Genomic DNA, 115,343 nt, shown 5'->3' on the forward strand with positions numbered 1-115,343 from the left:
TTCCCACCGGTTGTCAACCGTTCTCACCCGCTCTCACCCGTTGGCACCGGTTGTCTCCGGAGGCCCCTCGATGCCCCGGACCTTAATCTGGGCAGCACACAACCGGACTCGCCCTCCCGTCGTCTTGCCAGCAGAACCACCGGTCGCGATCTTCCCGATCGCGAAACCACGACGGCGAGGACCCCGGCCCGCGGAAGCGGCGCCGGTTCAAGCGCAAGGGGGTGTCATGGGGCCGCTGCGCGCGCTCGTGCGTACCGTCCGGATGGCACGTCACACCTCCCGGCTCGCCGTCGGCCTGGTCGCCGACGACGAGGTACTGCTCGACGCCCCCGACGAACGGCTCGGACCCGCGCTGGTGGCGGCGGGCCGCGGTGAGTACGCGCCGGCGGCGAAGCTGCTGGCGACCACCCGGGAGGCCGCCGAGTGGGAGAACCGCGACCGGTACGCGTTACGCCTCGCCACCTTCGCCCACGCGCGCGACGCGTGGCTGCGGGCCTGGCACGCGGCCGCCCCGCACGACCCGGACGTCCTGCTGATCAGGGCCGAGCTGGCGGTGGCCCGCGGCTGGGACTCCCCCGCCCGGGTCGAACTGCTGCGCGAGGTCGGCCCGTTGGTCGCCGCGGCCGCGGAGGGCGAGCCGCGCGACCCGGTGCCCTGGCGGATCGCGCTCGACCACGCCCGGGGCACGGGCCTCGGCCACACCGGGTTCGAGCGGCTGTGGGCGGAGGCGGTCCGTCGCTCCCCGCACCACTACGGATGTCATGTATCGGCCCTGAAGTACCTCTCGGCCGCCTGGTACGGCTCGCACCGCGAGTGCTTCGACTTCGCCGAGCGGGCCGCCGAGGACGCGCTGCCCGGCTCCCTCGTCCGGGCCCTGCCGGTCCGGGCGGCGCTGGCGTACCTCACCGAGGACGGCGGTGCCGTGATCCCGCGCGCGCGGCTGGACGAGGCGGCGGACGGCGCGATCGCTCTCTCCGCCGAGTACGCGCCGGGCGATCCCTGGCCCGCGGAGGTCCGCAACCTGCTGACCTACGTCCTGGTCCGCCTGGAACGCTGGCCGGACGCGCTGGCCCAGCTGCGCATGATCGGCCCGTACGCCACGTCCTTCCCGTGGGACCGGATGTCCGACGATCCGCTGGGCCAGTTCCTGCAGCTGCGGGACGGCGTGCGGCTCGAAGTGGCGTGCTCGATCCCGCTGCGCGCACGGCCCGAGCGGCCGGGACGGGCCGCAGGATAGCGTCCGCCGGAGGTCACCAAACGAGTACGGACGAACGCGCGCGCCCCGACGACCATTAGGCTCTGGCCTCGTGACCACCGTCCGGCTGCCGCTCTTCCCCCTGAACTCGGTGTTGTACCCGGGGCTCGTGCTACCTCTGAACATCTTCGAGGAGCGCTATCGCGCCATGATGCGCGAGTTGCTGAAGACCCCCGAGGACCAACCCCGCCGCTTCGCCGTCGTCGCCATCCGCGACGGCCACGAGGTCGCGCCGAGCGCCCCCGGCATGCCGGATCCGACGGCCCAGCCCGACCGGGGCCCGACCGCGGGCTTCGGCGACGAGCCGACCAAGGCGTTCCACTCCGTGGGCTGCATCGCGGACGCGGCCACCATCCGGGAGCGCGACAACGGCACGTACGAGGTCCTCGCGACCGGGACCACCCGGGTGCGGATCCTCTCGGTGGACGCCTCGGGCCCGTTCCTCATGGCGGACCTGGAGGAGCTGCCGGAGGACGCGGGCGACGAGGCGGGCGCGCTCGCGGAGGGCGTCCTGCGGGCGTTCCGCCAGTACCAGAAGCGGCTCGCGGGCGCCCGGGAGCGCTCGCTGTCCACGGGTGCGGACCTGCCGGACGAGCCGGCCGTCGTCTCGTACCTGGTCGCCGCCGCGATGATGCTCGACACGCCCGCCAAGCAGCGGCTGCTGCAGGCTCCGGACACGGCGTCCCGGCTGCGCGACGAGCTGAAACTCCTGCGCGCCGAGTCCGCCATCATCCGTAGTCTGCCGTCGTTGCCCGCGTCGGAGCTGACGCGGAGCCCGACGAGTCTCAACTGACGCACACGGACAGGCCGATGGCGAAGAAGTCGAAGAAGCAGCAGGCGGGCGGCACGCCCGCGACGGTGGCCCTGAGCGCGGCGGGCGTGGAGTTCACCGTGCACGCCTACGAGCACGATCCGGCGCATCCGTCCTACGGCGAGGAGGCGGCCGAGGCGATGGGTGTGTCCCCCGAGCGGGTGTTCAAGACCCTGGTGGCGGACGTCGACGGCGCGCTCGTGGTCGCGGTCGTGCCGGTGGCGGGTTCGCTGGACCTGAAGTCGCTGGCGACGGCGGTCGGCGGCAAGCGGGCGGCGATGGCGGATCCGGCTCTGGCGGAGCGCACGACGGGGTATGTCCGGGGCGGCATCTCCCCGCTCGGCCAGCGCAAGAAGCTCCGTACGGTGCTGGACGCGTCCGCGGAGGGTCACGCCACGATCTGTGTCTCCGCGGGGCGGCGGGGGCTGGAGGTCGAGCTGTGCCCCCAGGACCTGCTGAAGCTGACGGACGCGCTTGCCGCGCCGATCGGCCGCGGGTGACCCTCCGGGGGTGCGGGTGGGGTGCGTCGTCGGGTGCGGGTGAGCGGGGGCTGGTCGCGCAGTTCCCCGCGCCCCTGAAAAGCAGGGGCTGCGCCCCATTGCCTTTCGGGCCCCCAGGGCCGTCGCCTTCCAGGCCTCCGGGGCCTGGGCTTTTCAGGGGTGCGGGGAACTGCGCGAGAAGCCCCACCGGGCCCCACTCGACCACGCACCCCGACCGCCCCGAGTTCCCTCACGCACCCGGCGAAGACGTACCGTACCCGTCCTCGAACGGCGGCTCCGGATCCCGCGGCCCGAACAGCGCGGTCAGGCACAGGTGCACCAGCAGCGCCGCCATCGGCCACGCCAGCAACGCCCCCTTCGCGGCCAGCTTCAGCGGCGCGGAGAACGTCACCCCCTGCCCGACCTCCTTCGCCCGCGCCGCGACATCGGTCTCGGGCCCGAGCCAGACCCCGAGCCGCCACGCCAGCACCCCCGCCAGCAGCCCGCCGACCGTGAGCGCCGCGACGAGCGGCACCCCGCCGCGCCGGCGCAGCAGGAAGACGACGAGCGCGCACAGCGCGCCGGCGCCCAGGGCCAGCAGCACGAACGTCCCGTCGACCCCGACGGCCTGTTCGCCCTCGGTGTCCTCGAAGTAGACCGCCGACCCGTCGGAGACGAGCGGCACGTGCGGCGCGAGCCACCACCACAGCAGACCGAGCACCGCACCGCCGAGCACCGCCGTGACCACGGTGACGACGGCGGCCTCGATCAGTTCGGTCCGCAGTCCGGGACCGGCCGGCTTCTGCGGCTCGTACCAGAGTTCCGCCTCGCCCCCGCCGCTGGTGGGCGGCGGACCCCAGGGGTCGTTCGGGGGCTGGTTGTGCGGCGGCGGAGGGGGAGTCAACGGTGCGGTCACCCTGCCATCGTGCCAGGCCCGGCCGGGCGCCGCGTCACCGGACGGCGGCCCGCCGGTACGCCCAGGTGGCGACGGCGAGCGAGACGACCCCGACCCCCGCGCACACGGCGAGGTCCCCGAGCACGAACGCCCAGTCCGGGTTCGGCCCGAACGTCCGCGCGAGGGCCTCGACCCCGTACGTCGAGGGCAGCAGATCCCGGGCGAACTGGATGAAGCCCGGCATCCGGCCCGCCGGCAGCACGCCGAGCAGCAGCGCGGCCGACATGCCGAGCTGCCCGAGGACGGTGGCGAGTTCCGGGCGCGGGGCGAGCAGACCCAGCGCGGCGCCCAGTCCGGCGAGCGCGGCCCCGGCGAGCGGGATCACGGCGGCGAGCACCCAGAGGTGGGTCAGCGGCAGCCCGAACAGCACACAGCCGAAGACGGCGGTCACGACGGTCCCCGGCACGGTGAAGGAGGCGTACGCCCCCGCCGCGCCCAGCACCACCGCCGCCGGCGGCACCGGCAGCGTCGCGTAGTGGTCGAGACCGCCGCTGGAGCGCAGCTGCCCGAAGTACTGGGCCAGCAGGTTCAGGGCGACGAACGCGACGACCAGGACCGCCGAACCGGCGACCACGGCGTGCGCCTCGGCTCCGCCGTCCACCACTCCGCGCATCAGGACCATGATCCCGATCGACTGGAAGGTGGCCACGAACAGCAGGGGGATCCGCGCGACCCGCGCCCGGGAGAGCTGCGCCCGGTACACGGCGCACAGCGAGGGCCACAGGCGCGCGCGAGGCCCCAGCTCGGCGGCTTCGCGCTCCACACGCCCCTCTGCGGCCAGGGCCTGGCCCGGCAGGATCTCGGCGGGTACGACACTCACGTCGAGCTGCTCCTCTGCGCTTCTGCTGTCGCCCATTGTCGTACGGCCGCGGCGGCCCGGCCGTTCACGCCCGCGCCGGCCGTTCTCCGGTTCACACCCGTGTCCCTCACCCCTTGACCAGTCCCTGTGCGCTGCCCGCGCTGCCGCCGAGCGCCAGGTAGACGTCCTCCAGGCTGGGCGTGGCGAGGGTGAAGTCGTCGAGCGCCACGAAGGCGGCGCCCCCGGTCACCGTGGCCACCACCGCGCGCGCCTCCTCGGGGGCGAGCCGGAGGGTCCAGCGGCGCCCGGACTCCACGGCGCGCGGGCGCAGCACGGCGACCTCGGGCACGTCCAGCGGGGCCTTCTCCCGCCACACCAGCTCGACGCGCACCTCGCCGGCGACCCGCTCCTTCAGTCCGGCCGGGGTGTCGCAGGCGATGACCCGCCCCTGGTCGAGGACGGCGACCCGGTCGAGGACGGTCTCCGCCTCGATGACGTTGTGGGTGACCAGCAGGACGGTGGTGCCGGACTGGGCCCGCCGCCGGTCCACGGCGGCCCACACGGCCCGCCGGGCCACCGGGTCCATGCCGCTGGTCGGCTCGTCGAGCACCAGCAGGGGCCGCTCCCCGACGAGCGCGGTGGCGAAGCAGGCGAGCCGCCGCTGCCCGCCGGACAGCTTCTTCAGCGGGCGCGCGGCGAGCCCGGTCAGCCCCAGCTCCTCCAGCACGGCGTCCCGCTCGGCCCGCGCCCGTCGTACCTCCAGCCCGCGCAGCCGCCCCGTGGTCTCCGCGGCGAGCGCCACGGTCAGCTCGTCCAGAGCTGTCGACTCCTGCCCCAGATAGGCGAGGATCCGCGCGGCCCGCTCGGGGTGGCGCACGATGTCGTGGCCCAGGATGTCGACGGTGCCGTCGTCGGGCCGCATCAGCCCGGTCAGCTGCCGTACGAGCGTGGTCTTGCCCGCCCCGTTGGGCCCGAGCAGACCGAAGATCTCCCCGCGCCGGACCTCCAGCGCCACCGCGTCGTTCGCCCGCACCTCGGGCGTGCCCGGCGTGCCCCGCCGCCCCCGGGTCGCCGGATACGTCTTGGTGAGCCCCCGCACAGCGCACACGACATCCCCGCCATGCCGGACCGCCTGTGCCGTACGCGTACTCACGAGGGACGAGCCTACGGGGTCCGGGGCGCCCTTTTCCCTCCGGGTCGCCCGAGCCGCGCTCCCCGGCCCCCCGGCGCCCGGCCGCTGACGCCGGCGCACGCGACCCCGGGTCAGGAGGTGCTCGCGCCACCGCCGGAGGTGGTCCGCACATCGATCTCCCGCCAGAAGCCGGCCCGGATCGCGTACCGGTCGTGCTCGTCGATCTGGTCGTCCTTGTGGGCCAGCAGTCCGAACCGGGCCGCGTACCGCAGCAGCTCCCCGTCGACGCGGTGCGGCACCCGCGGATACATCCCCGACAGCTTCTGCAGATGCGTCTGGTCGGGCAGCCGGGCCATCCACCGCCGGGCGAACACCTGTCCGACCTCGAAGGGATCGCCGCCGACCGTGGTGATGTCCTCCTCCCGGTCGGCCCACCGCTGCTCCGCGCTCGTCAGCTGCGCCAGCGTCGGCATGGCCGCCGCCTCGGGCGGCTCCGCCGCGCCGCCGGGCCGGTCCACCCAGCCCTTGTCGGAGGACCACCGCAGGGTGGCCGTCGCCGGGTGCTGCGCGGGGTGCGCCCCCGGTGCCCGCATGGCGGCCAGGTCCTTCGGTGTCGGTACGCCCTTGTGCGTGGCCGTCCGTTCCTCGGTCCCGTTGCGCACGGCACCGGCCGCCGAGGTGTGTTCGGGCTCTCCCGTCGGCCGTTCGGTGGCGGCCGCGAGGGCGGACTCGGGCAGCGGCGCCGACAGGATCGCGGCGATCTCCGGGCGCGGCACCGGCTGCGGCGCGCAGACCCCGCCGAGGTCCTTGGCCCGTACGGCCTTGGTGATCCACATCCGGTCGAGGACCCGCCGCTCGTCGGCCTCGGCGACCAGGTCCTCGGACTGGTTGTAGTCGCCGTCGGCGGCCTGCACGGCCCACAGATGCACGGCGACACCGTGCTCCTTGGCGGCCATCATGCCCGGCAGCAGATCCCCGTCGCCGGTCACGAGGACCACGTCGGAGCAGGCGCGGTTGCGGGCCAGCTCGGTCAGTTCGGCGTGCATGGCGGCGTCCACGCCCTTCTGCGCCCACCGCCCGTCGCTGCGGGTCAGCGCGCCGAGCCGCACGGTCACCCGGGGCATCACGCGCAGCCTGCGGTGCTCGGGCTGCGGGACGCGGTCGGGGGCGCCGTCGAACCAGTAGATGCGCAGCAACGGCCGCTCGGTGTCGGCCTCGGCGCGCTCGCGCAGCCCCTGGATGAGGGCGGCGTGATCGACGGTGATGCGGGAGCGGGAGGGTTCCCCGGCGAGGAGGCTGGCGGCCGCGCCGAGCAGATACCCGGCGTCCACCAGGACGATGCAGCGGTCCACGCGATCCACCCTCTTTCCGGGAGGTTTGCTTCGGGCTTCCTTCGAGTCTGCCCGACCACGCGGAGGTTAACGGCCGGAACTCGATCTTCGGCGTGGCGTCTTCACGTGTGCCACGCCGTGCGCCCTTCCGCGACACGGCACGTCGGCCGACAACTCTCGTCACGGACGGTGATTTTCCGAAATGCGCGCCTTGTCATGCTATGTGAATCTGGTCGCGGCCCTGGCCCCTAGACCCCCTTCAGGAGGCAGATCACCATGGCCAAGAACAAGAAGCAGGACCGCAAGCAGCCGCAGTCCGAGCGTGGTCGGCAGGAGACCCAGCAGCCCTCACTGGAGTCGCAGACCGAGACGCGCATGCCGCAGGTGACACCCGGCGACATGGCCCGCAAGGGCCGGCAGAAGCGCTTCGGTCACAACTGACATCGCGGGCCGGGCCGTTGCAGCCCGGACACACCGAGGGGCGCGTCCGTGACACCGGACGCGCCCCTCGCGAAGTTCACGCCTGTCGCGCTCCGCCGGGCCTCGCTCAGCCGGCCAGGCAGGACGGACCGAGCAGCACCTTCAGATCGCCGAACAGGGCCGGGTCGGGCTTCACCCGGTGCCGGTCCAGGCGCAGCACGGTCGTCTTGGTGGGGCCCTGGAGCCGGATCCGGACCTCGCTGTCGCCCTTGTGGTGGGTCAGGATCTCGCCGAGCCGGCTGACCATGGGCGGGGTGACACGGGTGGCCGGGATGGTGAGGATCACCGGCGCGTTGGTGCCCGCGTTCGACAGGTCGGGGACCTGCATCTCCATGGCGACCAGCCGCGGCACCTCCTCGCGCTTGTCGAGGCGGCCCTTCACGAAGACGACCGCGTCCTCGACGAGTTGGGTCGAGACGAGCTGGTAGGACGCCGGGAAGAACATGCACTCGATGGAACCGGCGAGGTCCTCCACGGTGGCGATGGCCCAGGCGTTGCCCTGCTTGGTCATCTTGCGCTGGAGGCCGGAGATGATGCCGCCGATGGTGACGACCGCGCCGTCCGCGTGCTCGCCGCCGGTGAGCTGGGCGATACCCGCGTCGGCCTTGTCGGAGAGCACGTGCTCCAGACCGAAGAGGGGGTGGTCGGAGACGTAGAGGCCGAGCATCTCCCGCTCCTGGGCGAGGAGATAGGTCTTCTCCCACTCGTCGGTGGTGAACTCGACGTCGAGTCCGAAGCCCGGCTCGCTGCTCTCCTCCTCGCCCATGCCGCCGAAGAGGTCGAACTGGCCCTCGGCCTCCTTGCGCTTGACCGCGACCACGTTGTCGATCATCGAGTCGAAGTGCGCGGTGAGGCCCTTGCGGGTGTGCCCCATCGTGTCGAAGGCGCCCGCCTTGATCAGCGACTCGGTGGTGCGCTTGTTGCAGGCGACGGCCTCGACCTTGTCGAGGTAGTCGGGGAAGGAGGCGTACTTCCCCTTGGCCTTGCGGCTGCGGATGATCGACTCGACCACGTTCGTACCGACGTTGCGCACGGCTTCGAGGCCGAAGAGGATCACGTCGTCGCCCTGGGCGGCGAAGTTGTGCTCGGACTCGTTGACGTTCGGCGGGAGCACCTTGATGCGCATGCGGCGGCACTCGTTGAGGTAGACCGCCGACTTGTCCTTGTCGTCCTTGACCGAGGTGAGCAGCGCGGCCATGTACTCGGCCGGGTAGTTCGCCTTGAGGTACGCGGTCCAGTAGGAGACCAGTCCGTACGCGGCGGAGTGGGCCTTGTTGAAGGCGTAGCCGGCGAAGGGGACCAGGACGTCCCACAGGGCCTGGATGGCCTCGTCGCTGTAGCCGTTCTTCTGGGCGCCGGCCTGGAAGATGGTGAAGTTCTTCGCCAGCTCGTCGGGCTTCTTCTTGCCCATCACGCGGCGCAGGATGTCGGCCTCGCCGAGCGAGTACCCGGCGATGATCTGGGCGGCCTTCTGCACCTGCTCCTGGTAGACGATCAGGCCGTAGGTGACCGCGAGGACCTCCTGGAGCGGCTCCTCCAGCTCCTTGTGGATCGGGGTGATCTCCTGGCGGCCGTTCTTGCGCTCGGCGTAGTTGATGTGCGAGTTCATGCCCATCGGGCCCGGTCGGTACAGGGCCGAGACGGCGGAGATGTCCTCGAAGTTGTCGGGCTGCATCTGGCGGAGCAGGGAGCGCATCGGGCCGCCGTCGAACTGGAAGACGCCGAGGGTGTCACCGCGGCAGAGCAGTTCGAAGGTCTTGGGGTCGTCCAGCGGGAGGGCGAGCATCTCCAGGTCGATGCCCTTGTTGGCCTTCACCATCTTGATGGCGTCGTCCATGATCGTGAGGTTGCGCAGGCCCAGGAAGTCCATCTTCAGCAGGCCGAGCGACTCGCACTGCGGGTAGTCCCACTGGGTGATCGTCACGCCGTCGGTGTGCCGCACCCAGATCGGGGCGTGGTCGACGATGGGCTCGCTGGACATGATCACGCCGGCCGCGTGCACACCCATCTGCCGGACCAGGCCCTCGACGCCCTTGGCGGTGTCGATGACCTTCTTCACGTCCGGTTCGTTCTCGTACATCGACCGGATCTCGCCCGCCTCGCTGTAGCGCGGGTGGGAGGGGTCGGTGATGCCGTTGAGGTCGATGCCCTTGCCGAGGACGTCGGCGGGCATCGCCTTGGTGAGCCGGTCGCCCATCGCGTACGGGTAGCCCAGCACGCGCGCGGAGTCCTTGATGGCGTTCTTCGCCTTGATCTTGCCGTAGGTGCCGATCATGGCGACCTTGTCGGCGCCGTACTTCTCGGTGACGTACCGGATCACCTCGACGCGCCTGCGCTCGTCGAAGTCGATGTCGACATCGGGCATGGAGACGCGCTCGGGGTTGAGGAACCGCTCGAAGATCAGGCCGTGCGGGATCGGGTCGAGGTCGGTGATGCCCATGGCGTACGCGACGATCGAGCCGGCGGCGGAACCGCGGCCGGGGCCGACCGCGATGCCCTGGCTCTTGGCCCACATGATGAAGTCCGCGACGACGAGGAAGTACCCCGGGAACCCCATCTGGATGATGACGTCCATCTCGTACTCGGCCTGCTTCTGCCGGTCGTCGGGGATGCCGCCGGGGAAGCGGCGCTCCATCCCCCGGCGGACCTCCTCCTGGAACCAGGTGACCTCGGTGAAGCCGTCGGGGATGTCGAACTTCGGCATGAGGTTCTTGGCCTCGAACATGCCGGAGGTGTCGATCTGCTCGGCGACCAGCAGGGTGTTGGCACAGCCCTCCTGCCAGGCGTCCGAGGAGTCGACGGCGTACATCTCCTCGGTGGACTTCAGGTAGTAGCCGGTGCCGTCGAACTTGAAGCGGTCCGGGTCGGAGAGGTTCTTGCCGGTCTGGATGCACAGCAGCGCGTCGTGCGCGGTCGCCTCGTGCGCGTACGTGTAGTGCGAGTCGTTCGTGACCAGCGGCGGGATGCCGAGCTTCTTGCCGACGCGGAGCAGGTCCTCGCGGACCCGGTGCTCGATGTCGATGCCGTGGTCCATCAGCTCCAGGAAGTAGCGGTCCTTGCCGAAGATGTCCTGGTACTCCGAGGCCGCCTTCACCGCCTCGTCGAACTGGCCGAGGCGCAGCCGGGTCTGCAACTCGCCGGAGGGGCAGCCGGTGGAGGCGATGAGCCCCTCGGACCACTGGGAGATGGTCTCCTTGTCCATGCGGGGCCACTTCTGCAGCCAGCCCTCGGCGTACGCGTCGGAGGAGAGCTTGAAGAGGTTGTGCAGGCCCGTCCTGTTCGCCGCCCAGATCGTCTTGTGCGTGTAACCACCCGAACCGGACACGTCGTCGCGCTTCTGGTGCGGCTGGCCCCACTGGATCTTGCGCTTGTTGCGCCGGGACTCGGGGGCGACGTACGCCTCGATGCCGATGATCGGGGTGACGCCGGCCTTCTTGGCGGTGTGGAAGAAGTCGTAGGCCCCGTGGAGGTTGCCGTGGTCGGACATCGCGATGTGGGTCATGCCCATCTCGTTGCACGCGTTGAACATGTCCTTGAGCCGCGCGGCACCGTCCAGCAGCGAGTACTGGGTGTGGACGTGCAGGTGCGTGAACGGCGGCTTTGACACGGCTTCGGCCTCCAAGGGACACAACAGGGGAAACAGGCGTGAACGGCATCCCCACGGGCTACGGACAGTCTGGGGGACAGCGTCGAAGTCTATGCCTCGGGACTGACACCGCGAGGGGTGTCCCCCGTACCTTTCGACAGAGAGTCGCGGGCACTCGCGCGCGGCTTCGCACGTTGAGAGTTCGACCCACCCGTGATCATCAGGAGGCACCCCGCGATGTCGGTTCCACAGCTCGACGACGAGCGACGCGGCGAGGAGATCCTCGCCGTCTTCGACACCGCCTTCGGCCAGCTCCTGGCCGCCGATCCGGCCGCGTTCCGCGTGAAGTTCCGGAAGATGGCGGCCTCGGCCTTCGCGTTCTACCGGGGCACGGCGTGCCTGTTCTACAAGGATCTGGACGACGAGAAGGCCGCCGGTCCGTTCCTGGACGAGCGCACCTCCCGCGTGTGGATCCACGGCGACCTGCACGCGGAGAACTTCGGCACGTACATGGACTCCACGGGCCGTCTGATCTTCAATGTGAACGACTTCGACGAGGCGTACGTCGCCCCCTTCACCTGGGACCTGAAGCGCTTCGCCGCCTCCGTGGCGCTCATCGGATACGCGAAGGCGCTCGGCGACGAGCAGATCACGGAGCTGGTGGAGACCTACGCGGCCGCCTACCGCGAGCGGATCCACGCGGTGGCGACCGGCGCCAAGCGGGACGAGGTGCCTCCGTTCACGCTCGACACCGCCCAGGGCCCGCTGCTGGACGCGCTGCGCGACGCCCGCTCGTTGACCCGCTTCGGCCTGCTGGACTCGATGACGGAGATCCGCGACTTCGAGCGCCGCTTCGCGCCGGGGGGTGGTTCCATCGAGCTGGACGCGGCCACGCGCTACAAGGTGCTGGCCGCCTTCGACGGCTATCTGGAGACGCTCCCGGAGTCCTCGCTGACCCGCCCGGACTCCTACCGGGTGAAGGACGTCGTCGGCCGCCGGGGCATCGGCATCGGCTCGGCGGGCCTGCCGTCGTACAACATCCTGCTGGAGGGGCAGAGCGACGCCCTGGAGAACGATGTGGTGATCTACATCAAGCAGGCCCAGACCCCGGCCGTCTCCCGGCACATCACCGACCAGCGGATCCGTGACTACTTCCAGCACGAGGGTCACCGCACGGTGATCTCGCAGCGGGCCCTGCAGGCCCACGCCGACCCGTGGCTGGGCTGGACCGAGCTGGACGGTGCCGGGCAGCTGGTCGCCGAGGTGTCGCCGTACGCGGTGGACCTGGACTGGAGCGACATCGACGACCTGGAGGAGATCGCGACGGTCGTCGCCGACCTCGGCCGGGCCACGGCCACGATGCACGCGGCGGCCGACGACCTGACGGGGCAGTCCCTGGTGCCGTTCTCCACGGAGCGGGCCATCGACGCGGCGATCGCCGCAGACGAGGAGGGCTTCGCACCGCTCCTGGTGGACTTCGCGCACGCCTACGGGGCTCGCGCGCGCAAGGACCACCAGATCTTCGTCGACCTCTTCCGCAACGGCCGGATCCCCGGCCTGCGCAACCACTGAGCACACGCGGAAGGGACACCGACGCGGACGAGACGTCGGGCACTCACAGGGACCTTTTAGCGGTCCCTTACGTGCCCGCGTGGGACACTCTCAGTCGCCATGGACATATCCGGGACCCACTTCAGAGCCGTGCGCGCGGCGCTGTTCACGGCTGTCGTCGTGACGCTCGGCACCGCGTCGCACGTGCTGCTGTCCGGGGTCCCGCTCCCGCTCACCGTCGTCGGCGCGATCACCGCCGCCGTCTTCCTCGTCGCCTACGCGCTGGCCGGCCGCGAGCGCGGCTTCGGGCGGATCGCCGGCGTGTTGATCCCGCTGGAGCTGACCGCCGACACGGTCTTCACCGCGGGTCAGCACGCCTGTTACGGCGAGGCGGGCGGCCCCGTCACGGGTCCGCTGCGCCAGGTCGGGCTGGACGTGCTGTGCGGCGGCGGCAGTGTGGGCGCGCCGCTGGCGCGGGTCGCCGGCGGTTCCGAGCGGGCGGCGGCGCTGCTCGCGGGCGCCGGTCCGGGGGTCGCCTGGCTGCTGCTCGCCGCGCACATCGGCGTCGGCCTGCTGGCCGCCGCCTGGCTGCGGCGCGGCGAGCGGGCGCTGGCCCAGCTGCTGGACGCGGCGGTCGCCGCGGGTTTCCGGCCGCTGCTGATCGCGGTCGCCGCGGTCCTGGTGCGGCCCCCGCGGGCCCAGCACCGGCCGACGCGCACCGCGCACCGTACGACCAGTGCCCGCACCCTTCTCCACACGCACTCCCTGGGGCGGCGTGGACCGCCGTGCTCGGTCACCTTCGCGTGACCACCTCCTGAGCACGAACAGGTCCCCCTCACATCTCTGCGCGCACCACGTGTGCGCGTCTCCCAGGGAGTTCATCCACATGAGCAAGCGGAACAGCAGCGCGGCGAAGTCGGCGGCCCGTGAGCGGCTGCGTCTGGAGCGCGAGCGTCAGGCCAAGCGCGCGAAGGTCAGGCGGCAGGCGATCGTGGCGTCCTCGATCGTCGCGGTCCTCGCGATAGCCGGCGGCATCGGCTACGCCGTCGTCCAGAACAACCAGCCCACCAAGTGGGAGGAGGCCGCCAAGGCCACGGTGGTGGCCCCGGCGAACACCTCGGGCAAGAACGGCACCACCGTGCTGATCGGCGACTCCACGACCAAGAACGTGGTCCACCTGTACGAGGACCCGCGCTGCCCGGCCTGCGCCGCCTTCGAGCAGACCGTCGGCGAGACGGTGAACAAGGGCATGAAGGACGGCGACTACAAGCTCTCCTTCACGCTGGGCACCTTCCTGGACGGCAACCTCACCGGCGAGGGCTCGAAGAACGCGCTGAGCGCCCTCGGCGCCGCCCTGGACGTCAGCCCCGACGCGTTCCTCGCCTACAAGACCGCGCTGTACTCGACGAAGTACCACCCGGAGGAGACCACCGACGAGTTCGCCAAGGACGGCTATCTGATCAAGGTGGCGAACACGGTCGACGCGCTGAAGAACGACAAGAAGTTCCAGGACGCCGTGAGGAAGGGCACCTACGACGCCTGGGCGATGAGGATGAGCAAGTCCTTCGACGACGCCGACGGGGTCAAGTCGACTCCGACCATCAAGATCAACGACAAGGTGATCGCCAATCCGTCGACGGTCGCGGACTGGGAGAAGGCGCTCAAGGACGCGGGCGTCACCAAGTAGCGGGCCGCAGGCGGCGGCAGGCGGCCGCCGCAGGGCGCGCGTGAACGGGCGGGCGCCCCGGAGAACGGCTCCGGGGCGCCCGCCCGACGGCGGCTGCGGCGGCTGCGGGGGCTACGACGGCTCGGCGGCTACGGCGCGATGTACGGCTTCACGCGCTTGCGGTAGTCCTCGGCACGGACCTCGTTGTAGTACTTGTCGGCGTCCTCGTCGTCCGAGGTGAAGATGTAGACCGGGCACTCGTCGGACTCGGCCTTGCCCTTGTACGCGTACTGCTCCTTGCCGGTGCGCGCCTCGACGACCCGCACCCGGTACGAGGTGTTGTACGTCCGGATCTTCAGCGGCTTGCCGTCGGCCTCCATGTCGCAGACCTTGCCGGTCGCGGTGGCCTTCGTGCGCTCGACGCAGACGACCAGCTCCGCCTCCTCCGGCTTGTCCTCGTAGCCGAGGAACCAGCCCTTGGGGAAGTCGCCGTCGACGGGCACGCTGCTCGTCCAGCCGTCGCCGGTGCTGTTCATGAGCTGCGCCGGGTGCACGGTCTTCTTCGCCCGGTCGTAGGCCGGCAGCCCTTCGAAGCCGAGCCCGTCCGAGCAGACCCGCTCCAGGTCCTGGGTCGTCACCGGGACCTCCGGTTCGTCCGCGGCGGCCCCGCCCGACGACGATCCGCCGCCGCTCCCGGCCCCCGTGGTCGCGGCGGGTGACGAACACCCGCACAGGACCGCGCCCAGCACTCCTGCGGCGACCCAGATCCGGGCACGCTGCATGACGACCTCCCTGCCGAAAGAAAAAGAGGCAGGCAGGGCATGTCCCCCCGGGTCATGCCCTGTCCCCCCTGCCCTGCCGAACAGAAGCCTGCCGGACGCCGGGCCCCCGGATATCGGGGAAGATCCCCCATGTAGTGGTGCGACCCCCGGGGAAGTGGGGGCTACCCTGTACGCGCCTCGAAGGCGCATTCGAGGGGTGCCCGGCGGGGGTTGCGTACGGGGGCGTACGCGGGTTGCCACGACCATCCCGACAGGGCGCAGGGGGCCTGCAGTTGTCGTCGTTCTCTTCGATGCCGTCGTCGTTCTCCTCGACGCGGTCCTCGGCGTACTCGTCGGTTCCGGCGTTCTCGCCCTTCTCGTCCCTCACGTCCTTCTCGTCGTTGTCGTCGCCCGCTCCGGTGGGCAGACAGGCGGAGCGGGACCTGCTGACGGCTGCCGTCGGGGCGGCCCGGGACGGTCGGGGTTCGTCGGTGTTCGTGCTGGGCGAGCCCGGTATCGGCAAGTCCCGGCTCGTCGAGGACGCCGCGGCGGCCGCCGCCGCTGCCGGGGCACGGGTCCTGCGCGGGCGCGCCGCGTCCGCCGGGCGGGCCGTGCCCCTGCGTCCGCTGGCGGAGGCGGTGTTCTCGGGGTTACGGGGCGAGGGGGCGCCCTCGGGCGGGGATCTGGGCTTCTACGAACCGCTGTTGTCCCGGCTGTGCGGGCTGGCACCGCAGGACGGCGCCCCGCTCGTCGGGTACGCCGAGGCGGTGCTCCGGCTCCTGCACGTCCTCGGCCGGGAGGGCGGCTGCGTCCTGGTGCTGGAGGATCTGCACGACGCGGACGCCGACACGCTCGCCATCGTCGACTATCTGACGGACAACCTCTCCGGCCAGCGTGCCGTGCTGCTGGCCACCCTGCGCGGCGAGCCCGGCCCGGCGCTCGCCCTCGCCGAGGGCGCCACGTCCCGTCGTACGGCCCGCACGGTCCGCCTCGCCCGCCTCGGGCCGGGCGGCACCGCCGAGCTGGCCGCCCGGTGTCTGGGCCACGACACCGCCGAGGACGTCCCGGCGGCGGTGCTGGACCGGCTGCACACCGTGTCCGAGGGCGTTCCCTTCGTGGTGGAGGAACTGCTGCGGGCCATGGTCGACGGCGGCGGTCTCGTCCGGGACGACTCCCGCTGGGCGGTGACCGGCTCGCTGGACGCCGGCGTGCCCGACACCGTCGCCGCCGCCGTCCTGCAGCGCGTGGACCAGCTGCCGGCGGCCGGCATCGCCCTGCTGGAGGCGGCGGCGGTCCTCGGCAGACGCTTTCCCGTGGACATCGCCGCCCGCGCGGCGGGCCTGGACCACGCCACCGCCCTCACCCAGCTCCGCCACGCGGCCCACGCCCACCTGGTCTCCGACGCCACCACCGCGTCGGATCCCGGCTGGCACACCTTCCGCCACGCCCTCACCGCCGACGCCATCACCCGCCGCCTCCTCCCGCCGGAGCGCACGGCCCTGTGTCTGGCGGCGGCGGACGCGATCGAGGCGGCGAAGGGGGTGGGGCGTCAGGAGGCGAGCGCCGGCGGTCCGGGCTTCGACCGGGCAGGCCTCGACGCGGCGGACCTTGCCGAGGCGGACCTTGCCGAGGCGGGCCTCGAAGGGACGACCGCCGACGGGACCGATCCGACACGCCCGAGCAGCTGGGACGGACGCGGCGAACACGAGGGCGGCGGGAGCCACCGTGTCGGCCTCTCCTCCGGGTCGGACCACCCCCGCCGGCGCCTGGGCGGAGACGCCGACGACGACCTGTACCGGCTCGCCGCGGAGCTGTGCGTGGCCGGAGGGCGGTCGGCGCGGGCGGCCGTGCTGCTCGTCCGGGCCGGGCGCCAGGCGGTCGCGCGGGGTGCGTTGCTGACGGCCGTGGAACTCCTCGACCGGGGTCTGGAGCTGACCGCCGACACACCGGACGCACCGCCCGAGGCCGTGGCCCGGCTGCTGGAGGAACTGCTCGACACGCTGGTCCTCACCGGAGACGTACGGCGCGTGCCCGAGCTGGGAGACCGGCTGGACCGGGTCCTGACGGTCTCGGGCGCGCCGGCCACGCGCCGGGCGGCGGGCTTCCTGGCCCGCGCGCGGGCCGCCGCGACCGCCCAGCAGTGGGAGGGCGGCCTGACCGCCGTACGTCGGGCGAGGGAGCTGCTCGGCGACACGCCCGACCCGGCGGCCCGCGCGGCCCTGGACGCGGTCGCCGCCCACCTGGTGCTCAACTCGCAGCGCCCGGACCGGCTGGAGGGCGCCCGTGCGCTCGCCGAGGGCGCCGTCGCGACCGCCGAGGAGGTGGGGCTGCCGGAGGTGGCGTGCAAGGCGCTGAACATGCTCGGCTACTGCCTGCGGCCCCGGGACCTCGGCGAGGCGGAGGACGCGTTCGCCCGGCTGGTCGCCACCGCCGAGGCCCACGCGCTGCCGGTGTGGCGGATCCGCGGCCTGCTGGAACTGGGCGTGCTCGACCGTGTCCGGTTCACCGGCACGGACCGGCTGCTCGCCGCCCGCGCGGCCGCCGAGGACACCGGCGCGGTGCTCCTGACGGCCTGGGCCGACATGCACCTGACCCTGGCCCACATCCTGCGCGACGAACACGACCGGGCGACGGAGTCCGCGCGCCGGCTCCGGGCGACGGCCCGCAGACTGCGGCTGCGCGAGGTGGAGCTGATCGGCGTCGGCGTGGACGGCATCATCGCCGCCTCGCTCGGGGAGCGGGAGAAGCTCGACGCCACCCTGCGCACCCTGGAGCGCGCACTCGCCGGGCGGAGCGCCGGGGCCCTGTGGGGCTACGCCGACACCTCCGTGTGGGGCTGGGCCCAGGGCATCTGCTCCCTGCTGCGGGAGGAACCCGACCGCGCGCTGGCCGAGTTCACGGAGGCGGACGGGGTCATGCGGGCACTGCCCAGCACCGGTGGCGTGACCGGCTTCCTCGGCCCGTACCTCCTCCTGCGCACCCTGCGCGGCACGGCCGACTGGGGCGACCTGGACGGCCCCGGCACCGAACGGCTCGCCCAGGTCCAGTGGGACCGCCCCTTCGCCGGCTGGTCCCGAGCCGTCCTGCTGGGCCGCGAGGGCCGCGCCGCCGAGGCCGCCAAGGCGGCGGAGGAGGCGCTGACCGGCACCGCCGGGATCCCCCTGGCCGCGCATCTCTGTCTGCGCCTGGGTGCCGAGGCCGCGCTCGCCGACGGCTGGGGCCGGCCCGTCGAATGGCTGCGTGCCGCCGAGCAGTTCTTCCACGAGCGGGGCACGACCCGCGTGTCGGCCGCGTGCCGGGCGCTGTTGCGCGACGCGGGCTCCCCCGTGCCCCGCCGCCGCCGGGGCCACGACACCATCCCGGCAGAGCTGCGGCGCGCGGGGGTGACCGCACGGGAGTACGAGGTCCTGCGGCTGCTCGGTGCCCGGCTGGGCAACCAGGAGATCGCCGAGCACCTGTTCCTCTCCCCCCGCACCGTCGAGAAGCACCTCGCCAGCCTCCGTGACCGCACCGGCCGCCCCGACCGCGCCGCCCTGATCGCACTGGCCAGGAAATACGCCGACGAGCGGTGACCGGCGGGCCGGCTCGTGGGTCGGCCGCCGGCCCAGACGGCGGGACAGCGGACGGTGTTTCCTCGGCGCCCGGCCCGCCGTGGCACGGCCGCTGACGACTCCTCAGCCCGCCCCGGCCCGCGCTCGCCACCCGACGTACAGCGCACAACCGTCTGAACTCTGCGCGGATTTCAGGCTTCTGTCTTACCCCCGGCCCTACCGATCAGTAATCTCATCGGCCGTGACCAGTCGCAGATCTCACTCCCGCCCCGACTCCCCCGCCCAGCCCACGGGTTCGGCCGCCCCGAGTCGCCGTACGGTCGTCAAGGCGGCCGCCGCCGGGGCCGTTCTCGCCGCGCCGCTCGCCGCCGTGATCCCGGCACACGCGGCGCAGTCCCCCGCCTTCCTGCACGGGGTCGCCTCCGGCGACCCGCTGCCCGACGGTGTCCTGCTGTGGACCCGGGTGACGCCCACCGCCGCCGCGATACCCGGTTCCGGTCTCGGCCCGGACATCGAGGTCGGCTGGACCGTCGCCCTGGACAAGGCGTTCACGAACATCGTCGCCAAGGGCTCGACGACCGCGACCGCCGCCTCCGACCACACCGTCAAGGCCGACGTCCGCGGCCTGCTGCCCGCCACGAACTACTGGTTCCGCTTCTCGGCCGGCGGCACCGACTCGCCCGCCGCCCGCACCCGCACCGCCCCGGCCGCCGACGCCACCACCGCCAACCTGCGCTTCGGCGTGGTCTCCTGCGCCAACTGGGAGGGCGGCCACTTCTCCGCCTACCGCCATCTGGCCGCGCGCGGCGACCTGGACGCCTGGCTGCACCTCGGCGACTACATCTACGAGTACGGCACCGGCGAGTACGCCACCCGCGGCAAGGTCGTACGCCCGCACGCGCCGACCCACGAGATCGTCTCCCTCGCGGACTACCGCGTCCGGCACGCCCGCTACAAGACCGACCCGGATCTGCAGGCCCTGCACGCGGTCGCGCCGGTCGTGGCCATCTGGGACGACCACGAGATCGCCAACGACGCGTGGTCGGGCGGCGCCGAGAACCACACCGAGGGCGCGGAAGGCACCTGGGCGGCCCGGAAGGCGGCGGCCAAGCAGGCGTACTTCGAGTGGATGCCGGTGCGCCCGGCGCTCGCGGGCACCACCTACCGCCGTCTGCGCTTCGGCAAGCTCGTCGACCTCTCCCTGCTGGACCTGCGCTCGTTCCGCTCGCAGCAGGTGGGCGTGGGCGACGGCGAGGTCGACGACCCGGACCGTACGCTGACGGGCCGGGCCCAGCTCGACTGGCTGAAGGCCGGGCTGAAGTCGTCCGACACGACGTGGCGGCTGGTCGGCAACTCGGTGATGATGGCGCCGTTCGCCCTCGGCAACCTCACGGCCGACCTCTTCGAGCCCCTCGCGGAGCTGCTCGGTCTGCCGAAGGAGGGCCTCGCCCTCAACCCCGACCAGTGGGACGGCTACACCGACGACCGCCGCGAACTCCTCGCCCATCTACGGCAGAACGCGATCGGCAACACGGTCTTCCTCACCGGCGACATCCACATGGCCTGGGCCAACGACGTACCGGTCAACGCCGGGACGTACCCGCTGTCGGCCTCCGCCGCCACCGAGTTCGTGGTCACCTCGGTCACCTCCGACAACCTCGACGACCTCGTCAAGGTCCCCGAGGGCACCGTCTCCGCGCTGGCCTCCCCGCTCATCCGCGCCGCCAACCGGCATGTGCACTGGGTCGACACCGACCGCCACGGCTACGGCGTGCTGGACATCACCGCCGCGCGGGCCCAGATGGACTTCTACGTCCTCTCCGACCGTACGAAGCCCGACGCGACGTCCTCCTGGGCACGCTCGTACCGGACCCGGAGCGGAACCCAGAAGGTGGAGCGGACGTACGACCCCGTGTAGGGCGCGATGAACCAGCCGCGGGACTAGAGGGTTTCGAGGAAGCCGAGCGCCACCCGCCAGGTGGCCTCGGCGGCCTCCTCGTCGTAGTCCGGCAGCTCGGGGTCGGTGTAGAGGTGGCCGGCTCCGGCGTATCTGTAGACCTCGACGTCGGCCCCGACCCTGCGCATCTGGAGGTACCAGGCGCTCAGCCAGTCGTCCGGCTCGAAGGGGTCGGGCTCGGCGACGTGCAGTTGGACGGGCAGGTCGTCCACGGACGCGGTGGCGGCGATGTCCGAGGTGCCGTGCAGAAGCAGCAGCCCGCGCGCGTTCTTGTCGCCCAGGGCCAACGTCTGGGCGGTCGCGGCTCCCAGGGAGAACCCGGCGTAGACGAGGCCCCGCTCCGAGTACGGCGCGGCGGCCAGGACCGCCCGCTTGAGAAGCTCCTCCCTGCCCAGCTCCTCGTTGAAGGCCATGCCGTCCTCGACCGTGTCGAACGTCCGTCCGGCGAAGAGGTCGGGGGTCCACACCTCGTGTCCGGCGGCGCGCAGCCGGTCCGCCGCGTCGCGCACGGCGGGCCGCAGACCGTAGGTCGAGTGGAAGAGCACGATGTTCATGAGTCCATCGTGCCAGCCGGGTCCGACAGCCGGCCCGCCGACCGGTTCCCCGAGCAGCCCGCCGGCCGGTTCGGCGGCCGGTTCGCCGTACGGCCGCGACGCCCGTACCCAGAGCGCGTCGGAAGTCACATGTTCATGACCCCGCGCGGCCGGTTACGTTCGAAGGCATGGAGAATCTACTCCGCCCATTGATCGTCGTCGGCGGTTCGGTCGTCCTCACGCTGCTCATCGGCTGGACGACCGACCTGCTGCTGCGCAAAGCGGACCAGCGGCACCACGAGACACCTCTGTGGGGCCTGCTGCGCCGCGGCCGCATCCCCTACCAGCTGGTCCTGTGCGCGGCCTTGCTCAGAGCGACGTACGACGAGGCGCAACTGCTGGAGCAGCACCGGACCGCCGTCGGCCGCACCCTGACGCTGGTGCTGATCGGCTCGACGGCCTGGCTGGTGATCCGCATCGCGGCGGCGATAGTGGAGACGACGTACAGCCGTTACGCCCGCGTCCACCGCGACGCCGCCCGGGTACGCCGGGTGCGCACCCAGGTGACGCTGATCATGCGGGTGGTCTCGGCGATCGTCGGTGTGGTCGCCGCGGCCACGATGCTGCTGACCTTCCCGGCGATGCGCGCGGCCGGCGCCTCGCTGCTGGCCTCGGCCGGACTGCTCGGCATCGTCGCCGGTATCGCCGCGCAGTCCACGCTGAGCAACCTCTTCGCCGGGCTGCAGATCGCCTTCGGCGACATGGTCCGCCTCGGTGACGTGGTCGTGGTGGAGGGCGAGTGGGGCACGGTCGACGAGATCACCCTCACCTTCCTGACGGTCCGCACCTGGGACGAGCGCCGCATCACGATGCCGGTCTCGTACTTCACCTCGAAGCCCTTCGAGAACTGGTCCCGCGGCGGCGCCCAGATGACCGGCACGGTCTTCCTCCACGTCGACCACGCCGCGCCGTTGCCCGCGATGCGCGACAAGCTCCGCGACATCCTGCGGTCCTGCTCCGCGTGGGACGGCCGTCACTACGACCTGACCGTCACCGACACGACCCCCTCCACCATGGAGGTACGCGCCCTCGTCACCGCCAAGGACCCGGACGACCTGTGGACCGTCCGCGTCACCGTCCGCGAACAGCTCGTCCACTGGCTCACCGAGACCCACCCGTACGCCCTCCCCCGCGTCAACACCGCCGACGCGGTCCTCTCCCCGACCCACCCCAACGGCCACGTCGACGGCCGCGTCCCCCGCCTCACGCGCAGCCGAGTCCACGAACCCCCGAGGTCGACGGGCAGAGGCTGACAGACCGCGGGTGCGGACTCAGCGGCCGTTCACGCCCCCTGAGCCCGCACCCGCGCCTGCGCCCCGCGCTCCCGTCGCCCCGGACCACGTCAGCCGAGCGACCAGGGAGGCAGGGGCGGCCCGTCCGGCGAGCGGCCAGGGAGGCAGGGGCGGCTCGCCGCCGAGCGACCAGCACGCGCACCCGCCGACGGCGCTCGACCCCACAGGAGACCCGCGCGTCTCCACCTGGGAGTCACAGGCGGTGCGCGGGTGGGAGACCCGACGGCGAGACCTCCCACCCACCCGCAGACGCACCCGCACCCGCATTCACACCCACCGACTCACCGCAGCCGGCCCGCCAACTCACCGCAGACTGCGCACATCCAGATGCCGCAGCACCCGGTCCACCACCTCGGGATTCGCCCCCGGCTCACTGCGCGCGGCCAGCACCTCGTGCCGAGCCGCGCTCAGCATCTCCCCCTGGATCCGCCGCATCCGGCGAAGCCTGTGCACCCGCTGCTCGTGCCCCTCCCGGCGCTCGTCCTCCCCCACCTCCGGGCTGATCCGCACCCCGATCTCGAAGGCCCGCCGCAGCAGCCGCTCGGACATCTCCTCCGGCAGCTCCTCCGTCTCCTCGATCTCCTTCAGCCGCCGCTTCGCCGCCTTCGCCGCCCGCACGGCCAACACCTTCTCGAAATCCTTCTCGGCCCCTTCATCCGCCCGTACCCCCAACCACCGCACCAGCCGCGGCAGGGTCAGCCCCTGCAGCACCAGCGTCGCCATGATCACGCCGAACGCGATGAACACGATCTCGTCCCGGTCGGGGAACGGCGCCCCGCTCTCGGTCTCCAGCGGAATCGCGAGCGCCAGCGCCACGGACGCCACCCCCCGCATCCCCGACCACCACATCACCACGGTCTCACGCCACGACACGGGAATCTCCTCGTCGTAGTCCCGCTTGGCGTGCAGCCGCCGGGCCAGCCAGGTGGCCGGCAGCAGCCATGCCAGCCGGACGAGCACCACGACGACCACGACGGCCGCCGCCCAGCCGAGCATCTCCTGCCACCGCCCGGACGCCGTACGGATCGCGTTGTGCAGCTCCAGCCCGATCAGCCCGAAGGCGACGCCGGTGACGAGCGTGTCCACGACGTCCCAGACGGTGTGCCCGGCGAGCCGTGTCAGGACGTCGTCCGCCCCGAGCGCGTACTCCGCGAGGAACAACGCGGTCGTGAGCACCGCGAGCACCCCGGACCCGTGCAACTCCTCGGCCATCACGTACGACGCGTACGGCACGAGCAGGGTCAGCCCGATCTGCAGCGTCGCGTCCTCCAGGAAGTCCATCAGCTTGTTGGCGGCCCAGCCGAGCACGATCCCCACGACGACGGCGACGACCCCCGACAGCACGAGCTGGAGCGCGGCCTGGGGCCAGGAGAAGGATCCGCTGACGGCCGCGGCGATGGCCACGTGGTAGAGCACGATGGCCGTGACGTCGTTGAAGAGACCCTCGCCCTCCAGGATCGACACCAGTCGGCGCGGCAGCCCGAGTTGGCCCGCCACGGCCGTCGCCGCCACCGGGTCGGGCGGCGCGACCAGAGCGCCGAGCGCGAGGGCCGCCGCGATCGGCAGACCGGGCACGATCGCGTGTGCCACGGCGGCCACGGCGGCGGTGGTCACGAACACCAGCGCCACGGCCAGCAGGAGGATCGGCCGCAGGTTCGCCGTGAACTGCCGCCAGGAGGTCCGCCGCACCGCCGCGTAGAGCAACGGCGGCAACAGCAGCGGCAGGATCAGCTCGGGCGGGATCTGCACGTTGGGCACGAAGCCGGGTACGGCGAGGGCGATGCCCAGCAGCGTCATCAGCACCGGCGCCGGCAGTTTCAGCCGCTCCCCCACCGGCACACTGACCACGGCCCCGACCAGCAACACGAAGAACAGGGCCAACTGATCCATGGGGCGCTCCGCTGGTGCTAGACGATCAAGACCGGCCAGTCTTCAGGGTGCCCCACCCGCACCGTCGAACGCTAAATCGACCGCCGCATCGCCCGATGAGGTATCCCCGCGTCCAGGAACTCCGCCCCGTACGCCGCGTACCCCAGCCGTTCGTAGAACCCGAGCGCGTGCGTCTGCGCCCCCAGGTCCACCGCGGTCAGCCCGCGCTCCCGCGCCGCCTCCTCGACGGCCCGCACCAGCGCGACCCCGACACCCAGCCCGCGGGCTTCCGCCAGGACCGCGAGCCGCCCGAGAGACCCGACGCCCGGAGCTCCACCGGTCTTGCCGGCGGCGGCCTCCCCGTACAGCAGCCGCCCGGCCCCGAGGGGCGTCCCGTCGTCCCGGACGGCGAGGACGTGCACGGCCCCGGCGTCGTACGCGTCGTACTCCAGGTCCTGCGGCACGCCCTGCTCGACGACGAAGACCTCCTTGCGCACCGCGAAGCACGCCTCGCGGTCGGCGGGACCGTCGGCGACGCGCACCTCGTAGGACACCGGCACGGGACTCACGCGTACGTCTCCTCGCGCACCTTGTCGAGGGCCTTCTGCAGATCGGCCGGGTATTCGCTCTCGAACTCGACCCAGCTGCCGTCCCCGGGGTGCTCGAAGCCGAGCCGCACGGCGTGCAGCCACTGGCGGGTGATGCCGAGCCGCTTGGCAAGCGTCGGGTCGGCGCCGTACGTCAGGTCGCCGACGCAGGGGTGCCGGTGGGCGGACATGTGGACGCGGATCTGGTGGGTGCGCCCGGTCTCCAGCTTGATGTCGAGCAGCGAGGCGGCCCGGAACGCCTCGACCAGGTCGTAGTGCGTGACCGACGGCTTGCCCTCCGCGGTGACGGCCCATTTGTAGTCGTGGTTCGGGTGCCGTCCGATGGGCGCGTCGATGGTGCCGCTCGTGGGGTCGGGGTGGCCCTGGACCAGCGCGTGGTACCGCTTGTCGACGGTCCGCTCCTTGAACTGGCGCTTCAGGGAGGTGTAGGCCCGCTCCGACTTGGCGACCGTCATCAGTCCCGAGGTGCCCACGTCGAGCCGGTGCACGATGCCCTGGCGCTCGGCGGCGCCCGACGTCGAGATCCGGTACCCGGCGGCGGCGAGCCCGCCGATGACGGTCGTCCCGGACCAGCCGGGGCTGGGGTGCGCGGCCACGCCGACCGGCTTGACGATCACCAGCACGTCGTCGTCGTCGTGCACGATCTCCATGCCCTCGACCGGCTCGGCGACGATCTGCACCGGCGCGGGCGCCTGCGGCATCTCGACCTCCATCCAGGCCCCGCCGTGCACCCGCTCCGACTTGCCGACCACCGACCCGTCGACCGTGACCTTCCCCGCGGCGGCGAGCTCGGCCGCCTTGGTACGGGAGAAGCCGAACATGCGGGAGATGGCGGCGTCGACACGCTCGCCCTCCAGGCCGTCGGGCACGGGCAGGGTACGGATCTCGGGAATCGTGCTCACCCGTCGAGTATGCCGGACGGGTGAGAGCCGCCCGACCGTGCCTGTGGACGACCTCCTCGACGCGGTGCCCCGCTCTCAGCCCTTGTGGACGGTCCCGTCCGGGTCGAGCCCCCGGAACGACAGCAGCACGATCAGGATGCCGCCGCACACGATGGCCGAGTCGGCGAGATTGAAGACCGCGAAGCCCTTGGGCGCGATGAAGTCGACGACCGCGCCCTCGAAGACCCCCGGCGCACGGAAGATCCGGTCCGTGAGGTTGCCGAGCGCGCCCCCGAGCAGCAGACCGAGCGCGATCGCCCAGGGCAGGCTGTAGAGCTTGCGGGCGAGCCGGGCGATGACCACGATCACGATCGTCGCGATCACCGTGAAGATGATCGTGAAGGCCTCGCCGAAGCCGAAGGCCGCACCCGCGTTGCGGATCGCCTCGAACTTCAGCCAGTCCCCGATGATCTCGATCGGTTCGTGGTGCTCCAGCTTGGCGACCACGATCATCTTGCTGACGAGGTCGAGCGCGTACGCCAGCGCGGCGACCCCGAACAGCACGGCGACACGGCGCTTGCCGCGCGGGCGCGCGGGCGCGTCGGCCTGCTCCGCCACGGCCCCGTTCCCGCCGTCGGACTGCTCCGGGTCGGTTCCCGCCGCGTCTGGGATGTCCGGCGTACCGATGATGCGCTCCGCCTCTGCCACGTGAGTCCCTCAACCTAGGTTCCTGACTGAGGACAAAGGTACGACACGACCCTCGCGGACCAGGGGCTCAGTCCGCGATCACTAGCGGCGTTCCTGCTTCTGCTTGCACTCCACACAGAGAGTGGCCCGGGGAAACGCCTGCATCCGTGCCTTTCCGATCGGATTGCCGCAGTTCTCGCAGAGGCCGTACGTGCCCGAGGCCAGCCGGTCCAGGGCGCGCTCGGTCTGGTCGAGCATCTCGCGCGCGTTGTGGGCCAGCGACAGCTCGTGCTCGCGCGTGATGTTCTTCGCCCCGGTGTCGGCCTGGTCGTCGCCGGCGCCGTCCCCCGAGTCCCGCATCAGGCCCGTGAGCGACCGCTCGGAGGCCTCCAGCTCGGCCCTCAGCCGCACGGCCTCGGACTGCAGCTCCGTGCGGGCCTCGGCGACCTCCTCCGGGCTCCAGGGGTCCTCGCCGGGCCGTACGGCCAGCTCGCCGGGCTCCACCGCGGCGGGCCGCGCCTTGGGGACGGCGGAGGGCTTCCGCTTCGCCGCCGTAGCCGTACCAGGAGTGTTCTTCGCAACCACCGTCGTGGCTCCCGTCGTCTCGGCGGCCTTGGCCGCGTCCGCCTTCTTGACCGTGCTCTTCTTCGCAGAGGGGCTCTTTGCCGCGCTCTTCGCCGTGCTCTTCCTGCCCGCGCTCTTCCTCGCGGCGGGCTTGTGCGCGTCGGCCTTCCCGACCGCCGCGGCCTCCTCGGCCGCCACCGTCGTCCCGGTCACCGTCGGCTTCCCGGTCGCCGTCGCCTTCTTGGCCGCGGTCTTCCTCACGGCCGTCCTCGCGGCGACCGTCCCTTCGGCCGCGGTCTTCTTCGCCACCGCCTTCTTCGCCACCATGGCCGCGGCCCCTTCACATATGGTGATCTTGCACGCGAATCGTGCTGGGACGATAAATCGACCTGAGTCCCTCGGCAACGGGGCAGACCACCCGATTCTCCCACCTCACGGCCGTCACGCGACGAGCCTGCAAGCGTTGTGCCCAGCTCCCCGCCGGGTATTCCGCCCCGCCGGACGTCCCAGGATCCGGACGCCCCGCCCGCTCCATTCGGGTCACCCCGCAGGTCACCGCCCGCCCGGCCGCGAGGCCTGCCGAAGGCCCCGCCCCGCCCCTCCCGCGCGCCCTCGAAAACCGGTCGGCCGCCGTCCGCGCGGCGCCGTACACTGGGCGCAGCGAGAAGCGTGGATGGGGACGAGTAGCGTCGTACGCAGCCCAGAGCGACCCGGGGACGGTGGAAGCCCGGGGGCCAGCGCGATGTGAAGATCACCCCGGAGCCGCCGGAAGAAAGCCGCAGCCCATGGCGCCGTCCCTGGGGCGCGGCGAGTAGACCCGGTATCGCGACCTCAATGAGGGGGCTCACCGGCGCGTACGGCGCACAGGGGGGCCAAGGAGGGTGGTACCGCGGGAGCGCGCCGCACACGGCGTACGAAGGATCGAAGCTCTCGTCCCTCCGACGGAAGGCAGCAAGTCCGTTGGAGGAAGCCCGCTCATGACAGAGCCGACGTACCGCCAGGTGCCCGCCCAGGTCGATCTGCCCGCGCTCGAGCACGCGGTGCTCGACTTCTGGCGCGACCAGAAGATCTTCGCCAAGAGCCTGGAGCAGTCCGAGGGCCGCCCCGAGTGGGTGTTCTACGAAGGACCGCCCACCGCCAACGGCATGCCGGGCGCCCACCACATCGAGGCCCGCGTCTTCAAGGACGTCTTCCCGCGCTTCCGCACGATGCGCGGCTACCACGTGGCCCGCAAGGCCGGCTGGGACTGCCACGGCCTCCCGGTGGAGCTGGCGGTCGAGAAGGAACTCGGCTTCAACGGCAAGAAGGACATCGAGGCGTACGGCATCGCCGAGTTCAACGCCAGGTGCCGCGACTCGGTGACCCGGCACACCGACGCCTTCACCGAGCTGACGACCCGCATGGGCTACTGGGTCGACCTCGACGACGCCTACCGGACCATGGACCCCGAGTACGTGGAGTCCGTCTGGTGGTCGCTCAAGGAGATCTTCGGCAAGGGTCTGCTGGTCCAGGACCACCGCGTCGCCCCCTGGTGCCCCCGCTGCGGCACCGGCCTGTCGGACCACGAGCTGGCGCAGGGCTACGAGACGGTCGTCGACCCCTCGGTGTACGTCCGTTTCCCGCTCACCTCCGGTCCGCTCGCCGACGAGGCAGCGCTCCTGGTGTGGACGACCACGCCGTGGACGCTGGTGTCCAACACCGCGGTCGCCGCCCACCCCGAGGTCACCTACGTGGTCGCCACGGACGGCACGGAGAAGCTCGTCGTCGCCGAGCCGCTCGTCGCCAAGGCGCTCGGCGAGGGCTGGGAGACCACCGGCCAGACCTTCACCGGCGCCGAAATGGAGCGCTGGACCTATCAACGTCCGTTCGACCTCGTGGAGTTCCCGGAAACGGCGCATTTCGTCGTCAACGCCGAATACGTCACCACCGAGGACGGTACGGGCCTGGTCCACCAGTCCCCCGCCTTCGGCGAGGACGACCTCAAGGTCTGCCGCGCGTACGGCCTGCCCGTAGTGAACCCCGTCCGTCCCGACGGCACCTTCGAGGAGGAGGTCCCCCTCGTCGGCGGCGTCTTCTTCAAGAAGGCGGACGAAAAGCTCACCGAGGACCTCCAGCAGCGCGGCCTGCTCTTCAGGCACATCCCGTACGAGCACAGCTACCCGCACTGCTGGCGCTGCCACACCGCGCTCCTGTACTACGCGCAGCCGTCCTGGTACATCCGCACCACCGCCGTCAAGGACCGTCTCCTCCAGGAGAACGAGAAGACCAACTGGTTCCCGGACTCGGTCAAGCACGGCCGCTTCGGCGACTGGCTGAACAACAACATCGACTGGGCCCTCTCCCGCAGCCGCTACTGGGGCACCCCGCTGCCGATCTGGCGCTGCGAGGAGAACCACCTCACCTGCGTGGGCTCCCGCGAGGAGCTGAGCCGCCTCTCCGGCACCGACCAGTCCGAGCTGGACCCGCACCGCCCGTTCATCGACGCGGTCACCTTCCCGTGCCCCGAGGACGGCTGCGGCGCCACCGCCACGCGCGTCCCGGAGGTGATCGACGCCTGGTACGACTCGGGTTCGATGCCGTTCGCGCAGTGGGGCTACCCGTACAAGAACAAGGAACTCTTCGAGTCCCGCTACCCGGCGCAGTTCATCAGCGAGGCCATCGACCAGACCCGCGGCTGGTTCTACACGCTGATGGCCGTCGGCACCCTGGTCTTCGACAGGTCGTCGTACGAGAACGTCGTCTGCCTCGGCCACATCCTCGCCGAGGACGGCCGCAAGATGTCCAAGCACCTGGGCAACATCCTGCAGCCGATCCCGCTCATGGACCAGCACGGCGCCGACGCCGTCCGCTGGTTCATGGCGGCAGGCGGCTCCCCCTGGGCGGCCCGCCGCGTGGGCCACGGCACCATCCAGGAGGTCGTCCGCAAGACCCTCCTCACCTACTGGAACACGGTCGCCTTCCAGGCCCTGTACGCCCGCACGTCGAACTGGGCGCCCAGCGCGGCGGACCCGGCCCCGGCCGACCGCCCGGTCCTGGACCGCTGGCTGCTGTCGGAACTCCACGCCCTCACCGACCAGGTGACCGGGGCCCTGGAGGCCTACGACACCCAGCGCGCCGGCAAGCTCCTCTCGGCGTTCGTCGACGATCTGTCGAACTGGTACGTACGCCGGTCGCGCCGTCGTTTCTGGCAGGGCGACAAGGCGGCGCTGCGCACCCTGCACGAGGTCGTCGAGACGGTCACCAAGCTGATGGCCCCGCTGACCCCGTTCATCACCGAGCGGGTCTGGCAGGACCTGATCGTGCCGGTCTCCCCGCAGGCCCCCGAGTCCGTGCACCTGGCCTCCTGGCCGGAGGTCGACCTCTCCGCGATCGACCCCGAGCTGTCCAGGCAGATGGTCCTGGTCCGCCGCCTGGTGGAGCTGGGCCGCGCCACACGCGCGGAGTCGGGCGTCAAGACCCGCCAGCCCCTCTCGCGCGCCCTGGTGGCCGCCACGGGCTTCGACTCCCTCGACCCCGAACTGCACGCGCAGATCACGGAGGAGCTGAACGTCAGCTCGCTCGCCTCGCTCTCCGAGGTCGGCGGCTCCCTGGTGGACACCACCGCCAAGGCCAACTTCCGCGCGCTGGGCAAGCGCTTCGGCAAGCGGGTCCAGGACGTGGCCAAGGCCGTGGCGGGCGCCGACGCGGCCGCCCTGTCCCTCGCCCTGCGCGAGGGCACCGCCTCGGTCGAGGTCGACGGTGAGACCGTCACCCTGGCCCCCGACGAGGTCATCATCACGGAGACCCCGCGCGAGGGCTGGTCGGTGGCCTCCGACTCGGGCGCCACGGTCGCCCTCGACCTGGAGATCACGGAGGAGCTGCGGCAGGCGGGCCTGGCCCGTGACGCGATCCGCCTGATCCAGGAGGCCCGCAAGAACAGCGGCCTCGACGTCGCCGACCGTATCGCCCTGCGCTGGACGGCCACGGACCCGGCGGTCACGGCCGCCCTGACCGAACATTCGCCGCTGATCGCCGACGAGGTCCTCGCCACGGACTTCGCCACCGGCGAGGGCGACGAGACCTTCGGCACGCCCTTCACGGACGAGGGCCTGACCCTGGCGTTCCGCCTCCGCAAGGCGTAGCGCCATCGCCCTGCTCGCCCGGGTCGGCGAGCAGGGCCCCGCTCCGCACCACCCCGGGCGACCAAGAAGGCCTGGGGCGCCGTGAGAGATCTCGGCGCCCCGGGCCTTCGGCGTTGTGTCCGCCGCACATCCGCGCGCATCCCCGCGCTACCGCCCCGCCCCGGGGCCCGCACGGCAAAAGGGCGGGGCCCCGGAAAGAAATCCGGGGCCCCGCCCTGAACGCTGCCGACGCCTACGGCGTACCAGTAATCGTCAGTTGTCGTCCTCGTCGATCAGGAACCCGCGCATCGGCGAGGGAGCCTGTCCCATCGGAGAGGGACCCTGCGGCCGGACCGGAGCCATCGGCTGGGTCATGGCGGGCGACATCTGCTGCTGACCGCCGTAGGAGGGCCCGGCCGGAGACGGGGCGCCGCCCATGCCTCCACCCATGCCTCCGCCCATACCGCCCGGGTTGCCGCCGTACGACGGGGCGCTCGCGCCGGCCGGAGCCATGGAGGGCGCCGGGGACGGCGGCAGCGACGCGGTCGCCGGGGTGCGCGGCGGGGCCAGCGAGTCGTCCGCCTGGGTCTCCAGCTGACGCAGCTGCGACTCCAGGTACGACTTCAGACGCGTGCGGTACTCGCGCTCGAAGCCGCGCAGGTCCTCGACCTTGCGCTCCAGCGTGGCGCGGGCGGACTCCAGGGAGCCCATCGCGACGCGGTGCTTCTCCTGCGCGTCCCGCTCCAGCGCGTCGGCCTTGGCACGGGCGTCCCGCTCCAGACCCTCGGCGCGGCTACGGGCCTCACCGACGATCTTGTTGGCCTCGGAACGGGCCTCGGCGATCGCCTGGTCGGCGGTCTGCTGGGCCAGCGAGAGCACACGCGCGGCGCTGTCGCCGCCGGGACCCTGGCCGGGGCCGCCCATCGGACCGCCCATGGGGCCGCCCATCGGACCGCCCATCTGCTGCATGGGAGGCTGGCCGCCCATGGGACCCTGGCCCATCTGACCCTGGCCCATCTGCTGCTGCATCTGGCCCTGACCCATGGGGCCCTGGCCCATCGGTCCCTGCCCCATCGGGCCGGGACCCTGCTGCCCACCCTGGCCACCGGGGCCGGCGGGCAGCTGCGGAGCACCGCTCGGCAGCTGGGGCGGGCCACCCATGGGGCCCCCCATCTGCTGCGGCGGGCCCGATATCCCAGCGGGTACGGGTCCACCGGGACCGCGCATACCCTGCTGCTGCATGCCGCCTTGCTGCATACCGCCTTGCTGCATGCCACCCTGCTGCATGCCGCCCTGCTGCATACCCTGCTGCTGCATGCCACCCTGCTGCATGCCGCCCTGCTGCTGGTCCTGAGGCTCCGGGGGCTTGCGCATGTTCTGCTGGTTCTGGGCAGCAGCACGCGTGGCCGCGGCCAGTTTGGCGCGCAGGTCCTCGTTCTCGCGTAGCAGGCGCGTCAGTTCGGCTTCGACCTCGTCGAGGAAGGCATCGACCTCGTCCTCGTCATAGCCTTCTCGGAGGCGGACGGTCGTGAACTGCTTGTTCCGCACGTCCTCGGGGGTCAACGGCATCTCTTCACCTCAACGTAGTCATCGGCAGTCGGCAAGACCGGATCGTCCACAGTCACCTCGCGAGTCCACCCACGATGTTGATCAGGATGTAGACGATGATCATCAGTACGAAGAAGGACAGGTCGAGCGCCACGCCCCCGAGACGCAGCGGCGGGATGACCCGCCGCAGAAGCTTCAACGGTGGATCGGTGACAGTGTAGGTGGCCTCCAGAACGACCACCATCGCCTTGCCGGGTTGCCACGAGCGGGCGAACTGGAACACATAGTCCATGACCAACCGGAAGATCAGCACGATGAGGAAACACATCAGAGCGATCCAGAGCACTTGCCAAACCACGCTCATGATCCGTGCTTCCCTCTCCCCTGTCCCGCATCTTGTTCCGGTCCTGCGTCTCAGCTCTGGTTGAAGAACCCGCCCTCTGCGATACGGGCCTTGTCCTCCGCCGTGACATCGACGTTAGCAGGCGACAACAGGAACACCTTCTGCGTCACCCGCTCGATGCTGCCGTGAAGACCAAACACCAAACCGGCCGCAAAGTCGACAAGTCGCTTCGCGTCTGTGTCGTCCATCTCAGTCAGATTCATGATCACCGGGGTGCCCTCACGGAAGTGTTCCCCGATGGTACGGGCCTCGTTGTAGGTCCGCGGGTGCAACGTGGTGATCCGGTAAGGCTCTCGCTCGGACACGACCTTGGGCATGATCACCGGTGCGTTCTTCTCCAGACTCGAACGTTCTTGTGTGATGGACGCCACGGGCGCGATCCGGGCGGGTCGCGCCGATTCCGCGGGGAGCGAAGTGGCGTGCGACACCGGTTCGCGCTGCACGGGAGGCTGTACCACTCGCACCGATTCATCCCTTTGGGACTGGTGTGACTGGTGTGCCTGATGCGCCGGCTCGTGCCGGCGGTGGTCCCGCTCGGGCTCCGGGTCGAGCTCGGGCTCGAAGTCGTCATCGGGGTCGAAGCCCCTGCCGTCGTACCCATCGTCCTCCACGAGGCCGAGGTAGACCGCCATCTTGCGCATCGCGCCGGCCATGCTCTGAGTCCTCCGCTCTGTGGTGGATCCACTGACGACTTCCAAGTGCCCGCGATCCACGAGGTCGTTGCGCCCGCCTCTCGACGGAATGACCATATTTTCTGCTGTGGTCCGACTTCTTGGCGACGTTACCCGAGCCCGGGACGGACTCCGAGTACCGCAGTGCCGACGCGCACATGTGTCGCTCCGGCCGCGACGGCCTCCTCGAGGTCCGCACTCATCCCGGCGGAGACCATGTTCGCAGCCGGATGGGCTCGGCGCAGGTCGGTCGACAAATCCATCAACCGCTCGAAAGCGGCCCGTTGCCGTCCGGCGTACTCCCCGGTGAGCGGCGCGACGGTCATCAGACCATCGACCCGCAGCCCCGGCGCCCCCGCGAGGAGGTCGGCCAACTCTTCGATTCCGTCCGGCCCGACACCTCCTCGCTCCCCCCGGCCGCTCGCGTCGGCGTCGAGCGCGACCTGGATGAGACATCCCACCTCGCGCCCGGCCCGGACGGCCTCCTTCGACAGAGTCGTGACAAGCCTGGAACGATCGACGGACTGCACGAGATCCGCATAACGCACCACAGAGCGGACTTTGTTGGTCTGCAATTGCCCCACGAAGTGCCACACAAGGGGCAGATCCGAGCATTCGGCAGCCTTGGGCGCCGCGTCCTGGTCCTTGTTCTCGGCGACCTGACGCACACCGAGTTCCGACAGGATCCGCACATCGTCCGCCGGGTAGGTCTTGGTCACCACGACCAGGGTGACCTCGTCCCGCCCGCGCCCCGCGGCCGCGCACGCCGCCGCGATGCGACCCTCCACCTTCGCCAGGTTCGCGGCGAGTTGTGCCTTACGGTCCGTCATGCCCATCAGTCCAGCCAGACATATCCCGCGAGTCGCCCTGTGGCGCCGTCGCGGCGGTACGAGAAGTGATCGCGCGACTCCAGCGTGCACACCGGTGACTGCTCCCGGTCGTGCACCCCGAGGCGCTCCAGCTGTGCGTGCACTCCGGCGCACACATCCACGGACGGCGTGCCCCAACTGGTCTCGGCGTACGCGGCCGGCTCGACGGTGGCCACCTCGGCGCGCATCGCTTCGGGCACTTCGTAGCACCGGCCGCAGACGGCGGGTCCGGTCCGGGCGACGATCCGGGCGGGCTCGGCGCCGAGTTCGGTCATGGCCCGAACGGCGGCGGGGACGACCCCGGCGACCATGCCGGGCCGGCCCGCGTGGGCTGCGGCCGCGACCCCGGCGACGGGGTCGGTCAGCAGGACGGGTACGCAGTCGGCGGTGAGGACGGCGAGGGCGAGACCGCGCCGGGTGGTGACGATCGCGTCGACGGACGGGATGTCGCCGGAACCGGATCCTGAGCCCGGGCCCGGGCCCGGGCCGGAGCCGGAACCCCAGGGTCCGTCGACCACGGCCACGTCCGCGCCGTGCACCTGGTTCATCCAGACGACCCGGTCCGGTTCCAGACCCAGCGACTTGGCCGCCAGCTCCCGGTTCGTCGTCACGGCGCCGGCGTCGTCCCCGACCGCCCCGCCGAGATTGAGCTGCTCATACGGAGCGGCGCTCACCCCGCCCCACCTGTCGGTGAAGGCGAAGTGCGCGCCGCCCACGTGCTCGTGCCGTCCTATCACTTGAGGAAGTCCGGCACGTCCAGCTCCTCCGCCGCACTGTCCGAGTAGGACCGGGACGGCGGGACCGGCGGGGCGACGGGCACCTCGGTCACCGGCTCCGGGGCGGGCGCCGGCTCCTCCTTCGGCTTGACGCTGCCGAGCGAGCCGAAGGACGGCCGGCTCTCGGCGGGCCGGACCGGCGCCGGCTCCTCGCGCTTGGCCGCGGCCGAGCCGAGGATGTTGTCCCGCTTGGCCGGGGGCTGGCCGCCGTCGAACCCGGCCGCGATGACCGTGACCCGAACCTCGTCGCCGAGCGCGTCGTCGATGACCGCGCCGAAGATGATGTTGGCCTCGGGGTGGGCGGCCTCGCTGACCAGCTGCGCGGCCTCGTTGATCTCGAACAGACCGAGGTCGGAGCCACCGGAGATGGAGAGCAGCACGCCCCGGGCGCCGTCGATGGACGCCTCCAGCAGCGGCGAGGAGATCGCCATCTCGGCGGCGGCCACCGCGCGGTCGTCGCCGCGGGCCGAGCCGATGCCCATGAGGGCCGAACCGGCCTCGGACATCACGGACTTGACGTCGGCGAAGTCGAGGTTGATCAGGCCGGGCGTGGTGATGAGGTCGGTGATGCCCTGGACACCGGAGAGCAGGACCTGGTCGGCCGACTTGAAGGCGTCCAGCACCGAGACCTGGCGGTCCGAGATGGACAGCAGCCGGTCGTTCGGGATGACGATGAGGGTGTCGACCTCTTCGCGGAGTTCCGCGATGCCGTCCTCGGCCTGGTTGGCGCGGCGGCGGCCCTCGAAGGTGAAGGGGCGGGTGACCACGCCGATGGTGAGGGCGCCCAGCGAGCGGGCGATGTTGGCCACGACGGGCGCGCCGCCGGTGCCGGTGCCGCCGCCCTCGCCGGCCGTCACGAAGACCATGTCGGCCCCCTTGAGGACCTCCTCGATCTCCTCGCGGTGGTCCTCGGCCGCCTTGCGGCCGACGGCCGGGTTGGCACCGGCGCCGAGTCCGCGGGTGAGTTCGCGGCCGACGTCGAGCTTGACGTCGGCGTCGCTCATCAACAGAGCTTGCGCGTCGGTGTTGATGGCGATGAACTCGACGCCCTTGAGACCGACCTCGATCATCCGGTTGATGGCATTGACACCACCGCCGCCGACACCGATGACTTTGATGACTGCGAGGTAGTTCTGCGGTGCTGCCACGTCGAAGGCCTCTCGCCTCGAGTTACGTGTCGCCGCTTCGCGGGGTACCCGTGATGCGACGACTGATGCCGAAGTGGGACGGTCCGAACGCCGACCCGAACCCTAACGCTGAAGTTTAGGGTTACCAGTGTGACTGTTCCTTGGACTCTTCCGAACAGGACACTAAGTCGACAAGTGGCGCACGTTCAACGAACACGCCGAACCTCCCGTTTTTCTTTTCACCCTATGTGATCAGGCATAGCGATGCCCAACCAGGGTGCTGGCCTGCACGGATGCGCGTCAACTCCCTGATGACGCGGGCGCGGTGGGGGCGCTCACGTCGAAGTGCCCGGCGTCCGGGGCGGCTTTGATCAGGGCGGCGAGCGCGCGGGCCTTCGCGCGCCCCTTCTCCGCACTTCCCCACGCGACGGTGCGGTCCCCGGTCAACTCCAGCGTGATGGAGTCGTAGGAACGGACCTTGACGACCCTGGTCTCGTGCGCGATCACGGCCGGAATGTCACCGGCGACCCGTACGGCCCCCCGTACGAGCCGGTCCTCGCCGAATCGCCGCGGACCGGCGGCGGACGTACCCGACCGGGTCACCGCCAATTCCAGTACGGGAACCCCTTCCGGGGCGCGCGAAACCGTGGCAAAACGCACCCCTTTCGCGTCCACTTCGACGTACTTGCCCGCATTTCCGGCCGCTTCGACAATCAGGACCGGAGTACGTTCGCGCACTTTCAGCCCGATTCCGTGGGGCCAGGAACGGGTGACCGCGACCGAGTCGATTCGCGGCAATTTCCGCAGCAGACGTGACTCGATCCCGTCGAGGTCGACGGAAATCAGCGGATCGCCGAGCGGTACGGCGGCGGCCCGGCGCACCTCCCCCACGGTGAGCACGCGGGTACCCGACACGGACACCCGCTCCGCCCGCAGCCACGAGGAGCCGTACAGGGCCCAGACCGAGGCGCCGCCGATCAGCGCGAGAGCGACCGCGACGGCGATCAGCACCCGGGGGCCGGGGAGCCGCCGCCGGGGCGGCGGGCCGGGGTCCAGATCCTCGTCTGCGCCGCGTTCGGCGGTGGTCGGTCCGGCCACGCCCACTCCCTCTCCTGGCCCGGTTCGCCTCCGGGCGCCTCAGCCGGCGAACCGCTCCCTAGCGGTGTCCACGCCTGGCGGCGATCGCCTCGTACACCATCCCGACGAGCAGGTCGTCGGCGTCCCTGCGGCCGAACTCGCTGGCCGCGCGGGACATCTCGTAGAGCCGGTGCGGGTCGGCGAGGACGGGCAGGACGTTCTGCTGCACCCACTGGGGCGTCAGCTCCGCGTCGTCGACCAGCAGTCCGCCGCCGGCCTTGACCACCGGCTGGGCGTTCAGTCGCTGTTCGCCGTTGCCGATGGGCAGCGGGACGTAGGCGGCCGGGAGCCCGACGGCGGAGAGTTCGGCGACGGTCATCGCGCCCGCGCGGCAGAGCATCATGTCGGCCGCGGCGTACGCGAGGTCCATCCGGTCCACGTACGGTACCGGGATGTACGGGGGCATCCCCGGCATCTGGTGCACCTGCGGCAGTTCGTTCTTCGGGCCGACCGCGTGCAGGATCTGGATCCCGGCCTGCTGGAGGTAGGGCGCGACCTGCTGGACGACCTCGTTGAGGCGGCGGGCGCCCTGGGAGCCGCCGGAGACCAGCAGGGTCGGCAGGTTCGGGTCGAGGCCGAACATCGCGCGGGCCTCGGGGCGGGCGGCGGCCCGGTCGAGGGTGGCGATGGCGCGGCGCAGCGGGATGCCGATGTAGCGGGCGTCACGGAGCTTGCTGTCCGGGGTGGAGACGGCGACCTGGGCCGCGTACCGGGAGCCGATCTTGTTGGCGAGGCCGGGGCGGGCGTTGGCCTCGTGGACGATGATCGGCACGCCGAGGCGCTTGGCGGCCAGATAGCCGGGCAGGGCGACGTAGCCGCCGAAGCCGACGACGGCGTCGGCCTTGGTGCGCTCCAGGATCTGCTCGGTCGCCTTGATCGTGCCGCGCAGCCGGCCGGGCACGGTGATCAGCTCGGGGGTGGGCTTGCGCGGCAGCGGCACGGCGGGGATCAGCGCGAGTTCGTAGCCGCGCTCGGGGACGAGGCGTGTTTCGAGGCCGCGCTCCGTGCCCAGGGCCGTGATGCCCACGGTCGGGTCCTGCCTGCGCAGGGCGTCCGCGAGCGCGAGCGCGGGCTCGATGTGACCGGCGGTTCCGCCACCGGCGAGTACGACATGCACCGAAATTCACCGCTCTCCGGACGAACGTGCCGAGACACGCCGTCGCATCGTGTTCCATCTCCCTGGCCCCGAAGGGCCGCCGCCACGCTTTCTACCAAAGCGGGGTTGCCGCATGGCCAGCGCCGCCCGCGCCGCGGGTTCGTCGCGCGCGAAGGCGATCAGCAACCCGATGGCGAACATGGTCGGCAGCAGGGCGGACCCTCCGTAGGAGAACAGCGGGAGCGGGACTCCGGCGATCGGCAGCAGACCGAGCACCGCACCGATGTTGATCACTGCCTGAGCGGTGATCCAGGTGGTCACGCCTCCCGCGGCATACCTGACGAAGGGGTCCTCCGTGCGTCCGGCCACGCGGATACCCGCATAGCCTAGAGCCGCGAAGAGGGCGAGCACCGACAGCGTCCCCGCGAGGCCCAGTTCCTCGCCGGTGACGGCGAAGATGAAGTCGGTGTGCGCTTCCGGGAGTTGGCCCCATTTTTCCACACTGGCGCCCAGTCCCGAGCCGAAGATACCGCCCGAGGCCAGCGCGTAGATGCCGTGCACGGCCTGCCAGCAGTCGGCGCCGTCGGTACGGGGTTCGGTGGCTCCGATGCAGGCCAGGCGGGCCATACGGTTCTCGCTGGTCCTGATCAGGACGAACCCGATGAGCCCGGCCACGGACAGCACGCCCACGAACAGCCGCGTCGGCGCCCCGGCCAGCCACAGCAGGCCGAACAGGATCGCCGTGAGAATGATCGCGGTGCCCATGTCACCGCCGAGCATGATCAGCCCGAGCAGCATGAACGCCACCGGCACGAGCGGCACGAGCATGTGCTTCCACTGGGTCAGCAGCCGCTTGTCCTCCTTGCGGGCCATCAGGTCGGCGCCCCAGAGCACCAGCGCCAGCTTGCCGAACTCGCTGGGCTGGATCTGGAAGGAGCCGCCGATGGCGATCCAGTTCTGGTTGCCGTTGATCGACTGCCCTATTCCGGGCACCTGAACCAGGGCCATCAGGAACACACAGCCGGCCAGCAGCGGGTAGGCCAGCGCCCGGTGCAGCTTGACCGGCATCCGCGAGGCCGCGAGCAGCAGCGCGGTGCCGATCGCGGCCGCGAGGAACTGCTTGCGGAAGAAGAAGGTCCCCGGCAGCGACTTCTGCAGCGCCGTGATCTGCGAGGCCGAGTAGACCATCACCAGGCCCAGCACGGTGATCAGCAGGCTGCCGCCGAGGATCAGGTAGTAGGCGGTCAGCGGCCGGTCCCAGGCCTTGCGTGCCCGGGTGAGCAGCCGCCGCACGGGGTTCTCGCGCGGCGGCCGGGAGACGGGCGGCCGTCGTGTGACGCGCTGGAGGGGCGCACGGCTCGTACGGCTACCGGGCATCGGGGGCGCCCTCGCCGCCGACCGAACGGATCCGTGTCACGCGTCCCTCCCAGGGTCACCCGGCGCCGCCAGGATAGGCCGGGCCGGGTCAGCCGTCCGCGGGGGAGAGTTCGCGCACAGCCTCCGCGAACGCCTCCCCACGCTTGTTGTAGTTGACGAACATGTCCATCGACGCACAGGCCGGCGCCAGGAGCACGGTGTCGCCCGCCCGCGCCAGCGTCCGCGCCTCGCGGACGGCGGCGAGCATCGCCCCAGTGTCGGTCCGGTCGAGGTCGACCACCGGCACTTCGGGCGCGTGTCGCGCGAGCGCTTCCCGGATCAGCGCGCGGTCCGCGCCGATCAGCACGGCGCCCCGCAGCCGCCCGGCCGCACCGGCGACGAGTTCGTCGAAGGTCGCGCCCTTGGCGAGTCCGCCCGCGATCCACACGATCGACTCGTAGGCGGCCAACGAGGCCTGCGCCGCGTGCGTGTTGGTGGCCTTGGAGTCGTCGATGTACGCGACGCCGTCCACGTCGGCCACGTGCGCGATGCGGTGCGCGTCCGGCGTGAAGGCCCGCAGGCCGTCCCGTACGGCCGCGGCGGGCACCCCGTAGGCGCGGGCGAGGGCGGCCGCGGCGAGGGCGTTGGCGATGTTGTGGGGGGCCGGCGGGTTCACGTCCGAGACCTCGGCGAGTTCCTGGGCGTTCTTCTGCCGGTTCTCGACGAAGGCGCGGTCGACCAGGATGCCGTCGACGACGCCCAGTTGGGACGGCCCCGGGGTGCCGAGCGTGAACCCGACGGCCCGGCAGCCCTCCTCGACGTCCGCCTCGCGCACCAGATCCTCGGTCGCCTTGTCGGCCAGGTTGTAGACGCAGGCGACCCGGTTGCCCTCGTAGACGCGGCCCTTGTCGGCGGCGTACGCCTCCATGGAGCCGTGCCAGTCGAGGTGGTCGGGGGCGAGGTTGAGGACGGCGGCGGAGTGGGCGCGCAGCGAGGGCGCCCAGTGGAGCTGGTAGCTGGACAGCTCGACGGCCAGGACGTCGTAGGGCTCGTCGCCGAGGACCACGTCCAGCAGCGAGACCCCGATGTTCCCGACGGCGGCCGTGCGCAGGCCCGCGGCCTCCAGGATGGAGGCGAGCATCTGGACGGTGGTGGTCTTGCCGTTGGTGCCCGTGACGGCCAGCCAGGGGGCTGCGTCGGGCCCCCGGAGCCGCCAGGCCAGCTCGACGTCGCCCCAGATCTCCAGGCCGGCCGCGCGGGCCGCGTCGAACAGCGGCTTGTCGGGCTTCCAGCCGGGGGCGGTGACGACGAGTTCGGTGCCCTCGGGCAGGGTGGCGCCGTCGCCGAGGCGCACGGTGATGCCGAGCGCCTCCAGGTCGGCCGCCTGGGCACGGGCGCGTTCGTCGTCGCCGTCGTTGACGACGGTGACGGCCGCGCCGAGGCCGTGCAGGACCTTGGCCGCCGGGATGCCCGAGACGCCGAGCCCGGCGACGGTGACGCGCTTGCCCTGCCAGTCGGTCACTTGTCGGCCGCCCATCCCGCGTAGAAGAGGCCCAGTCCGACGATCACACAGATGCCCTGGATGATCCAGAAACGGACCACGACAAGGACCTCGGACCAGCCCTTGAGCTCGAAGTGGTGCTGGAGCGGGGCCATGCGGAAGACCCGCTTGCCGGTCAGCTTGAAGGAGCCGACCTGGATGACGACCGACATCGTGATGAGGACGAACAGACCGCCGAGGAGCGCGAGCAGCAGCTCGGTGCGCGAGCAGATCGCGAGACCGGCGAGCGCGCCGCCGAGGGCCAGCGAACCGGTGTCGCCCATGAAGATCTTCGCGGGCGAGGTGTTCCACCACAGGAAGCCCAGGCAGGCGCCCATCAGCGCGGAGGCCACGATCGCCAGGTCGAGCGGATCTCGTACCTCGTAGCAGGCGGAGGGGTTGGTCAGGGTCTGCGTGTTGGCGCAGGACTCCTGGAACTGCCAGACGCCGATGAAGGTGTACGCGCCGAAGACGAGGACGGAGGCGCCGGTGGCGAGGCCGTCCAGACCGTCGGTCAGGTTCACGCCGTTCGACATGGCGAGGATCATGAACAGTGCCCAGATGACGAACAGCACCGGGCCGATGGTCCAGCCGAAGTCCTGGACGAAGGAGATCTTCGTGGAGGCCGGCGTCTGGTCGCGGGCGTCCGGGAACTGCAGCGCCAGGACCGCGAAGCCGATGCCGACGATCAGCTGGCCGGCCATCTTCGCCTTGGCCCGCAGACCGAGCGAACGGCGCTTGACGATCTTGATGTAGTCGTCGAGGAAGCCGACGAGACCCATGCCCGCCATCAGGCCGAGCACCAGCAGACCGGAGAAGGTCGGCGGCTGTCCCGAGATCACCTTGGCGAGGAAGTACGCGACGACCGTCGCCAGGATGAAGGCGATACCACCCATGGTCGGCGTACCGCGCTTGCTGGCGTGCTCGCGCGGGCCGTCGTCGCGGATGTACTGGCCGTAGCCCTTGCGGGCCAGCAGCTTGATCAGCAGCGGCGTGCCGACCAGGGTCAGGAAGAGGCCAATGACTCCTGCGAACAGGATCTGATTCATCATCGGGCGGCGACCTCACCCTCGTTGCCGCTGTCGAGCAGCGCCTGCGCCACGCTCTCGAGCCCGACCGACCGGGACGCCTTCACGAGCACGACGTCCCCCGGGCGCAACTGACTGCGCAACAGGTCGATCGCCGCCTGTGCGTCGGACACGTGCACCGACTCCTCACCCCACGAACCCTCGTTATATGCGCCCAGTTGCAGCCAGGACGCTTCCCTGCCCCCGACCGCGACGAGCTTGCCGACATTGAGCCGGACGGCGAGCCGTCCGACCGCGTCGTGCTCGGCGAGCGATTCGTCCCCGAGCTCGGCCATCTTGCCGAGCACCGCCCAGGTCCGCCGCCCCTTGCCCATGGCTGCGAGGGCGCGCAGAGCGGCCCTCATGGACTCGGGGTTCGCGTTGTAGGCGTCGTTGACGACCGTCACGCCGTCCGGGCGCTCGGTGACCTCCATGCGCCAGCGGGAGAGGGAGCCCGCCTCGGAGAGCGCGGTGGCGATCTCGTCTGCGGACATGCCCAGCTCATGGGCGACGGCGGCCGCGGCGAGCGCGTTCGACACGTGGTGCTCACCGTACAGGCGCATGGTCACATCGCTTGCACCGGAGGGTGTGTGAAGCCTGAAGGCGGGCTGTCCGGCGTCCGTGAGCGTCACGTTCTCGGCGCGTACGTCCGCTTCGCCGGACTCTCCGAAGAGGATCACCCGGGCCTTCGTACGGGACGCCATGGCCCGCACGAGGGGGTCGTCGGCGTTGAGGATCGCCACGCCGCCCTCCTGCGCGGACGGCAGGGCCTCCACCAGCTCGCCCTTGGCCTGCGCGATCTGTTCGCGGCCGCCGAACTCGCCGATGTGGGCGGTGCCGACGTTCAGGACGAGGCCGATCCTCGGCGGGGTCAGGTCGGTGAGGTACCGGATGTGGCCGATGCCCCGGGCGCCCATCTCCAGCACCAGGAAACGGGTCTCCTCGGTGGCGCTGAGCGCGGTGAGGGGCAGCCCGATCTCGTTGTTGAGGGAGCCGGGCGTGAACACGGTCGGCGCCTTGCGCTGGAGCACCTGGGCGACGAGGTCCTTGGTGCTGGTCTTGCCCGCGGAGCCGGTGAGGGCCACGAGGGTCGTGCCGAGCTTGCGGACGACGTGCCGGGCGAGGGCGCCGAGCGACGCCTGGACGTCGGGCACCACGATCGCGGGCACGCCGACGGGACGGGACGCCAGCACCGCTGCCGCACCCGCCTCGACGACCGCGGCCGCGAAGTCGTGTCCGTCCACGCGCTCGCCCGCGAAGGCGACGAAGAGGCTGCCGGGAACCACCTCACGGGAGTCCCGGACGACCGGTCCGGTGACCAGCGCCGACGGATCCGGTATGTCGTGCGTCTGCCCGCCGACGACTTCTGCGATCTCGGCGAGAGAGAGGGCGATCACAAGTTCATCCCTGGGTCTGCTGGATAGCTTCGCGAAGCACCTGGCGGTCGTCGAAGGGACGTACCACGCCGGCGATGTCCTGGCCCTGCTCGTGACCCTTGCCCGCGACCAGCACGGTGTCGCCCGGCCGCGCGCGGGCCACCGCCGCGGCGATCGCGGCGGCCCGGTCCTCGAACAGGAGGACCTCGCCGCGCTCGTGCGCCGGCACGGACGCCGCGCCCTGGAGCATGGTCGCGAGGATCGCGAGGGGGTCCTCGGAGCGGGGGTTGTCGGAGGTCAGTACGGCCGTGTCGGAGAGCCGGGCCATGGCGGCGCCCATCGGCGCGCGCTTGGTCGTGTCCCGGTCGCCGCCGCAGCCGAGCACGATGTGCAGGCTGCCCTCGGTGACCTTGCGCAGCGCCTTGAGGACCGACTCGACCGCGTCCGTCTTGTGGGCGTAGTCGACGACCGCGAGGTAGGGCTGCCCGGCGTCCACGCGCTCCAGCCGGCCCGGCACGCCCGGTACGGCGGCGACACCGTCCGCGGCGGTCTGCGGGTCGATCCCGGCGACGGCCAGCGCGGCGACGGCCGCCAGGGTGTTGGCGACGTTGAAGGAGCCCGGCAGCGGGGACCTGGCGGTGATCCGCTCGCCCTTGGGCCCGACCACCGTGAACGTCGAGTCCATGGGGCCGATCCGGACGCCCTCGGCGCGCCAGTCGGCGTCCGGGTGCCCCTCGGCGGAGAAGGTGACGACGGGGACCGTGGCCTCGTCGACGAGCCGGCGGCCGTACTCGTCGTCGAGGTTGACGACGCCGAGCCGGCTGCGTTCCGGGGTGAACAGCTGTGCCTTGGCCCGGAAGTAGTCCTCCATGTCGGAGTGGAACTCCATGTGCTCCGGGCTGAGGTTGTTGAAGACCGCCACGTCGAAGACGCAGCCGTCGACCCGGCCGAGGACCAGGGCGTGGCTGGACACCTCCATGACGACCGAGTCGACGCCGCGTTCGCGCATGACCGCGAACAGGGCCTGGAGGTCGGTGGCCTCGGGGGTGGTCCGCTCGGACTTGATGCGCTCGTCGCCGATGCGCGTCTCGACCGTGCCGATGAGCCCCGTGGAGCGCACGGCCTGCAGACCGCCCTCGACGAGGTACGCGGTGGTGGTCTTGCCGGACGTGCCGGTGATGCCGATCTGGAGCAGGTCGCGGCCCGGCCGGCCGTAGATCGTGGCCGCCAGCTCGCCCATCCGCGCGCGCGGGTTCTCCACGACGAGCGCGGGGAGTCCGGCGGCGGCGGCGCGCTCGGCGCCGCTCGGGTCGGTGAGCACGGCGACGGCGCCGAGGCCGGCCGCCTGGTCCGCGAAGTCGGCGCCGTGCAGACGGGCGCCCGGCAGGGCGGCGTACAGGTCGCCGGGACGGACGGCCCGCGAGTCGTGGGTGATGCCCGTGACCTCCGCGGCGCTCCCCGGCTGCTCGGCACCCACCTGGCCGGCGAGGTCCGCGAGGGATGTGGCGGAGACCTGGAGCGGCCTGGGCGGTCCCGGATATGTCACGGGAACGTCCTTCTGGGTGGTTTGGGACTGATCAGCGTGTGGCACGGCGGTGAGCGTACCGGGCCCACCCCCGCGGGAGCGAAGCGAGGGTTTGTGCGAGCGGGGCTCGGAGGTGTGGTTCCCGGGGTCGGGAGTGATCATGGTCACGAGTCGGTTCCTGGCTGGTTGCGCTGATCAGCGGGTGGATCAGGACGTGGTCAGGCGGCGAGTCAGGGCGTGAAGGCGACCGGCAGGTTCGCCGGCTTCGCCCCGGTGGGCGGGACCTGGAGGGTCTTCAGGGCGAACTCCATGACCTCCTTGTAGATGGGTCCGCAGATCTGGCCGCCGAAGTAGTTGCCCTTGGTGGCGTTCTGGATCGCGCAGTAGACGGTGATCCTCGGCTTGTCGGCGGGCGCGAAGCCGGCGAAGGACGAGGTGTAGCCGCGGTAGCGGCCGGTGGCCGGATCCACACGGTTGGCCGTACCCGTCTTGCCCGCGACCCGGTAGCCGGGGATGCGCGCCTTGGTGCCGGTGCCCTCCTCGTCGTCCACGACGGACTCCAGCATCCGGGCGAGGGCCTTCGCCGTCTTCTCGCTCACGACCCGGTTCTTCTCGGGCTCGGGAGCGGGGGTGAAGCGGCCGTCCGGTCCCTTGGTGCCTCGTACGAGGGTCGGTTCGACGCGTACGCCGCCGTTGGCGATCGTCGAGTAGACGGAGGCCGCCTGCATGGCGTTTATCGACACGCCCTGGCCGAAAGGGATCGTGTACTGCTGCGAGGTCGACCAGTCGCCGGGCGCGGCGAGGATGCCCTTGGTCTCGCCCGGGAAGCCGAGGCCGGTGTAGCTGCCGATGCCGAACTTGCGCAGGTAGGAGTGGAGGATCCGGTTGGACTCGCGCTGGTTCCGGCCGAGTTCGCCGGTGGCGAGGATGGTGCCGATGTTGCTGGACTTGGCGAGGACGCCGTTGAGCGTCAGGTACCAGGTCGGGTGGTCGATGTCGTCCTTGAACAGGCGGTCGCCGCGGTGCAGCCGGTTGGGCACGGTGACGTGGGTGTCCGGTGTGGCGACGTTCTCCTCCAGTACGGCGGCCATCGACATGACCTTGGCGGTGGAGCCGGGCTCGAAGGCGTCCTGGAGGGCCGCGTTGCCCAGCGCGTCCGGGTTCGCCTTCGTGAGGTCGTTGGGGTCGAAGCCGGGCGAGTTGGCCATGGCGAGGATCTCGCCGGTGCGGGTGTCCTGCACTATCACGTACCCGCGGTCGGCCTTGGACTCCTTCACCTGCTCGGTGATGGCGTTCTGCGCGGCCCACTGGATGTCACGGTCGATGGTCAGCTCGACGTCGGAGCCGGCCACGGCGGGGGTCTCGGTGGAGCCCGCGGTGGGCACCAGACGGCCGCCGGACTGGGCGTAGCGGATCTTGCCGTCCTTGCCCGACAGACGGCTGTTCCACTGCTGCTCGATGCCGCCGCCGCCCCTGCCCTCGGCGTTGACCCAGCCCAGTATCCCGGCGGCGAGACCGCCGTTGGGGTACACGCGCTTGCTGCTGGGCTCCTGGAAGACGCCGGCCAGGACGTTGACCGTGCCCTTCTCGTCGCCGGACCGCTGGACGAGCGCGGACTTCAGGTCGCGGATCTGGTTCCAGACCTGGGGGGTCTGGCGGCGGGCGAGGACGACGTAGCGGGTGTTCCTGGTGCGCAGTTTCTCGGTGAGGGTCTCCTGGTCCGCGCCGAGGATCGGCGCGAGGAGGGCGGCCGCCTGCTCCGGTCCGTCGTCGACCCTCAGCTGCTCGCGCGTGAACATCGTCGGGTCGGCGGTGATGTCGTTGGCGTCGGCGCTGATCGCCAGGGCGACGCCGTTCCTGTCGGTGATCCCGCCACGCTCTGCGGACAGCACCCGGCCGACGTAACGGTTCCGGTCGGCCTTGGAGGCGTACTCGCTCGCGTCGACGGCCTGCACCTGAAGGAGCCGTACGACGAAGGCGATCATCACCAGGGTCAGCGCGAGGCTGACCATGCGCAGCCTCGGCCGCGGGCTGCCCAGCCGGATGGTGCGCGCGGCCGGCTGCCGGGGCGAGGCCGGGCGGCGCTGCGCGGCGGGCCGGGCGCCGGGGCCCGGCCGGTGCTGCCGGCCGCCCGGGCGCGGGGGCCGGGCGGGCCCGGGTACGCGGCGGCGGGGGGGCTGCCTGCCTGAATCGGCCACTTCCGTCACCTGCCGGGGTTCGTCGGGAGCTGGGTGGACTGTGGGGACGCGCTGGTGGGCGTGGGGGCCGGGGTGGGGGTGTCCACGGACGCCGGGGTCCGCGCGGGCTGCCGCGACGGCGTGGCGGAGGCCGGGGGCGTGGGGCTCGCGGTGGTGCTGGGAGTGGGGGCCGGGCTCGCGGGCGGGCCGGGGTCCAGGATCTCGGGCGCGAGGACGAGCGGCATACGGGCCACGGACTGCTGGGCCGCGCTCGGTACGCCCATGACCGTGCCGTCGGGGTTCAGGAAGGCCGGGTCCCCGCCGGGGACCATGCCCAGTTCGCGGGCGCGGCGCTGGAGGGCGTCGGGCGCGGAGTAGGCGTCCACGTCGCGCTGGAGCGCCTGTTCCTCGTCGGTGTAGCTCTTGACGTCGTCCTGGAGGTCGTCGAGCTTGAACGACCCTTCACTGAGGGCGGAGTTCAGCACGAGGAGTCCGATGAGGCCGCCGCCCAGCAGCAGGACGACGAGGAGGACGAACGGGGTGCGTGCGGCACCCTTGGGCCGCACGGGCAGGAGCCGCGCGAGACGGGCGGCCCGGCCTCTCAGTTCGGGTTTCCTGCTCACGCGTCCTCCCTGTGCGTTCGGCTTCCGGACTCACTCACCGTCCCCGCGAGTTCGCTTCTCGGACTCACTCACCGTCACCCTTCACGCACCGTGTACGGCCGCCTCGTAGGCCTCATGCGGCTCACGCGCCTCACGCGCCTCACGCGCCTCACTCAATGTCTTCTCGCACGCGTTCCGCCCCGCGCAGACGCGCGGGGGCGGCGCGCCGGTTCTCGGCGACCTCTTCCTCGGTGGGAAGTTCGGCACCACGGGTGAGGAGCTTGAGCCTCGGCTGGTAGCGCTCGGGGACCACGGGCAGCCCGGGGGGCGCGGTGATGGCGGCGCCGGCGGCGAGCACCTGCTTGACGAGGCGGTCCTCCAGCGAGTGGTAGGACAGCACGGCGATCCGGCCGCCGACGGCGAGGGCCCGCACGGCGGCGGGGATCGCCCGCTCCAGGACGGTCAGTTCGCCGTTGACCTCGATGCGCAGGGCCTGGAAGGTGCGCTTGGCGGGGTTGCCGCCGGTGCGCTTGGCCGCCTGCGGCAGGGAGTCGCGGATCAGTTCGACGAGGCGGGCGCTGTTGGTGAAGGGCTCCTTGTCGCGCTCGCGCACGATCGCGGAGACGATCCGCTTGGCCTGCTTCTCCTCGCCGTACGCCCGGAGGATCCGGACGAGCTCGCCCGCCGGGTAGGTGTTGAGGACCTCGGCCGCGCCGATGCCGGTCGTCTGGTCCATCCGCATGTCCAGGGGGGCGTCCTGGGCGTACGCGAAGCCCCGGTCGGCCTCGTCGAGCTGCATGGAGGAGACGCCCAGGTCGAACAGGACGCCCTGGACGCGCGGCAGACCCAGGCGGTCCAGCACGTCGGGGAGTTCGTCGTAGACGGCGTGCACGAGGGTGGCGCGCTCGCCGAAGGGGGCGAGCCGTTCACCGGAGAGGCGCAGGGCCTCCTTGTCGCGGTCGAGGGCGACGAGCCGCGCCTCGGGGAACCGGGTGAGGAGCGCCTCGCTGTGGCCGCCGAGGCCGAGCGTGCAGTCGACCACCACCGCGCCGGGCTCCGTGAGGGCCGGGGCCAGCATGTCCAGGCAGCGCTGGAGCATGACGGGGACGTGGCGGCTGTTGCTCAAGGGGCCCTCTCAGGTCCGGCGCGAGCCGCACGTACGCGCCGCGCACGCGGGGAGACGCCGGGCTGTCGCCGGTTCTCCTGGGGATTCGAGTCCAGCAGGGGGCCTCGCCTCCCGCTCCGCGTCACTCTAGTCCACGGCATATCGCGGTCAATCAACCGGCCTGCGCGTCGCGGCACCTCCTGCGGGTGAACCGGCGATGCCGGAGAAATCACCTGTACGGTCGAGATCCGGCCACTCCTGTGGGTTACCTCACAACAAGCCTCGATGACGTTCTTTGTCCTCTCTCACAGAGCGCCTCCGGCGCTCGTGACCAGTACCGTCATGGTTATGACGACCTCCGCAGCAATTCCCACCGGCCCCGAAGGCGCCATATCCGACGGCACCGTCACCGACCGTCTCGTCGAGGCGAACCAGCGGTACGCCGCCGCGTTCACCGACCCCGGGATGGACGCCCGCCCCGTTCTGCGCGTCGCGGTGGTGGCCTGTATGGACGCCCGCCTCGACCTGCACGACGCGCTCGGCCTGGAGCTGGGCGACTGTCACACCATCCGCAACGCGGGCGGCGTGGTCACCGACGACGTGATCCGCTCGCTCACCATCAGCCAGCGCAAGCTCGGCACCCGCAGCGTGGTCCTCATCCATCACACCGGCTGCGGACTGGAGTCCCTCACCGAGGACTTCCGGAACGAGCTGGAGACGGAGGTCGGGCAGCGGCCGGCCTGGGCGGTGGAGTCCTTCCGGGACGTGGACCAGGACGTACGGCAGTCCATGCAGCGGGTGCGCACCAACCCGTTCCTGTTGCACTCCGACGACGTGCGCGGCTTCGTCTTCGACGTGACGACGGGCCTGCTGCGGGAGGTCGACCCCGCCTGAGCCCGTCGAGCCGGGCTGCGCGTGACCCCTCTCCTACCGCCTGAGGGAGGTCGCGCGCAGCCCCGGTTTCCTGTCAATCTGCTGGCATCTCGACCCACAAAAGACCACAAATCCGACATATCGCAGACCGTTATCCACAGGCGAGTGACACGGATTGGTAACGGCAGCAAGAATGCGGATGTGACGTCACGCTGAGCAGTTTCCGCGTGGTGTCCGTGTTTCGGGGTGGGCCGGTCCGCATCGCAGAGCGACGGCCCGGAGAAAGAACGGGCCGAGGAGGGCCGGGTGACGACCTATGACGATCGAGCGAGCCTCACTGATCTGACCAGCACTGTGGAGCGAGTCCGCAGTTCGGTCGAAGGAGTGATCGAGGGCAAGCCTGAGGTCGTACGGCTTTCGCTGACAGTGCTGCTCGCCGAGGGGCATCTTCTGATCGAGGATGTGCCCGGCGTCGGCAAGACCATGCTGGCCAAGGCACTGGCGCGGTCCATCGACTGCTCGGTGCGGCGTATCCAGTTCACGCCGGACCTGCTGCCGTCGGACATCACGGGCGTGTCCATCTGGGATCAGCAGCGCAAGGAGTTCGAGTTCAAGCCGGGCGCGATCTTCTCGCAGATCGTGATCGGCGACGAGATCAACCGCGCCTCGCCGAAAACGCAGTCCGCGCTGCTGGAGTCGCTGGAGGAGCGCCAGGTCACGATCGACGGCACGACGTACGAGCTGCCCAGCCCCTTCATGGTGGTGGCCACGCAGAACCCCGTGGAGATGGAGGGCACCTACCCGCTGCCGGAGGCCCAGCGCGACCGCTTCATGGCCCGCGTCTCCGTCGGCTACCCCAGCCCGGAGGCCGAGCTGCGGATGCTCGACGTCCACGGCGGCGTCTCGCCGCTGGAGGACATGCAGCCGGTGGCGCACGCGCACGAGATCGTGAAGCTGATCGAGGCGGTCCGGGGCGTGCACGTCGCGGAAACGGTCCGGCGGTACGCGGTGGACCTGGTCGGCGCCACCCGTAGTCACCCGGATCTCAGACTCGGCGCCTCGCCGCGCGCCACCCTGCATCTGCTGCGCGCGGCGAGGGCGACCGCCGCCCTGAACGGCCGGGACTACGCCCTGCCGGACGACATCCAGTCGCTGGCCGTGGCCATCCTCGCCCACCGGCTGCTGCCGACCGCGCAGGCCCAGCTCAATCGCCGGACGCCGGAGCAGGTCGTCCAGGAGATCCTGCAGCGCACGCCGGTACCGCAGGCGCCCCAGGCGCAGAGCGGCTTCGGCTCGGTCCACGCCACGCCCGCGTACCCGCAGCAGCCGCCGCGGAGGCTTGGATGACCACCCCCGGGCCGGCGCCCACCCCGGAGCAGGACAAGGGCGGGCTGCGCACGGCCCTCGCCGGCCTCACCACGCGCGGGCGCTCGTTCCTGGCCGCCGGCATCGCGGCGGCCATCTGCGCGTACGTCCTCGGGCAGAGCGATCTGCTGCGGGTGGGCCTGCTGCTGGCCGTGCTGCCGCTGGTCTGCACGACCGTGCTGTACCGCACCCGTTACCGGGTCGCGGGCAGCCGTCGGCTCTCCCCCGCGCGGGTGCCGGCCGGCGGCGAGGCCCGCGTCCATCTGCGGATGGACAACGTCTCGCGGCTGCCCACCGGGCTGCTGATGCTCCAGGACCGGGTGCCCTACGTGCTCGGTCCGCGCCCGAGGTTCGTGCTGGACCGGGTGGAGGCGGGCGGCCGCCGCGAGGTGTCGTACCGCGTCCGTTCCGATCTGCGCGGCCGTTATCCGCTGGGTCCGCTCCAGCTACGCCTGACCGACCCGTTCGGCATGTGCGAGCTGACCCGGTCCTTCTCCACGTACGACACCCTGACCGTCGTCCCGCGCGTGGAGGCGCTGTCGCCGGTCCGGCTGGGCGGGGAGGCGAAGGGGTACGGCGACGGCCGGCAGCGCTCACTGGCGCTGGCCGGCGAGGACGACGTGATCCCGCGTGGCTACCGGCACGGCGACGACCTGCGCCGGGTGCACTGGCGTTCGACCGCGCGCTACGGGGAGCTGATGGTCCGCCGCGAGGAGCAGCCGCAGCGCGCCCGCTGCACGGTGCTGCTGGACACCCGGGCCGAGGCGTTCCTCGGCGCGGGCCCGGACTCGGCCTTCGAGTGGGCCGTCTCCGGCGCCGCCTCCATGCTGGTCCACATGCTCGAACGGGGCTTCTCCGTACGGCTGTTGACGGACACCGGCAGTTCGGTGCCCGGCGAGGGCGCGGACGGGTTCGCGGGCGCCAGCCAGGAGTCCGCCGACGCGGCGGGACTGATGATGGACACCCTCGCGGTGATCGACCACTCCGACGGATCGGGCCTCTCGCCCGCGTACGACGTGCTGCGCGGCGGCAACGAAGGGCTGCTGATCGCGTTCCTCGGCGACCTCGACGAGGAACAGGCGACGGTGATCGGCAAGATGCGCCAGCGCGGCGGCGGGGCGGTCGCCTTCCTGCTGGACAGTGAGGTGTGGACGACCGACACGGGCGAGGTGCCCGGTGCCGGGAGCGCGAGCGAGGAGTCGCTGCGGCTGCTGCACGAGGCGGGCTGGACGGCGCTGACCGTTCCGCGCGGCGCCTCGCTGGCGGACCTGTGGCGGCAGGCGGACCGACAGCGTCTCGGTGTGATGTCCGGGAGCGGTATGGAGGGACGGTCATGAGCGGGCGGGCGAGGCTGGCGCTGTGCGCCTGGGCCGCGACGGTCATGGCGGCGTGCGCCCTGCTGCCCCTGGTCGACCCGGCGACCTGGATCTTCCAGGCCGCCCTGATGCTGGGTGTGCTGACCGGCGTGGGAGCGCTCACCCGGCGGGTCCCGCTGGCCCGGCCGCTGACCGTGGCCGCGCAGGCGCTGGTCGCGCTGATGATGCTGACGCTGGTCTTCGCCCGGGAGCAGGCGGTGGCCGGGATCGTCCCCGGTCCGCAGGCCTTCCAGCAGTTCGCGGAGCTGCTGCGGGCAGGCGCCGACGACGTCGGACGGTACGCCATCCCGGCCCCGCTGAGCGACGGCATCCAGCTGATGATCATCGGCGGTGTGCTGGTGATAGGCCTCATGGTCGACGCGCTCGCGGTGACGTTCCGCAGCGCGGCCCCGGCCGGCCTGCCGCTGCTCGCGCTGTACTCGGTCGCGGCGGGACTCTCCGACGGCGCCGCGTGGCTGTGGTTCCTGCTGGCCTCCGCCGGCTATCTGCTGCTGCTCCTGACCGAGAGCCGCGACCGGCTCTCCCAGTGGGGCCGGGTCTTCGGCGGCGCGCCCCACGGCCCGCGCGCGGAGTCCGCGGGCGGCGCGGTGGCCCCGGTCCGTACCGGTCGGCGCATCGGCGCGGTCGCGCTGGGCATCGCCCTGGTGGTGCCCCTCGGGCTGCCCTCCCTCGACGGGGGACTGCTGAGCGGCACGGGCACCGGCATCGGCGGGGGCTCCGGCGGCGGCACGATCTCCGCGGTGAACCCCGTGGTGGCGTTGAGCGGCAGCCTGAACGTGGACGAGGACCGCCAGGTCCTGTCCTACCGCACCAACACGGACAACATGCAGGAGATGTATCTGCGGATCGTCTCCCTGGACAGGTTCGACGGCACCTCCTGGACGCCGACCGAGCGCTCCATCACCGGGGTTCCGGAGGAGTTCGGCACCCCCATCGGCCTCGCCTCCGACGTGAAGCGGACCTCGATCGAGACCCGGATCGTCGCGGCGCAGGACTACGAACAGAACTGGCTGCCGATGCCGTACCCGGTCACCGGCGTCGACATCGACGGCGACTGGCGGTACGAGCCCGTGGGACGCACGCTCGTCGGTGACCACGGCCAGAACACCAAGGGCGCGCAGTACAAGGTCGAGAGCCTGATCGTGCAGCCCACGGCGGAGCAGCTGGCCTCGGCGCCGGAGCCGCCCCCGTCCCTGCGGCGGGAGTACACCAAGGTGCCGGCCTCGCTGCCGCCGGTGGTGGCGAAGACCGCGCTGGACGTCACCAAGGGCGCGACGAACGACTACGAGCGCGCGGTGAAGCTGCAGGACTGGTTCGCGTTCAGCGGCGAGTTCACGTACGACACCGAGGTGCGTTCCGGGACGGGGGCGCGCGCGATCGCCCGGTTCCTCCAGGACAAGGAGGGCTTCTGCGTCCACTTCTCCTTCGCGATGGCGTCGATGGCCCGCACGCTGGGCATACCTGCCCGGGTGGCCGTGGGCTTCACGCCCGGCACCCCGCAGACGAACGGCACGATGTCGGTGGGCCTGCGCGACGCGCACGCCTGGCCGGAGCTGTACTTCGAGGGTGTGGGCTGGACCCGCTTCGAGCCGACCCCCAACCGGGGCTCGACTCCTCCGTACACGGTGCCGGAGGACTCCGGCACCGGCGGTCTGCCCGACGTGCCCCGGCCCTCGCAGTCGGCGTCCACGGCGCCGTCGGCCGTGCCGTCGGCGAGCGAGAGCTGCACCCCGCAGGAGGTGAAGCTGGGGGCCTGCGCGAGCGAGTCCGCGGCGGCCGTGGCGGACACGGACGACGAGGAGCGTTCGCTGTGGGGGCTGCTGTTCTTCTCGCCCTGGACCCTGTTGATCCTGCCGGGTGCTCTCCTGCTGCTGGCGATCCCGTTGCTGCCGATGCTGTGGCGGCTGCGGGTCCGGTCCGTGCGGCTGGGCGCGCATGACGGCGCGGTGCCGAAGGGTGGCCGTGGGCCCGCCGCCGCCCGGGACGTGACCGAGGAGGCGGGCGGACCACAGGGCTCGCCGGCCCCGGCGGGCAGAGCCGGCGGGTTCGGCCGTTCGGAGGCCGCCGCGGCCCATGCGCTGGCCACCTGGCAGGAGGTGACCGACACGGCCTGGGACTACGGGATCACGCCGGACGAGTCGCTGACGCCTCGCAAGGCCGCCGCGCGGATCGTGCGGATCGGGGAGCTCGAACCGTCGGCCGCGGACGCGGTGCACCGGGTGGCGGCTGCGGTGGAACAGGTCCTCTTCGCCCCGCGTCCGCAGGTCCCGGCGGGTCTGGCCCGGGACGCGCACCAGGTCGGGGCCGGCCTGCGCAAGCACGCCGACCGCGGGACGAAGCTGCGGGCACTGCTGCTGCCGCGTTCGACCATTCGGGTGGTCTGGTCCCTCTCCGCCCGCTGGACGAACGCCCTGGAGGAGCTGCTGGCCCGCGTCCCGACGCCACGCCCGCCCTGGAGACGCCCCTCGCCCGGCCGGCCCGGCTAGCGGCCGGCGGCCGGCTGCTGCCGACGGCTCCGCGCACATCTGCCCCCTCCCGGGTTCGCCGGGAGGGGGCAGATGTGTGTGGGCTCCCGGGTTCGCCCAGGGGGCAGACGTGTGTGGGGGCCCGAGGGCGCGGGTCCGAGGCGTCCGTCCGTACTGCGCACGGCTGACCGTCCGTGGCTGGGGCGGCGGGCTGGGGCTGGGCGGTGGCTGGGGCTGTGCGGCGGCTGGCATCACCCCGGCTGCCGCTCCGGGCACGCCGAAGCAGCCGCCACCAGAGAAGGTACGGCTGTTCGATTTCAGATTTCGGGTGCTGGGTTGCGGGTTTTGGGCGTACACGAAGGGTGACCGCCCCTCGGGTGGTCACCCTTCGTCCGTTTTCAGTTCAGCTGTGACTGTCGGATCGGCGATCCGGCGGACTCAGTGGCCGCCCTGCTCGTCACGACGACGCTGCCAGCGCTGTTCGATTCGGTCCATCATGGAGCGGCGCTGTCGGGCCTGCCGACGCGCGCCTGCGGAGCCTGCGGCACCGGCGGGCTGCTCACCCGGCTTGGGGGCCTTGCGCCAACCGGTGACGGCGAGCACGGCGCAGCCCAGCATGACGAGGAACCCCACCACGCTGACCCAGATCTGCTGTGCGACCATTCCGGCCATGAGGAGCGCGATACCCACCAGAAAGCCCGCGACCGCCTGGTAGACCCGCCGCCGGGTGTACGTACGCAGCCCGCTTCCCTCGAGCGCTGACGCGAACTTGGGATCTTCGGCGTACAGCGCTCGCTCCATCTGCTCGAGCATGCGCTGCTCGTGCTCTGAGAGCGGCACGGAGTCCTCCTCATCGTGCGGTCGCCGGGGCGACCCGGGGGGTCCTCTTCAGGATAGGCAGGGATTCGCCCCCTTGAAACCCGCCCCTCTACGCCAATTCGCCAACCGGGACCCGCCATGGCACCCCGACTCGCTGAGGTGTGAATTCCCCAGCGGACGGCCCGTCATGCCGGTACGGTCTCCCTCGATCATACGGCTCCGAGCGCCCGATCGGGGGGCCTGTGGCGTACTCCATCCGCCGCCGAGCCCCTGATCAGGGGGTCACCCCATTCGTCCCGGGGGCCGGATCAGGACCCGGCGGCCCCTCGCGTCTCGCCCAGCACATGAAGTTGGGTCGCCACGGAGTGGAAGGCGGGCTGTTCGGCGACCGCGGCCTCCAGCTTGAGCAGGGCGTCCAGGGCGCCCGGCTCGGTGTCGACGAGGACCCCGGGGACGAGGTCGGCGAAGACCCGTACGCCGTGCACGGCGGCGACCTCCAGGCCCGCGCCCTCGACGAGCGCGGTGAGCTGCTCGGCGGTGAAGCGATGGGGAACCGGATCACCCTCGCCCCAGCGTCCGTTCGGGTCGTCGAGCGCCTGCCGGGCCTCCTTGAAGTGCCCGGCGAGGGCCCGCGCGAGGACCGCGCCGCCGAGGCCGGCGGCGAGCAGGCTGAGCACACCCTCGGGGCGCAGCGCGGCGACCGCGTTGCCGATGCCCTCGGCAGGGTCGTCCACGTACTCCAGGACGCCGTGGCAGAGGACGGCGTCGTACCCGCCGCGCTCGGCGACGTCGAAGAGGCCGTGGGCGTCGCCCTGGACGCCGCGCACACGGTCGGCGACGCCTGCCTCGGCGGCTCGGCGCTCCAGCGCGAACAGCGCGTTCGGGCTGGGGTCGACGACGGTGACCCGGTGGCCGAGGCGGGCCACGGGCACCGCGAAGTTGCCGCTGCCGCCCCCGGTGTCCAGGACGTCGAGCGACTCGCGTGCCGTGGCCTTCACCCGGCGGTCGAGGGCGTCTTGCAGGACCTCCCAGACCACGGCGGTACGGAGGGAGGCGCGGGGGCGCATCGGGTCCGACACGGCAGTTGACTCCTCGGCGCGGCACCGCCTGACGTACGGCGGAGCGATGGGCTTGCGTCTCCACCGGGCCCGGGGGCCGCGGCGGAGGGTGGCGACTGCCCCAACCCTAATGGGCGGCGCCGGGGCGGTCGGTCAGCCCGCGTCCGGGACCCCCGGCTCGCCGTCCCGTCGGGGCTGGGGCAGCACCGGCTGGAGCACCAGCATCCGTTCGACCAAGCGCAGGAACATCGCCACGTCGCGTATGAGGTCGTCGGCGTCCCGCGCGTTCGCCGCGCCCTGGATGCCCGCCTCGGCACGCGCCCGGCGGGCGGCGCCGGAGGCGAACAGCGCGCTCCACTCGGCGAGTTCGGGCGCTATCTCGGGGAGCACCTCCCAGGCGCTGCGGATCTTCGCGCGGCGCTTCGGGGTGAGTTCGGGGCGGCCCCGGGCGGCGAGGACCGCGGCGGCGGTGCGCAGGGCGGCCAGGTGGGCGGTGGCGTACCGCTCGTTGGGCGCCTGGTGGGCGGACGCCTCGTCGAGTCCGGAGCGGGCCTGGGCGAGCAGGTCGAGGGCGGCGGGCGGGGCCGTCGCCCGGCGCAGCACGGGGTGCACGTCGCTCGCCGGGCCGGTCAGTGAGGGGGCAGGGCCGGTGGCGCGGCGCCGGTTGGCGGCTGCTGCGTGGTGGCTGGCCATGACGAACCTCCTGTCGTCTTCGGACGACACGCTCTGACACGAGGTGCCGTATGTGCCCATCGTGCGGTATGCCACTGACAATCCGTTCTGACCTGCTCTTTTGCTTCGATCAGAAGTTCGGAGTAGTTTTTGCACTGACCAGTCAGTTCAAAGAAATGCAGAGGGGCTCGGGAGCATGGGAGAGCCGCGGGAGGCCGACGCCCGGCAGGGAACGGCCGGGGGCGTCGCCGTCGGAGCCGAGGGGTTCGGGCTGAAGGGGCCGCGCGGGTGGGCGTTCCGGGGCGTCGGGTTCGACGCCGAGGCCGGTTCGCTGATCGCGGTCGAGGGGCCGTCCGGGTCGGGCCGGACCTGTCTGCTGCTCGCGCTCACCGGACGCATGAAGCCGAGCGAGGGGCACGCCACGATCGGCTCCCTGCCGCTACCGAAACGGATGGCGGCCGTGCGCCGCGTCAGCGCCCTCGCCCACGTCCCCGGGGTGACCGACCTGGACCCGGCCCTGACCGTCGGAGAGCACCTGCGCGAGCGGGCCCTGCTGCAGCGGCGGTTCGACGGCTCCCTGCGCGGGCTGCTGCGGTCCCGCACCGAGCGCGCCGACGAGGCGAAGGGCCGGATCGAGGCCGCCCTGACCGCCGCCGGGCTCGATCGCGAGGCCCTGCCCAAGGGCTCCCGGACCGCGGTACGCGACCTGGACCGGATGGAGGCCCTGCGGCTGTCCGTCGCCCTCGCCCTCGTCGGCCGGCCCCGGCTGCTCGGCGTCGACGACACCGACCTGAAGCTCTCCGACGCCGAACGGGCCGAGATGTGGACCCTGTTGAGGTCTCTGACCGAGTCCGGCGTCACGGTGGTGGCGGTGGGCAGCGAGGCCCCGGAGGGGGCGGTCGTGGTGTCCACGGCGCCGGAGAAGGAAGCACGCGCGCGTGCGGACACGGGCGACGACAGCGACGGCACCGAACCCGTCGACCACGCCGACATCACCGACGACGCCGACCACAGCGCCACCGACGCCACCGACAAGGAGAACGCCGATGCGCTCGCCGAAACTCGCCGCTCTTGAGCTGAGGCGCTTCGGCCGGGGGAAGCTGCCGCGCGCCGCGCTCGTCTCGCTCCTGCTGCTGCCGCTGCTGTACGGCGCCCTGTACCTGTGGTCCTTCTGGGACCCGTACGGGCGGCTCGACCGCATCCCCGTGGCCCTGGTGAACGACGACAAGGGGGCGCCGGTCGGCAAGCAGCGGCTGACGGCGGGTGACGACATCGCCGAGGGGCTGCGCGAGAGCGACACCTTCGAGTGGCACCGGGTGAGCGCCGCCGAGGCCCGCGCCGGTGTCGAGGACGGCACGTACTACCTGTCGCTGACCATGCCGAAGGACTTCAGCGAGCGGATCGCGTCGAGTTCCGGGGACGTGCCGGAGACGGGCGCCCTCCAGGTGCGGACGAACGACGCGAACAACTACATCGTCGGGCAGATCTCGCGGACCGTGTTCTCGGAGGTGCGGACGGCGGCGTCGACGAAGGCGTCGCGGTCGTTCCTGGACCGGATCTTCATCTCGTTCTCGGACCTCCACGGGCAGACCGAGAAGGCGGCCGACGGCGCCGACGACCTCAAGGGCGGCATCGACAAGGCGGAGAAGGGCTCCAAGGACCTCGCGGACGGCCTGCGGACGGCCAAGGAGGGCAGCGCGAAGCTGTCCGGCGGTCTCGACGACCTGGACAAGGGCGCGGGCGATCTGGAGGACGGCGCCCAGCAGGTGGCGGACGGCACCGGGAAGCTCGCCGACAAGGTGGGCGCCGCGGCGGACCAGGTGCGGCCCTTCCTCGCGAAGGACGGCGACACGATCGCCGACACCGCCACCCTGGTCGCCGACTCGGCGGCCACGATCCGGGACCACCTCGACGCGTTCGTGACGACGGCACCGGCCGCCGAGACCGGCACCCGGACCGCCTCCGACACCCTCGACGACGTGTACCGGCGACGCTGCGAGGAGCCGGTCCTGCCCGACGCGGCCTGCGCGGACCTGAAGAAGGCCAAGGACGCCGCGGAGAAGGCCGCCGTGCTCGCCGAGGACGTGAACACCGTGGTGAAGAACTACGACGGTGACCTGAAGGCCTTCGACAAGGACCTGGAGACCCTGGAGAAGCAGGCCCGCGCCCTCGCGAAGGCCGCGCCCACCCTCTCCACCGACCTCGACGACGCCGTCGCCAAGGTGAACGCCCTCGACAAGGGCGCCACGAAGGTCGCCAAGGGGGCCAAGACCCTGCACACCGGTCTCGGCACCGCCAAGACCGGCGCGGAGGACCTGGACACGGGTGTCGGCGCGCTGAAGACGGGCGCGGTCGACCTCAAGGGCGGCATGTACAAGCTCGCCGACGGTTCGGGGAAGCTGGCGGGCGGTCTGCACGACGGGGCCGAACAGATCCCCGACTACGACGAGCAGGCTCGCGACAAGCGCACCGAAGTGATGGCCGACCCGGTGCGGTTGGCCACCAGGGACCTGCACAAGGCGCCCAACTACGGCACCGGGTTCGCCCCTTACTTCATCCCGCTGTCCCTGTGGGTGGGCGCCATGGTGGCGTACATGCTGATCCAGCCGCTCAACCGGCGTGCCCTCGCCGCGGGTGCCTCGGCCTGGCGCATCGCGCTGGCGGGCTGGCTTCCGGTCGCCGCCCTGGGCGTGCTGCAGACGGTCGCGCTGATGGCGGTGCTGCACTGGGCGGTCGGCCTGGAGATGGCGCGGGCGGCCGGAACGGTGGGCTTCCTGTTCCTGGTGACGGCGTGCTTCGCGGCGATCGTGCAGTGGCTCAACGCGCGCTTCGGGGCGGCGGGCCGGATCCTCGTCCTCGCCTTCCTGATGCTGCAGTTGACGTCCGCGGGCGGCACCTACCCCGTGCAGACCAGCCCCGGCTTCTTCAACGCGGTCCACCCCTTCCTGCCGATGAGCCATGTCGTCGACGCGCTCCGCAGGCTCATCACCGGTGGCGGCCTCGGCCCGGTGTGGCAGGCGTGCGCGGTGCTGGTGGCCTTCACCGCCGGCGCCCTCGCGCTGACCGCCCTGTCCGCCCGCCGCAAGCAGGTGTGGACCCTGGACCGACTGCACCCGGAGTTGAGCCTGTGACCGCGCACGGCACGGTTCCTGTGACAATCAGGGCCATGGAAAGCACCAACGCCCCCGGCGGCGCAGGCGGGGGCCGCCGCGAGGCGACCCGGCAGAAACTCTACGAAGCGGCCGTCACCCTCATCGCGGAGCAGGGGTTCTCCGCGACCACGGTGGACGAGATCGCCGAGCGCGCCGGTGTCGCCAAGGGCACGGTCTACTACAACTTCGCGAGCAAGTCGGTCCTCTTCGAGGAGCTGCTGCGGCACGGCGTGGGACTCCTCACCGCCTCCCTGAGCGAGGCCGCCGAGCGGACCGCGCGGGAGGGCCGCAGCAGGGTCGACTCGCTGGACGCGATGATCCGGGCCGGCCTCCTCTTCATCGACCGCTACCCGTCCTTCACCCAGCTCTACGTGGCCGAACTGTGGCGCACCAACCGTGCCTGGCAGTCCACGCTGATGGTCGTCCGGCAGGAGGCCGTCGCGGTCGTCGAGGGAGTGCTGCGCGAGGGGGTCGAGGGGGGCGAGCTGAGCGACGAGATCGATGTCGGCCTGACGGCGTCCGCCCTGGTCGGCATGGTCCTGGTGGCCGCGCTGGACTGGAAGGCGTTCCAGCCGGACCGCTCCCTGGACGATGTCCACGCGGCGCTGTCCCGGCTGCTCCAGGGCCGGGTGAGCGGACACCGCTGACCGGGTCGGGACGGACGAGAAGCGCCGGCCCGAACTGGCAGCGTCCCCCGCGTGCCACCTCGAACCGGCGCTTTCCCGATCCCCCGTGCTCCCCGTACTCCCCCGTGCCTCGCTCCCGCCGGCTCTCGTCGACGGAAGGAGCGGTCGGAGCGCGGATGCCGTTCCGCCGCCCCGTGTCGGCGGTACCGCGGCCGCGCTCTTTCCCGTGCCTCCACCTTCTCCTTCGCGCAGGTCGGAGCCCATCCGCGCGCGTACTCATCTCACCCGCTGAGTACGTGTACTCAGCCCTGTGTACTCAGACTCGGCCCCGGCTGTTGCCGACTGGTGACGATCACGCCCGCGTTCGTACTCGCCGAAGGGCCCGGCCGCTCCCGCGAAAGTCCGGGGAGCGGCGCCCGATAAGGTCGCCGACATGGCAAGAATCGCGGTGATCGGCGCCGGCCTCGGCGCCATGGCGGCCGCCGCCCGGCTGGCCGTCGCGGGCCACCACGTGGTGGTGCACGAGTCCACGGAGACCTACGGCGGGGCCGTGGGCCGCTTCGAGCGCGACGGCTTCGTGTTCGACACGGGCCCCGGGCTGCTGACGCTGCCCGCCGTCTACCGCGACCTGTTCGTCAAGACCGGCAAGGAGCCGCTGGAGAAGTGCGTCGACCTGGTCCAGGTGGACCCGGCGGCCCGGCACGTCTTCGCCGACGGCACCGACCTGCCGCTTCCCAACGCCTCACGCGCGGGCGTGGTCGCCGCCCTGAACGCCGCGCTCGGCCCGGGCGCCGGCGACCGGTGGGGCGACTTCCTGGTGCGGGCCCGCGAGGCGTGGGACCGCACCCGGCGACCCCTCCTGGAGGAGCCGCTGTGGCCCGACTGGACGGTCCTCGCCGAGCGCGAGCCGTACCCCTCGGTGCCCCACAGGCGGCTCCTGCGCACCCGCCGCGCCACCACCCTCGCGGAGGTCGGCGCGTGGGAGCTGCGCGACCCCCGGCTGACGGCCCTGCTGGAGAGCCACGCCCTCGCGTACGGCCTGGATCCCCGGACCGTCCCGGCGAGCGCGGCCGTCCTGCCGTACATGGAGCACGCCTTCGGGACCTGGTACGTCCGGGGCGGACTGCGGGAGTTGGCGCGGGCGGTGTACGAGCGGTGCCTGGCACGGAAGGTCGAGTTCGTCTTCGGCACCGAGGTCACCGGGATCGTCGAGAAGGACGGCCGGGCAGCCGGCGTGGAACGGGCGGACGGCTCGATCGCCGAGGCCGACTTCGTGGTCGCCGGGGTCGCCCCCGAGATGCTGGACCGAGGGGTGCGGCGGTCGGCCGTACGGAGCGAGGGCGAGGTACCGGCGCAGCGGGGGGCGACGAGCCGGCTGACCGTGCTGCTGGCCCTGCGCGGCGGTCGGCCCGAGGGCGCGGCGCACCGGACGGTGGTGCACGCGCAGGACCGCGACGCCGGGCTGGACCTCCTGTTCGGCCCCTCCCCCGGGACGGTCGCGCGGCCCACGGTCACCGTGCTGCGCCCGGACGATCCGGCGCTGGTGCCGGGCCCCGGCCACGAGGCGGTCACCGTCACGTGCGCGGTCCCCGCCCGGGAGCCGGACGCGATCGAGGGGTACGCGCAGCGGCTGATCACCGCGGCCGAGCGTGCCGTCCCCGATCTGCGGGAGCGCCTGCTGTGGCACGAGGTCCGCACCCCGGCCGACATCGCGCGGACGACCGGTGCGCCGGGGGGCGCGATCCCGGCCCCGGCGCTCGCGGCGGCCGGCGGAAGACGGCTGCACCCGTCCAACTCCACCGCGACACCCGGCCTGTTCACCGTCGGCGGCTGGTCCCACCCCGGCGGCGGCCTCCCGCACGCCGGGATGTCGGGGGCGCTGGTGGCCGGACTGATCGTGGAGGGACCCGGTTTCCGCGGCTCACAGTGAGACGCCGGGGCTCAGCGGGGCCCCGGCGTCCTTCGGAAAACTGCGGAGAAGCCTTCAGAAACGGTACTGCTGCTCGTCGTAGCCGTTCTGGCCGTTGCCGTTGCCATTCCCGTTGCCGTTGCCCTGGTACGGGTACTGCTCGTCCGCCGGGAGGTCGGAGCCGAAGGGGTCGTCGTTGTTGCGCTGCTGCGGCACCCAGACACCGCCGGGCGGGGTCTCGCCGTAGCCGCCGTTGCCGTACTGGTCCTGGCCGTAACCCTGTTGCGCGTATCCCTGCTGCCCGTAGGACTGGTCGTACGAGGCCGTGGCGTCGTACGTCTGCGTGCCGATGTACGGGTCCGAGTAGGCGGCGTACTGCTGCTGGTTCGGGTCGTAGCCGTAGCCCTGCTGGTCGTAGCCGTAGTAGGCGAAGGCCTCGTCCTGCGCGGACTGGTCGGCGCTCGCGTAGGGCTGGTCGGCGGCACCCGCGTAGGCGTTGTCGTCGCGGTAGACGCCGTAGGTGTTCGTGTCGTCCGGCATGGGCTCCGGCGAGTACACGGTGGCGGGGGCGGACTGCGGGCGGACGAACACGTCGTCGTCGCGGTCGTCGAGCGGGTCGTCGCCCTGCCGGTACGTTCCGGCAGCGGTGGAGTCCAGGTCCATGGGCTCCAGGGCCGGGTCCTGGGCCGGCTCGCCGCGCCGCCGCTTCTTGCCGGCCTTGGCGAACCCGGACCTGGGCGGCTTGACGCCGTCCTGCCCCTCGCTCTCGTCCTCGCCGGTGCGCGGGCGGACGGCCCATCCGGCCTCGAAGCCGCGGCGGAACGAGAGGGTCACGTAGGTCTGCCCGGTGGCGAACGCGATCGCGCCCAACGCTATGACGATCACGTTGGGGATGAGCACACCGAGGACGACACAGAGGAAACCGGCGAAGGCGAGCAGCCGCCAGCGCAGACGCGCCTTGTACTGCAGCAGCACCTCACCCAGCAGCCACAGCGCGACGACACCGAACGCGATGTAGAGGACCGTCCAGCCCATGTACGCCCCTCTCCCTGTGGCCGCTCCGCAGTGTGTCGTACGCGAGTGCGACCGGTCTAGGCCCGTGATGGGTGGTGCGGACCCAGGTTCTCGTAGATTTCCAGAGTCGCGGTGGAGTTGTTCAGGGTGATGAAGTGAAGTCCGGGGACTCCTTCGTCCAACAGCCTCGCGCAGAACTCCGTGGCGAACTCGATGCCAATGGAGCGTACAGCGGCCGGATCGTCTTTGGCTGTGACGATCCGCTCTTTCAGGGCGTTCGGGATGGCCGCGTTACTGAGTTGCGGCAACCGTTCCAGCATCTTCACGCTGGTGACGGGCATGACCTCCGGGATGACGGGGGTCTCGCAGCCGGCCTTGGCCACCGCGTCCCTCAGACGCAGGTACGACTCCGGCTGGAAGAACATCTGCGTGATCGCGTAGTCGGCGCCCGCGCGGCACTTGTCGACGAAGCGCGCCACGTCGCTGTCCCAGTCCGGGGAGCGCGGGTGCATCTCCGGGAAGGCCGCGACGCCGACACAGAAGTCGCCCGACTCCTTGATCAGTCGGACGAGTTCGGCGGCGTACGTCAGGCCCTGCGGGTGCGCGATCCACTCGCCCATGGGGTCGCCGGGCGGATCGCCTCGGACCGCGAGCATGTTGCGGATCCCGGCGTCCGCGTACTGGCCGATGATGTTGCGCAGCTCGGCGATGGAGTGGCTGACCGCGGTGAGGTGGGCGACCGGGGTGAGGGTGGTGTCGGCGGCGATCTGCTCGGTGGCCTTCACCGTGCCGGCCCTGGTGGAGCCGCCGGCGCCGTACGTCACGGAGACGAAGCTGGGGGCGACCGCCTCGATCCTGCGCAGGGCGTTCCACAGGTTCCGCTCGCCCTTCTCCGTCTTGGGCGCCCAGAACTCGAAGGAGTACGTGGTCCTGCCCGTGGCGAGCATGTCGCGCACGGTGCGTGCGTGATCAGTCCTGGTCGAAGCGGTTCCTAGGGCCATACCGGCAGGTTAGTCAGGTCACGGCCGTACCCCAACCAGAGCTGGGATTTTTGTCCGTTTTGCCGACCTGGTGTCCACGCCTTGGACAGCCGTGGGCGGGGCGGGGCCGGTCAGAGGGCGCGCAGGCGCTCGGCGAACTCCGCCGCGGCGGCTCCGGGGTCGTCGGCCTCCGTGATCGCCCGGACGACGACGGCCCGGCGGGCGCCGGCCTCGACGACCTCGTCGAGGTTGGTGAGGTCGATGCCGCCGATGGCGAACCAGGGGCGGTCGGTGCCGAGGGCGGCGGTGTACCGCACGAGGTCCAGGCCGGGGGCGTGGCGGCCGGGTTTGGTCGGGGTGGGCCAGCAGGGGCCCGTGCAGAAGTAGTCCACGCCTTCCTGGACGGCCGCGGCGGCCGCCTCCTCCTCGGCGTGCGTGGAACGGCCGACGAGGACGCGCTCACCGAGGATGGCGCGGGCGGCGGGGACCGGAAGGTCGCCCTGGCCGAGGTGCAGCACGTCCGCGCCGATGGCGTGCGCGACGTCCGCGCGGTCGTTGACGGCCAGCAGTCTGCCGTGCCGCCGGCACGCGTCGGCGAGGACCTGGAGGTGCTCCAGCTCCTCGGCGGCCTCCATGCCCTTGTCGCGCAGCTGCACGATGTCCACGCCGCCGCCCAGGACCGCGTCCAGGAACTCCGGCAGGTCGCCCTGGCGCCTGCGGGCGTCCGTGCAGAGGTAGAGCCGGGCGTCGGCGAGCCGGGCTGCGGCGTCGGGCATGGGTGGGTCCCCCGTCGGCGGTGGGCCGTCGGTGCGGCGTACGGGAGCCCCGCCCTCATGGGCCACGGCTCCCGTACGCCGTCCGGGCGGCTGCGTCGGTGCTGTCTCGGTGCTGCGGGTGTGGCGGGCGTCCGGGTCAGACGGCGAGCGCCTGGGCGCGGCGCTTCACCTCCGTGCCGCGATTCTCGCTCAGGGCCTGGGCCGGCGTGCCGGGCAGGCTCGGGTCCGGAGTGAACAGCCACTCCAGCATCTCTTCGTCGCTGAAGCCGTCGTCCCTCAGCAGGGTCAGGGTGCCGGTCAGGCCCTTGACCACCTTGTCCTCGTCGATGAAGGCGGCGGGGACGTGCAGCGCGCGGTTCTCACCCCGGCGTACGGCGATGAGCTGGCCTTCCTTCACCAGCTGCCGCACGCGGGTCACCTCGACGTCCAGCATCTCTGCGATGTCGGGCAGGGTCAGCCACGCGGGGACGAGAGCATCGATCTTTGCGTCAATCTCGGTCACGTCTCCAAGACTGCCATCTGGGACTGACAGTGGGTAGCCGGGCCTCCTCCGACGGGGGTGGTCTCTAGGCCGTCGCCGCCTTCAGGGGCCGGGCCGGGTCCCGCAGCAGCTCCGGGTCCATCGGCGTGCCCGCCTCGATCAGGCGGCGGCCCTGGGCCAGGTCCCGGGGACGGCCCACGGCCAGAAGGGCGACCAGCCGGGTCTCGCGGAGCCAGCAGACCGACCAGGCGGCGCCGGTGGGGTCGCCGCGCCGGACCATGGTGTCGGCCGACGCGTGGTGACCGGCGTACTGGACGAAGCGCCCGAACTGCTCGGACCAGAAGTAGGGGACCGGGTCGTAGGGCTCGGGGGTCTCGCCGACGATGTTCGCGGCGACCGTGCGGGGGCCCTGGAGGGCGTTGTCCCAGTGGTGGACGAGGAGGCGCCTGCCGTACCGGCCCGAGGGGAAGGAGGCGCAGTCGCCGACCGCGTAGACGTCGGGCGCGGAGGCGCGCAGGTGGTCGTCGGCCACCACCTCGCCGTGCGCGCCCAGCTCGACGCCCGAGCCCGCCAGCCAGGCCGTGGCCGGACGGGCGCCGATCCCCACGACGACCGCGTCGGCCGGCACCCGGGTCCCGTCGTCCAGGACCACCGTCCCGGGCTCGACGCGCTCCACGCGCGCGTGGGTGCGCAGGGTGGTGCCGCTGTCGGCGTACCAGGCGGTCATCGGCGCGGCCACCTCCGCCGGGAGCGCGCCCGCGAGCGGGCGGTCGGCGGCCTCGACGACCGTCACCGCGCAGCCCGCCTCGCGCGCGGCCGTGGCGAACTCGGCGCCGATCCAGCCCGCGCCGACGACCACGATGTCGTGCCGGCGGGCCAGTACGGGCCGCAGCCGCTCGGCGTCGTCCAGGGTCCGCAGCAGATGCACCCCGGGCACGCCCTCGGCGCCCGGCAGCATGATCGGTTCCGCGCCGGTCGCGAGGACGAGCACGTCGTACGGGACGGGCCCGGCGGCCGTGTCGAGCGCGTGGTCGGCGGGGCGCAGGCCGGACACCTCGCGGCCCAGCCGGAGTTCGATGCCGAGCGCCTCGAAGTCGACGTCGAAGGCGGAGCCCTCGGCCTTGCCGAGCAGCACGGCCTTGGACAACGGCGGGCGGTCGTAGGGCTGATGCGGCTCGGCGCCGATCAGTGTCACGTCGCCGGTGAAGCCCTGTTCGCGCAGCGCGACCGCGGTCTGCACGCCCGCCATCCCCGCGCCCACGACGACCACGCGCCGCGCCGGCGTTCCGCTCCTGTGCTGCGTCTGCTCGCTCACCCGGTCACCATAGACAACCGGCATTCGGTCGGGCGGCGGCCGCTCCCCGGCAGCGGGTCCGCGCGCTCGCCGACCTCCTCCACCACGCTCGTCCCGCTGCCCGGCCGCGACTCCCACTCCCAGGTCTCCTCCAACCGGACGCGTCCGTCGGTGAGTTCGCTCACCAGGGAGACGCAGTGCCCGCAGGCGGTGGTCCCGTCGGTCTTCAGCTGCACGTACCGGAAGTCCAGCCGGTCCCCCGCGCGCGTGCCCACGAGATGGCCCCGCACGACGTCACCGCCCGCGTACTCGGCCCAGATCTCGCCGTCCCGCTCGTGGTAGACGAACCGGGTGCGGGTGCCCACCTGACCGGGGGCCTGGTCGGCGACCGGGGCGAGGACGAGACCGTCGAGCGAGCGGGCCATGGGCGGAGGCTCCCTTTCTGGGACGAACGGCGAGGGCTAGGGTGGGCCACCGTAGAGCACTCGCGGGAGCCCGGACGCACCGGGCTGAGAGGGAGGCTGGCGGCCTCCGACCGTACGAACCTGATCCGGGTCATGCCGGCGAAGGGAGGGGCTGGACGCCCATGTCGCGTACGCACACGTCAGACGTCCTCGTCGTGGGGGGCGGAATCATCGGGCTCGTGACGGCGTGGCGGGCCGCGCTGCGCGGGTTCACCACGGCCGTGGCCGATCCCGCGCCCGGCGGCGGGGCCGCGCAGGTGGCGGCCGGGATGCTCGCCGCCGTCACCGAACTGCACTACGGCGAGCAGACGCTGTTGGGGCTCAACGTGGAGTCCGCGCGCCGCTATCCGGACTTCGTGGCCGAGCTGACGGAGGCGACCGGCCTCGACCTCGGCTACCGCCGCTGCGGCACGCTCGCCGTCGCGCTGGACGCCGACGACCGCGCCCATCTGCGTGAACTGCACGCCCTGCAGCGCCGGTCGGGCCTGGACTCGGAGTGGCTGAGCGGCCGCGACTGCCGCCGCCTGGAGCCGATGCTCGCGCCGGGGGTGCGCGGCGGACTGCGGGCCGACGGGGACCACCAGATCGACCCGCGGCGGCTCTCCAGGGCCCTCGTCGCGGCCTGCGAACGCGCGGGGGTCGTGTTCCATCGGGCCAGGGCCGAGGAGCTGTCGGTGGTCCGGGAGCGGGCCACCGGGGTCCGGACCGGCGACGGTGACCGGCTGGCCGCGGAGCGGGTCGTCCTCGCCGCGGGCAGCCTCAGCGGGCGGCTCGCCGGGATCCCGCGGGACGTGGTGCCGCCGGTACGGCCGGTGAAGGGGCAGGTGCTGCGGCTGACGGTGCCGAAGCAGTTCGCGCCCTTCCTGAGCCGTACGGTACGGGCCGTGGTGCGGGGCAGCCATGTCTACCTGGTGCCGCGCGAGAACGGCGAACTCGTCGTCGGCGCGACCAGCGAGGAACAGGGGTGGGACACCACGGTGACCGCGGGCGGGGTGTACGAACTGCTGCGGGACGCCCATGAACTCGTCCCCGGGATCACCGAACTCCCGCTCACCGAGACCCGCGCGGGCCTGCGCCCCGCCTCCCCGGACAACGCGCCGCTCCTCGGCCCCACCGGGCTCGACGGTCTGCTCCTCGCGACCGGGCACCACCGCAACGGGGTGCTCCTCACCCCGGTCACCGGTGACGTCCTGGCCCATGTGCTGACCACCGGTGAACTGCCGGCACAGGCACGCGACTTCACCCCGCTGCGGTTCCGCGCCGGCGCGGCCCGCGAACTCCTGGAGCAGCCCGTATGAACACCACCGGGACGCTGACCGTCCTCGTCAACGGGGAGCGCCGGCGGATCGCTCCCGGCACGGCGCTCGACGCGCTGGTGCGGACGCTCACCGCGTCGCCCTCCGGTGTCGCCGCCGCGCTCAACGAAACCGTCGTCCCGCGCGCGCGATGGACGACCACCGCACTCGCCGAGGGGGACCGCGTCGAGGTCCTCACCGCCGTCCAAGGAGGCTGATCCCATGGCAGACGACCCCTTCCTCCTCGGCGGTACGACCTACTCGTCCCGTCTGATCATGGGCACCGGCGGGGCGGCCGGCCTGGACGTGCTGGAGCGGGCGCTGGTGGCCTCCGGCACGGAGCTGACGACGGTGGCGATGCGCCGCGTGAACGCGTCCGTGCACGGCTCGGTGCTGTCCGTGCTCGACCGGCTCGGCATCCGGGTGCTGCCCAACACGGCCGGCTGCTTCACGGCGGGCGAGGCCGTGCTGACGGCCCGCCTCGCGCGCGAGGCGCTCGGTACGTCGCTGGTCAAGCTGGAGGTCATCGCCGACGAGCGCACCCTGCTGCCCGATCCCATCGAACTGCTCGACGCCGCCGAGACGCTCGTGGACGACGGGTTCACCGTGCTGCCGTACACGAACGACGATCCCGTGCTCGCGCGGAAACTGGAGGATGTGGGCTGTGCCGCGATCATGCCGCTGGGCTCGCCCATCGGGTCGGGGCTCGGCATCCGCAACCCGCACAACTTCCAGCTGATCGTGGAGCACGCGCGCGTGCCGGTGATCCTCGACGCGGGCGCGGGGACCGCCTCGGACGTCGCCCTCGCGATGGAGCTGGGGTGCGCCGGGGTGATGCTCGCCTCCGCCGTGACCCGGGCCCAGGAGCCGGTCCTGATGGCCGAGGGCATGCGGCACGCGGTGGAGGCGGGCCGGCTGGCGTACCGGGCGGGCCGTATCCCGCGCCGGCACTTCGCGGAGGCGTCGTCACCGGTCGAGGGGCTGGCGCGGCTGGATCCGGAGCGTCCCGCCTTCTGAGTCGGATCTCACGCCACCAGGCCCTCACTCGAACAGTCGAACGAGTTCTGTCGCGCGGCCGCCTGTCACAGCCCTCCGACCCGGGTCACAGCTCTGCTGCAGTACGGCCCCGGAGTCCCGCCGCCCCTGGGCCCGTCGGCGGCGGCTCGTACACTCACCTGCGTGGACACGACCCTTCAGGACCCGCTTGTCGGCCAGGTGCTCGACGGCCGGTATCGAGTCGAGGCGCGGATCGCGGTCGGCGGGATGGCCACGGTCTACCGGACCGTGGACACCCGCCTCGACCGCGTGCTCGCGCTCAAGGTGATGCATCCGACGCTGGCCGCGGACCGGACGTTCGTCGAGCGTTTCATCCGCGAGGCCAAGTCGGTGGCACGGCTGTCCCACCCGAACGTGGTGGGGGTCTACGACCAGGGCACGGACGGCTCGTACGTCTATCTCGCGATGGAGTACGTGGCCGGCTGCACCCTGCGTGACGTGCTGCGCGACCGCGGGGCGCTGCAGCCCCGGGCGGCGCTGGACATCCTGGAGCCGGTCCTCGCCGCGCTCGGCGCCGCGCACCGCGCCGGGTTCGTGCACCGGGACATGAAGCCGGAGAACGTGCTGATAGGGGACGACGGCCGGGTCAAGGTCGCCGACTTCGGGCTCGTACGGGCCGTGGACACCGTCACCAGCACCACCGGCAGCGTCCTCGGCACCGTCTCCTATCTCGCCCCCGAGCAGCTGGAGCACGGCGCGACCGACGCCCGCGTCGACGTCTACGCGTGCGGTGTGACGCTCTACGAGATGCTCACCGGCGGCAAGCCGCACGCCGGGGACTCCCCCGCTCAGGTGCTGTACCACGCGCTGCACGACGACGTGCCGCCGCCGTCGGCCGCCGTGCCGGGGCTGCCGTACGAGCTGGACGCGCTGGTCGCCTCCGCGACCGCGCGCAATCCGGAGCTGCGGCCCTACGACGCCGTCGCGCTGCTCGCGCAGACGTTGGAGGCACGGGCCGGGCTGAGCGAGGAGCAGCTGGACGCGGTGCCGCCGCAGGCGATAGCCGGCGGTCATGACAACGCGGAGGACCGGACGAGCGTGATTCCGCGCTCGCTGGCCGTGTCACGGTCCGTGGGGCTGGACCCCGGCCCGGTCGACCGCACGAGCCGCTTCCAGTCGCCCCCGCCGCCCTCCCGGCGCACACGGACCGCCCCCGGTTCCCGGCGTGGGCTGCTGGCGGTCGTCGTGGCGGTGCTGCTCGTCCTCGGCGTGGGCGGGGGCATCTGGTACATCAACTCGGGCCAGTTCACCCAGGTCCCGGCTGTGTTGGAGCAGAGCGAGGCGGCCGCGACGAAGCGGCTGGAGGGCGCGGGGCTGGACGTCGACGTGAAGGAGGCGTACAGCGACACGGTCGAGCGCGGCAAGGTGATCAGCACCGACCCGGCCCCCGGTGAGCGGATCCGGGACAACGACTCCGTGACGGTGACGGTCTCCAAGGGCCCGGAGACCGTGAAGGTGCCCGACATGAAGGGCCTCCGGCTGGACCTCGCGAAGGACCGACTGAAGGACGACGGTCTCGAACCGGGCCTGGTGAACCGGGAGTTCAGCGACGAGGTCGTCCGGGGCCAGGTGATCCGCACGCAGCCGGGCTCCGGTACCAAGGTGTCCGCGGGCGCGGCCGTCCGGATCGTGGTCAGCCGGGGCGCCCCGGTGGAGGTGCCCGAGCTGGCCGGTGCCTCGGTCGAGGACGCCACCGCCCAGCTGGAGGAGGCCGGCCTCAAGGTGAAGATCGCCTCGAAGCAGGTCAACTCCGAGTACGACAAGGGCCTGGTGGCCGAGGTGTCGCCGGGCGTGGGCAAGCAGGTCGGCACGGGCGACACCGTCACCCTGACGCTCTCCAAGGGCCCCGTGATGGTCGAGGTCCCCGACGTCGTGGGCGAGAGCGTCGACGAGGCCACGCGTCGGCTGGAGGCCGCCGGCTTCGAGGTCGAGGAGGACCGGGGCATCCTCGGCTTCTTCGCCGACGAGGTGAAGGGCCAGTCGGTCGACGGCGGCGACACGGCGCCCAAGGGCTCGAAGATCACGATCGAGATCGGCTGACGGGGCGGCCGCCGGAGCCGCCCCGCAGGACCGGTACCGGCGAGCGGACGTCGACGACCGGGAGTCGCCACCAGCGCGGCCGTCGGCACGGGTGGACCGAGTCGACGGCGGGAGCCGCAGGAGACAGGGGGCCCGGGTCGGCGGTCCTCGAAGCCACCGGCCGGGTGTCATCGGCCGCATGACACCCTGGGTGCCGTGAGCACCCAGCAGTCCCCCAGCCTCCCCGGCCCTCCCCGCCCGTCGGCCGGCCTCTCCGGCTCCTCCACCCCCGCCGGCCCGTCCCGGAACCCCGTCGGCGGGCATGTCCCGGTCGCCGGTGGCCTGAACTCCGTCGGGCTGACGTACGCACGTGATCTACGGGCCGAGACGGTCCAGGTCTTCGTGGCCAATCCGCGCGGCTGGGCGACTCCGACCGGGAACCCCCGGCAGGACGAGGAGTTCCGGGCGGCCTGCGCCGAGGAGTCGATCCCCGCGTACGTGCACGCGCCGTACCTGATCAACTTCGGGTCGCACACCGAGGCGACGGCGGAGAGGTCCGTGGAGTCGATGCGGCACTCGCTGCGCCGGGGCCGGGAGATCGGCGCGCTGGGGGTCGTCGTGCACACCGGGAGCGCGACGGGCGGCCGGGACCGGTCGGTGGCGCTGAAGCAGGTGCGTGAGTACCTGCTGCCGCTGCTGGACGAGTTGACCCACGACGACGACCCGTATCTACTCCTGGAGTCGACGGCGGGCCAGGGATCCTCGCTGTGCTCGCGCACCTGGGACTTCGGGCCGTACTTCGAGGCGCTGGACGCCCATCCGAAGCTGGGCGTCTGTCTGGACACCTGCCACATCTTCGCCGCGGGGCACGACCTGACCGGGCCGGACGGCATGCACCGGACCCTCGACCTGCTGGTGGAGACCGTCGGCGAGGGCCGGCTGAGGCTGATCCACGCCAACGACTCCAAGGACGTGGTCGGTGCCCACAAGGACCGCCACGAGAACATCGGCTCCGGTCACATCGGCGAGGACCCGTTCCGCGCGCTGATGACCCACCCCGCCACCGAGGGCGTCCCCCTGATCATCGAGACCCCCGGAGGCAAGGAAGGGCACGCGGCGGACGTGGAGCGCCTGAAGAAACTCCGGGACGGCTGACGCACCCGGGCCGGGGCACGCCGCGTCAGAGTTCGGGGCCCTCCCCGGGCTCCTCCTGGTAGGAGTAGCGCTGCTCCTGCCAGGGATCGCCGATGTTGTGGTAGCCGCGCTCCTCCCAGAAGCCGCGGCGGTCGGCGGTCATGTACTCGATGCCGCGGACCCACTTGGGGCCCTTCCAGGCATAGAGGTGGGGGACGACGAGGCGGAGCGGGAAGCCGTGTTCGGCGGTGAGGAGTTCGCCGTCCTTGTGGGTGGCGAAGATCGTGCGGTCGTCGGCGAAGTCGGCGAGGCGGAGGTTGGAGCTGAAGCCGTACTCGGCCCACACCATCACATGGGTGACCTCGGGGGCGGGCGGCGCGGTCCCGAGGATCGTGCGGGCCGGGATGCCGCCCCATTCCGCGCCGACCATGCTGAACTTCGTCACGCAGTGCAGGTCGGCGACGACCGAGGCGTACGGCAGGGCGGTGAACTCGTCGTGGTTCCAGCAGTGCTTCTCGCCGTCGGCGGTGGCGCCGAAGACCCGGAAGTCCCAACGCTCGGGACGGAACTTGGGGACGGGCCCGTAGTGGGTGACCGGCCAGCCGCGCTGGAGCCGCTGTCCCGGCGGGAGCTGCGACGTCGCCGCGTTCTCAGATGCGCGATCTCCTGATTCGCGTTCCACCGGCTGACCCATGACTCCATCCTGACAGACCGCGACCGGTGCACATGACCAGGGTCCACCCGACTCGGACATTTAGAACTAAGGCTGTACTTACTTACTAAGCTCGCACTTACTGGACGATCTTCGACTGCGGTGCAATCATCGCGGCGCAACCTCCCCGTTCCCCCGCCTGGAAGGAGCTTCTGCGATGCAGGGCGACCCCGAGGTCATCGAATTCCTCAACGAGCAGCTGACCGCGGAGCTCACCGCGATCAACCAGTACTTCCTGCACGCGAAGATGCAGGAGAACTTCGGCTGGACGAAGCTCGCGAAGTACACGCGTCACGAGTCCTTCGACGAGATGAAGCACGCGGAGGTGCTCACCGACCGGATCCTGTTCCTGGACGGGCTGCCGAACTACCAGCGGCTGTTCCACGTCCGGGTGGGCCAGACGGTCAAGGAGATGTTCGAGGCGGACCGCCAGGTCGAGGTCGAGGCGATCGACCGCCTCAAGCGCGGCATCGAGGTGATGCGCAACAAGGGTGACATCACCTCGGCGAACATCTTCGAGTCGATCCTCGCGGACGAGGAGCACCACATCGACTACCTCGACACCCAGCTGGAACTTCTGGAGAAGCTGGGCGAGGCGCTCTACATCGCACAGCTGATCGAGCAGCCGGAGAGCTGAGCCAGGCGCGGGCCGAGGGGGGCCGGGCCCGGACTAGGCCGCTTCCTCGAGTTCGGCGTAGACCGCCGCCCCCTGCTCGACCGGCTCCGGGCGCGGGTACGCGCCCCTGCCGAGGAGCGCCTGGATCCGGCGCACGCACGACCCGCAGTCCGTGCCCGCCTTGCAGGCCGACGCGATCTGGCGAGGGGTGCAGGCGCCGTCCGCCGCATGTTTCCTGACCTGCTGCTCGGTGACACCGAAGCAACTGCACACGAACACGCGGTCCACCTCCCGCCGGGATCGAATACGAAACGCCGTCCCGATGATCGGTGAGGCTAACCTAACCTTACCCGGCGGGTCCGAAGCGCAAAAGTGGAGTGGGGCGCGGATCGTATGTGATCCGCGCCCCACCTCGCGCTCCCGTAACAGGCGCATCCCCTGCTGATCAGCTACTAGTCCCGGTACAGCTCCGCGACGAGGAACGCCAGGTCCAGGGACTGGCTGCGGTTGAGCCGGGGGTCGCAGGCGGTCTCGTAGCGCTGGTGCAGGTCGTCGACGAAGATCTCGTCGCCGCCGCCCACGCACTCCGTGACGTCGTCGCCGGTCAGCTCCACGTGGATGCCGCCCGGGTGGGTGCCGAGGCCCTTGTGGACCTCGAAGAAGCCCTTGACCTCGTCGAGCACGTCGTCGAAGCGTCGGGTCTTGTGGCCGGAGGCCGCCTCGTAGGTGTTGCCGTGCATCGGGTCGGTGATCCACGCGACCGTCGCACCCGAGGCGGTGACCTTCTCGACCAGCTCGGGCAGCTTGTCGCGGACCTTGTCCGCGCCCATGCGCACGATGAAGGTGAGCCGGCCGGGCTCGCGGTCCGGGTCGAGGCGCTCGATGTAGCGCAGCGCGTCCTCGGCCGTGGTCGTCGGGCCGAGCTTGATCCCGATCGGGTTGCGGATCTGCGAGGCGAACTCGATGTGCGCGTGGTCCAGCTGCCGGGTGCGCTCACCGATCCACACCATGTGCGCCGACACGTCGTAGAGGCGGCCCGTGCGCGAGTCCACGCGGGTCAGCGCCGACTCGTAGTCGAGCAGCAGCGCCTCGTGCGAGGAGAAGAACTCGACGGTACGGAACTCCTCCGGGTCGGTGCCGCAGGCGTGCATGAAGTTCAGCGCGTTGTCGATCTCGCGGGCGAGCTGCTCGTAGCGCTGGCCGGACGGGGACGACTTCACGAAGTCCTGGTTCCAGGCGTGCACCTGGCGCAGGTCGGCGTAGCCGCCGGTGGTGAAGGCCCGGACCAGGTTCAGCGTGGAGGCGGAGGCGTGGTACATCCGCTTCAGGCGCTCGGGGTCCGGGATGCGGGCGGCCTCGTTGAAGTCGAAGCCGTTGACCGAGTCGCCGCGGTAGGTCGGCAGGGTGACGCCGTCGCGGGTCTCGGTGCCCTTGGAGCGCGGCTTGGAGTACTGGCCGGCGATACGGCCGACCTTCACGACCGGCACGGAGGCCGCGTACGTGAGGACCGCGCCCATCTGGAGCAGCGTCTTCAGCTTGTTGCGGATGTGGTCGGCCGACACGGCGTCGAAGGCCTCGGCGCAGTCGCCGCCCTGGAGGAGGAACGCCTCTCCCTTGGCGACGGACGCCATCCGGGCGCGCAGCTGGTCGCACTCGCCCGCGAAGACGAGCGGCGGATACGACTCGAGCTCCGCAACGACTGCGCGCAGAGCCTCGGTGTCGGGGTACTCGGGCTGCTGCGCCGCGGGAAGGTCTCGCCAGGTGTTGCCAGCGCTCGCGCTGGACTTAGCGTTCACGGTCACGACCTCCACATTACGGGGTCGTGTCGGGCGTCCACCCCCTTGCTCATCAAGTGAGACGAACCCCGCTCGATCGGGAGCGGGGTTCGTCGGACGGTCGGCCCGGCCGGTGACGGCGGTGCCGCGGGTGTCAGTGCAGGTTCATGACCGCGCTGTCGTCGAAGCCGACGGCGAAGACCGTCCGCAGCGACAGGTTGGCGGCGGCGCTGTAGCCGTCACAGGCGTTCTGCTTCTCGTCGGGTTCCTCCACGGCCTCGAACTCGTGGGGGAAGCTCGCGCGCAGCGTCGTTCCGGCGCAGATGTGCTCGGTCAGCCCCCACAGCTCCTCCACCGGGTCCGCGCCGAGCTTGGGCCAGTGGCTCAGGGCCTGGGGCGTGCCCACCGCCCAGTTGCCGTTGGCGTACACCTTCCCGTCGACCGTGCGGTTGCAGGCCGTGGTGGCCCGGGTGTCGCCCACCCAGGTGTGCGAGAAGACGGCGGGCTGGAGGGCGCAGCCCTTGTGGAAGGCGAAGTTCAGCAGTCCGGCGCCGTCGGTCCAGGTCATGCCGCCCTGCAGTCCCACATAGCGGGACGCGGCGTACGCGTCCTGGATCACGGTCTTGCCGCCGGCCATGTTGAGCAGCCCCGGGTTGGTCGAGGCGCTCGTCGGGTTGAGCTGGTAGCGCACCACCCGGCCGCCCGCCGCGGTGCCGAACCACTCGCCGGTGACCAGCTTGTACGGGCTGCCGCCGGTCTTGTCGAGGGAGAGCCAGGAGTAGCACAGGGAGTCGGCGTCGGGGGTGCCGTTCACGGCGTCCGCGTCACAGGCGCCGGAGGGCGGCGGGGAGGCCTGCTTGTAGTAGTGGACCTGTGGCAGCACGTACGGGTAGCCGCAGGCGCTGGACTTTCCGGAGCTGTCGATGCCGTAGGAGTTGAGGCCCGAGCCGTAGGCGTCGACCTTGCCGAGCTTGTCGATGTCGAAGACGCGGATGCCGTTGGAGGTGTCGGTGACGTAGAGGTAGTTGCCGTACCAGACGATGCCGCCGCCGTGGCCGGTGACGAACTTGAAGTCCGCGCCGCCCTCCGTCGGCTCGGCGAGCAGGATGTGGCGGTACTTCTTGGTGTCACGGTCGATGAGGGTGAGCTTGAGCAGGTTGTTCGTCCTGCACTTGTCGTTGGCCTCGTAGTCGCCGGCCGCGTTGGTCCTGAACGTCTCGTAGTGCCAGGCGACCGCCGTGACGCGTTTGTCCTGGATGGCGCCGTCGGCTCCGTCGGCGGTGCCGGTGCTGCTCATGCCCTGCGGCCACCAGCGCGGGGTGGTGTCGTCGCCGTGCGCCGAGGACCAGCACCAGGAGATCTTCCTGGTCACCGGCGGCAGCGCCTTCGTCTCGTCGCCGGCGCACGCGCGCATGCTGCGCAGGTTCATCCAGGGGTCGGTCGCCCCGGCGGAGTTCTTCGTGTACTCGGTGGTGACGACGTCGGCGAGGTCGGCGTCCGCCAGTCTGCCGTCGAGGGTGGTGGCGGCCGACACGGTGCTCGTGTCGGTCATCCTGAACCGGTCGCCGCTCAGCGTCAGCTTCGTCATCACCGGCTCGTCCGCCGCCGCCGCGGGCTGTCCGGTGAGCCCGGCGAACAGCGCTGCCGCCGCCACGACGCAGGCCAGGGGCCTCATTCTCCCTATGAGTGACACACTCGCCCTTCCGTATCCACAGGTCGACATCCGGGTCGACTCGCTCATGACAAGACTGAACAGTAAGTGATCTCGGGACGAACCCCCCCGCGCCGATCGCATGAGTTCCCGGGCGATGTCGGGTAGGGTGCGGCGCATGTTCGCGCACTCGATCCAGAACTGGTGGTGGACCGCTCATCCGGCGGCCCACTGACTGCGCGTACGCAAGACTTCGCGAAGGCCGCCCGAGGGGCGGCCTTCGGCGTTTCCAGGGCCAGGCCGCTCCTCCTCGATCACCGCGAGACCGTGATCCCCAGGGAAGAGGAACCCATGGACCTGACCCGGCTGTTGTCCGACGACCGCCCGTTCGCGCTGCTGCGCCGCCGCACACCGGGCCTGCACGACCACGACACGGTGGAGTTGCTGATCGGTCCGGTGACCACCTGCGAGCGGCTCGCCGATCTGCCCGACGAGGGGCTGGCGCTCGTGCCCTTCCGGCAGATCCGGGAACGCGGCTTCGACGTCCGCGACGACGGCACACCCCTGTCGGTGCTGGTGCCCGAGGAGTCGTACGAGCTGCCGCTGGACCGGGTCCTCGCGGAGCTGCCCGCGCACGACGTCCAGGTCGAGGACGGGGGCTTCGACGTGGACGACGAGGAGTACGCGCAGATCGTCGGCCGGGTGCTGCGCGAGGAGATCGGGCGGGGCGAGGGCGCGAACTTCGTGATCCGGCGGACCTACGAGGGCACGGTCCCGGGCTTCGGGCGCGCCGACGCGCTCGCGCTGTTCCGGCGCCTGTTGCGGGGTGAGCGGGGCGCGTACTGGACGTTCGTGGTGCACACCGGTGAGCGCACGCTGGTCGGCGCCAGCCCGGAGGTGCATGTGCGGATGTCCGGCGGGACGGTCGTGATGAACCCGATCAGCGGGACCTACCGCTATCCGGCCGAGGGGCCGACACCGGAGGATCTGCTGGCCTTCCTCGCCGACGGCAAGGAGATCGAGGAGCTGTCGATGGTCGTCGACGAGGAGCTCAAGATGATGTGCACGGTCGGCGACATGGGCGGGGTCGTGGTCGGACCCCGGCTGAAGGAGATGGCCCACCTCGCGCACACCGAGTACGAGCTGCGCGGGCGGTCCTCGCTGGATGTGCGGGAGGTGCTGAAGGAGACGATGTTCGCCGCCACGGTCACCGGGTCGCCCGTGCAGAACGCGTGCCGGGTGATCGAGCGGTACGAGCCCCTCGGGCGGGACGGTGTCGGGCGCGGGTACTACGCGGGGGCGCTGGCGCTGCTGGGACGGGACTCGGGAGGGGCGCAGACCCTGGACTCGCCGATCCTGATCCGGACCGCCGACATCGCGGCGGACGGACGGCTGAAGGTGCCGGTGGGGGCCACGCTCGTCCGGGGGTCCGATCCGGCGGGCGAGGTCGCCGAGACGCACGCGAAGGCGGCGGGGGTGCTGGCCGCGCTGGGGGTGCGACCGGGGCGGCCCCGTCCCGAGCGGGTGGGGCCGGCGCTGGCGGACGACCCCCGGGTGCGGGCCGCGCTGGACGGGCGGCGGGGGGCTCTGGCGCCGTTCTGGCTGCGGATGCGGGAGCGGACGGCCGAGCTGACCGGGCACGCGCTGGTCGTGGACGCCGAGGACACCTTCACCGCGATGCTCGCGCACCTGCTCAGGTCCTCGGGGCTGGAGGTCACGGTACGGCGGTACGACGAGCCGGGGCTGCGGGAGGCCGTGCTCGCGCACGAGGGGGTGGTGGTGCTGGGGCCCGGCCCCGGGGATCCGGGCGACCTCGACGACCCGAAGATGCGGTTCCTGCGGTCGCTGACCGCCGAGGTGCTGCGGGGGCATCGATACGGGGTGCTCGGGGTGTGCCTCGGGCACGAACTCATCGCGTTGGAGCTGGGGTTGGAGATCGTGCGCAAGGAGGTGCCCTACCAGGGGGCGCAGACCGCGATCGATCTCTTCGGGAGGGAGGAGACCGTGGGGTTCTACAACAGTTTCGTGGCCCGCTGCGACGACGGGACGGCCGGGGAGCTGGCGGCCCACGGGGTGGAGGTCAGCCGGAGCGGGAGCGGTGAGGTGCACGCGCTGCGCGGGCCCGGGTTCGCGGGAGTGCAGTTCCACCCGGAGTCGGTGCTGACGCTGGACGGGGTGAGTGTGGTGCGTCAGCTGGTGGCGGGGGTTCAGTCACTGCGGGCGGTATAAGGCCGCGGGGGGGGTGGGGGGCGTGGGCGGTGGGGCGTGGGGCGTGGGCAGTGGGGCGTGGGCGGTGGGGCGTGGGCGGTGGGGGGTCGTGGGTCGGGTGCGGGTGGGTGGGGCTGGTCGCGCAGTTCCCCGCGCCCCTAAAAGCCCAGGCCCCTGCGGGCCTGAAAGGCGACGGGGCTGCCGGTCTGAAAAGCTCGGGGCGCAGCCCCTGCTTTTCAGGGGCGCGGGGAACTGCGCGTGAAGCCCCACCAGGCCCGCACCCGCCGACGAAACCCGCACCCCCCACCCCCTGAGGCGCCCTCAGCCGAAGAAGACCCCGACCTCTTCGTACAGCGCCGGATCCACCGTCTTCAGGCGGGCCGTCGCGTCGGCGATCGGGACGCGGACGATGTCCGTGCCGCGCAGGGCCACCATCTTGCCGAAGTCACGGTCACGGACCGCGTCGATCGCGTGCAGGCCGAAGCGCGTGGCGAGCCAGCGGTCGAAGGCCGAGGGCGTGCCGCCGCGCTGGACGTGGCCGAGGACGGTCGTACGGGCCTCCTTGCCCGTACGCCTCTCGATCTCCTTGGCCAGCCATTCGCCGACCCCGGAGAGCCGGACGTGGCCGAAGGAGTCGAGCGAGCCGTCCTTGAGGACCATCTCGCCGTCCTTCGGCATGGCCCCCTCCGCGACCACCACGATCGGCGCGTAGGAGGCCTTGAAACGGGACGTCACCCAGGCGCACACCTTGTCGACGTCGAAGCGCTGTTCGGGGATGAGGATGACGTTGGCGCCGCCGGCCAGGCCGGAGTGGATGGCGATCCAGCCGGCGTGCCGGCCCATCACCTCCACCACCAGCACGCGCATGTGCGACTCCGCGGTGGTGTGGAGGCGGTCGATGGCCTCCGTCGCGATGCCGACGGCGGTGTCGAAGCCGAAGGTGTAGTCCGTGGCCGAGAGGTCGTTGTCGATGGTCTTGGGGACGCCCACGCACGGCACCCCGTACTCGTCGGACAGCCGCGCGGCCACTCCGAGCGTGTCCTCGCCGCCGATGGCGATGAGCGCGTCGACCTCCTGCTTGGCGAGGTTGTCCTTGATACGGCGGATGCCGTTCTCCTGCTGGAGCGGGTTGGTGCGCGAGGAGCCGAGGATGGTGCCGCCGCGGGGCAGGATGCCGCGGACGGCGGGGATGTCGAGGCGGACGGTGTCGTTCTCCAGCGGCCCCCGCCAGCCGTCCCGGAAGCCGACGAAGTCGTAGCCGTACTCCTGCACGCCCTTGCGGACGACGCCCCGGATGACGGCGTTGAGCCCGGGGCAGTCGCCGCCTCCGGTGAGTACTCCGACGCGCATGGAAAAGTCCCTTCGCCGCGGTTGCCTGGTGAGGGTCACGCTAATAGTGATCCAGGTCACTTCGACATGCACGGGAAGGTCAATTCCGGCGAATTGCTGTTGATAGAGGGTGAGTTGATCGAAGTTGATCAAATCGCCTTCACCCTATGGGGTGATTCATGACGTTTACTCGTCGTCGAGACCGCGCTCTATGGCATAGCGGACCAGTTCCACCCGGTTGTGGAGCTGGAGCTTGCCGAGGGTGTTCTGCACATGGTTCTGGACCGTGCGGTGGGAGATGACGAGGCGCTCGGCGATCTGCTTGTAGCTCAGCCCCTTGGCGACGAGCCGGAGCACCTCGGTCTCGCGGTCGGTCAGCTGCGGCGCCTTGGGCTCGTCGGCGCCCGGCGCGGGGGCGGGCTCGGAGGCGAGACGGCGGTACTCGCCGAGGACCAGGCCCGCGAGACCGGGGGTGAAGACCGGATCGCCGACCGCGGTACGGCGTACGGCGTCGACCAGTTCCTCCGTCGAGGCCGACTTCAGCAGGTAACCCGTCGCCCCGGACTTCACCGCCTCCAGGACGTCCGCGTGCTCCCCGCTCGCCGACAGGACCAGCACCCGCAACGCCGGGTTCGCGCCGACCAGTTCCTTGCAGACCTGCGCTCCCGGCTTCGCGGGCAGGTTCAGGTCCAGGACGAGAACGTCCGGTGCGACGGCGCCGGCGCGTCGCACCGCCTGCTCGCCGTCGCCCGCCGTGGCGACCACCTCGAAGCCGGACTCGGCCAGGTCCCGGGCGACGGCGTCGCGCCACATGGGATGGTCGTCGACCACCATGACCCGGATCGGGCCGCGCCCGCCGGACGGTGCGCCCACGTCCACCGGCCCGCCGTCGCGCACACCCTCTTCGCTCTCCACGCGCTCCGTCACCGCTTCTCCGCCTTCCCCCGTACGCCCTTGGGCCGTTCCGCGGCCCTGGGCACCTTCAGTTCCACTTCGGTGCCCTGTCCGGGCACCGAGATCAGTTCGGCCGTGCCGCCGATGTCGCGCAGCCGCCCCCGGATGGAGAGGGCCACCCCGAGCCGGCCCTCGCCCTCGGCCTGGGCGAGCCGGCCGTCGGGGATGCCGGGGCCGTCGTCCCGTACGGTCACGACGATCTCGTCCGGCCAGTCCTCGACCAGGATCCAGGCCCGTGCCCCCTCGCCCGCGTGCGCGCGCACGTTGTCCAGGGCGGCGCCCACGGCCGCCGCCAGCTCCCGCGCGGCCCCCGGGGCGAGCGGCACCGGGCCGCCGGGCTCCGAGAAGGTGACCATGGCGCTCGCGTAGGGGGCGAGCAGGGCCCGCAGGTCCACCGGGTTCCCGGCGTCGTCGGCCGGGTCCGGTTCGTTCACCGCCCGTACGAGCGCTCCCTGGGCCGCGTCCTCGGAGACACGCGAGACGGGGACCAGGCCGCCGGAGACCAGGGTGCGCAGGGCGACCTCCTGCTCGCCCGCCATCCGGCCCAGCTCGGCCGCGTCCCCGCCGAGGGCGGTACCGCGCCGTTGGACCATGGCGAGGACCTGGAGGACACCGTCGTGGATGTCCCGGGCGAGGCGCTCCCGTTCGCGGGTGGCGGCATCGATCTCCAGGGCGCGGGCGAGGGTGCGTTCGGAGGCGCGGGCGACCTCGACGACGTATCCGATGGCGATGGAGACGAACCAGACCAGCAGCACGTTGTGGATGGTGTCGCGGGTGGGGGCGCCCCGGTGGATCAGGTTGGCGACGGCGACGAGCGTGGAGGCGACGGCGGCCCAGCGCCAGCCGCCCTTGACGGCGAACGCCAGCACCGCGCCGGCGGTCCATATGGACGGGAGCGTCGGACCCCCCGCCTCCACCCGCGCGGTCGAGTCGGCGAGCCGCGTGAGCCCGATGCCCACGATCGCGATGGTGAGGTCGGCCGCGAGGAACCGCTTGGTGCAGTCGGCCGCGCTCGCCACCTTCGGCAGGGTCAGCAGCGTCCAGGCGACCAGCACCGCGAGGTAGGCGATGGCCAGCCATGGACGCTGGAACTTGTCGTACGCGCTGAGGAACAGGCCGACGGCGTAGACCGCCGTCAGGATCCGGTAGCCGGTGAGCGCACGCCACAGCGGCTGCTCGACCGACATGCGCATGACTCGTTCGCGCTCAGGCATATCCCCCACCCCACCCACCGGACCCCACGACGATCGCGTCCGGGAACGCGACCGTACCCGGGAAAGCGGCCGTTACGAAGCCGGCCGGTCCCGGTCGGCCCGGGTGTTCTCCGCCTGTCCCCGCTGTTCCCCGGCCGACCGGTCCTTGGCCGCCTGTTCCTTCTCGGCCTTGGCAAGGGCCGCCCTGGCGGCCTTGTCGGCCTCCTTCTCGGCCTTCGCCGCCTCCGCGATCTGCCGCTTGGCGGCGGTCGCGTAGATGTCCACGTACTCCTGGCCCGAGAGCTTCATGATCTCGTACATGACCTCGTCGGTCAGCGCCCGCAGCACGAAGCGGTCGTGCTCCATGCCCTGGTAGCGGCTGAAGTCGAGGGGCTTGCCGATCCGGATGCCGGGGCGCATCACCTTCGGCAGGACCTTGCCCGGCGGCTGGATCTTCTCCGTGTCGATCATGGCGACGGGGATGACGGGCGCGCCGGTGGCGAGGGCCACCCGCGCCAGGCCGCCGGGCTTGCCCCGGTAGAGGCGGCCGTCGGGCGAGCGGGTGCCCTCGGGGTAGATGCCGAACAGCTCGCCGCTCTCGATGACCTGTATGCCGCTGTTGATGGCGGCCTCACCCGCGCCCCGCGCCCCGGAACGGTCCACCGGGAGCTGCCCGACCCCCTTGAAGAAGGCGGCCGTCAGCTTGCCCTTGATCCCGGGAGTGGTGAAGTACTCCGCCTTCGCGATGAAGGTGACCTTGCGGTCGAGGACCGCGGGGAGGAAGAAGGAGTCCGAGAAGGAGAGGTGGTTGCTGGCGAGGATCGCCGCGCCCTCGGGCGGAATGTTCTCCAGGCCCTCCACCCAGGGCCGGAAAGTGACCTTGAGCGGTCCCCCGATAGCGACCTTCATCGCGCCGTACAACACCCGAGTGCCTCTCTCTGTTCTGAGGATCAGACCTTAACCCGGACGCCCGGAGAAGCGTCCTACGCCCCTGGCCGGTGTCGGCCACCACCGGGCGAAGCCCCTGGTCGGTGTCGGAGCGGTCGCGTACGGTGAACCACATCCGCACTCATTCACACCCTTCTCACGAACAGGAGACCGAACCGTGCCGGTCCTTCCTGGAGCCGAGCCGTACCACCACGAGGGCGGGGAGGTCGGAGTACTCCTCTGTCACGGGTTCACCGGGTCCCCGCAGTCGATGCGCCCCTGGGGGGAATATCTCGCCGCGCGGGGGCTGACCGTCGCGCTGCCCCTGCTGCCGGGACACGGCACCCGCTGGGAGGACCTCCGTCCGACCGGCTGGCAGGACTGGTACGCGGAGGTGGACCGCGAGCTGCGGGCCCTGCGCGAGCGCTGTGCGCACGTCTTCGTCGCGGGGCTGTCCATGGGCGGCGCGCTGGCGCTGCGGCTGGCCGCCAAGCACGGGGACGCGGTCGACGGCGTGGTGGTCGTCAACCCGGCGAACAAGGTGCACGGCCCGGCCGCGCACGCCCTCCCCCTGCTGCGGCACTTCGTCCCCACCACCAAGGGGATCACCAGCGACATCGCGAAGGAGGGCGTCGAGGAGGTGGGGTACAGCCATGTGCCGCTCCACGCGGCGCACTCGCTGCGCGGTTTCCTCCGTCTCGTCGACGGCGAACTGCCCCAGGTGACCCAGCCGTTGCTGCTGCTGCACAGCCCGCGGGACCATGTGGTGCCGCCCGTCGACTCCGAGCGCGTCCTCGGCCGGGTGTCGTCCACGGACGTCACGGAGATCCTGCTGGAACAGAGCCACCACGTCGCGACGTTGGACCACGACGCGGGCCGGATCTTCGAGGAGAGCCTCGCGTTCGTCACCCGGCTCGTGACGCAGTCCGGGGCGGCGCGGGTGAAGGAGTCCGACGCGGAATCCGTACAGCAGTCTGACTCGGGATCCGCGGGACAGACCGGTCCGGGATCCTTGGAGCAGAGGGAAGGGACGGCCACTGGTGGCTGAGCACGACTCCGAGCGTGAGCCGGAGGAGAAGGGAGCGCCTCTCGGCGCCTCGCCCGGCGACACCCCGGGCGGCTCCTCGGGCGGCTCCTCGGGCGCCTCGTCCGGCGAACCGCCGGGCGGGTCCGCCGGTGAGGAGCAGCACGTGCCGTTCGACGAGGACGCCGCGTGGCGGGCCATCGTGGCCGGGTTCGGCACCGAGCCCCCGGACCCGCCGGGCACCAAGCCGTTCCGGTCGGTGGAGGATCTCGCCCTGCTGGAGGCCGAGCCGGAGGACGCCGAGGACAAGTCCCCCGACGCCGCGGACGCCGCCGGCCCCGCGGCCCCCAGGCCGCTGGGCAGCTCGGTGGCGTTCGCCCCCGGCGTCGGCGCGGGCCCGCGCGACTACAGCGTGCCCGACCCGGTCGGCGAGGACCCGGGCGACCCGGACTCCGACGACGAGGACGAGGACGGGGAGGGCCACTTCGTGCCGCCCGAGCCGCCCCCGCTGCCGGAGGCCGACGCGACCGCCAAGTTCGCCTGGCTGGGGGTGATCGGCGGCCCGGTCCTGCTGCTGCTCGCCGTCCTGCTCGGCTGGGAGATGACCTGGTGGCTCACCACCCTCGGCATCGGCGGCTTCCTCGGCGGTTTCGCCACCCTGGTGATGCGGATGAACGGCGACGACGAAGGTGACGACGATCCCGGCCGGGGCGCGGTCGTCTGACCCCGCGGCCACCGTCGTACGAGGGCCCGTCCGGGAGTGTTCCGGGCGGGCCCTCGCCGCTGCCGCCGCGGACGGAGCCGAGGCGGGGGCCGGGTCGCGGCAGTCCCCGCCGGCCCTGGCTAGGGCTCGGCGGGGACCCTCAGGGCGGCCAGGACCGGCAGGTGGTCCGTGGCCGTCCTGAGGTCGTCCTCGCTGATGCCGGGGTGGTCGAGGGGGACGCCGCAGCCGAGGACCTCGATGCCGGGGGTGGCCAGGATCGCGTCGATGCGCTGGTGGGGGTCGGTGGGCGTGGAGCTGTACTCGCCGCCCCAGGGGGTGGTGGTCCAGCAGTCCTGGAGTTCTCCGGCGAGGCGGCGGAAGGTGCGGCCGTCCGGTCGCTCGTTGAGGTCGCCGCCCGCGACCGCGTGCGTCACGCCGAGGGCGGCCAGCCGGTCCAGGAGTAGGCCGCCCTGTTCGTACCGCTCGTCCTTCTGCAGGGAGAGGTGGCAGGACAGGACGCCGAGCCGGGCGCGGCCGAAGCGGACCACCGCCGTGGCGAAGCCGCGTCGGTGCAGGCCGGGGGTGAGGGGCAGGAGCACGTCGTCGGTCTGTTCGACGGTGGCGCGCAGGCTGCACAGCAGCGCGGGGCCGGAGGCGGTGGCGCCGCCGGAGAGGGTGACCAGCTGGGAGGCCGCGGCGAGCCTGGCGAGTTTCTTGCGCCAGCGGAAGAAGCGGGGGGCCTCCTGGACGAGGACCAGGTCGGGGGCGCAGGCGGTGATCACTCGGGCGAGGGCGTCGGTGTCGTCCCGCATCGAGCGGATGTTGTAGCTGAGGACGCGGATGATCGCCGAACCGTCGGGGTTCGTGCGGGAGTTGGGCAGTGGCGTCATGTGGATCAATGTACGCGGCAGCGCTCCGCCGGGAGAGCCGGGAAAGAGCGGGTCGTTCGTTCGGCTGACGGCCGGTGGGGGCTGGTCGCGCCCACGCGGCGGAGCCGCACATCGATGCAGCCCCGCGCCCCTGAAAGCGGGGCGCGGGGCTGTCGCGAGCCGGTGTCTACATGATCGGGTCGGGCTCTCTCGCCAGGTCCGCCGCGCCCACCAGGCCGGCGTCGTTGCCCAGTTGGGCGGCGATGACCTCGGCCACGGGGCGCCAGTTGCCGCCCACGAGCCAGCGCTTGTAGGACTTGCGGATCGGGTCGAGAACCAGTTCGCCCTCGTCCGACAGACCGCCGCCCACGATGAACGCGGAGGGGTCGAAGAGGGAGGCGAGGTCGGCGAGGCCGGCGCCGGCCCAGCGGGCGAGTTCGCGGTAGGAGTCGACGGCGACGGGGTCGCCCTGGCGGGCAGCCATGGAGATGTGCTTGCCCTCGATGCCGTCGGGGGTGCCGTCGCCGAGGCCGAGGAGGAGGTCCGCGTTCTCGGGGGTGGCGTTGGCGCGCTGCTTGGCGTACCTGACCAGGGCGCGCCCGGACGCGTACTGCTCCCAGCAGCCCTGCGAGCCGCAGCCGCACAGCAGCCCGTCGGGGACCATCCGGATGTGGCCGAACTCGGCGGCGACGCCGTAGTGACCGCGGCGCAGCTTGTTGCCGATGATGATGCCGCCGCCGAGGCCGGTGCCGAGGGTGATGCAGATGACGTTGCGGTGGCCCTTGCCGGCGCCGAACTTGTACTCGCCCCACGCGGCGGCGTTGGCGTCGTTCTCCACGACGACCGGCAGGCCCACGCGGGCCTCGACCTTCTCCTTGAGCGGCTCGTTGCGCCAGTCGATGTTGGGGGCGAAGTAGACCATCGACCGCTGCCGGTTGACGTAACCGGCCGCGCCGATGCCGACACCGACGATCTCGTGTCCGGCTCGCGCGCCCTCGACGGCGGCGGCGATGGCGTCCACGATCCCCTCGGGCGTGCCCGGGGTCGGCACCTTGTGGGTCGAGAGGATGTTGCCTTCCTCGTCGACCACACCGGCCGCGATCTTGGTACCGCCGATGTCGACGCCGATGGTGAGTCCCATGAATCCCTCAGTTTCGGTCGAGCCCCGCTACGGCCAACCGTACCCGAGGCCCCGCCCCCGCAGTCCCGGCGTCCGCCGGGCGGACGCCCGGCGTCAGTCCAGGTCGATCCGCTCTCCGGGGCCCGGTTCGTCGCCCTGGCCACGGCCTTCCCGGTGGGAGGCGTCCCGGCTCGTCCAGCGGCGCTCCTGGGCCTCGACGGCGGAGCGGTACGCGGCGAGCAGTTCGCCGCCCGCGGAGGCGAGGTGGTCGAAGACGTCCGGGTTGCGTTCGATGACCGGTTCGACGGCGGCCTTGGCCTGTCGGACGACCTGGCTGACCATCTGCTGGGCCGCTCCGCCGGCGACCGCGCCGAGCAACGGCGACTGCAGCCCGGACAGTTTCTCCGCGACGGTGTCGACCAGCTTGCGCAGTTCCTCGGCGGCCGAGCCCGGCGGCGGGCCGTACTTCGCCCGGCGGCGGGCCTTCTCCGCGGCGAGGTCCTCCTCGCACGCGGTCGCCCAGGCGTCGGAGTCGGTCGCGCGCACCCGGTCGGTCGTGCGGTCCTGCTCGGCCGACCGCGCCTCCTCGGCCGCGTCCTGACGACCGGCGTCGGACGTGGGGCGCTCTTCGCTCATGGCGGGCTCCTGCCTACGGTTCGTACCTTCGACGTTACCCGAACGGGGGTATGCGGTTCACCGTGTCCGGGGCCACAACAGCGGGTCCGGCGCGAATCGGATCCTCAGTTCGCCGTCGCGCAGGGCCGCGCCGTCGACCGTGCAGCGGCGCAGTGCCGACGGGAGCGGAACGATACGGCGGAACTGCCCCACCGTGACGACCAACTCGTCGCCGCGCCGGAGGAGATCCAGCTCGTCCCGTATCGCCCCGGGCAGCGGGATGTGCCACACGAGCACGCCCTCGTCCCCGAGGTTGTCGGTGACGGCCCACTCGACGCGCGCGGGGACGTCACCCGTACCGGGGACCCCGAGGGCGTCGAGGTCGTCGCCGCCGCGGGGGTCGTGGCCGAGGTGGGCGACGCGCCGCACGGAACGCGCCCCGCTCGGCGCGGGCGCCTCCTCCCATTCCTCCAGCGCCTTGCGCTGCTGGGAGACGAGGCCGGCGAACCAGGTCTCGTGCGTGCCCTCGGGCAGCACACGGTTGGCGATCAGCATGTCGACGGGCAGGGCCCGCAGGGCGAGTCCGACGCGCGCGAGGCGTACGTGGTCGGCGCCGGCCGGGCCCGGCTCGGCGACCAGCCGCACCGTCGTCCCCGGGTCCTCGACGATCGCCGCGACGGCGGCCAGCTCCACGTCCCACCGGCCGGCCGTCTCGTACAGCCACTCGGCGGGCATCGGCACTCCGGCGAGCCGTCCGAGGACCGGCCGCAGCGCGCGGGCCGCCTGCCGCTCGGGCGGGAGCAGCCGCCGCAGGTAGCGCCGCAGCTCCTCCGGGAGGGCGAGCAGCGCGAGTGCCTGCGGGGCGGGCGGCAGGTCGACGACGAGCAGGTCGTAGGCCTCCGACAGCGCGGCGTCGCGCAGCGCCCGCAGCAGGGCGAGTTCCTCGGCGCCGGGCAGGGGGGTGAGTTCCTCGGCGTCCAGCCGGGCGGCGCCCAGCATTCCGAGGACGGACGCGGCCCTCTCCTGGAAGGCGACGAGGTCCTCGCGGAACCCGGCCGCGGCGTCGGGCCGCCAGGCGGTGAGGTTCCGCGCCGCCCGGACGGGCTCGGGTCCGGTCGCCACGCCGAGCACCGCTCCGAGGGCGTCGACCCGGTCCGCGCTCAGCACGAGCGTCCGCGCGCCCTCACGGGCCGCCTCGACGGCCGTGGCCGCCGCGACCGTCGTACGGCCGCTGCCGCCTTGCCCGGTGATCAGGATGGTGCGCATGAGGGTGAACGGTAACCCAGCGCAAGGGTGCTCACCGACGCCGAGAGAGGCCCGCCGGGCCCGCCACCGTCGCCCCGGCCGCACGGACGCCCGCGGCCGGGACAGCGGCTCGGCGGTCTACGCCGCGGACTCGACCCGCTTCTTCAGGCCCGCCAGCGCCCGGTCGATGATGACCTTCTCCGCCTTGCGCTTGATCATCCCGAGCATCGGGATCTTGACGTCGACGGTCAGCTGGTAGGTCACCTCGGTCACCGAGTCGCCGACCGGCTTCAGGAGGTAGGAGCCGTCGAGCGAGCGCAGCATCTGGGACTTGACCAGCGTCCAGGAGACCTCGTTCGCGCCGGTCCAGGTGTACGCCAGCGTCTGGTCGTCCTTGATCGCGCCCGCGTCCATGACGAGCCGGACCTGCTCGGCGCGGCCCTGGCCGTCGGTCTCCAGCACCTCCGCCTCCTTCACCTCGCCCGTCCAGTCGGGGTAGCGGGCGAAGTCGGCGATCACTCCCATGACGTCGGCCGCCGCAGCCTCGATCGTGATGCTCGAACTGGTGAATTCCGCCATCGCCGTGGCTCCTCCAGAGACTGTCCGGTGAGGGAGGTGGGTGCGCACGTATGTGCAGCGTGAAGGCTACCGCCTGCGGAGGCTCACCATTCCAGCGCCCACGGCTTCCCGGTCCCCGCGAAGTGGCCCACGTTCACACACTCGGTGGCCCCGATCCGCATCCGCCGCGCCAGCGGCTGGTGGACGTGCCCGAACAGCGCGTACCGGGGACGGGTCCTGCGGATCGCGTCCAGCAGCGCCCGGCTCCCCCGCTCGAAGCGGCGTGCCACCGTGTCGTACACCAGCTCGGGAACCTCCGGCGGGATGTGCGTGCACAGCACGTCCACCTCCCCCACCGCCTCGATCTTGGCCGCGTACTCCTCGTCGCTGATCTCGTACGGCGTCCGCATGGGGGTGCGCAGCCCGCCGCCGACGAAGCCGAAGACCCGTCCGCCGATCTCCACGCGTTCGCCGTCCAGCACGGTCGTCCCCGGGCCGGCGTACTCGGGCCACAGCGTCGGCATATCGACATTGCCGTAGGTGGCGTACGTCGGGACCGGGAAGGCCGCGAACATCTCGGCGTACTGCTTGCGGACGGCCTCCTCGATCACGGCGGAGCGGTCCTCCTCGACACCCGCCCAGAGCCGGGCCCCGAGTTCGCGCGCCTCCTCGAAGCGGCGGGCGGTGCGCAGTTCCACGAGCCGCGTGGCGTTCTCGGCGCCGAAGAGGTCGGGGAAGATGCCGCGGGAGTGGTCGGCGTAGTCGAGGAAGAGGACCAGGTCGCCCAGGCACACCAGGGCGTCCGCGCCCTCACCCGCCCTGGCCAGGTCCGTCGCGTTGCCATGCACGTCGCTGACCACGTGAATGCGCGTCCTGTCTCTACCGCCCGGTGTGCGTGCCATGGCGATCAAGCGTAGGCGTGTGCGGCATACGTGAACAGAGCCGGTCGGACGTGCGGTTACTGGCCAGTCAGTAAGTTGGGGGATTATTCTGCTCGGGAGAACCCCACGTGTGACGCGACGAACATCTCGCCCGACCCCCCTCGCGTAGAGGCCATACCGACGGGTAACGTCCGGGCAGTCCAGTTGTGCTCAGGTTTTCAACCACCAGGAACGAAGAACAAAGGCGGACCTGAGCGCTCTCCCGCCCTTGGACCGCACCGTCGCAGCACACACAGAGTCGTGGCGCCGGCGCCCTATGAGGAGCAGCAGTCTTGCGCGAGTTCAGCCTTCCGGCTTTGTACGAGGTCCCGACGGACGGCAATCTGACGGATATCGTCCGTAGAAACGCCGCGCAGCACCCCGATGTCGCCGTCATCGCCCGCAAGGTGGACGGCGCCTGGCAGGACGTGAACGCCGTCCAGTTCCTGGCCGAGGTACGCACGGCGGCCAAGGGCCTCATCGCCTCCGGGGTCCAGGCGGGCGACCGGGTCGCGCTGATGTCCCGTACCCGCTACGAGTGGACCCTGCTGGACTTCGCGATCTGGACGGCCGGCGCGGTGACCGTGCCGGTGTACGAGACCAGCTCGCCGGAGCAGGTGCAGTGGATCCTCGCCGACTCGGGCGCGACCGCCATGATCACGGAGCTGGACGGGCACTCGGCGGCCGTCGAGTCGGTGCGCGAGGGGCTGCCGGCGCTGAAGCACGTGTGGCAGATCGAGGGCGGCGGGGTGGAGGAGCTGGGCCGCCTCGGCCAGGACGTCTCCGATCACGCCGTCGAGGAGCGCAGCTCGATCGCGAAGGCCGACGACCCGGCCACCATCGTCTACACCTCCGGCACCACGGGCCGCCCGAAGGGCTGCGTCCTGACCCACCGCAGCTTCTTCGCCGAGTGCGGGAACGTGGTGGAGCGGCTGCGGCCCCTGTTCCGTACGGGCGAGTGCTCGGTCCTGCTGTTCCTCCCGCTCGCGCACGTCTTCGGGCGGCTCGTGCAGGTCGCGCCGATGATGGCGCCGATCAAGCTGGGCACCGTACCGGACATCAAGAACCTCACCGACGAGCTGGCCTCCTTCCGGCCGACGCTGATCCTCGGCGTGCCGCGGGTCTTCGAGAAGGTCTACAACTCGGCGCGGGCCAAGGCGCAGGCGGACGGCAAGGGCAAGATCTTCGACAAGGCCGCGGACACCGCGATCGCGTACAGCAGGGCGCTGGACACCCCGTCGGGTCCGGCCCTCGGTCTGAAGATCAAGCACAAGGTGTTCGACCGGCTCGTCTACAGCAAGCTGCGGGCGGTGCTCGGCGGCAAGGGCGAGTTCGCGATCTCGGGCGGCGCCCCGCTGGGTGAGCGCCTCGGCCACTTCTTCCGCGGCATCGGCTTCACGGTGCTGGAGGGCTACGGCCTCACCGAGTCCTGTGCGGCGACCGCGTTCAACCCCTGGGACCGCCAGAAGATCGGTACGGTCGGGCAGCCGCTGCCGGGTTCCGTCGTCCGGATCGCGGACGACGGGGAGGTGCTGCTGCACGGCGAGCACCTGTTCCAGGGGTACTGGAACAACCCGGGCGCGACGGAGGAGGCGCTGGCCGACGGCTGGTTCCACACCGGCGACATCGGCACCCTCGACGAGGACGGCTACCTCAGCATCACGGGCCGCAAGAAGGAGATCATCGTCACCGCGGGCGGCAAGAACGTCGCCCCGGCCGTGATCGAGGACCGGATCCGGGCGCACGCCCTGGTCGCGGAGTGCATGGTGGTGGGCGACGGGCGGCCCTTCGTGGGCGCGCTGGTCACCATCGACGAGGAGTTCCTGGGCCGTTGGGCCACCGAGCACGGCAAGCCCGCGGGCTCCACCGCGGCGTCGCTGAGCGCGGACGCCGATCTGAACGCGGCCGTGCAGGCCGCGATCGACGACGGCAACGCCGCGGTGTCGAAGGCGGAATCGGTGCGGAAGTTCCGCATTCTGTCCTCCCAGTTCACGGAGGAGTCGGGCCACCTGACGCCGTCCCTGAAGCTCAAGCGCAACGTGGTGGCGAAGGACTACGCGGACGAGATCGAGGCGATCTACCAGAAGTAGTCACACACGTACGAGGCTATGGCGCGGTGTCCTCCACGAGGACCCGCGCCATCGTGCGTTCGGCGAGCGCGGTGATCGTGACGAACGGGTTCACCCCGATCGAGCCGGGCACCAGCGAGCCGTCGGTGATGTAGAGCTTCGAATACCCCTTCACCCTTCCGTAGTCGTCGGTCGCCCTGCCGAGCACGCAGCCGCCCAGCGGGTGGTACGTGAAGTCGTCGGCGAACACCTTGTTGGACGAGCCGAACAGGTCGTAGCGGTACATCGTGGAGTTGGCGGAGTTGATCCGGTCGAAGAGTTTCTTGGCCATGGACGAGGAGACCGCGCTCTGGGCGGCGCTCCAGCCGAGCTTCGCCGAGTCGCTCGCGGCGTCGTAGGTGAAGGAGGCGCGCTCCGGGTTCTTGGTGAGGGCGAGGTAGAGGCTGACCCAGTGTTCGAGGCCGGTGGGCAGCGGGGCGATCTCGGCGAAGACGGGGTTGGCGGTGTTGGCCCAGTCGTCGATGCCCATGACCGGCATGGTCGACTGGTTCGCGCCGACCGTGTCCCACAGGTGGTTGGCCCGGCCGAGCATGACGTTGCCGTTCGAGCCCCAGCCGGCGCCGACACTGGCGTGGAGCGCGGGGAGGGTCCCCTTCGCCCGGGCACGGACGAGGAGTTCGGTGGTGCCGACGCTGCCCGCGCCGAGGAACAGATAGGTGCAGCCGTACTCCTTGGTCTCGACGACCGCGCCCGTGCCGTCGATCCGGTCGACGGTGACGACGTACGTCCCGTCGCCCAGCCGGCGGATGCCCCGGGCCCGTTCCATGGTGTGGATGGTGACGTTGCCGGTGCCGAGGGCGGCGGCGAGGTAGGTCTTGTCGAGGCTCTTCTTTCCGTGGTTGTTGCCGTAGATGACCTCTCCGGCGAGGGCCGACTTCGGGGCGGTGCCGGCGGCCTCGCGCTGCATGTGGCCGAAGTCGTAGACGCTCGGCACGAAGGTGGTCCTCAGCCCCGCCTTCTCGGCGTGGGCCCGGGAGACCCGGCTGAAGCGGTACCACTCCGTGGACTCGAACCACGCGGGGTCGATGGTGTTGACGCCGAGCATGGAGCGGGCGCGCGGGAAGTACGTGGAGTACATCTCGGCGGTGTCGACGGTCGGGAACTGTTCGGCGAAGTAGGACTGGAGCGGGGTGACGGCCATGCTGCCGTTGACCAGGGAACCGCCGCCGACCCCCCGGCCCAGGAAGACCGACATGTTGGCGTAGCGGACGCGGTCCAGGACGCCCGGGTAGCTGCTGATGTCCTGGTTGACGACGTCCAGCCAGAGGAAGGTGGCGAGCGGGGCCTCGGTCCGGGTCTTGAACCACATGGACCGCTCGTCCGGTTCCCTGGTCGAACAGAAGATCTTGCCGTCGGCGCCGGGGGTGGTCCAGGCCCGGCCCATCTCCAGGACAAGGGTGCGGATGCCGGCCTGGCCGAGGCGGAGGGCGGCCACGGCGGCGCCGTAGCCGGAGCCGATGACGATCGCGGGGGCGTTGTCGACCGCGTCGGGCTCGGCCGCGCGGGCGGACTGGAGGCCGATACGGGTGAGGCCGAGGGTGGCCGCGGTCTGGAGCGCGGCCATACCCAGTATGTGACGTCTCGTCAGCTGACGCTGCATCAGTTTTGCTGTCATGTGCGCAGCATGTGCGGATTATCGGACTCCGACTAGAGGCCGCGTCCTACCGGCGGCCGTTACCGGGGCGCCGGGTGCTCTTGAAAGACGAGTTCCGGTCGTCCTGTGGCTGGTCGCGCGGTTGCCCGTGCCGTCACGGGCCTACAGCAGGGTTTTCAAAGTTTCCGCCAAGAGGTCCCAGCGCCATTTCTCCTCCACCCACTCCCGTCCCCGCTGTCCCATACGGGCCCGAAGCTCCGGGTCGCCGAGGAGGGTGACGACGCGCTCGGCGGTGTCCGTCGGGGAGCCGCCCCGTACGACCCAGCCGGTCTCGCCGTCGAGCACGGCGTCGGGGGCGCCGCCCGAGTCGCCCGCCACCACCGGCAGACCGGTCGCGGAGGCCTCCAGGTAGACGATCCCGAGTCCCTCCACGTCCAGACCGCCCCGGCGGGTGCGGCACGGCATGGCGAAGACGTCGCCGGCCCCGTAGTGGGCGGGCAGCTCGGCCCAGGGCACGGCGCCGGTGAAGCGGACGGACCCCGCGACCCCGGTCTCGCGGGCGAGCCCGCGCAGCTCCTTCTCGTACGGCCCGCCGCCGACGATCAGCAGCACGGCGTCCGGCTCCTTCGCCAGGATGCCCGGCATCGCCCGGATCAGCGTGTCCTGCCCCTTGCGCGGCACCAGCCGGGAGACACAGACGACGACGGGGCGGTCGGTGAGCCCGAGCCGGGCCCGGACCTCCGCGCCGCCGGAGCCCGGGTGGAAGGTCTTCTCGTCGACACCGGGCGGCAGCTGGACCATCCGCCCGGCCGCGTCGGGGGTGAGGGCCGTGGCGATCCGGGAGCGGGTGTACTCGCCCAGGTAGGTGATCGTGTCCGTGCCCTCGCCGATCCGCCGCAGCAGCTGCCGGGCGCCGGGCAGCTGGGCCCAGCCCGCCTCGTGGCCGTGCGTGGTGGCCACCAGCCGCTCCGCGCCCGCCCGGCGCAGCGCCGGGGCCATCAGGCCGAGCGGGGCCGCCGCGCCGAACCACACCGACGTGCAGCCGTGTTCCCGCAGCAGTGCGACCGCGCGGCGGGTGACGGCGGGCGTCGGCAGCAGCATGGTCGTCCGGTCGCGTACGACGGTGAAGGGTTGCTCGGCGTCGAAGTCGGCCGTCGCCCGGACGCCCTCCTGGCTCCGCTTCCAGGTCGAGGCGTAGACGACGATCCGCTCGGGGTCCAGCCGCAGCGCCATGTTGTGCAGAAACGCCTGGATGCCGCCGGGCCGGGGCGGGAAGTCGTTGGTCACGATCAGGGTCTTGTGCATCGCCGCCGACCCTACCGAACCGCTTCCGGCCGGCTGTCCCCAGGCACAGCCGCACCGCCCCGGCCACCGCCCGGCCCGGTCACGCTTCACGGCCGCTTCACAGTCCGGCGGGGGATCATGTCCCTCACAGACGCGGAAGGCGGCGCTGAACGCGGCGCGGACGGACAGGGACTCACGTGACGCAGAAGGACATGACGGGCTCTCACCGGCTCCCGTTCGGGCTGCTCACGCTCTGGGGCGCGACCCGGCTCGTGCTGTTGCTGTTCGTCTTCAAGGTGTACGTCTTCCCGGGCCCCGACGTCACCGGGGACGTCTCGGTGATCTACCGGGGGTGGTACGAGACCCTGCGCACCGGGACGTATCCCCTGGACGACGTCACCTGGCAGTACCCGCCCGCCGCCGCCCTCGCGATCCTCTCCCCCGCGCTGCTGCCCTTCCTGGACTACGCGTCGGCGTTCTTCGTCCTCGCGTTCCTCGCCGACCTGGTGGTGCTCGCGCTGCTCCTGTACGGGGGCGCCCGCCCCGGCGGGTCCGGGCGCGGCGCCCGGGTGTGGGTGGCCGGCCTTCCGCTGCTCGGCCCGACCGCGTACGCCCGCTACGACGTGATGGTGACGGCGGTGGCGGTGGCGGCCCTGCTCGCGGGCAGCCGCCATCCGCGCGCGATGGGGGCGCTGACGGCCTTCGCGGCCCTGCTGAAGGTCTGGCCGGCGCTGCTGCTCCTGGGCGTCCGTGGACGCGCCGCCTGGGCGTGGGCGGCGGGTACCGGTCTCGTGGTGGCCGGCCTCTTCGCCCTCTCCATGCCCGGTGCCTTCGCCTTCCTGACGTTCCAGCGCGAGCGGGGTACCGAGGTGGAGTCGCTGGGCGCCCTCGTCCTGCATGTGGCCCGGCACTTCGGCTGGGACGGCGAGGTGCTGCTCAACTACGGCTCCGTGGAGTTCCTCGGCGCCCACGTCGACACGGTCAGCGACGCGGCCCTGCTGCTCAGCGGGGTGGCGTTCGCCTGGCTGCTGCTGTGGCGGGTGCGGGCCCGGCGGTTCGCGGCGCACACGCTCGCGGACGCGGCGTTCGTGGCGGTGCTGATGTTCACGGCCACGAGCCGGGTGATCAGCCCGCAGTACATGGTGTGGCTGGTCGGTCTCGCCGCGGTGTGCCTCTGCTTCCGGGCGAGCCGTATGGGCGGGCCCGCGGTCATGGTCCTGGTGGCGTCCTTCGTGACCGTCCTGGAGTTCCCGATCTGGTTCGCCCACGTCGTCGCCAGCGACTGGCTGGGCGTGACCCTCCTGTTCGTCCGCAACGGCCTGCTCGTCGTCGCGGGCCTCCTCGCCGCGTACGCACTGTGGCAGGACACGGTTCCCCGACCCGCCCCGGGCCCCCTGCCGGACCCGCCCTCCCGCACGCAGGAACCCCTGGGCTCCTGAAGGCGACGGCCCGGCGGGAAGCGGGCACGGGGCGCAGCCCCGGCCTTCCAGGGGCGCGGGGAACTGCGCGAGAAGCCCCACCGACCCGCAGCCGACGAACCAACCCCCGCACCCAGGCCTCAGCGCAGCTGGGCCCGTACGTACTCCCGCCACTTCGCCGTGAAGTCCTCGACCGTCGTCCCCAGCACCTCCTCCAGCGCCCCCTCCACCGCCCCGCCGCGCCCGCCGTGCGCGCCCACCGCCCGGTAGAACGCGTCGAGACGGCCCTCGCCCCAGTGGTCGGCGATCATGCGGCAGGCCAGCCACCCGCTCTCGTAGGCCCGCGCGAGCCCGCCGGAGTCGCCGGAGAAGCCGAAGTCGGCATCGGCGGGCAGGGCGCTCGGGGCCCGGCCCTCCGCGACGGCGCGCGCGAGCTCGGGGGCCACCTCGGACGCCGTACGGCCGACCGTGCGGTAGCCGACCCAGTCCGCGTAGCCCTCGGAGAGCCACAGGGGCGTGGAGGTGTCGGTGTGGACGCGGGTGGCCACGTGGGTCGTCTCGTGGGTGAGGACGACCTGCTTGCCGAGGTCACCGAGCAGCGCGTACGCGTCGGGGTTGACGACGATCCGGTCCGCCGGCGCCCTCGCCGAACCCCCCGCCTCCCCGGTGGTGACCGCCGCGATCCCCCGGTACCCGGAGGCGGGCGCCCCCAGCAGTCCCGCCATCTCCTCCAGCGACTCGGGGACGACCACCACGACCCGCCGCGCCCAGTCCTCGCCCCACGCCTCGGTGACGGCGGGCACGGCCCGGTCCGCCAGCGCCGCGTACGCCCGCAGGTCCGCCGCCGACCCTCCGACCCCCAGCACCAGACTCCGCGCCCCGCGCACGGCCCGTATCCGCCCCTGCTCCCACAGCTGTTCGGTGCCCTCCTTCGAGGGCTCGTCGGCGGCGACCCGCCACACCCCCTCGTCGTCCCGGACGAGGGACAGCGTCCGTACGGCGGTGACGGGCGCCCGGTCGTAGCCGCGTATCCGGTAGCGGAGGGCGGCCTCGGCCGTGGCCCGGTCGCCGGAGCGGTGGAAGGCGGTGAGGTCGTACGACCAGGAGGCCAGCGGCAGGCTGCGGAGGTTGGTGAACTCGGCCTCCCCGGTGGCCAGTTGGCCGGAGGAGGGGGCCGCCGCCTCGGTCGCGCGGTAGGCCGCCCCGTCCCGTTCCAGGACCGCCGTGGCCCGTCGGCCGAGCATCCGCAGCACCTCGGAGCGGGCGGTGTCGGGCGCCGTCGGCCCACCGCAGCCGGCGAGGAGGGCCAGGGCGAGCGCGGCCGCCGGGAGAACACCTCCGCGGCCCGGGAGCACCCCGGACCCCGCACGCGTCGTGCGCCTTCGACCAGCCACGTTCCCGATCGTACGGGGCCCCGGTCGCCGGCCTGCGGGGCGGCCGGGGCCCGGCGGGCGGTCAGGGACGGGTGACCGAGGCGATCGGCATCATGCCGACGGGGTCGTGGCGGACCGGGGCGCCCGGGTAGGGGGCGTGGATGACCTGGCCGTTGCCGACGTACATGCCGACATGGCTGGCGTCGGACCGGTAGGTGACGATGTCGCCGGGCTGCGCCTGGGAGAGAGGGACCTGGGTGCCCGCGTACCGCTGGGCCTGCGAGGTGCGCGGCAGCCCGACGCCGGCCTGTCCGTACGACCAGACCATGAGACCCGAGCAGTCGAAGCCGTGCGGGCCGGTGGCGCCCCACACGTACGGCTTGCCGAGGGCGGAGCGGGCGGCGGCGACGGCGGCGGCCGCGCGGCCGTTCGGGGCGACGGCGCCGGAGGGGTCCGGCATGCCGGTGCGGCCGGGGCCGGTGGAGCGGGAGGCGCGGTCGTACTCGGCACGCTCCTCGTCCGGGAGGGAGTTGAGCAGCCGGCGGGCCGCCGCGAGCTTCCCCTCGACGACCCGCTTGTGCCGGGCGACGGCCTTGCGGCTCTTCTCCAGCTCCGTGAGCTTGCCGCGGGCCTCCGCACGGTCCTGGGACAGTTCGCGCAGGGACTGCCGCAGGTCGTGGAGTTCGCCCGCCTGGTGGACACTGATGCGGTCCAGGGCGGCGGCCGTGTCGAGGTAGTCGTCGGGGTCGTCGGAGAACAGCAGCGCGATCGACGGGTCGAGGGCGCCGGAGCGGTACTGGGCTCCGGCGAGCGAACCCAGCGACTCCCGCATGACGTTGACGCGGTCCTGCTGCCGGGCGATGGAGTCCTGCGCGGTGCCGACCTGGTCGCGCAGCTCGTCGGCGCGCTCGTCGGCCTTGTTGTACGCCTCGGTGGCCCGCTCGGCCTCCTCGTACAGCCGGTCCACCTCGGCCCGGGTGGTGTCGTGCGGCGCGGCGGCGGCCTGCTGGACGGGGATGGCGCCGAGGGCGGCGGCAGCGGCGGACAGCACACCGAGGGCGGCGGCCGCGCCCCGGTCGAACCCGGACGGTACAAGGCGACTGTGGGACACCACGGGAAGCCGCACTCCCTTCGACGACGGACAGGGCCCTCCCCCGGGCCGGACGGCGACCCGGAGGGGACGCGCTCACGGCGGGTGAGGGAAACGCGGCCGACAGTAGCCGCGCGACCGTGTCCCAGCCAAAGACCTCGGCGGCCACACAGCGTGACGTCCGGGCTGGGGCCCAGGTCACCAGCGGGGAAAGGGGTCAGCAAGAGGTACGGGAATTCGCCCGTTCGGGCGGCCCCGTGTCCTGATCTTGAACAAAAACAGGGCCGACCGTCACGTTCTGTGACGATCGGCCCTGATCGGGCGGGAGGGCGTCAGGCGACGCGGACACCGAACTGGAAGGAACCGATGGTGCTCATCGACTCGTAGCGGACGACCTTGCCCGGGTACGGGGCGTGGATGACCATGCCGTTGCCCGCGTAGAGGCCGACGTGGCCGAGGTTGTTGAAGAAGACCAGGTCGCCCGGCATGAGCTGGTCGCGGCCGATCTTCGTGCCGTCGTTCTGCTGCGTGTACGTGGTCCGGGTGATCGATACACCGGCCTGGGCGTAGGCCCACTGGGTCAGCCCGGAGCAGTCGTAGGAGTTCGGGCCGCTGCCGCCGGAGACGTAGGGCTTGCCTAGCTGGGTGTCGGCGGCGGCGAGGGCCGCGGCGCCCCAGCTGGAGGCGGGCGCCTCGTCGCCGAGCTCGACGCGCTCCCCGGCGTCGCGGCTGGCGCGGGTCTCCTGCTCGTCCAGATCGGCCTTCTCCTCGGCCGTCAGGGAGTTGAGGAGCTTCTGCGCGGCGGCCAGCTTGCTCTGGACTTCCTTCTTCTTCTTGGCCAGGGTCTCGCGGGTGTCCGCGAGGTCCTCCAGCTTCTCCGTGGCCTCCTGGCGCTGCTGCGCGAGCGTGCGCTGCTTGTCCTGGATCTTCTTCAGCGCCTCGACCTGCTGGCTGGTCAGCTGGTCGAGCGTGGCGGCCTTGTCCAGGTAGTCGTCCGGGTCGGCGGAGAGGAAGAGCTGGATCGAGGAGTCGATGCCGCCCGAGCGGTACTGGGCGCTGGCCGCCAGGCCTATGCCCTCACGCAGCTCGTTGAGCTCCTCCTGACCCTTGGCGACGTTGTCCTGGATCGTGGAGATCTCTTTTTCGAGCTTCTCCTGCTTCTCCTCGGCCCCGTTGAGCTTGTCGGTGGCCCGCCCGGCGTCCTCGTAGAGCTTGTGGACCTTGGTCTTGACCTCGTCCTTGCTCGGCTTCTCCGCGGGCGCGGCGTTGGCGGCCTGCGCACTCAGGGCCACGGCAGCGGCGGCGGCGGTGGTGAGCACGGTCACGCGCGCACGGCTCGGCTGCTTGAGTCGACGGTGGGACGCCACGGTAGGTGAACTCCTTCATGTGAGCGACCGGCCGGCGGGGACTCCGGCGACGATCACCCGTTCAGAGGTTTGAGCCCAGACCCTAGTGACCCAACGGTGATCACTTCAAATCCCCCACAGGAAAAATCCCGTCCCAGGGCGCACAATTTACACTCAACGCACATGCGGTAATGCTCGGTTGACGCTACGTCGCGCAACGTTTCGGTCAATTCGGGCATAGAGCCTGTTTGTTGCTGTTGGGACGGACGGTGCCGAACGCTCAGGTAAGCCGCTTGAGGAGCACCGCGGACGCCACCGGGCGGGCACCCGCCTTCGCGATCCCGTCGGCGACCTCCCGGTCGGTGGAGGCGACGATGACCGGCCGGCCGGGCGGCTCGGCACGCACCAGCTGGCGGATCAACTCGTCGGCGGTGACGCCCGGCTTGGAGAACAGCACCCGCACCCCGCGCGGCGGCGCGAGCAGCACCGGCGCGGCCAGCTCGGCCCCGTCGAAGACGCAGGTGACCTCGGCGCCGGTCTGCGCGGCGAGCTGGGAGAGCTGTCCGAGGAGTCTGAGGCGCTGCTTCTCCAGCGGCATCTGGGGATAGCCGGTCTTGGTCACGTTGTAGCCGTCGACGACGAGATGCGCCTGCGGCAGCGCCAGCAACTGGTTCAGGATCGCCGGGTCGTTCTCCGACAGCGCGCGGGCGGCGATGTCCTTCGGGGTCATCCGCCCCGGCTCGACCGCGTCGACGGTCTCGGCGGGCCGTACGGAGACCGGCGGCAGCGCCAGCTCGCGGCGCAGCCCCTGGGCGGCCTCCAGCACGGTGTCCAGCAGCAGCCGTACCCGCATGTCCTCGACGCTGCGGCCCTCGCGGGCGGCCCGCCGGGCGGCCTCCAGGGCGGTCTCCGCCTCGCCGAGCCGGGCCTTGAGCCGCCGGCTCTCGCTCTCGGCGGCGGACACCTGGGCGTGGCCCTCGGCGCGTACGGTCTCCATCTCGGCGTGCAGCTTGCGCAGGGCGGCCTCGCCCCGCTTGACGTCGCTGAGGGCGGCCCGGAGCTTGCGGTGCATCGAGTCGGCCTCCTTCTTGGCCGCCTCCAGCTCCGTGCGCAACCGCTCCGTCTCGGACTTCGTGTGACCGCGGGCCTCGGCGAGCTGCTCGCGCAGCCGCTCCAGCTCGGCACGGCTCTCCTCGTCGGCCCGCTCGGCGTCCGCCCGCAGGGCCTCCTCGCCGGCGGCGGCGACCAGCTTGACCCAGCCCGTGGGGCGCAGCACGTAGGCCGCGGCCGCCACGTCCAGCGGGTCCGCGGCCGGCGGCGGCGTGCCCGTGTCGAGGGCGCCGGACAGCTCCGGGTGGGTCTCCCGGAACCGCTCCCCGATCCGCTGCCTGAACAGCGTGTCGCTCTCCACGGCGGCCGCCATGGCGTTCCCGGCGAACTTCACCCGGCGGGTCGGGGTGAACCGGGCGTACTGCCTGAGCTGTGCGGGCAGTTCGGCGACCGTCAGGCCGCCGAAACCGTCCGAGACGATCTGCACGACCCGTTTGCGCACGCCTTCGGGCAGCGGGCGGTCGAGCACCTCGGCGGCGCCGTCGCCCGGCCCCCCGCCTGCGGTCTCCACCATCCGTCACCCCACTGTCCGTGCGGGACCGGCTCCCTCAGGAGTCGGCGCCCGGCCTGTCCACGAGTTCCACCTGGTCCACTGCGTTGCACCAGCGGCAGCGCACCGACTCGATGGTCTCACTGACCACCTCGCGCTCCTCGACCTTGGGCTGCCCGGCGAGGTCGAGGTGCACGTACTCGACGACCTTCGACGAGCGGGTCACGTCGAACCGCGTGAGATTGCCACAGAGCGTGCAGCGCCAGCGGGTCGTGTCCGTCGGCAGGGGAACCGTCATCGTGGCTGCTCTTCCTTCTTCCAGTCTCCGTGAAGCGCCGACGTCCCGGTGCTTGTGGCTCGTAACCCTACGGCCTGACCGGTACCGGACGCCCGTTCGCCCACGGCGGCGGCGCCGATCGGCTCCGACGGCGCGGGCGATCCGCGGGGGCGGCGAGGCGGTCTGTGCGAGTGGGTCCCGTTACGTCATGCTCTGCGCATGATCGGCAAGTGGATCGCCCCGGCCGCCCGGGCCGTACGGAACGAGTCGGCGCCCGTCACCTACGGGCTGATCGCCGCCTGCTGTGCGATTTTCCTGATCGGACCGGCTGCGGGCCTCAACCCCGCGTACGGCACCGGGGACGATCTGCTCGCCGCGCAGCGCGCGTACTTCCACCGCTGGGGCGTCGTCCCCGTCGAACTCTTCGACGGCACCCCGCGCGCGGCACTGACCCCCCTCACCGCGCTCTTCGTCCACGGCAGCTGGCTGCACCTGCTCGGCAACATGCTCTTCCTCTTCGTCTTCGGCGCGATGGCCGAGGAACGCATGGGCCGGGTGGCGTTCGCCCTGTTCTACGTGAGCTGCGGCTACCTCGCGCTGGTGGCGTACGCGGCGGCGCACTCCGGGTCGCCGCAGTCCCTGGTCGGCGCCTCCGGGGCGATCTCCGCGGTCCTCGGCGCGTTCCTGTACCTGTTCCCGCGGGCGCGGGTGACGAGCCTCCTGCCCTTCCTCTTCTTCCTCCCGCTGCGTTTCCCGGCATGGGTGACCCTGCCGTTCTGGGTGAGTCTGCAGTGGCTGGCGGCGGGGCGGCAGACCGCGGGGCCGGGCGTCGCCTATCTGGCGCACCTGGTCGGGTTCGGACTGGGGTTCGTCGTCGCGTGGGGGCGTTTCGGGCGTGGGGCTAGAGTGAAACCGCCAGCGGACGCGTCAGGACACGTCCCTGCTCCGGCCCCCGAGGGAGAGAAACAGCCGTGATCACCGCGATCGTGCTCATCAAGACCAGCGTGGACCGGATCCCGGAGATCGCGGAGTCGATCGCCGCGATCGACTCGGTGACCGAGGTGTTCTCCGTGACCGGCACGTACGACCTGGTCGCCATGGTCCGGGTGAAGGAGCACGAGGACCTCGCGGACGTGATCCCCGGCCGTATCAGCAAGATCCCGGGCGTCCTCGGCACGGACACCCACGTCGCCTTCCGCGCCTACTCCCAGCACGACCTGGAGGCGGCCTTCGCCATCGGGCTGGACGGCTAGCGGCCTCTCGCGCGGTCGGACGCGCCGGCGGTGGCGGTCAGACCGCCGGGACGCAACGGCCGTCCTCCGTGCGGTAGTTCCACCGCGCGCCGTCCCGTACCAGTTCCTTGACCGCTCCCAGGAACCGCTCCACGTGCTCGTCGGGAGTGCCCGCGCCGAAGCTCACCCGGATCGCGTTGAGGGAGCGCTCGCCGGGCGCCGCCTCGGGCGCGCCGCACTCGCCCTGGTTCTGCGGGTCGCTGCCGAGGAGGGTGCGGACGAGGGGGTGGGCGCAGAAGAGGCCGTCGCGTACGCCGATGCCGTACTCGGCGGAGAGGGCGGCCGCGAAGTGGGAGCTGTTCCAGCCCTCGACGACGAAGGAGAGGACGCCGACGCGCGGTGCGTCGTCCCCGAAGAGGGAGAGGGTCCGCACCTCGGGCACCTCGGCGAGCCCGGCCCGTACGGCGTCGATCAGATACCGCTCCCGGGCGACCAGCGTGTCGAACCCGGCCTCGGTGAGGGCCTTGCAGGCGGAGGCGATGGAGTAGACGCCGATGACGTTGGGCGAGCCGGCCTCGTGGCGGGCGGCGCTCTCGTGCCACTCGACGTCCACGCCGCCGTCCGTCCGCCGGGTCACCTTGCGGCTGGCGCCGCCGCCCGCGAGATACGGGTCGGCCGCACGCAGCCAGTCGGCGCGCCCGGCGAGCACGCCGGACCCGAACGGCGCGTACAGCTTGTGCCCCGAGAAGGCGACCCAGTCCACGTCCAGCTCCTGCACGGAGACGGGGTGGTGGGGCGCCAGCTGGGCGGCGTCGAGCACGATCCGCGCGCCGTGCGCGTGCGCGGCGGCGGCCAGTTCGCGCACCGGCCAGATCTCCCCGGTGACGTTCGAGGCACCGGTGACGCACACCAGAGCCGGCCCGTACGGGTCGCGTGCCGCGAGGGCCGTCTCCAGGGCGGCGACGGCCTGCTCCGGCGTCCGGGGCGCGTCCAGGTACGTCACCCGCGCGTCCCGCCAGGGCAGCAGCGAGGCGTGGTGCTCGGTCTCGAAGACGAAGACCTGGCAGTCGGTGGGCAGGGCCTCGGCCAGGAGGTTCAGGGAGTCCGTCGTCGAGCGGGTGAAGATCAGCTGGTCGTCGGCCCGGCAGTCGAGGAAATCGGCGACGGTCTTCCGGGCGTTCTCGAAGAGGTCCGTCGACAGCTGGGAGAGGTACCCGGCGCCCCGGTGCACGCTCCCGTAGTACGGCGCGTACGCCGCCACGTCGTCCCAGACGCGCTGCAGGGCCGGGGCGCTGGCGGCGTAGTCGAGGGCGGCGTAGGTGACCTCGCCACCGGTGACGAGCGGGACGGTGACATCCCGTCCCAGAACGGGCAGCGGGGCACAAACGGACTGGTCGGCGGCAAGGGTGGAGACAGACATGGCGAACTCCCGTGAGGGGCATGCCGAAGCGAGGCATGCGGAGGAAAGAGAGAGAAGGGTGCGCGGAGGCGGGGCTCGGCGGCCCTATCGCATTCGCTTGCTCACGGAAGAACTCCCTCGAAGCCGCGCTTGCCGTAGACCTCGCTGCCTACGGCCCGGTCTTCACCCGGGGCACCCCGCCACGGAAGGAGGGTTGCCGGACAGCCAGCCGGGGCTATGGGCTGTCACTCATGACCTGAATCAGAACGTACGCGAGGTGATCGTCGCGCCGCAACTCGTGTCCGGATGGCGGATAGGGCCTGAGGGGTCGGGGGCGCGGGTTTCGCCGGCGGGTGCGGGTCCTGTGGGGCTTCTCGCGCAGTTCCCCGCACTCCTGAAAAGCAGGGGCTGCGCCCCGTGCGTTTCCCCCCGCCCCACCGGACCCGCGCCCGAAGGGCTACCGGTTGGTGGCCGCGACCCACCGTTCGAGAGCCTGCCGCGCCGCGCCGGAGTCGATCGACTCCGCGGCCCGTTCCATCCCACCGCGCAGCTGCTCCGCCAGCGAGGCCGACGTCGGCTCCAACGCCACCAACGCAGCCGCCGAGTTCAGCAGCACCGCATCCCGCACCGGCCCCGTCTCGCCGCCGAGCAACCGCCGCGCGACATCCGCGTTGTACGACGCGTCGGCCCCCCGCAGCGCCTCCACGGGCACCAGCTCCAGCCCCACGTCGCGCGGGTCGAAGGCCTCATCGGTGACCTTGCCGTCCCGGACGACCCACACCCGTGACGTCGCCGTCGTCGTCAGTTCGTCGAGACCGTCGTCGCCCCGGAAGACCAGCGAGGAGTTGCCGCGCCCGGCGAAGACGCCCGCCATGATGGGGGCCATCCGGGGGTCTGCGACACCGACGGCCTGGGCGCGCACCTTCGCGGGGTTGGCCAGCGGGCCGAGCGCGTTGAAGACCGTCCGGATGCCCAACTGGCCCCGCGCGGCGGCCACATGACGCAGCGCCGGATGGAACTTCACCGCGAAGCAGAAGGTGATCCCGGCCTCGTCGGCGACCTCGGCCACCCGCTTCGGCGTCAGCTCCAGATTGACGCCCAGCTTCTCCAGCACGTCGGACGCGCCGGACGCCGACGACGCGGCCCGGTTGCCGTGCTTGACGACCTTCGCGCCCGTGCCGGCGACGACGATCGACGACATCGTGGAGATGTTGACCGTCTTGGCGCCGTCCCCGCCCGTGCCGACGATGTCGACCGTCTCCCCGGCCACCTCGATCACGTTGGCGTGCTCGTAGAGCGCGTCGACGAGACCGGTGATCTCGTCGACGGTCTCCCCCTTGGCCCGCAGCGCCACCACGAACCCGGCGATCTGCGCGTCCGTCGCCTCGCCGCGCATGATCTGGTCCATCGCCCAGAAGGTGGCACCGGCGTCCTGGTCGTGCCCGGACAGCAGCGCGTTCAGTACCGCCGGCCAGGAACGGCCCGCCGCGGTGTCGCCTCCAGCGGGGGTCACAGCGCTCATAGCCGCTCCTGGGTGTCGTCACCGTGGGCAGGAAGGGGCCGCACGGATCGTGAAATCACTGATGCGCCCACCCTATCCAGGTCGGAGCACGGCGAAGGGCCCCCGTCCGAAGATCGGACGGGGGCCCTTCGACCGTGGTGTGGCGAAGCGGGACGATCAGTGGTGGCCGTGGCCGCTCGTGATCTCCTTGTACTCCTCGACGGTGGGCTTGGCGATCTGGCTGTCCTCGCCGTAGTAGCCCTTGCTCAGCTTGGCCCGGAGCTTCGACAGGCGCGTGATCTTGCGGGCGACACCGTTCTCGTCGACCGCGGCACCGATCTCGGCCGGCGCGTACTGCTCGTGCGCCGTGAGCGTGTGCAGCTGCTCCTGGCTGAGCGGCTCGTGGACCTCGATGAACTCACCGTGCGGCAGACGCTTGATGATGCCGGTCTCCCGACCGTGCAGCACCTTGTCCTTGTCCCGGCGCTGCAGGCCGAGGCAGATGCGCTTGGTGACGACGAAGGCGATCACCGGGGCCACGAAGAACGCGATCCGGACGAACCAGGTGATCGAGTTGATCGACAGGTGGAAGTGGGTCGCCCAGAGGTCGTTTCCACCACCGATCAGCAGGACCATGTACCAGGTGATCCACGCGACACCGAAGGCCGTACGGGTCGGGACGTTGCGCGGGCGGTCCAGGATGTGGTGCTCGCGCTTGTCGCCGGTGACCCAGGACTCGATGAACGGGTAGACCGCGATCGCGACGAGGACCAGCGGGAAGATCACCAGCGGGATGAACACGCCCAGGACGAGCGTGTGGCCCCAGAAGTTGATCTCCCAGCCCGGCATGACACGGATCAGGCCCTCGGAGAAGCCCATGTACCAGTCGGGCTGGGCGCCGGTGGACACCTGGTCCGGCCGGTAGGGGCCCATGGTCCAGATCGGGTTGATCGTGGCGATCGCCGAGATGACCGCGATGACGCCGAAGACCAGGAAGAAGAAGCCTCCGGCCTTCGCCATGTACACCGGGAGCAGCGGCATGCCGACGACGTTGTTGTTCGTCTTGCCGGGGCCCGCGAACTGCGTGTGCTTGTGGTAGAAGACCAGGATCAGGTGCGCCACCAGCAGGCCGAGCATGATGCCCGGCAGCAGCAGGATGTGGACCGAGTAGAAGCGGGCCACGAAGTCGCCGCCCGGGAACTCTCCGCCGAAGAGGAAGAACGACAGGTACGTGCCGACGATCGGCACGGACAGGACCGCGCCCTCCATGAAGCGGACACCGGTGCCGGAGAGCAGGTCGTCCGGGAGCGAGTAACCGGTGAAACCGGTGAACATGCCGAGGACGAACAGCAGGAAGCCGAACAGCCAGTTGACCTCACGCGGCTTGCGGAACGCGCCCGTGAAGAACACGCGCATCATGTGCACGAACATGCCGGCGAGGAAGATCAGCGCCGCCCAGTGGTGGATCTGCCGGATCAGCAGACCACCGCGCACCTCGAACGAGATGTGCATGGTCGAGTTGAACGCCTCGGACATCAGCTGGCCCTGCAGCGGGACGTACGGGCCGTGGTACTCCACCTCGTTCATCGACGGGTGGAAGAACAACGTCAGGTACACACCCGTGAGGATGATGATGATGAAGCTGTACAGGCAGATCTCACCCAGCATGAACGACCAGTGGTCGGGGAAGATCTTGCGCATGTTGGACTTGGCCAGGGAGTAGATCCCGAGCCGGCCGTCGGCCCAGTCGGCGACGCGCTCGCCGGCCGGTGCCTTCTCGCGCCTGTCGCGCGAACCGGTGGTGGTCGTAGTGCTCATCCGCGCTCCCAGAAGGCAGGACCGACGGGCTCATCGAAGTCGCTGACCGCTTCGAGGTAGCCGTCTTCACCGACGGTGATCCTCAGCTGCGGAAGGGCGTGACCCGCGGGGCCGAAGATGACCCGTCCGCCGTCGGCGAGGTCGAAGGTGGACTGGTGGCAGGGGCAGAGCACGTGGTGCGTCTGCTGCTCGTACAGGGAGATCGGGCAGCCCACGTGGGTGCAGATCTTCGAGAACGCCACGATGCCCTCGTGGGACCACTCCAGCTCGCGCTTGTCCTTGATGTCGTCCGGCTGGATCCGGACGATCATCAGGGCGTCCTTGGCGATGTTCTTCTGGAAGTCGTGGTCGTGCTCGCTCAGGCCGTCCGGCATGGCGAAGGTCAGCGACCCCACCGCGACGTCGGAGGGACGCAGCGGCTCGTTGGTGTTCATGTTGAGGAGCTTCTTGCCCTTGGCCCAGGTGGTGTGCCGCAGCTTGGTGCCGGGCGCCGGACCGAGGCCGCCCAGCAGCATCACACCGGAGAGCGGGAACAGGGCCAGCGCGCCGAACATCGTGTTGCGGATCAGCTTGCGACGGCCGAGCGCGGACTCCTTGGCACCGTCCGCGAAGTCCGCCAGGACCTTGGCCTTGACCTCGGGCGCCGCCTCGATCGGGTGACGCTCGTCGGCGACCTCCACGTCCGACATCAGCGTGCGGGCCCAGTGGACCGCGCCCGCGCCGATGCAGAACAGCGAGACGCCCAGCGTCATGCCCAGCGCGAAGTTCAGCGCGCTGATGTGACCGATCGGCCAGACGTAGATCGACTTGTGTACGTCGATCACGAGGTACGAGGCGATGAAGGCGACGGTGGCCAGCATCGACACCGTGAACATCAGGGCGACCGTCCGCTCGGACCGCTTCGCGGCCCGCTCGTCGATGTCCTGGACCCGGTGCTCGTGGGGCGGGAGGCCGGGGTCCGAGAAGGGGTGCTTCTCGTCCGCGACCTGCACCGCGCCGTGCGCGTCCTGCTCGATGGGCAGGTTCTCTTCTGGAATCTCTTGGCTACTCATGACTTCTTGGCCTTTGCGGTCCGAGCGGCGACCCAGACGGCGACGGCGATCAGCAGGCCGAGCCCGAACACCCAGCCGAAGAGGCCTTCGCTGACCGGGCCGAGTCCGCCGAGGCTGAGGCCACCGGGCTCCACGGTTTCGTCGCCGTTGACCGCGTCGAGGTACGCGATGATGTCCTTCTTGTTTTCTTCCGTCAGCGTGGTGTCGGGGAAGGACGGCATGTTCTGCGGGCCCGTCTGCATGGCCTCGTAGATGTGCTTCGGGGAGACACCCTCAAGGTCCGGCGCGTACTTGCCCTCGGACAGCGCACCACCCTTGCCGGTGAAGTTGTGGCACTGCGTGCAGTTGGTGCGGAACAGTTCGCCGCCCTCGGCGATGTCCGCGCCCTCGGGGTCGTACGCGCTCTCGGTCGGGATCTCCGGACCGGCGCCCAGCGACGAGATGTACGCCGCGAGCTGGTCGATCTCGGCCTGCGAGTACACGACCGGCTTCTTCGGGATCTGCGCGCCCGGCTGCTGGGCCGGCATACGGCCGGTGCCGACCTGGAAGTCGACTGCCGCCGCGCCCACACCCACCAGGGAAGGACCGTCGGTGGTGCCCTCACCACCGTTGCCGTGGCAGCTGGCGCACCCGACCGAGTAGAGCTTCTTGCCCTCCTCGATGGTCAGGGTCTGGGCGGTTTCGTCGGCCTGCGCCTTGTCCGCGGGGGCGAAGGCGGTGTACAGCCCCGCGCAGGCCGCCAACGCGATGAATAGGACGACGACCGCCGCCAGCGGATGGCGTCGTCGTGCGGAGAGCTTTTTCACGGATTACCCCGGTGTCAGGATCTTCTGCGTCGGTGCTTCTGGAAGGGTCGTTCTCGGTTCGAGGCAGGCGTTCGGTCCGCCCGGCCCGGCCGCCCGGTCTACTTGATCATGTAGATCGTGGCGAAGAGGCCGATCCAGACGACATCGACGAAGTGCCAGTAGTAGGACACGACGATGGCCGCGGTGGCCTGCTCGTGGGTGAACCTCTTGGCCGCGTAGGTGCGTCCGAGGACCAGCAGGAAGGCGATGAGACCGCCCGTCACGTGCAGGCCGTGGAAGCCGGTGGTCAGGTAGAACACCGAGCCGTACGGGTCGGACGAGAGCGACAGGCCCTCGTGCTTGACCAGCTCGGTGTACTCGAAGACCTGACCGCCGATGAAGATCGCACCCATCACGAACGTGACGATGAACCACATCCGGAGCTTCTTCACGTCCCCGCGCTCGGCGGCGAACACACCGAGCTGGCAGGTGAGGGAGGAGAGCACCAGGATCGTGGTGTTCGTCGCCGAGAACGGGAAGTTCAGAGTGCTGGCCTTCTCGTGCCAGAACTCCGGACCGGTCACCGATCGCAGGGTGAAGTACATCGCGAAGAGGGCCGCGAAGAACATCAACTCGGAACTCAACCAGATGATGGTTCCGACGCTGGTGAGGTTCGGCCGGTTGACCGACGGGTGCGCGTGCCCGGTTTCTACTGTCGTTGCTGTCGCCACGACCGACATTATGTCGGTCGCTTATCCCGCCCTCACTCCGGGGGGTGCCGTTCGGAGTGTTGCTCCCTTCCGTACCGGTGCTGACGTGGTGTTCGAGGGAGTAGCATCCGCGCATCGGGCCCTGTCCGTCTTGTTGTCCGTACGACGTCCGACCACTGCGTAACGGAGGAACAATGCAGCCGACCGCCACGGTGCTGGTCTACAGCGACGACTCGGGCACCCGGGAGCAGGTGCGGCTGGCCACCGGCCGGCGACCGGCTGCCGACGTGCCGCAGGTCGAGTTCTTGGAGTGCGCCACCCCGGCCGCCGTCATCAAGGAGCTGGACAAGGGCGGGATCGACGTCGTCGTCCTGGACGGCGAGGCCGTGCCCATGGGGGGCATGGGCGTGTGCCGGCAGATCAAGGACGAGATCTTCGAGTGCCCGCCCGCGCTGGTGCTGATCGCGCGGCCGCAGGACGCGTGGCTGGCGACCTGGAGCCGGGCCGACGCGGCGGTGACGCTGCCGGTGGAGCCGGTGGAGTTCGCCTCGGCACTGGCGTCGCTGCTGCGCCGGAAGCAGGCGCTGAGCGCCTAGCCCGCCCCGCGGGCCCGCCCCTACACCGACTCCGGTCTCAGGCGGGCCTGCACCTGGGCGGAGGGCGTTTCCGCGGTGCCGCCGACCAGGGCGCTGCCCTCGCGCCAGTTCTTCCAGTCGAGGTTCCAGTCGCCGTAGCCGTTGCCGAAGGGGGCCATGGTGTCGCCGGCCGAGTTGACGACCTCGACGATGTCGCCCTCGTTGATGGTGTCGTAGAACCACTCGGCGTTGCCCATGCTCATGCCGGTGCAGCCGTGGCTGACGTTGGCGTATCCCTGGGAGCCGGTCGACCAGGGGGCCGCGTGGACGTACTCGCCGCTGTCGGTGACCCTGACGGAGTGGTGCACGGTCAGGTCGTAGAAGTCGGACGCGCCTATGCTGGCGCTGGTCATGCGAACGGTACCTTCCTTGGCCAGGACGACCTTGACGCCGTTGCGGGTGTCGTAGCCGGGCCTGCCGGTGGTCACCGGTATCTCCTTGATGACCTGGTCGTTCTTGTAGACCGTCATCTGGTGCGAGGAGGCGTCGGTGACGGCGACTATCTTGGCGCCGGTCGTCAGCTCGATGGGCTCGGCCTTCCCGCCCCAGAGCCGGTCGCCGACCTTGAGGCCCTCCAGGTTGCTGTGCACCCGGATGGTGGCCTCGGCGGGCCAGAACTCCTTCGGGCGGTAGTGGAGCTTCTTGTCGTCCACCCAGTGCCAGGCGCCCTCGGCGGCGGGGGTGGAGTCCACCTTCAGCGCGCGTTCGACGACGGCCCTGGCGGCCTTGTCCTTGACCGGGCGGCTCAGCTCTGCGGTGACGGGCTGACCGACGCCGTACCGGCCCTCCTTCGGCCCGAAGGTGACGTTCAGGCGCTTCTTGGTGAGGGGGCGGCCGGTGTCGAAGGCGAGGGTCTCGCGGCCGGGGGCGCCGTCCTCGTCCTCGGTGCTCACCCGGACCGTGTAGCGGGCGTTGGCGGCCAGCGGTGAGGTGGAGTGCCAGCGGCCTCCGTCCTCGGAGAGTTCGCCCGCCACATAGCGTCCTGCGGCGTCCACGGCGGTGACGTCGGTGATGCGGCCGTCGTCCTCGGCGGTGACCTCCAGCGGCTTGTCGGGGTCGGCCTTCTCGCCCTCCCCGGTCGGCGTGTTGAAGGAGACCTGGTCGGCGGCGTCGTACGGCTTGCCCGAGAGCGGGTGGCCACCGGAACCGCAGGCGGTGACGCCCGCTCCCAGGGAGACCACCAACAGGATGCAGCCGGCGACCGTGCGGTTACGGGGTGATGTGCTCATGAGTTCACCGTAGGAACGCCCGTCAAGCGTGGCGCGCCGGGTGACCCGACCGAGCTACGGACGGTGTGGCAAAAGGGGGAAGCCCGGACCTCCTGTCGGAGTGTCCGGGCTTCCGTCCGCTCTGCGCGTGTTACGGGCGCGGTGTCACTGGTTCTGGTTCTCGCCCCGGTAGTACTCGAAGACCCAGCCCCAGAGTCCGATCAGGATGATCGGGGTGGAGAAGTACAGCAGCCACCAGCCGAAGACGACGCCCATGAAGGCGAGCGCGCCACCGATGCCGAGGGCGAGGGGCTGCCAGCTGTGCGGGCTGAAGAAGCCCAGCTCACCGGCGTCGTCCGCGA

At 71.6% G+C, this 115,343-nt stretch carries 100 protein-coding genes and 2 riboswitches (1 of these 102 only partly in view); of the genes, 34 read left to right on the plus strand and 66 right to left on the minus strand.

All coding sequences use genetic code 11. The features are described from left to right. Positions 1-226: 226 nt before the first annotated feature. The 3 genes from H4687_RS12345 to ybaK all read left to right on the plus strand — a co-directional run bounded on the left by H4687_RS12345 (position 227) and on the right by ybaK (position 2,566). Positions 227-1,237, plus strand: coding sequence for a hypothetical protein (locus H4687_RS12345; RefSeq protein ID WP_046912715.1), 1,011 nt, complete (start codon positions 227-229; stop codon positions 1,235-1,237). Between the two features lie 70 nt (positions 1,238-1,307). Beyond that, positions 1,308-2,048 carry an LON peptidase substrate-binding domain-containing protein gene (locus H4687_RS12350; RefSeq protein ID WP_046912714.1) on the plus strand — a complete coding sequence of 247 codons (741 nt, stop codon included), beginning with the start codon at positions 1,308-1,310 and terminating at the stop codon, positions 2,046-2,048. 17 nt (positions 2,049-2,065) lie between these two features. Then, on the plus strand, positions 2,066-2,566 hold the full coding sequence (gene ybaK / locus H4687_RS12355; RefSeq protein ID WP_046912713.1) for a Cys-tRNA(Pro) deacylase: 501 nt from the start codon (positions 2,066-2,068) through the stop codon (positions 2,564-2,566). 229 nt (positions 2,567-2,795) lie between these two features. Here ybaK and H4687_RS12360 read toward each other — a convergent pair whose 3' ends face one another. From H4687_RS12360 to H4687_RS12375, 4 genes are all read right to left on the minus strand, one after another. After that, entirely contained in the window at positions 2,796-3,461 is a 666-nt protein-coding gene (locus H4687_RS12360) for a hypothetical protein (protein WP_046912712.1), read from the minus strand. Positions 3,462-3,495: 34 nt separating this feature from the next. Beyond that, positions 3,496-4,356 (minus strand): ABC transporter permease, encoded by an 861-nt coding sequence (locus H4687_RS12365; protein ID WP_078907414.1) that lies wholly within the window; start codon positions 4,354-4,356, stop codon positions 3,496-3,498. Between the two features lie 70 nt (positions 4,357-4,426). Continuing rightward, positions 4,427-5,452: an ABC transporter ATP-binding protein gene (locus tag H4687_RS12370; RefSeq protein WP_078907415.1), complete on the minus strand. Its 1,026-nt coding sequence runs from the start codon at positions 5,450-5,452 to the stop codon at positions 4,427-4,429. Positions 5,453-5,562: 110 nt separating this feature from the next. After that, entirely contained in the window at positions 5,563-6,783 is a 1,221-nt protein-coding gene (locus H4687_RS12375) for an NYN domain-containing protein (RefSeq protein WP_046912709.1), read from the minus strand. Positions 6,784-7,038: 255 nt separating this feature from the next. Between H4687_RS12375 and H4687_RS12380 the strand changes: the two genes are divergently transcribed. Next, on the plus strand, positions 7,039-7,203 hold the full coding sequence (locus H4687_RS12380) for a hypothetical protein (RefSeq protein WP_097250403.1): 165 nt from the start codon (positions 7,039-7,041) through the stop codon (positions 7,201-7,203). 106 nt (positions 7,204-7,309) lie between these two features. On the opposite strand, the gene dnaE is transcribed toward H4687_RS12380, so the two are convergent. After that, positions 7,310-10,849, minus strand: a complete 3,540-nt coding sequence (gene dnaE / locus H4687_RS12385; RefSeq protein WP_046912721.1) for a DNA polymerase III subunit alpha — start codon at positions 10,847-10,849, stop codon at positions 7,310-7,312. A 216-nt stretch (positions 10,850-11,065) separates the two neighbouring features. Here dnaE and H4687_RS12390 point away from each other — a divergent pair, with 216 nt between their 5' ends. The 3 genes from H4687_RS12390 to H4687_RS12400 all read left to right on the plus strand — a co-directional run bounded on the left by H4687_RS12390 (position 11,066) and on the right by H4687_RS12400 (position 14,066). Then, the gene (locus H4687_RS12390) at positions 11,066-12,400 is read left to right on the plus strand and encodes a DUF2252 domain-containing protein (protein ID WP_046912708.1); all 1,335 of its coding nucleotides are present in this window, start codon (positions 11,066-11,068) and stop codon (positions 12,398-12,400) included. Between the two features lie 99 nt (positions 12,401-12,499). After that, positions 12,500-13,186 (plus strand): hypothetical protein, encoded by a 687-nt coding sequence (locus H4687_RS12395; protein ID WP_046912707.1) that lies wholly within the window; start codon positions 12,500-12,502, stop codon positions 13,184-13,186. A gap of 79 nt (positions 13,187-13,265) precedes the next feature. Next, complete coding sequence (locus H4687_RS12400) at positions 13,266-14,066, plus strand: DsbA family protein (protein ID WP_046912706.1); 801 nt, start codon at positions 13,266-13,268, stop codon at positions 14,064-14,066. Positions 14,067-14,194: 128 nt separating this feature from the next. Here H4687_RS12400 and H4687_RS12405 read toward each other — a convergent pair whose 3' ends face one another. Further along, a complete protein-coding gene (locus tag H4687_RS12405) occupies positions 14,195-14,827 on the minus strand; it encodes a hypothetical protein (RefSeq protein WP_046912705.1) in 633 nt (210 codons plus the stop codon). 272 nt (positions 14,828-15,099) lie between these two features. Here H4687_RS12405 and H4687_RS12410 point away from each other — a divergent pair, with 272 nt between their 5' ends. Then, entirely contained in the window at positions 15,100-18,378 is a 3,279-nt protein-coding gene (locus tag H4687_RS12410; protein WP_225966667.1) for a helix-turn-helix transcriptional regulator, read from the plus strand. 220 nt (positions 18,379-18,598) lie between these two features. Continuing rightward, complete coding sequence (locus tag H4687_RS12415) at positions 18,599-20,275, plus strand: alkaline phosphatase D family protein (protein WP_046912703.1); 1,677 nt, start codon at positions 18,599-18,601, stop codon at positions 20,273-20,275. A gap of 23 nt (positions 20,276-20,298) precedes the next feature. On the opposite strand, the gene H4687_RS12420 is transcribed toward H4687_RS12415, so the two are convergent. After that, positions 20,299-20,868, minus strand: coding sequence for a dienelactone hydrolase family protein (locus H4687_RS12420; RefSeq protein WP_046912720.1), 570 nt, complete (start codon positions 20,866-20,868; stop codon positions 20,299-20,301). A 167-nt stretch (positions 20,869-21,035) separates the two neighbouring features. Here H4687_RS12420 and H4687_RS12425 point away from each other — a divergent pair, with 167 nt between their 5' ends. Then, positions 21,036-22,160 carry a mechanosensitive ion channel family protein gene (locus tag H4687_RS12425; protein WP_046912702.1) on the plus strand — a complete coding sequence of 375 codons (1,125 nt, stop codon included), beginning with the start codon at positions 21,036-21,038 and terminating at the stop codon, positions 22,158-22,160. A 342-nt stretch (positions 22,161-22,502) separates the two neighbouring features. Here H4687_RS12425 and H4687_RS12430 read toward each other — a convergent pair whose 3' ends face one another. The 5 genes from H4687_RS12430 to H4687_RS12450 form a co-directional block, all read right to left on the minus strand. Beyond that, positions 22,503-24,089 (minus strand): Na+/H+ antiporter, encoded by a 1,587-nt coding sequence (locus H4687_RS12430; RefSeq protein ID WP_046912701.1) that lies wholly within the window; start codon positions 24,087-24,089, stop codon positions 22,503-22,505. 71 nt (positions 24,090-24,160) lie between these two features. Beyond that, entirely contained in the window at positions 24,161-24,637 is a 477-nt protein-coding gene (locus H4687_RS12435) for a GNAT family N-acetyltransferase (RefSeq protein ID WP_046912700.1), read from the minus strand. After that, entirely contained in the window at positions 24,634-25,578 is a 945-nt protein-coding gene (locus H4687_RS12440; protein WP_046912699.1) for an RluA family pseudouridine synthase, read from the minus strand. Before H4687_RS12440 ends, H4687_RS12435 begins: the two co-directional genes overlap by 4 nt. Before the next feature lie 75 nt (positions 25,579-25,653). After that, entirely contained in the window at positions 25,654-26,265 is a 612-nt protein-coding gene (gene lspA / locus H4687_RS12445) for a signal peptidase II (protein ID WP_046912698.1), read from the minus strand. 81 nt (positions 26,266-26,346) lie between these two features. Next, positions 26,347-27,135, minus strand: a complete 789-nt coding sequence (locus H4687_RS12450; protein ID WP_050399079.1) for a TraR/DksA family transcriptional regulator — start codon at positions 27,133-27,135, stop codon at positions 26,347-26,349. A gap of 650 nt (positions 27,136-27,785) precedes the next feature. On the opposite strand from H4687_RS12450, the gene ileS reads away from it, so the two are divergent. Further along, entirely contained in the window at positions 27,786-30,929 is a 3,144-nt protein-coding gene (gene ileS / locus H4687_RS12455) for an isoleucine--tRNA ligase (RefSeq protein WP_046917434.1), read from the plus strand. Positions 30,930-31,181: 252 nt separating this feature from the next. Here ileS and H4687_RS12460 read toward each other — a convergent pair whose 3' ends face one another. From H4687_RS12460 to rsmH, 16 genes are all read right to left on the minus strand, one after another. Continuing rightward, the gene (locus tag H4687_RS12460) at positions 31,182-32,477 is read right to left on the minus strand and encodes a DivIVA domain-containing protein (protein ID WP_046917435.1); all 1,296 of its coding nucleotides are present in this window, start codon (positions 32,475-32,477) and stop codon (positions 31,182-31,184) included. A gap of 52 nt (positions 32,478-32,529) precedes the next feature. Continuing rightward, a complete protein-coding gene (locus H4687_RS12465; protein ID WP_028796910.1) occupies positions 32,530-32,820 on the minus strand; it encodes a YggT family protein in 291 nt (96 codons plus the stop codon). A 50-nt stretch (positions 32,821-32,870) separates the two neighbouring features. Beyond that, complete coding sequence (locus tag H4687_RS12470) at positions 32,871-33,512, minus strand: cell division protein SepF (protein WP_046916044.1); 642 nt, start codon at positions 33,510-33,512, stop codon at positions 32,871-32,873. Positions 33,513-33,640: 128 nt separating this feature from the next. Further along, on the minus strand, positions 33,641-34,360 hold the full coding sequence (locus H4687_RS12475) for a YggS family pyridoxal phosphate-dependent enzyme (protein ID WP_046916054.1): 720 nt from the start codon (positions 34,358-34,360) through the stop codon (positions 33,641-33,643). A gap of 5 nt (positions 34,361-34,365) precedes the next feature. After that, positions 34,366-35,136, minus strand: a complete 771-nt coding sequence (gene pgeF / locus H4687_RS12480; RefSeq protein WP_046916045.1) for a peptidoglycan editing factor PgeF — start codon at positions 35,134-35,136, stop codon at positions 34,366-34,368. Continuing rightward, positions 35,133-36,323 carry a cell division protein FtsZ gene (gene ftsZ, locus H4687_RS12485; protein ID WP_046916046.1) on the minus strand — a complete coding sequence of 397 codons (1,191 nt, stop codon included), beginning with the start codon at positions 36,321-36,323 and terminating at the stop codon, positions 35,133-35,135. Before ftsZ ends, pgeF begins: the two co-directional genes overlap by 4 nt. 279 nt (positions 36,324-36,602) lie before the next feature. After that, entirely contained in the window at positions 36,603-37,400 is a 798-nt protein-coding gene (locus H4687_RS12490; protein ID WP_046916055.1) for a cell division protein FtsQ/DivIB, read from the minus strand. Between the two features lie 58 nt (positions 37,401-37,458). After that, positions 37,459-38,556 carry an undecaprenyldiphospho-muramoylpentapeptide beta-N-acetylglucosaminyltransferase gene (murG, locus tag H4687_RS12495; RefSeq protein WP_046916047.1) on the minus strand — a complete coding sequence of 366 codons (1,098 nt, stop codon included), beginning with the start codon at positions 38,554-38,556 and terminating at the stop codon, positions 37,459-37,461. A gap of 6 nt (positions 38,557-38,562) precedes the next feature. Continuing rightward, positions 38,563-39,912, minus strand: a complete 1,350-nt coding sequence (gene ftsW / locus H4687_RS12500) for a putative lipid II flippase FtsW (RefSeq protein WP_046916048.1) — start codon at positions 39,910-39,912, stop codon at positions 38,563-38,565. A gap of 88 nt (positions 39,913-40,000) precedes the next feature. After that, positions 40,001-41,428: a UDP-N-acetylmuramoyl-L-alanine--D-glutamate ligase gene (murD, locus tag H4687_RS12505; protein ID WP_046916049.1), complete on the minus strand. Its 1,428-nt coding sequence runs from the start codon at positions 41,426-41,428 to the stop codon at positions 40,001-40,003. Then, positions 41,410-42,483, minus strand: a complete 1,074-nt coding sequence (gene mraY, locus H4687_RS12510; RefSeq protein ID WP_005478222.1) for a phospho-N-acetylmuramoyl-pentapeptide-transferase — start codon at positions 42,481-42,483, stop codon at positions 41,410-41,412. The genes murD and mraY overlap by 19 nt, the downstream gene beginning before the upstream one ends. Further along, positions 42,480-43,895: a UDP-N-acetylmuramoyl-tripeptide--D-alanyl-D-alanine ligase gene (locus H4687_RS12515; RefSeq protein WP_046916051.1), complete on the minus strand. Its 1,416-nt coding sequence runs from the start codon at positions 43,893-43,895 to the stop codon at positions 42,480-42,482. Before H4687_RS12515 ends, mraY begins: the two co-directional genes overlap by 4 nt. 4 nt (positions 43,896-43,899) lie before the next feature. After that, a complete protein-coding gene (locus H4687_RS12520) occupies positions 43,900-45,567 on the minus strand; it encodes a UDP-N-acetylmuramoyl-L-alanyl-D-glutamate--2,6-diaminopimelate ligase (RefSeq protein ID WP_078907416.1) in 1,668 nt (555 codons plus the stop codon). A 62-nt stretch (positions 45,568-45,629) separates the two neighbouring features. After that, on the minus strand, positions 45,630-47,411 hold the full coding sequence (locus H4687_RS12525) for a peptidoglycan D,D-transpeptidase FtsI family protein (protein ID WP_046916053.1): 1,782 nt from the start codon (positions 47,409-47,411) through the stop codon (positions 45,630-45,632). A 191-nt stretch (positions 47,412-47,602) separates the two neighbouring features. Continuing rightward, positions 47,603-48,199, minus strand: a complete 597-nt coding sequence (locus H4687_RS12530; RefSeq protein WP_050399086.1) for a hypothetical protein — start codon at positions 48,197-48,199, stop codon at positions 47,603-47,605. A 148-nt stretch (positions 48,200-48,347) separates the two neighbouring features. Continuing rightward, positions 48,348-49,304 carry a 16S rRNA (cytosine(1402)-N(4))-methyltransferase RsmH gene (gene rsmH, locus H4687_RS12535; protein WP_046913829.1) on the minus strand — a complete coding sequence of 319 codons (957 nt, stop codon included), beginning with the start codon at positions 49,302-49,304 and terminating at the stop codon, positions 48,348-48,350. Positions 49,305-49,631: 327 nt separating this feature from the next. Between rsmH and H4687_RS12540 the strand changes: the two genes are divergently transcribed. The 4 genes from H4687_RS12540 to H4687_RS12555 all read left to right on the plus strand — a co-directional run bounded on the left by H4687_RS12540 (position 49,632) and on the right by H4687_RS12555 (position 55,383). Further along, on the plus strand, positions 49,632-50,177 hold the full coding sequence (locus H4687_RS12540; RefSeq protein WP_005478235.1) for a beta-class carbonic anhydrase: 546 nt from the start codon (positions 49,632-49,634) through the stop codon (positions 50,175-50,177). Positions 50,178-50,462: 285 nt separating this feature from the next. Next, positions 50,463-51,503 (plus strand): AAA family ATPase, encoded by a 1,041-nt coding sequence (locus H4687_RS12545; protein WP_046913830.1) that lies wholly within the window; start codon positions 50,463-50,465, stop codon positions 51,501-51,503. Further along, positions 51,500-52,858 carry a DUF58 domain-containing protein gene (locus tag H4687_RS12550; RefSeq protein ID WP_046913831.1) on the plus strand — a complete coding sequence of 453 codons (1,359 nt, stop codon included), beginning with the start codon at positions 51,500-51,502 and terminating at the stop codon, positions 52,856-52,858. The genes H4687_RS12545 and H4687_RS12550 overlap by 4 nt, the downstream gene beginning before the upstream one ends. Beyond that, positions 52,855-55,383, plus strand: a complete 2,529-nt coding sequence (locus tag H4687_RS12555; RefSeq protein WP_046913832.1) for a transglutaminase TgpA family protein — start codon at positions 52,855-52,857, stop codon at positions 55,381-55,383. The genes H4687_RS12550 and H4687_RS12555 overlap by 4 nt, the downstream gene beginning before the upstream one ends. Positions 55,384-55,800: 417 nt before the next feature. Here the strand turns inward: H4687_RS12555 and H4687_RS12560 are convergent, their stop codons facing one another. The 3 genes from H4687_RS12560 to H4687_RS12570 all read right to left on the minus strand — a co-directional run bounded on the left by H4687_RS12560 (position 55,801) and on the right by H4687_RS12570 (position 57,932). Beyond that, positions 55,801-56,202: a DUF3040 domain-containing protein gene (locus H4687_RS12560; protein ID WP_046913833.1), complete on the minus strand. Its 402-nt coding sequence runs from the start codon at positions 56,200-56,202 to the stop codon at positions 55,801-55,803. Positions 56,203-56,489: 287 nt separating this feature from the next. Continuing rightward, positions 56,490-57,260 (minus strand): methyltransferase, encoded by a 771-nt coding sequence (locus tag H4687_RS12565; protein WP_046913834.1) that lies wholly within the window; start codon positions 57,258-57,260, stop codon positions 56,490-56,492. Positions 57,261-57,392: 132 nt separating this feature from the next. Beyond that, the gene (locus H4687_RS12570; RefSeq protein ID WP_046913835.1) at positions 57,393-57,932 is read right to left on the minus strand and encodes an SAV_6107 family HEPN domain-containing protein; all 540 of its coding nucleotides are present in this window, start codon (positions 57,930-57,932) and stop codon (positions 57,393-57,395) included. Between the two features lie 175 nt (positions 57,933-58,107). Here H4687_RS12570 and H4687_RS12575 point away from each other — a divergent pair, with 175 nt between their 5' ends. The 4 genes from H4687_RS12575 to H4687_RS12590 all read left to right on the plus strand — a co-directional run bounded on the left by H4687_RS12575 (position 58,108) and on the right by H4687_RS12590 (position 63,619). Further along, the gene (locus H4687_RS12575; RefSeq protein ID WP_046913836.1) at positions 58,108-58,986 is read left to right on the plus strand and encodes an ATP-binding cassette domain-containing protein; all 879 of its coding nucleotides are present in this window, start codon (positions 58,108-58,110) and stop codon (positions 58,984-58,986) included. Further along, positions 58,958-61,042, plus strand: a complete 2,085-nt coding sequence (locus H4687_RS12580) for a YhgE/Pip domain-containing protein (protein WP_046913837.1) — start codon at positions 58,958-58,960, stop codon at positions 61,040-61,042. Before H4687_RS12575 ends, H4687_RS12580 begins: the two co-directional genes overlap by 29 nt. Before the next feature lie 35 nt (positions 61,043-61,077). Beyond that, positions 61,078-61,710, plus strand: coding sequence for a TetR/AcrR family transcriptional regulator (locus H4687_RS12585; RefSeq protein ID WP_046913845.1), 633 nt, complete (start codon positions 61,078-61,080; stop codon positions 61,708-61,710). 412 nt (positions 61,711-62,122) lie between these two features. Then, a complete protein-coding gene (locus tag H4687_RS12590; protein WP_046913838.1) occupies positions 62,123-63,619 on the plus strand; it encodes a phytoene desaturase family protein in 1,497 nt (498 codons plus the stop codon). Between the two features lie 54 nt (positions 63,620-63,673). Here the strand turns inward: H4687_RS12590 and H4687_RS12595 are convergent, their stop codons facing one another. The 6 genes from H4687_RS12595 to H4687_RS12620 all read right to left on the minus strand — a co-directional run bounded on the left by H4687_RS12595 (position 63,674) and on the right by H4687_RS12620 (position 68,568). Next, the gene (locus tag H4687_RS12595; RefSeq protein ID WP_046913839.1) at positions 63,674-64,633 is read right to left on the minus strand and encodes an SCO2102 family sporulation regulator; all 960 of its coding nucleotides are present in this window, start codon (positions 64,631-64,633) and stop codon (positions 63,674-63,676) included. A 56-nt stretch (positions 64,634-64,689) separates the two neighbouring features. Then, positions 64,690-65,613 carry a methylenetetrahydrofolate reductase [NAD(P)H] gene (gene metF / locus H4687_RS12600; RefSeq protein WP_046913840.1) on the minus strand — a complete coding sequence of 308 codons (924 nt, stop codon included), beginning with the start codon at positions 65,611-65,613 and terminating at the stop codon, positions 64,690-64,692. A gap of 110 nt (positions 65,614-65,723) precedes the next feature. Next, entirely contained in the window at positions 65,724-66,368 is a 645-nt protein-coding gene (gene thiE / locus H4687_RS12605) for a thiamine phosphate synthase (protein WP_046913841.1), read from the minus strand. Between the two features lie 136 nt (positions 66,369-66,504). Next, entirely contained in the window at positions 66,505-66,870 is a 366-nt protein-coding gene (locus H4687_RS12610; RefSeq protein WP_005478255.1) for an Rv2175c family DNA-binding protein, read from the minus strand. 64 nt (positions 66,871-66,934) lie between these two features. Beyond that, positions 66,935-68,164, minus strand: coding sequence for an NAD(P)/FAD-dependent oxidoreductase (locus H4687_RS12615; protein ID WP_078907417.1), 1,230 nt, complete (start codon positions 68,162-68,164; stop codon positions 66,935-66,937). Next, positions 68,161-68,568 (minus strand): hypothetical protein, encoded by a 408-nt coding sequence (locus H4687_RS12620; RefSeq protein ID WP_046913843.1) that lies wholly within the window; start codon positions 68,566-68,568, stop codon positions 68,161-68,163. Before H4687_RS12620 ends, H4687_RS12615 begins: the two co-directional genes overlap by 4 nt. Positions 68,569-68,620: 52 nt before the next feature. After that, positions 68,621-68,732, plus strand: a riboswitch (TPP riboswitch). Here H4687_RS12620 and thiO point away from each other — a divergent pair. The 5 genes from thiO (at position 68,730) to H4687_RS12645 (ending at position 74,132) form a co-directional block, all read left to right on the plus strand. Further along, positions 68,730-69,905, plus strand: coding sequence for a glycine oxidase ThiO (gene thiO / locus H4687_RS12625; RefSeq protein WP_046913844.1), 1,176 nt, complete (start codon positions 68,730-68,732; stop codon positions 69,903-69,905). (Overlaps the previous riboswitch by 3 nt.) Continuing rightward, positions 69,902-70,120, plus strand: a complete 219-nt coding sequence (thiS, locus tag H4687_RS12630) for a sulfur carrier protein ThiS (protein WP_005478261.1) — start codon at positions 69,902-69,904, stop codon at positions 70,118-70,120. The genes thiO and thiS overlap by 4 nt, the downstream gene beginning before the upstream one ends. A 4-nt stretch (positions 70,121-70,124) precedes the next feature. Beyond that, positions 70,125-70,919: a thiazole synthase gene (locus H4687_RS12635; RefSeq protein ID WP_050399093.1), complete on the plus strand. Its 795-nt coding sequence runs from the start codon at positions 70,125-70,127 to the stop codon at positions 70,917-70,919. Between the two features lie 162 nt (positions 70,920-71,081). After that, a complete protein-coding gene (gene pknB / locus H4687_RS12640) occupies positions 71,082-72,998 on the plus strand; it encodes a Stk1 family PASTA domain-containing Ser/Thr kinase (RefSeq protein ID WP_050399095.1) in 1,917 nt (638 codons plus the stop codon). A gap of 195 nt (positions 72,999-73,193) precedes the next feature. Beyond that, complete coding sequence (locus H4687_RS12645; RefSeq protein ID WP_050399097.1) at positions 73,194-74,132, plus strand: deoxyribonuclease IV; 939 nt, start codon at positions 73,194-73,196, stop codon at positions 74,130-74,132. Positions 74,133-74,157: 25 nt separating this feature from the next. Here the strand turns inward: H4687_RS12645 and H4687_RS12650 are convergent, their stop codons facing one another. Further along, a complete protein-coding gene (locus H4687_RS12650) occupies positions 74,158-74,805 on the minus strand; it encodes a sulfite oxidase-like oxidoreductase (protein WP_046918647.1) in 648 nt (215 codons plus the stop codon). Positions 74,806-74,980: 175 nt separating this feature from the next. On the opposite strand from H4687_RS12650, the gene bfr reads away from it, so the two are divergent. Then, positions 74,981-75,460: a bacterioferritin gene (bfr, locus tag H4687_RS12655; protein WP_046918646.1), complete on the plus strand. Its 480-nt coding sequence runs from the start codon at positions 74,981-74,983 to the stop codon at positions 75,458-75,460. Between the two features lie 33 nt (positions 75,461-75,493). Here the strand turns inward: bfr and H4687_RS12660 are convergent, their stop codons facing one another. The 3 genes from H4687_RS12660 to H4687_RS46325 all read right to left on the minus strand — a co-directional run bounded on the left by H4687_RS12660 (position 75,494) and on the right by H4687_RS46325 (position 78,889). Then, positions 75,494-75,727: a (2Fe-2S)-binding protein gene (locus tag H4687_RS12660; RefSeq protein ID WP_005478272.1), complete on the minus strand. Its 234-nt coding sequence runs from the start codon at positions 75,725-75,727 to the stop codon at positions 75,494-75,496. A gap of 164 nt (positions 75,728-75,891) precedes the next feature. Next, on the minus strand, positions 75,892-77,241 hold the full coding sequence (locus tag H4687_RS12665) for a class II 3-deoxy-7-phosphoheptulonate synthase (protein ID WP_028796916.1): 1,350 nt from the start codon (positions 77,239-77,241) through the stop codon (positions 75,892-75,894). Between the two features lie 127 nt (positions 77,242-77,368). Then, on the minus strand, positions 77,369-78,889 hold the full coding sequence (locus H4687_RS46325; protein WP_225966669.1) for a hypothetical protein: 1,521 nt from the start codon (positions 78,887-78,889) through the stop codon (positions 77,369-77,371). Between the two features lie 154 nt (positions 78,890-79,043). Between H4687_RS46325 and H4687_RS48460 the strand changes: the two genes are divergently transcribed. Both H4687_RS48460 and H4687_RS12680 read left to right on the plus strand, forming a co-directional pair. Then, a complete protein-coding gene (locus H4687_RS48460) occupies positions 79,044-79,100 on the plus strand; it encodes a trp operon leader peptide (protein WP_076973970.1) in 57 nt (18 codons plus the stop codon). 116 nt (positions 79,101-79,216) lie between these two features. Next, the gene (locus H4687_RS12680) at positions 79,217-81,094 is read left to right on the plus strand and encodes an anthranilate synthase family protein (RefSeq protein WP_050399100.1); all 1,878 of its coding nucleotides are present in this window, start codon (positions 79,217-79,219) and stop codon (positions 81,092-81,094) included. Between the two features lie 300 nt (positions 81,095-81,394). Here H4687_RS12680 and H4687_RS12685 read toward each other — a convergent pair whose 3' ends face one another. The 4 genes from H4687_RS12685 to H4687_RS12700 form a co-directional block, all read right to left on the minus strand. Further along, on the minus strand, positions 81,395-82,423 hold the full coding sequence (locus H4687_RS12685; RefSeq protein ID WP_046913793.1) for a 6-phosphofructokinase: 1,029 nt from the start codon (positions 82,421-82,423) through the stop codon (positions 81,395-81,397). Between the two features lie 165 nt (positions 82,424-82,588). Beyond that, on the minus strand, positions 82,589-83,236 hold the full coding sequence (locus H4687_RS12690; protein ID WP_046913796.1) for a response regulator: 648 nt from the start codon (positions 83,234-83,236) through the stop codon (positions 82,589-82,591). A gap of 89 nt (positions 83,237-83,325) precedes the next feature. Beyond that, the gene (gene macS / locus H4687_RS12695; RefSeq protein ID WP_179860144.1) at positions 83,326-84,570 is read right to left on the minus strand and encodes a MacS family sensor histidine kinase; all 1,245 of its coding nucleotides are present in this window, start codon (positions 84,568-84,570) and stop codon (positions 83,326-83,328) included. A gap of 72 nt (positions 84,571-84,642) precedes the next feature. Continuing rightward, positions 84,643-85,458, minus strand: a complete 816-nt coding sequence (locus H4687_RS12700; RefSeq protein WP_046913795.1) for a lysophospholipid acyltransferase family protein — start codon at positions 85,456-85,458, stop codon at positions 84,643-84,645. A gap of 196 nt (positions 85,459-85,654) precedes the next feature. On the opposite strand from H4687_RS12700, the gene H4687_RS12705 reads away from it, so the two are divergent. Together H4687_RS12705 and H4687_RS12710 are read left to right on the plus strand one after the other, a co-directional pair. Then, positions 85,655-86,524 (plus strand): alpha/beta hydrolase, encoded by an 870-nt coding sequence (locus H4687_RS12705; protein ID WP_046913791.1) that lies wholly within the window; start codon positions 85,655-85,657, stop codon positions 86,522-86,524. Then, entirely contained in the window at positions 86,517-87,224 is a 708-nt protein-coding gene (locus H4687_RS12710) for a hypothetical protein (RefSeq protein WP_046913790.1), read from the plus strand. The genes H4687_RS12705 and H4687_RS12710 overlap by 8 nt, the downstream gene beginning before the upstream one ends. 119 nt (positions 87,225-87,343) lie before the next feature. On the opposite strand, the gene H4687_RS12715 is transcribed toward H4687_RS12710, so the two are convergent. The 6 genes from H4687_RS12715 to H4687_RS12740 form a co-directional block, all read right to left on the minus strand. Continuing rightward, positions 87,344-88,093, minus strand: a complete 750-nt coding sequence (locus H4687_RS12715) for an endonuclease/exonuclease/phosphatase family protein (protein ID WP_046913789.1) — start codon at positions 88,091-88,093, stop codon at positions 87,344-87,346. A 166-nt stretch (positions 88,094-88,259) separates the two neighbouring features. Further along, positions 88,260-89,213, minus strand: a complete 954-nt coding sequence (locus tag H4687_RS12720; RefSeq protein WP_046913788.1) for an ROK family glucokinase — start codon at positions 89,211-89,213, stop codon at positions 88,260-88,262. A 93-nt stretch (positions 89,214-89,306) separates the two neighbouring features. Then, positions 89,307-89,828 (minus strand): DUF5304 domain-containing protein, encoded by a 522-nt coding sequence (locus H4687_RS12725; protein WP_046913787.1) that lies wholly within the window; start codon positions 89,826-89,828, stop codon positions 89,307-89,309. 57 nt (positions 89,829-89,885) lie between these two features. Beyond that, complete coding sequence (locus H4687_RS12730) at positions 89,886-91,073, minus strand: ArsA family ATPase (RefSeq protein WP_046913786.1); 1,188 nt, start codon at positions 91,071-91,073, stop codon at positions 89,886-89,888. Between the two features lie 117 nt (positions 91,074-91,190). After that, on the minus strand, positions 91,191-91,631 hold the full coding sequence (locus H4687_RS12735) for an SRPBCC family protein (protein ID WP_046913785.1): 441 nt from the start codon (positions 91,629-91,631) through the stop codon (positions 91,191-91,193). 83 nt (positions 91,632-91,714) lie between these two features. Next, positions 91,715-92,470, minus strand: a complete 756-nt coding sequence (locus H4687_RS12740; RefSeq protein ID WP_046913784.1) for a metallophosphoesterase family protein — start codon at positions 92,468-92,470, stop codon at positions 91,715-91,717. Positions 92,471-92,823: 353 nt separating this feature from the next. On the opposite strand from H4687_RS12740, the gene H4687_RS12745 reads away from it, so the two are divergent. Further along, positions 92,824-94,620, plus strand: a complete 1,797-nt coding sequence (locus H4687_RS12745) for an AMP-dependent synthetase/ligase (RefSeq protein WP_046913783.1) — start codon at positions 92,824-92,826, stop codon at positions 94,618-94,620. Between the two features lie 16 nt (positions 94,621-94,636). Here the strand turns inward: H4687_RS12745 and H4687_RS12750 are convergent, their stop codons facing one another. Further along, a complete protein-coding gene (locus tag H4687_RS12750) occupies positions 94,637-96,274 on the minus strand; it encodes a GMC oxidoreductase (protein WP_451682028.1) in 1,638 nt (545 codons plus the stop codon). Positions 96,275-96,415: 141 nt separating this feature from the next. Continuing rightward, entirely contained in the window at positions 96,416-97,558 is a 1,143-nt protein-coding gene (locus H4687_RS12755) for a glycosyltransferase family 4 protein (protein ID WP_046913781.1), read from the minus strand. Between the two features lie 191 nt (positions 97,559-97,749). Between H4687_RS12755 and H4687_RS12760 the strand changes: the two genes are divergently transcribed. Further along, a complete protein-coding gene (locus H4687_RS12760; protein WP_050399157.1) occupies positions 97,750-98,976 on the plus strand; it encodes a glycosyltransferase 87 family protein in 1,227 nt (408 codons plus the stop codon). A 119-nt stretch (positions 98,977-99,095) separates the two neighbouring features. Here the strand turns inward: H4687_RS12760 and H4687_RS12765 are convergent, their stop codons facing one another. From H4687_RS12765 to H4687_RS12785, 5 genes are all read right to left on the minus strand, one after another. Beyond that, a complete protein-coding gene (locus tag H4687_RS12765; protein ID WP_050399106.1) occupies positions 99,096-100,310 on the minus strand; it encodes a hypothetical protein in 1,215 nt (404 codons plus the stop codon). Positions 100,311-100,410: 100 nt separating this feature from the next. Beyond that, positions 100,411-101,442 carry a C40 family peptidase gene (locus tag H4687_RS12770; RefSeq protein WP_046914523.1) on the minus strand — a complete coding sequence of 344 codons (1,032 nt, stop codon included), beginning with the start codon at positions 101,440-101,442 and terminating at the stop codon, positions 100,411-100,413. A gap of 308 nt (positions 101,443-101,750) precedes the next feature. After that, positions 101,751-102,785, minus strand: a complete 1,035-nt coding sequence (locus tag H4687_RS12775) for a C40 family peptidase (RefSeq protein ID WP_046914522.1) — start codon at positions 102,783-102,785, stop codon at positions 101,751-101,753. Positions 102,786-103,044: 259 nt separating this feature from the next. After that, entirely contained in the window at positions 103,045-104,388 is a 1,344-nt protein-coding gene (locus H4687_RS12780; protein WP_046914521.1) for an NYN domain-containing protein, read from the minus strand. 34 nt (positions 104,389-104,422) lie between these two features. Continuing rightward, positions 104,423-104,662, minus strand: a complete 240-nt coding sequence (locus H4687_RS12785) for a hypothetical protein (protein WP_005478302.1) — start codon at positions 104,660-104,662, stop codon at positions 104,423-104,425. Positions 104,663-104,860: 198 nt separating this feature from the next. On the opposite strand from H4687_RS12785, the gene H4687_RS12790 reads away from it, so the two are divergent. Both H4687_RS12790 and H4687_RS12795 read left to right on the plus strand, forming a co-directional pair. Beyond that, on the plus strand, positions 104,861-105,616 hold the full coding sequence (locus tag H4687_RS12790; RefSeq protein ID WP_046914520.1) for a rhomboid family intramembrane serine protease: 756 nt from the start codon (positions 104,861-104,863) through the stop codon (positions 105,614-105,616). Beyond that, a complete protein-coding gene (locus tag H4687_RS12795) occupies positions 105,613-105,894 on the plus strand; it encodes an Lrp/AsnC family transcriptional regulator (protein WP_005478309.1) in 282 nt (93 codons plus the stop codon). Before H4687_RS12790 ends, H4687_RS12795 begins: the two co-directional genes overlap by 4 nt. 37 nt (positions 105,895-105,931) lie before the next feature. On the opposite strand, the gene H4687_RS12800 is transcribed toward H4687_RS12795, so the two are convergent. From H4687_RS12800 to ctaE, 6 genes are all read right to left on the minus strand, one after another. Beyond that, on the minus strand, positions 105,932-107,293 hold the full coding sequence (locus H4687_RS12800; RefSeq protein ID WP_046914519.1) for an aminotransferase class V-fold PLP-dependent enzyme: 1,362 nt from the start codon (positions 107,291-107,293) through the stop codon (positions 105,932-105,934). Between the two features lie 120 nt (positions 107,294-107,413). Next, a riboswitch (SAM riboswitch) is annotated at positions 107,414-107,529 on the minus strand. 200 nt (positions 107,530-107,729) lie between these two features. Further along, positions 107,730-108,794: an anthranilate phosphoribosyltransferase gene (gene trpD / locus H4687_RS12805; protein WP_046914518.1), complete on the minus strand. Its 1,065-nt coding sequence runs from the start codon at positions 108,792-108,794 to the stop codon at positions 107,730-107,732. Positions 108,795-108,950: 156 nt separating this feature from the next. Then, entirely contained in the window at positions 108,951-110,591 is a 1,641-nt protein-coding gene (gene qcrB, locus H4687_RS12810) for a cytochrome bc1 complex cytochrome b subunit (RefSeq protein ID WP_046914517.1), read from the minus strand. Continuing rightward, on the minus strand, positions 110,588-111,643 hold the full coding sequence (gene qcrA, locus H4687_RS12815) for a cytochrome bc1 complex Rieske iron-sulfur subunit (protein WP_046914516.1): 1,056 nt from the start codon (positions 111,641-111,643) through the stop codon (positions 110,588-110,590). Before qcrA ends, qcrB begins: the two co-directional genes overlap by 4 nt. Beyond that, positions 111,640-112,449, minus strand: coding sequence for a cytochrome bc1 complex diheme cytochrome c subunit (gene qcrC / locus H4687_RS12820; RefSeq protein WP_046914515.1), 810 nt, complete (start codon positions 112,447-112,449; stop codon positions 111,640-111,642). Before qcrC ends, qcrA begins: the two co-directional genes overlap by 4 nt. Before the next feature lie 98 nt (positions 112,450-112,547). Next, the gene (ctaE, locus tag H4687_RS12825; RefSeq protein WP_037727920.1) at positions 112,548-113,168 is read right to left on the minus strand and encodes an aa3-type cytochrome oxidase subunit III; all 621 of its coding nucleotides are present in this window, start codon (positions 113,166-113,168) and stop codon (positions 112,548-112,550) included. A gap of 164 nt (positions 113,169-113,332) precedes the next feature. Here ctaE and H4687_RS12830 point away from each other — a divergent pair, with 164 nt between their 5' ends. After that, on the plus strand, positions 113,333-113,734 hold the full coding sequence (locus H4687_RS12830; RefSeq protein WP_046914514.1) for a response regulator: 402 nt from the start codon (positions 113,333-113,335) through the stop codon (positions 113,732-113,734). 20 nt (positions 113,735-113,754) lie between these two features. On the opposite strand, the gene H4687_RS12835 is transcribed toward H4687_RS12830, so the two are convergent. Together H4687_RS12835 and H4687_RS12840 are read right to left on the minus strand one after the other, a co-directional pair. Then, positions 113,755-115,002 (minus strand): L,D-transpeptidase, encoded by a 1,248-nt coding sequence (locus H4687_RS12835; RefSeq protein WP_046914242.1) that lies wholly within the window; start codon positions 115,000-115,002, stop codon positions 113,755-113,757. Positions 115,003-115,146: 144 nt separating this feature from the next. Continuing rightward, positions 115,147-115,343, minus strand: the 3' end of a protein-coding gene (locus H4687_RS12840; RefSeq protein ID WP_046914243.1) for a cytochrome c oxidase subunit 4. Its footprint extends 202 nt past the window's final position; only the last 197 of its 399 coding nucleotides appear in the window; its start codon lies beyond the right edge, outside the window; it ends in the stop codon at positions 115,147-115,149.

The sequence above is a fragment of the Streptomyces stelliscabiei genome, assembly GCF_014873495.1.
Taxonomy (GTDB): domain Bacteria; phylum Actinomycetota; class Actinomycetes; order Streptomycetales; family Streptomycetaceae; genus Streptomyces; species Streptomyces bottropensis.

Excerpts from the sequence above, each read along its gene's own strand:
- H4687_RS12345 (WP_046912715.1), top strand. The coding sequence starts at position 227 with ATGGGGCCGCTGCGCGCGCTCGTGCGTACCGTCCGGATGGCACGTCAC.
- ybaK (WP_046912713.1), top strand. The coding sequence starts at position 2,066 with ATGGCGAAGAAGTCGAAGAAGCAGCAGGCGGGCGGCACGCCCGCGACG.
- H4687_RS12365 (WP_078907414.1), bottom strand. The coding sequence starts at position 4,356 with ATGGGCGACAGCAGAAGCGCAGAGGAGCAGCTCGACGTGAGTGTCGTA.
- H4687_RS12380 (WP_097250403.1), top strand. The coding sequence starts at position 7,039 with ATGGCCAAGAACAAGAAGCAGGACCGCAAGCAGCCGCAGTCCGAGCGT.
- H4687_RS12390 (WP_046912708.1), top strand. The coding sequence starts at position 11,066 with ATGTCGGTTCCACAGCTCGACGACGAGCGACGCGGCGAGGAGATCCTC.
- H4687_RS12395 (WP_046912707.1), top strand. The coding sequence starts at position 12,500 with ATGGACATATCCGGGACCCACTTCAGAGCCGTGCGCGCGGCGCTGTTC.
- H4687_RS12400 (WP_046912706.1), top strand. The coding sequence starts at position 13,266 with ATGAGCAAGCGGAACAGCAGCGCGGCGAAGTCGGCGGCCCGTGAGCGG.
- H4687_RS12405 (WP_046912705.1), bottom strand. The coding sequence starts at position 14,827 with ATGCAGCGTGCCCGGATCTGGGTCGCCGCAGGAGTGCTGGGCGCGGTC.
- H4687_RS12420 (WP_046912720.1), bottom strand. The coding sequence starts at position 20,868 with ATGAACATCGTGCTCTTCCACTCGACCTACGGTCTGCGGCCCGCCGTG.
- H4687_RS12425 (WP_046912702.1), top strand. The coding sequence starts at position 21,036 with ATGGAGAATCTACTCCGCCCATTGATCGTCGTCGGCGGTTCGGTCGTC.
- H4687_RS12430 (WP_046912701.1), bottom strand. The coding sequence starts at position 24,089 with ATGGATCAGTTGGCCCTGTTCTTCGTGTTGCTGGTCGGGGCCGTGGTC.
- H4687_RS12450 (WP_050399079.1), bottom strand. The coding sequence starts at position 27,135 with ATGGTGGCGAAGAAGGCGGTGGCGAAGAAGACCGCGGCCGAAGGGACG.
- ileS (WP_046917434.1), top strand. The coding sequence starts at position 27,786 with ATGACAGAGCCGACGTACCGCCAGGTGCCCGCCCAGGTCGATCTGCCC.
- H4687_RS12460 (WP_046917435.1), bottom strand. The coding sequence starts at position 32,477 with ATGCCGTTGACCCCCGAGGACGTGCGGAACAAGCAGTTCACGACCGTC.
- H4687_RS12465 (WP_028796910.1), bottom strand. The coding sequence starts at position 32,820 with ATGAGCGTGGTTTGGCAAGTGCTCTGGATCGCTCTGATGTGTTTCCTC.
- H4687_RS12470 (WP_046916044.1), bottom strand. The coding sequence starts at position 33,512 with ATGGCCGGCGCGATGCGCAAGATGGCGGTCTACCTCGGCCTCGTGGAG.
- H4687_RS12475 (WP_046916054.1), bottom strand. The coding sequence starts at position 34,360 with ATGACGGACCGTAAGGCACAACTCGCCGCGAACCTGGCGAAGGTGGAG.
- ftsW (WP_046916048.1), bottom strand. The coding sequence starts at position 39,912 with ATGCCCGGTAGCCGTACGAGCCGTGCGCCCCTCCAGCGCGTCACACGA.
- murD (WP_046916049.1), bottom strand. The coding sequence starts at position 41,428 with ATGGGCGGCCGACAAGTGACCGACTGGCAGGGCAAGCGCGTCACCGTC.
- mraY (WP_005478222.1), bottom strand. The coding sequence starts at position 42,483 with ATGATGAATCAGATCCTGTTCGCAGGAGTCATTGGCCTCTTCCTGACC.
- H4687_RS12525 (WP_046916053.1), bottom strand. The coding sequence starts at position 47,411 with ATGGTCAGCCTCGCGCTGACCCTGGTGATGATCGCCTTCGTCGTACGG.
- H4687_RS12540 (WP_005478235.1), top strand. The coding sequence starts at position 49,632 with ATGACGACCTCCGCAGCAATTCCCACCGGCCCCGAAGGCGCCATATCC.
- H4687_RS12550 (WP_046913831.1), top strand. The coding sequence starts at position 51,500 with ATGACCACCCCCGGGCCGGCGCCCACCCCGGAGCAGGACAAGGGCGGG.
- H4687_RS12555 (WP_046913832.1), top strand. The coding sequence starts at position 52,855 with ATGAGCGGGCGGGCGAGGCTGGCGCTGTGCGCCTGGGCCGCGACGGTC.
- H4687_RS12570 (WP_046913835.1), bottom strand. The coding sequence starts at position 57,932 with ATGGCCAGCCACCACGCAGCAGCCGCCAACCGGCGCCGCGCCACCGGC.
- H4687_RS12575 (WP_046913836.1), top strand. The coding sequence starts at position 58,108 with ATGGGAGAGCCGCGGGAGGCCGACGCCCGGCAGGGAACGGCCGGGGGC.
- H4687_RS12580 (WP_046913837.1), top strand. The coding sequence starts at position 58,958 with ATGCGCTCGCCGAAACTCGCCGCTCTTGAGCTGAGGCGCTTCGGCCGG.
- H4687_RS12585 (WP_046913845.1), top strand. The coding sequence starts at position 61,078 with ATGGAAAGCACCAACGCCCCCGGCGGCGCAGGCGGGGGCCGCCGCGAG.
- H4687_RS12590 (WP_046913838.1), top strand. The coding sequence starts at position 62,123 with ATGGCAAGAATCGCGGTGATCGGCGCCGGCCTCGGCGCCATGGCGGCC.
- H4687_RS12595 (WP_046913839.1), bottom strand. The coding sequence starts at position 64,633 with ATGGGCTGGACGGTCCTCTACATCGCGTTCGGTGTCGTCGCGCTGTGG.
- metF (WP_046913840.1), bottom strand. The coding sequence starts at position 65,613 with ATGGCCCTAGGAACCGCTTCGACCAGGACTGATCACGCACGCACCGTG.
- thiE (WP_046913841.1), bottom strand. The coding sequence starts at position 66,368 with ATGCCCGACGCCGCAGCCCGGCTCGCCGACGCCCGGCTCTACCTCTGC.
- H4687_RS12620 (WP_046913843.1), bottom strand. The coding sequence starts at position 68,568 with ATGGCCCGCTCGCTCGACGGTCTCGTCCTCGCCCCGGTCGCCGACCAG.
- thiO (WP_046913844.1), top strand. The coding sequence starts at position 68,730 with ATGTCGCGTACGCACACGTCAGACGTCCTCGTCGTGGGGGGCGGAATC.
- thiS (WP_005478261.1), top strand. The coding sequence starts at position 69,902 with ATGAACACCACCGGGACGCTGACCGTCCTCGTCAACGGGGAGCGCCGG.
- H4687_RS12635 (WP_050399093.1), top strand. The coding sequence starts at position 70,125 with ATGGCAGACGACCCCTTCCTCCTCGGCGGTACGACCTACTCGTCCCGT.
- H4687_RS12650 (WP_046918647.1), bottom strand. The coding sequence starts at position 74,805 with ATGGGTCAGCCGGTGGAACGCGAATCAGGAGATCGCGCATCTGAGAAC.
- bfr (WP_046918646.1), top strand. The coding sequence starts at position 74,981 with ATGCAGGGCGACCCCGAGGTCATCGAATTCCTCAACGAGCAGCTGACC.
- H4687_RS46325 (WP_225966669.1), bottom strand. The coding sequence starts at position 78,889 with ATGAGGCCCCTGGCCTGCGTCGTGGCGGCGGCAGCGCTGTTCGCCGGG.
- H4687_RS12680 (WP_050399100.1), top strand. The coding sequence starts at position 79,217 with ATGGACCTGACCCGGCTGTTGTCCGACGACCGCCCGTTCGCGCTGCTG.
- H4687_RS12685 (WP_046913793.1), bottom strand. The coding sequence starts at position 82,423 with ATGCGCGTCGGAGTACTCACCGGAGGCGGCGACTGCCCCGGGCTCAAC.
- H4687_RS12690 (WP_046913796.1), bottom strand. The coding sequence starts at position 83,236 with ATGGTGGTCGACGACCATCCCATGTGGCGCGACGCCGTCGCCCGGGAC.
- macS (WP_179860144.1), bottom strand. The coding sequence starts at position 84,570 with ATGCCTGAGCGCGAACGAGTCATGCGCATGTCGGTCGAGCAGCCGCTG.
- H4687_RS12700 (WP_046913795.1), bottom strand. The coding sequence starts at position 85,458 with ATGAAGGTCGCTATCGGGGGACCGCTCAAGGTCACTTTCCGGCCCTGG.
- H4687_RS12715 (WP_046913789.1), bottom strand. The coding sequence starts at position 88,093 with ATGACGCCACTGCCCAACTCCCGCACGAACCCCGACGGTTCGGCGATC.
- H4687_RS12720 (WP_046913788.1), bottom strand. The coding sequence starts at position 89,213 with ATGGGACTCACCATCGGCGTCGACATCGGCGGTACCAAGATCGCGGCC.
- H4687_RS12725 (WP_046913787.1), bottom strand. The coding sequence starts at position 89,828 with ATGAGCGAAGAGCGCCCCACGTCCGACGCCGGTCGTCAGGACGCGGCC.
- H4687_RS12730 (WP_046913786.1), bottom strand. The coding sequence starts at position 91,073 with ATGCGCACCATCCTGATCACCGGGCAAGGCGGCAGCGGCCGTACGACG.
- H4687_RS12735 (WP_046913785.1), bottom strand. The coding sequence starts at position 91,631 with ATGGCGGAATTCACCAGTTCGAGCATCACGATCGAGGCTGCGGCGGCC.
- H4687_RS12750 (WP_451682028.1), bottom strand. The coding sequence starts at position 96,274 with ATGACAGCAAAACTGATGCAGCGTCAGCTGACGAGACGTCACATACTG.
- H4687_RS12755 (WP_046913781.1), bottom strand. The coding sequence starts at position 97,558 with ATGCACAAGACCCTGATCGTGACCAACGACTTCCCGCCCCGGCCCGGC.
- H4687_RS12760 (WP_050399157.1), top strand. The coding sequence starts at position 97,750 with ATGACGGGCTCTCACCGGCTCCCGTTCGGGCTGCTCACGCTCTGGGGC.
- H4687_RS12780 (WP_046914521.1), bottom strand. The coding sequence starts at position 104,388 with ATGGTGGAGACCGCAGGCGGGGGGCCGGGCGACGGCGCCGCCGAGGTG.
- H4687_RS12785 (WP_005478302.1), bottom strand. The coding sequence starts at position 104,662 with ATGACGGTTCCCCTGCCGACGGACACGACCCGCTGGCGCTGCACGCTC.
- H4687_RS12790 (WP_046914520.1), top strand. The coding sequence starts at position 104,861 with ATGATCGGCAAGTGGATCGCCCCGGCCGCCCGGGCCGTACGGAACGAG.
- H4687_RS12800 (WP_046914519.1), bottom strand. The coding sequence starts at position 107,293 with ATGTCTGTCTCCACCCTTGCCGCCGACCAGTCCGTTTGTGCCCCGCTG.
- trpD (WP_046914518.1), bottom strand. The coding sequence starts at position 108,794 with ATGAGCGCTGTGACCCCCGCTGGAGGCGACACCGCGGCGGGCCGTTCC.
- qcrB (WP_046914517.1), bottom strand. The coding sequence starts at position 110,591 with ATGAGCACTACGACCACCACCGGTTCGCGCGACAGGCGCGAGAAGGCA.
- qcrA (WP_046914516.1), bottom strand. The coding sequence starts at position 111,643 with ATGAGTAGCCAAGAGATTCCAGAAGAGAACCTGCCCATCGAGCAGGAC.
- ctaE (WP_037727920.1), bottom strand. The coding sequence starts at position 113,168 with ATGTCGGTCGTGGCGACAGCAACGACAGTAGAAACCGGGCACGCGCAC.
- H4687_RS12830 (WP_046914514.1), top strand. The coding sequence starts at position 113,333 with ATGCAGCCGACCGCCACGGTGCTGGTCTACAGCGACGACTCGGGCACC.
- H4687_RS12835 (WP_046914242.1), bottom strand. The coding sequence starts at position 115,002 with ATGAGCACATCACCCCGTAACCGCACGGTCGCCGGCTGCATCCTGTTG.